We start from the raw sequence: 92,191 nt of genomic DNA, 5'->3' as shown, positions 1-92,191 counted from the left end.
AACTCACTAAAAATGTCTTTTCTTCAATAACCGAGAGAAGACTTTCTCAACTCTTTAAACAACTTAAACAAAAGCCAATGACCTTGTTTTTGTTGCTCTTCGTCGTTGAGAGGGCGCGAACTATACGGAATAGATTTCTGCCACGCAAGCACTTTTTTAAATTTATTTTTACAGCGTACAAATTGGTACAATTAGTACTCAACCTCAATTAAATGGTTCTTCTTTTTGCCCAATTTGATCAAGAAATAACGACCATAACGCGAATTACTTTGGGCAAAGTTCCCCTCACCCGCCATGTTATCTGCCTGGGATTTTTCAGCACCATTAACCCAAACCGCGCTACGACCCAATGCATCTTTCACTTCACGACCAGCTGATACCATTCCGCACTCCACCAACAAACTGGTCAATGGCTTTTCTTTAGCTTCTGAATAACTGATCTTACTCGACGGCAACCCATCAAGCGCAAGCTGAGCAAGATCTTCTTCAGCCAGTGATGAAGCATCACCACTAAACATCGCATCAGTTATTCGCTTAGCTGCCTCATAACCGTTTTCACCGTGAACGATCTCCGTAACATGCTTCGCCAAAATTGCCTGACCTTCTGGTCGACCAGAAGCCTCAGCATCAGACTTTTCTATGTCATTGATTTGCGCGACATCTAAGAACGTGAAGTACTTTAAAAACTTATAAACATCAGCATCAGCTGTATTAAGCCAGAATTGATAGAAACTGTATGGAGAGGTTTTAGACGAATCCAACCAAATTGTGCCGCTTTCGGTTTTACCGAATTTTGTTCCATCAGACTTAGTGACCAGCGGCAGAGTCAACCCGAAAACATGACCTGAGTAGAGCTTACGAGATAGGTCAACACCACCGACAATATTGCCCCACTGATCAGACCCACCCAATTGGAGGGTACAACCGAATCGTTTGTACAGCTCAGCAAAGTCATAGCTCTGCAAAAGCATGTAGGTAAATTCAGTGTAGGAGATGCCAGCACCTTCTCGGTCAAGCCGTTGCTTAACCGACTCTTTATTGATCATGTTATTAACAGAGAAATGCTTACCTATATCTCTTAAGAAACTGACTAAATCGATTTCTTGAGCCCAATCGAGATTGTTAACAACTTCTGCCGACGTCGATGACTGATCAAACTCAATAAATTTTGAAACTTGATCTTTAATCTTTTGCGTCCACTGAGAAACTACATCTGCAGAGTTCAACTTTCTCTCTTGCGCCTTAAAACTTGGATCACCAATAAGGCCCGTTGCACCACCAACAAGCGCGATAGGTTTATGGCCAGCCTGCTGGAATCGTCTCAGAGCAAGTAATGGCACCAAACTTCCGATGTGCAAACTGTCGGCGGTCGGATCAAACCCACAATAGAGTGTTCTCGATTCCTTTAAGTGCTCAACCAGCTGATCATCTCCGGTCATTTGGTTAACCAAGCTGCGTGCTCGCAAGTCATCGAGTAATTGTGGATTTATCTCACTCATGGGAATTCCCGTTAACAATAATATTAAGATTCAATAATTAGAGATTAAAAATACGCAGTGCTGAGAGTTGGCATAAGCCCTGCGTCCATAATTTTGGACGACGAACATTACCTGAAAACCTAGGGAAAGCAAACTGAGTAAAGCTTGGCAAAAAACGCATGAAATTAATGCACAAGGATGATAATTAACCATTTATCTGTTATAAACAATTGTATAGGCTACAAACTTTAACTAATTTTCAAGATTGTTATGCAACCACCTGAATCAAAAGCGGAAAAGTCACACGGATTGAGCTGGCTGCACTTCCCAAAAACCCACTTCTTTGCCACCAGCGCCCTCACAGTAGGCTTAATTACCTTATTATCGGTATGGCCAAGTGAAAACGCCGAAGCAATTCGCCAAGCAGAACTGCCTAACGACCAACAAATTAACAATGAAGCAACGGCTGAAACCAAAACGCTGGATTCCAGCGCAGAGAGTACTCCATCACAAACGCTAACCAGCCTTGCTCGTGAAACATCAGTTGCCTCAATCGACGAGAGCACAACCACAGAATTAGCCCAAACAACAGAAGTTGAAGTGCTCCCCGCAGCAGCTATTACAGAAAACTGGCACGAAGAAGTTGTTAAGAGTGGTGACAACCTATCCAATATTTTCAAACGCGCGAAATTAACAGACCGCGACGTTTACCTTTTTGTCAGCAGCAGCAAAGAAGCAAAAGCCCTTACCAAGCTCCAACCCGGTGAAAAATTGGAGTTCTTGATTGAAGATGAATCATTATCGGCCGTTCGATACAAACCCAACCGTCTAGATACCCTCATATTCAATCGGGAAGAAAACAGCTACAACTACGAAAAGCATTCAGCTCAGCCAGACATTCAGTTGGCTTTCAAAGAGGCCAATATTACTGACTCCTTGTTTTTAGCGGGTACTAAAGCTGGACTCGAAGACAGCATCATCATGGAAACCGCCAATATTTTTGGCTGGGATATCGATTTTGTCTTGGATATTCGTCGAGGTGACTCGTTTAAAGTTTTGTATGAAGAAAAATTCCTTGATGGCGAAAAGTTTGGTAACGGCTCAATCTTAGCTGCGGAATTTACTAACAAAGGCAAAACTTACCGAGCAGTTCGCTACACCAACGCATCTGGAGATAGCCAATACTACACTCCAGATGGCGACTCAATGCGCAAAGAGTTTTTGCGTACACCTGTCGATTTCGCACGTATCAGCAGCCACTTTAACCTTCGTCGCAAACATCCTGTTCTCAACACCATTCGAGCACACAAGGGAACAGATTACGCCGCCCCAAGAGGAACGCCTATCAAGGCAGTTGGTGACGGCAAGATTGTTCACGCGGGAAGAAAAGGCGGTTATGGCAATGTAGTGATTATCCAACACGGACAAACCTATAAAACGCTGTATGCACACATGAGCAAGTTTCGTCGTGGGATTCGCGTTGGCAAAACTGTAAAACAAGGACAAACCATCGGCTATGTAGGCTCTACCGGTTTAGCAACCGGGCCACATCTGCATTATGAGTTCTATGTAAATGGCGCTGTTAGAAACCCTGTGACCGTGAAGCTGCCGAAGGCGAAATCAATCCCAAGTTCAGAAATGCTACGCTTTGCCCAACAAACACAACCTGTGCTTGCAAAATTAGGTGTACACACGAACACCCAACTGGCTCTAAAAGAGAATCAGTAAACGTAGAAATTTCAAATAATGAAAGATTTATATGTTGGTTTGATGTCTGGAACCAGTATCGATGGCATCGATGCTGGTCTCTTAGAAGTGGATAACAACCAATATCGCCTCATCGAAACCCATAATCACGATATTCCAGCAGAACTCAAATCCCAACTTGAGCACTTATCCACAGCGGAATCCTTCAGCGTCGATGATTTCGGTGGTTGTGATCGACAACTTGGACAACTCTTCGCCCAAGCCGTAAATACTCTGTTACACAAAGCCAACATCAGCAAATCAAGAGTCACCGCTGTCGGCAGTCACGGACAAACTGTTCGACACAGACCCACCACAGAGCACAACGGTCCGTTTACCCTGCAAATTGGCGACCCCAACATTATCGCAGTAGAAACTGGTATCGATACCGTCGCTGATTTTCGTAGAAAAGATATGGCAACTGGTGGCCAAGCCGCACCCTTAGCACCCGTATTTCATCAGGCATTTTTTGGTGACCATCGTATTTCTCGCGCTGTTATCAACATTGGCGGTATCAGCAATTTAAGCAAACTCTCTCCAAACGAAGATTTAATCGGCTTCGATTTAGGGCCAGGCAATCGCTTGATGGACGCATGGAGTCAACGTCATCTAGGTGAAGAATTTGATCGCGATGGCAACTGGGCTGCATCTGGCTCAATCAATCGAAAATTACTCACCAAACTTCTAGCTCACCCTTACCTATCTCAGAAATTTCCCAAAAGCACAGGAAGAGAAGACTTTAATCTTCAATGGCTAGACGGATTACTAGAAAACGAAGAAAAGATAGCAACAAAAGACGTTCAAGCGACGCTATTGGAGTTCACTGCCGAGAGCATAGCAACATCAACGTTGGAGATATTCACACCTGATGAAGTGTACATTTGCGGCGGTGGCGCGCTAAACACCGAGCTTATGAAACGCTTACAGGTACTTTTTGGCGAAAAGCCTGTTCAATCCACTCTGTTGCTGGGTATAGATCCTCAATGGGTAGAAGCAGCTGGCTTTGCGTGGTTGGCAAAATGCAGAATTGAAAACTTACCGGGTAATAGCACCACTGTGACGGGTGCTTCTAAAGAACTGACGCTGGGCGGGCTTTATTTAGCCAACTAGTTTGTTGGCTTTGCGGATGAAGCTAGAAGTATAAGTACTGCTCGTCATTCACTAAACGATCAATCTCAGCCAAACCAAACGGGACCGTACTCACAAAAGGCACCAATGAGCTGACCGGTTGCCCCAATACGCCCATTCGGGTCTCACACACTCTAATATCAACCACATTAAACGCGGTTAAACGCGCCGCCAAATCAACAATATGTTTGTGTTTTTGGTAGCGATCGCGCATGAAAAGGCGAACTTCGGGGCCGTGAAGAACAATCACTACTGGTTCGTAATCGCCTTCGGGTTGATCGGCGAGAAAGTACTGCTCAATACGAACCAACGCTCGTTCCAATTCTTCAGGGGAATTGTTACCAATGCGAGCCAAATAATTGCCTTCAAACAGCAAATCGTGTTTTGGCGTAAGGTCTTGGGCATTCACCAAAGAGCTCATCAAACTTAGAACGATCAAAACAGCCGCGAAAGCTTTCATGAGGCCTACCAAGGGTTTTAAATAGTAAAGGAAGCTCCACAACCACAGGTACTTGAAGCATTCGGGTTGGAAACAATAAAGCGAGAACCAGCAAGACCTTGTTCGTAATCTACGGTAGCGCCGGTTAGAAACGGATAGCTTAATGAATCGACAACAACGGAGATTCCATCAACTTCGACGATAGCGTCTTCGTCGTTGGTTACATCGTCAAAAGTGAAACCGTACTGAAAGCCAGAACAGCCGCCGCCAGTCACATAGACACGAAACTTCAGCGCTTCGTTACCTTCGTCTTCGATAAGCTCACGCACCTTAGTTACTGCATTGGCAGTCACATTAAGGATTTGGCTGTCAGAGCTACTTCCAACATCGTGATACAAAACGCCTGAAGACATAGTCACCTCGTACGGCCACCCGCATCAATGCTCGGGAGGCAAAAGCTATTGTTGATAGAACAAGTATACCCATTAATGTTGGTCGATATAAGTCCGACCATAACACTAGGGTTTAAATTCAATTAAGCTTTAATGGGTGTGACGCTGTTAGATTTCAAGTCTGCCGCTTTTTCAGAAGATTTACCGTTAGATTTCGCTTGCTGGGCTTTGGCAAACACCAAATTACCATTCACTTGCGCACCTTTGATCATTTCTATCAATGAGTAGTGAACATTGCCATCAACAACAGCGCGCTCGGCAAGCTCAATATGTTCGCTGGAGTAAACATCACCACGAACACGGCCGTTGATGATAATAGTGGGTACACGAATTTCGCCGGTGACTTCGCCGGAATCCAATAATTGGACGTGCGCAGGGCCGTCGGATGCGATGATATTGCCGTTGACCTTACCTTCAATCATAAGATTGCCGCTAAAAACTAAATCGCCTTGGATCTCAGTGCTTTTAGAAATTAGGGTTGTCGCTCCTTTAGTTGGAGTCGCCTCGGAAGTTTTCTTGCTAAACATGCTTTTTAGGTCTCCTGAACCAGCCAGCCAAACTTTTTCTCAACGGATTGCCCAGTAGAGCTCGATTTTGCAATCAGTTCGATGCGCTCGGGTTCAAACCCTTCTGGCAGCACCAACTCACCTTCGACATTTTGGAAATATTTAAAGCGCAACTTAATGCGTTCGTCATTAATTTGCTCAGATATTTCTTTTAAAGGTATTTGACGCGCCTCGTCTCCCTGTCGGCCCACCACAGTGACACTTAATGAACCAGAAATCAATTTGTGATTAGTAGCCAGTTGCTGGACTACCATTCGGTATTGATAATGCCGTGGCACCCCGGTGGCAATGAAATTCACTTGGCCAATGGTCAGCCCGCGAACATTGTCTTTTGGCGCCATGATGCCGCGATAGAAACTGATATCGGCTTCAAGTGCAGCAATTTTGTCTTTGAGTGAAACCACCTCAACACGCACATCATCATTAGCGCGCTGATCGATTTCAGAGCCAAGGCGTAAATTAGCAACCTGTTGTCGCAATTGCTCAATGGTGGAATTTGCGCTTTCCAGATTCAAGTTCAGCTCACCGTTTTCGGCCGCTAAGCGATTAACTTCCTTTGTGGTGACATAACCACCAAACAGGTAACCGAGCACCGAAAATACGCAGACACACACAAAGGCAATACAAAAGTACACCCAGGCTCGCCACGGCTTATGCTCAACAACAACAAGATTTTGAGGCTTTGGTGATGATTTTGATCTAGTCATTCAAATACCGCTTACAATATATGGATCTTAATCCATATATTGTAGAAGCACTTGTTAGGGAATTAATGCGACCTGTTCCAAGCCTTGAGTCTCTGGTAAACCAAACATGATATTTAAATTTTGAACGGCTTGTCCAGATGCGCCTTTGGTTAGGTTATCAATAACTGACATAACCACAACTGTGTCGCGATCTTGTGGACGAACAACCGACAATCGGCAAACATTGGTGCTTTTAACCGTTCGCGTCTCCGGACAACTGCCCGCAGGAAGCACATCCACAAACGGCTCATTTTCATAACGAGACTCAAACAACGCCTGCAAATCAACACTCGTGTCTTTGAGCGTAGCGTACGCTGTTGCATGAATACCGCGAATCATCGGCAACAAATGCGGCACAAAAGTCAGCTTTACAGCATCGTCGTTGTCCGACTGAGCATCGTTTAGACCTTGTTCAATCTCAGGCAAGTGGCGATGGCCCGCTACACCGTATGCTTTAAAGCTGTCTGCCACCTCAGCAAACAAATTTGCCACTTTTCCCTGGCGACCTGCACCACTAACGCCAGACGCTGCGTTAACAATTAAATTTTGAGTATCCACCAAACCATTTTCGACCAAAGGCAATAACGCCAACTGACTGGCGGTTGGGTAACACCCAGGACAGGCAACCAACTTGGCGTTGGCAATAGCATCACGATTTCGCTCAGGCAAACCGTAAACGGCGTGACCCACCAATTCTGGACTGCCGTGGGGTTGGTTGTACCACTTCTCCCAAAGTTCTACATCACGAATACGGAAATCGGCGGATAAATCGATGACTCGCACGTCTCGATTAATCAATTCAGCCACTTGCGACTGCGCCACGCCGTGCGGAGTTGCGTAGAAAACAACATCGCAGTGAGCAAGTTGATCGAACGACGGGTCGGTAAAGGCAAGATCAAGATGACCACGCAAATTGGGGAAATAATCACTCACCAATTTTCCCGCCTCCGAACGCGAGGTTACAGCAGCTATTTCAACGTTGGGATGGGCAACAAGAAGGCGCAATAATTCCACTCCTGTGTAACCTGTGGCGCCAACAATTCCTACTTTGATCATCTTGATATCTCCTAATTCTGAAACTCTACTGATAGCTCACTTTTTACGTCGATGTATTTCTCGTATTATTTTTAGGGTATCTATGAATAACCAATAACTTTAACTTATTGATTATCAAAGAAAACTCCTCTTTTTCACTCGGAAAATAAGCGAATAAAAAATCGTGTGACCGACGTATTCTTTAACAAACTTGTAATCCATCTGCATCTCATTTAACAGATGGCTCAAAAAAGCCGTATGATAAGCGCCTAGCAAACAAAGCTAAAGTGTATTAAAAACACTCGCCTGAATTTCATCGCGTAAAATCGCCAATTCCAATCCCAGCGGCGCCCTTGCGCCTAGAAGTAATCGTGAATTCAAAAAATCGAAATCCACTGGCACGAAGGCTATCGAACCTAAGACATCAATTAGCCTACATCGATGCACTCCCTCAATTGACTGTATTAGGAACCATCGTCGGCTGTTTGGCTGCTCTCATTATTGTTGCCTTTCGGGGGCTTATCGATTTTTCGACTCAACTGTTTCTCGACAGCCCAGAAAATTTTGAATCCCTGTCACTGCAATGGCGTTTCTTAACACCCGTAATCGGCGCGCTGTTAATCGCTGTTATTTTTCAGGCACTGCCGAAAAGACACATGCAAGTGGGGGTTTCTTTCGTATTAGACCGACTTTATAACCACCAAAGCCACCTCCCAAGCGTCAACATGATCGTGCAGTTTTTTGCCGCGGCCATTTGTATTATCAGTGGTCAATCGGTCGGACGAGAAGGGCCCGCGGTGCATTTAGGAGCTGGTGTTGCCAGCAGCTTTGGCCGCAATTTCAAATTACCCAACAATAGCCTCAGGACATTAACCGCAGCGGGCATTGCTGCAGCAATTGCAGCCTCATTTAACACCCCACTGGCCGGAGTTATTTTCGCCATGGAAGTGGTTTTGATGGAATACACGATTGCCGGTTTCGTTCCCATCATAATGGCTTCTTTCGCCGGTGCTTTAATCACCCGGCTAGTATTCGGAACAGAATTTGTTTTTACCGTACAAGGCACCGATTTAGCCAGTTTTGCAGAACTTCCGTTTCTCGTCGGTTTTGGTTTAGGTATCGGCGTATTAGCAACACTCTTTTCAAAAGTATTGTTACTTTCAAATCCAGCCGCACGCTTGCCGATATTTTTTCAAATTCTCCTAGGCGGAATCATCACCGGAGCAATCGCACTTTATGTGCCCGAGGTATTGGGGCTTGGCTACGATACCGTAGAAAAAGCCATGCTCGGCGAAATCGCTGTTCAATCCCTTTTGATTATTCTCATTGCAAAAATAATCGCGACTGGAGCGACATTAAATCTCGGAATGCCAGGAGGATTAATAGGGCCAACCTTATTTATCGGAGCACTGTTTGGGGCTGTGATGGGAGCCATTGGCGGCGTGCTGTTTGACGGCGACACTTCCAGTACATCCTTTTACGTATTGTTGGGAATGACCGCCTCCTTCGGTGCTGTACTCAACGCCCCGCTCACTGCCCTCATCACTATTTTAGAATTAACCAACAACCCAACATTGATTTTCCCCAGTATGTTGGTGGTCGTTATCTCCTGTTTAACCACTCGATTTATGATTGGCGATGAAGGCATTTTCATTGCTCGCCTCACCAAACAAGGCAAAAGTGTGAAAACCAACGCGTTGAGAAGTGAGCTCAACAAAGTTGGTGTGCGCAGTATTATGGATCAGAACTTCGTCACCAGCGCTTCGGTAATTGATTACAACCAAGCCGTTAAATTATTAGAAAATCGACCCCGGTGGATTGTTATCAATTCATCCGACACCAAAGAAAAACACGTACTTCGCGCGGTGGATTTCGCCAATTTTATTGAATCGCCCCCCGAGTCAGTCTCGTTGGGAAAAGCGGCCATTGAATTACTGGAGGTACCGGGTAAGCGTTTCGCCCTGCCACCATTGCATGAGCGAGCAACATTATTAGAAGCCCACTTATTGATGGAAACAGAAAATACCGACGCCGTGTACATTCAAAATCATTACGCTTCTCCCTTGGAAGACGACACACTTGGAATCATCACTCATGAATCCATTCGCAATTACTACTCGATTTAATTGAATCCACAAACAAGCACCAAATTAAAACAATGCAAAAATACAGCGCACCATTTAATTACACTTAAATCGTGTAAGAGCTAATAACTATAAACACGTTATTTCTCGAAACAGTTAAAAATCAACGATCTATTTCATTTGGCATACACAATGCTAAATAATTTTTAACCGTGCTCTTGGTTAGACGGCAATACAATTCGGAAATAGAGCGCTAGGGTTCCGGCTAAATTAATTTAGCGACTGGTCCGAGAGCACTCGACCTTTTTAATTTTAAGGTTACACGGCGGGATAAAAGCCCGGGAGACTTCATTGGCGTATAGCCGAGAGTACTCCACGTGTCATCATAAAAATTAGAGAGGTACCACCATGAAACACCTTCTCCTAGCAACACTTTTCCTTCTTTTCACATCCACAGCAACCGCGCGTGACAACTTTAAAATTTGTTGGTCGATTTATGTTGGCTGGATGCCTTGGGCATACGGCGCTGAACAAGGCATCGTAAAAAAATGGGCTGATAAATACGACATCGAAATCGACGTGGTGCAAATCAATGATTACGTGGAATCCATTAATCAATATACCGCAGGTGCCTTCGACGGTTGCACCATGACCAACATGGACGCCTTAACCATTCCCGCTGCTGGCGGTGTCGATTCCACTGCATTAATTGTTGGCGATTTCTCTAACGGTAACGACGGCGTTGTTTTAAAAGGCAAAGATTCCTTAGCAGACATCAAAGGCCAAACCGTTAATCTGGTTGAATTAAGTGTTTCTCATTATTTATTAGCTCGCGCATTAGATACCGTCGGCCTTTCTGAACGTGACCTGCAAGTAGTCAATACATCAGATGCCGATTTAGTGTCTGTTTACGGCACCAGCGATGTCACTTCTGTCGTGACATGGAATCCCCTGTTGAGTGAAATTTTAGAAAACTCCGACAGCAAACTCGTGTTTGATTCATCAAAAATCCCAGGCGAAATTATCGATTTGTTAGTAGTAAATACCGATGTGCTTGCAGAAAACCCGAACTTCGGAAAAGCGCTAGTCGGCGCCTGGTATGAAATTATGGCAACAATGGGTGCTCGCAATGATGCGGCAACATCCGCTAAAACTTACATGGCCGATGCGTCCGGTACCGACCTCGCAGGCTACGAAGCGCAACTCGCCAGCACCGAAATGTTTTACCTTCCAAAACAAGCATTAGCATTAACCAACAGTCCGAAATTAAAAACCACCATGCAACAAGTTGCTGAGTTTTCTTTTGATCATGGCATTCTCGGTGAAGGCGCGCCCGATGCAGGCTTTGTTGGTATCGAAACACCTTCTGGCATTTACGGGGATTCCAGCAATATTAAATTACGCTTCAATCCAACCTTCATGCAAATGGCAGCGGACGGAAAACTGTAAGCGATAACATCATGAAACGCCTAATCAATTTAACACCGTCAAAACCGCTGGCTTTGGCCCTGGGAATTATTCCGTTTTTTCTAATCGCCGTAATTTATTTGGTAAATTCAAACGCACGACTGGCTGAAAACCCAAACGATAAATTACTTCCACCGGTTAGCAAAATGGTTGACGCCATGGAGCGTTTAGCGTTAGAACCCAGCAAACGCACCGGGGAATATACATTTTGGGCCGACACTGCCAGCAGTTTACAGCGATTAGGGTTAGGCGTTTTGATCGCTGCCAGTGTCGGATTGCTGTTTGGAATATTCACAGGTTCCATTCCACTGATTAATGCTGGCTTCTCGCCACTGTTAACTATTTTATCGTTAATTCCTCCACTGGCTTTACTACCGATTCTTTTCATTGTTTTTGGGCTCGGAGAAATATCCAAGGTCGTATTAATCGTTGTAGGGATCACTCCCTTTATTGCCCGTGATATTCAACGGCGAGCACAGGAAATTCCGAGCGAGCAATTAGTCAAAGCTCAAACACTGGGAGCGAACACGTCACAATTATTAATTCGTGTTTTACTACCGCAATTGATGCCCAAATTAATTGATTCTGTGCGCTTATCCCTGGGCGCAGGTTGGCTCTTTTTAATTGCAGCCGAAGCTATTGCTGCAACCGACGGTTTGGGTTATCGGATATTTTTAGTTCGTCGCTACTTATCCATGGACGTTATTTTACCTTACGTTGCTTGGATTACCTTGCTCGCCTTTATCTTCGATCAGTTACTCGCATTCGCTAACCGAAAGCTTTATCCCTGGCACGCACAAGGAGGCAAATAGTGATTGAGGCGAAAAACTTGTGGAAACAATACGGCGACAACGTTGTTCTCGAACAGTTAAATCTCACCGTCAATGAAGGCGACTTTATTACTATGGTTGGCAGCTCCGGCTGTGGCAAAAGTACCTTCCTAAAATTATTGTTGGGTACCGAGTCATTAACACGCGGTGAGCTGTTAATTAACAATAAACCTATCCCTAACGAACCGGGACCTGAAAGAGGCATTGTTTTTCAACAATATTCTGTTTTTCCGCACATGACCGTACTGGAAAATGTTATGGCGGCAAAAGCATTTTCTCGCCAAGGCATTACCGGTTATCTATTTGGTAACGCAAAACGTGATGCAAAAGAAGCGGCTGAAGCCATTCTTACCGAAGTTGGCCTTCAGCACTCACTCAATAAATACCCTCACGAATTATCCGGCGGCATGAAACAACGCTTGGCTATCGCGCAAGCTTTATTGGGCAAGCCAAAGATCCTGTTACTCGACGAGCCCTTTGGTGCACTCGATCCCGGTATTCGCGCCGAAATGCATCAATTGGTTTTAAATTTATGGCGAGAACACGGATTAACCATTTTTATGGTCACCCACGATTTAAAAGAAGGCTTTTCGCTCGGCACACGACTGTGGGTGTTCGATAAAATTCGTCACGATCCGCAAGAACCCAACGCCTACGGCGCAACCATTACCTACGACATTCCAGTCACGAGGAATCACGAAGACAGTCTAAAAATGCTCACCGAACACACATCAAAATCATCAACAACTATTACGCAGTAAATCAGAGATTATTTTTTGGAGAAAAAAGTGATCACCAATCGATACACAACCACCATCGCCCCTGGCGGACATTGGTCCTTGCGATTACAGCGCGGCACGCAAATGACGTTAACCGACCTTGACGGTGGCGCCAACGTCGGCATGTTATTTTATAACCCCGATAATTTATTGGAAAAATACAACGCGCCGGACACTTTAAAATGCCAGCACACATTTAAACTAACCCATGGCAATTGTTTGTACTCCGACATGGGTCGAATTTTCGCGTCTATAACCCAAGACAGTTTAGGCTGGCACGACTCCGTAAATGGCAACTGCACAGCAGATCATGTCGCCCAACGCTGGGGAGCACGAGATTATCAAAATCATCGCAATAACTGGCACCAAAACGGTCACGACGCATTTTTGGTGGAATTGGCGAAATACGGTTTAGGACTGACCGATCTTGCCGCCAATTTGAATTTATTCAGCAAAGTAGAAACCACCTCCGAAGGCAAACTTCAATTTGTAGAAGGCCACAGCAAAGCCGGATCGAGTATCACTTTGCGTTTTGAAATGAATACCTTGGTCGTGCTACACACTTGCCCTCACCCACTCAACCCTTCCGAAGCTTATCCTGCCAAGCCTGTCGGTATCGAAATTACCGAAGCAGAACCCGTGGCCGACGATGACTTCTGCATGAATTTTCGTCCAGAAAATCAGCGTGGTTTTGCCAACAACGCACTCTATTACCTAGGACGCGGTTAAGGAAATTATTAACAATGAAAACCAGTGAACTTAACTCAGAATTCGCCGACTTTAAAAAAGAAGTATTTGCCGGAGATTATTTTATCCATAACATCTCTGCCGGAAGCACCATGCGTATTCTCGATCTCGAAGGCAATCAAGCCGCCGACACGTTATTTTACAACGCCCGCAATCCAAGCGAACGCTACAGCGCTACCGATACTATTCGCGAGCAGGGCAATGTGTATTTAACCGATGGCAGCGTGCTGCGTTCAAACTTAAATAACCCCATGCTTGAAATCGTCGCCGATACCTGCGGTCGTCACGACACCCTCGGCGGCGCCTGTGCAACCGAAAGCAACACTGTGCGTTACGATCTTGAAAAACGTTGCATGCATGCATGTCGCGACAGTTGGATGCTTGCCATTGCCGAGAACCCAGAATTTAATTTAGGCAAAGGGGATATTACCCACAACATTAATTTCTTTATGAATGTTCCCATCACCGAAGAAGGTGGCTTGACGTTTGAGGACGGTATTTCAGCACCGGGAAAATACGTCGAACTCAAGGCGTTAATGGATACCACCGTATTAATTTCAAATTGCCCACAACTGAATAACCCTTGTAACGGGTACAACCCAACTCCCATCGAAGTGTTGGTGTGGAACGCCTAAAACGCCTTCAGTGGACGGCCACTGTCGTAGATTCTGCGGGACGACCCGCTCATTATTCTTATGTTTAATAAAGTTCTGATTGCCAATCGCGGTGCCATTGCTTGCCGCATTATTCGCACGTTAAATAAACTGAATATTCAATCCGTCGCTGTATTTGCCGAGAGCGACGAACAAAGCTTACACGTAGCTCAAGCCACAGAGTCTTATTGTCTGGGTAACGGTCCTGCTCAAGAGACCTATTTAAATCAAACCAAACTGCTAGACATAGTCAAACAAACCGGCGCCGAGGCGATTCATCCGGGTTATGGCTTTCTCAGTGAAAACGCAGAATTTGTGAACGCCTGTGAACAAGCAGGCATTGTCTTTATTGGTCCAACTCAATCTCATATTTTAGATTTCGGTTTAAAACACCGCGCCCGTGAATTAGCAGAAAATGCTCAAGTACCACTGCTACCAGGATCAGATGTCTTAGAAAATATCGATCAGGCCATTAATGAAGCTGCGCAAATCGGTTATCCGGTCATGCTTAAAAGCAGTGCTGGTGGCGGTGGAATCGGCATGCAATTATGTGAAACCGCCGAGCAGTTACAAAATGCCTTTGAAAGCGTTAAACGCTTAGGTGAAAAAAACTTTTCCGATAACCGCGTATTTCTTGAAAAATTTATCGCCCGCGCGCGACATATTGAAGTTCAAGTGTTTGCCGACGGACAAGGGAACGCATTAGCCATCGGCGAGCGCGATTGTTCCAGCCAGCGTCGCAATCAAAAAGTTGTTGAAGAATGCCCAGCGCCAAACTTAAGCGAATCCACTCGCACTGAAATTCATAAAACCGCTGAAAAATTATTAGCAAGCGTTGCCTACCGAAACGCTGGCACCGTAGAATTTATTTTCGATGACGACACTCAACAATTTTATTTCCTAGAGGTAAATACTCGACTGCAAGTAGAACACGGCGTAACCGAAGAAGTTTACAACATTGATCTTGTAGAAATGATGCTGACGTTAGCATCGGGCGACTTATTAAACTTAAACGCTCTTCGAGATAACCTTTCTGCATCCGGTCACGCTATTCAAGTACGAATTTACGCCGAAGACCCTTACAAAAATTTTCAGCCTGCGGCAGGACTACTAACCCAGGTCGAATTTCCTCACTTAGAAAACTTAAGAATTGACCATTGGATTGAATCAGGTGTAACGGTTTCACCCTACTTCGACCCTATGCTCGCAAAAGTCATTAGCTTTGGCGATACCCGAGATTCTTCACTCAGTAATTTACAAACAGGATTATCCGAAACAAAACTCTACGGTATCGCGACAAATCTCGATTACTTAACCGCATTATTATCAGATTCCGTCTTACAATCGGGAAAAGTCACAACGCGATACCTAAACGATTTCAGCTATGCGCCGCAACGCATCGACGTTATTTCTGCGGGCACACAAACGACCGTACAAGACTTTCCGGCACGTCAAGGTTATTGGGACGTTGGTGTTCCGCCATCGGGTCCGTTTGATAACTATTCATTTCGCCTAGCGAATAAAATGTTAGGCAATCCTGATAACGCAGCGGGCCTAGAAATTGTGATTCAAGGTCCTACGTTAGAATTCAGTTTTGACACTACCGTTGTTATTACCGGCGCAGACGTAGATGTGCTTGTAGATAATGAACCGGCTTCCATCAACACACCCATTCAAATTAAATCTAAACAAATTCTTACGATTGGAAAAATAAAAGATAATGGTGCACATTGTTATCTTGCCGTCGCCGGTGGCATTGATTGCCCAGATTACCTAGGTTCAAAGTCTACTTTTACTTTGGGGCAATTTGGTGGCCACGCCGGGAGAGCATTGCGAGTCGGCGATATTTTATCAACGTTAACAACAGAACTTGATCAATGCGTAAAACCTGCGCCGGATATTTTACCTAACATCAGCAACGACGTTGAACTGAGAGTTATTTATGGCCCGCACGGTGCGCCAGACTTTTTTACTGACAACGACATAACAACCTTTTTCGAAACTCAGTGGGAAGTTCACTACAACTCAAGCCGCACTGGAATTCGTCTGATCGGCCCCAAACCACAATGGGCACGTGAAAACGGTGGCGAGGCCGGGTTGCACCCTTCTAACATTCACGATAACGCCTACGCGTTCGGCACCGTCGACTTTACCGGCGACATGCCCGTTATTTTGGGCCCCGATGGTCCATCCCTCGGTGGGTTTGTTTGTCCAGCTACGGTTGTTAGCGCCGATTTATGGAAACTCGGCCAGTTAAAAGCAGGAAATAAAATTCGTTTTATTCCGGTCAGCATCGAAACTGCAAAAAGACTTGAAGCCGCACAAATTCAATCCTTAGAAACGCTATCACCGCAAGAAACTAAGGTAACACCCCAAGACATTACATCTCCGATTTACGCCACGCTCAGTAAAGATGACGTAGGAGAAGATATTGTTTATCGCTTGGCAGGTGATCATTTTTTATTGGTTGAATACGGCGATTTAATTCTCGATATTCCACTGCGTCTTCGCGCACACGCACTGCAGAATTGGTTAATTGAAAACCCCAAAGCAGGTATTAAAGAATTAACACCTGGAATTCGTTCTCTGCAAATTCATTTTGACAGTCAGCAATTGTCCCATGAAGATCTTATTCAGCATTTATCCGCTGGAGAAAAATTTGTCAGCGAGAATTTATCAGATACCACGATAAAATCTCGAATTGTACATTTACCGCTTTCATGGGATGACCAAGCGTGTCGTGAAGCTATCGAGAAATACCAGCAATCGGTTCGCCCAGACGCACCTTGGTGCCCGAGCAATCTCGAATTTATTCAACGCATCAACGGGTTAAAGTCGATTGATGCTGTGAAAAACATCGTATTCGATGCTTCTTATTTAGTAATGGGTTTGGGTGATGTGTATCTCGGTGCTCCGGTTGCAACGCCCGTTGATCCGCGCCATCGTTTGGTGACCACAAAATACAATCCAGCCAGAACCTGGACGGCAGAAAATTCGGTCGGTATTGGCGGTTCGTATTTGTGCGTTTACGGTATGGAAGGCCCTGGCGGTTATCAATTTGTCGGTAGAACCTTGCAGATGTGGAACCGCTACCAACAAACTCAGGAATTCGAGAAACCCTGGTTACTGAGATTCTTTGATCAAATTAAATTTTACGAAGTCAGCCACGACGAGTTAATGACCATTCGTCGCGATTTCCCCTTGGGTAAATACCCATTAAACATTGAAGAAACCGAATTTAATCTAGGTGAATACCAAGCGTTTTTAGCCAGTAATCAAAATTCTATCCAAGAATTTACCGCCAAGCGAGACACCGCGTTTGATGAAGAACTACAACGCTGGCACGCCAACGGCCAATTTCATTTTAAAGAGACCGAAACCGTCAGCGATACCGAAACTCAACAATGGCCAGAAAACAGCATCGTGATTGAAAGTCCGGTATCAGGCAGTGTTTGGAAAGTAGAGCAATCCGTTGGTAATTCTGTAACAACCGATGACGTTTTACTTATTTTGGAATCCATGAAAATGGAAATTCCGCTGCAATCTCACGCCCAAGGCATAGTCACCCACATTTTAAAATCAGCGGGCCAACGCGTCGAAGCCGGTCAACCGTTGATAGTAATAGAGCCAAACAGCTAATTAATGGAGAACACCATGCAGTCTATGACAATTAGCGCCTTACGTGCCGCTTACATCGCTGGTGAATTAACACCAGAAAAACTCATTGCTAACATTCACGAACGCGCAGAGCAATTTCGTGATCGCAACATTTGGATTCATCAGTTAACGATCGAAGAGTTAACCCCGTTTATTGAAGGACTAGCTCATAAAAATATTGAAGATTACCCACTGTGGGGAATTCCGTTTGCGATTAAAGATAATATTGATTTAATCGGCATCACCACCACCGCCGGTTGTGAAGAATTTAAATACACGCCCGAAAAATCAGCAACCGTGGTGGCAAATTTAATTAATGCTGGTGCAATTCCCATTGGTAAAACCAATCTCGATCAATTCGCCACCGGTTTAAACGGCACACGCTCACCGTTTGGCGCGTGTAAAAATTCGTTTGATAAAAACTACATCAGTGGCGGCTCCAGCTCAGGTTCAGCGGTTTCTGTTGCACTGGGTTTAGCTACCTTTAGCTTAGGCAGCGACACCGCAGGCTCTGGCCGCGTGCCGGCGTGCTTTAATAATTTGGTCGGATTAAAACCTTCACGAGGATTACTCTCAGCAGCTGGGATGGTACCCGCGTGTAAAAGTTTGGACTGCATGAGTATTTTTGCGTTATCGACAGAAGACGCAAATGCCGTATTAAGTTCTGCCGAAAGCTTCGATGAAGCCGACGAATACAGCCGTAAAAATCCATCGGCCAATAACACGCGATATTTTGGCAGACAAAAATTACCGCTAACACTCGGCATTATTGATCCATCACAACTGAAATTTTTTGGCGACGGAAATTATCAAAAAGCCTACGCCAACGTTATCGAAAAGCTCGAAACCACTAAAGGTATTACTCTGGTTCCCCTGGATTACTCACCTTTCGATGAAGTCGCCAAACTGCTTTACGAAGGCCCTTGGGTAGCTGAGCGCTATCTTGCAGCTGAAGAATTAATTAATACTAATCCCGAAGCAATATTTCCCGTGGTTCGCGATATTATTGCTCCCGGCGGAGAACCCAAAGCTCATCAATTATTTTCGGCACAATACAAACTCCAAGGTTTTGCTCGAACCTGCAAAGACCAAGTCAATAAGTTTGATGCGCTGTTAATGCCAACCGCAGGGCGATTATTTACTATCGAAGAAATGCTGGCCGAGCCTATTAAACACAACAGTGAATTGGGCTTTTACACCAACTTCGTAAACTTGTTGGATTTATCCGCCGTTGCAGTTCCCACCTCTTTTACTGAGAAAAACCTGCCCTTTGGCATTACATTAATTGGCGATACCTTTGCCGACCGCGCGCTCTTATCCATTGCCAATTATCTAGAAACGATTTTCCCAACACCGGAAGGCACTGGTAAAGCCGATAAACCCAGAATGGAATTACCCACTGTCGCCACCAACAAAACCGTCGATGTTGTGGTTTGCGGTGCTCACCTAGAAGGCTTGCCTTTAAATTGGCAACTCGCCGAACGCGGCGGCGAATTGATTGATTCCACTACCACCTCAAAAAGCTACCGCATGTACGCGCTCGCCGGTGGCCCGCCATTTCGCCCAGGTTTAATTCGCGACACTGAAAACGGAGAGGAAATAATCGTGGAGGTGTGGCGCTTGCCGATCACAGAATTCGGCAGTTTCGTTGCAGGCATTCCCGCTCCCTTAGGCATTGGAAAATTAGAACTGGCGGATGGTCGATGGTTACCCGGTTTTATTTGTGAATTTTCGGGAATTGAAGGTGCGGAGGAAATTACAGAATTGGGTGGTTGGCGAGCTTATATGAACACTAAATCTCAATAAAATCACCGACATAAAAAAACCGCAGACTCTCATCTGCGGTTTTTCAAAAGCCATTAAGCGTTTGAACTTATTTTCCGTATACCGGGAAACGAGCACAAATATCTAAAACTTTTGCTTTTACTTCTGCGATCACGGTTTCAGACGTGCCGTTTTCCAAGCTCTCAAGAACATCACACATCCAGTTGGTCAACTCGATACACTCTGCTTCTTTGAAACCACGGGTCGTAATCGCAGGTGTGCCTACGCGCAAACCAGAAGTCACAAACGGAGAACGTGGGTCGTTAGGAACCGCGTTTTTGTTAACGGTGATGTTAGCTTCACCCAGTGCCGCATCGGCGTCTTTACCGGTGTATTCTTTACCGATCAAATCCACCAACATTAGGTGATTGTCGGTTCCACCAGAGACAATTTTAATTCCACGCTCAATAAAAGTTGCCGCCATTGCACGCGCATTGGCAACTACTTGTGTTTGGTAGGCTTTAAATTCTGGCGATAGCGCTTCTTTGAAGCTCACTGCTTTTGCCGCGATCACGTGCATCAAAGGACCACCCTGACCACCAGGGAAAACCGCAGAATTTAGCTTTTTCTCAATTTCTTCATTGGCGCGCGCCAAGATGATGCCGCCACGTGGACCGCGAAGGGTTTTGTGCGTGGTAGAAGTAGTAACGTCAGCGATTTGTACTGGGTTTGGATATACGCCCGCAGCCACAAGACCGGCAACGTGAGCCATATCGACCATCAAGTAAGCACCAACGCTGTCTGCGATATCGCGGAATTTTTGCCAATCCATCACTTTAGAATAGGCAGAGAAGCCAGCAACAATCATTTTTGGCTTGTGTTCTTCGGCCAAACGAGCAACTTCGTCGTAATCGACTTCACCAGTTTCAGGATTCAAACCGTATTGAACGGCATTGTAAATCTTACCAGAGAAGTTAACTTTAGCACCGTGCGTTAAGTGGCCGCCGTGCGCTAAAGAGAAACCAAGTACCGTGTCGCCAGGTGCGCACAAAGCTTGGTAAACAGCAGAGTTTGCCTGTGAACCTGAATGCGGTTGAACATTGGCGTAATCAGCGCCGAACAATTCTTTAGCGCGATCAATAGCAACAGCTTCAGCAACATCAACGTACTCACAACCGCCGTAGTAGCGCTTGCCAGGGTAGCCTTCGGCGTATTTGTTGGTCAGTTTTGTACCCTGAGCCGTCATCACCAATGGACTGGTGTAGTTTTCAGACGCGATCAGTTCGATATGCTCTTCCTGACGGCGGTTTTCTTGCTCAATGGCTTCCCAGATTTCGGGATCGAATTGCTCCAGAGTTTGGTTAGATTCAAACATTGGCTACCCCTTTAAAATTGCGGTGTCTAAAACGAGGCGCGGATTGTACACCATTCCCACGAGATTGAGAGTCAAAAATTCAGTTAATCGGTTAATTTCTCAACAAATTTCAGCAAATGTTACAACTGCTGCCACACCAAATCGAGATACACCAACCGATGATCTGAGGACGCCTGTCGGTCTTTTACCAAACGAAACAACCGATGTTGCGGTTGCGGCCAAAACACACCCCCACCGACAACAACCAACCCCTGCTTAGAAGGCAAAACATAGTCGGCTCGACTCTTCCAAAATGCCGTGTGCTCTTTTGCCAGAGGGTCTGATGGATCATTGCGAGCACCACCGCTGCTGGTAGGGATAAATTGAGCGTCGATGAGCGAATGCTCAAACAACAATTCCATTGTTCCGGGTACTGTTTCTTTACTGTGTACACTGGCATTCAGATCACCGGCGATGACGAATCGCTTGCCACTGAATGGCTCGTTGGATTGTTGATCGTCGTAGATATAAGATTCGCCCGAAAGATAATCGGCAAGTAACCGGATTTCGTCGTGGTTTCGAAAACCGTTTCTATTTTCAGGACCATCAAAAACCGGCGGCGTTGGGTGTTGAGCTAATAGATGCAGAGGTTCACCCTTCCAAATAATGGGGACATCCCACATGGACTTGGATGACAACCTGAACGCTTGCCACTGTGCTTCGCTATACCAATGCTCGCCTGATTCTGGAATTTTCGGTTGCAACGCGCCCGGCATATCCTTCCATTTAAAGTGCTTAAACGTTCTCACCTTTTTTTCATCAATTGGAAATTGGCTCAATACAACCATGCCGTACTGACCCGGATAATTTCCATAACCCCAAGCGTCTCCACCTTTGCCATTTGCGACACCATCACGATTAAAATCAAATGGACTCGGCTCACCCGTATTGACGGGAGCCAAAAAAACATAAGGATAATCAATGGATTTCGTATCGGGCTTTTGCGATTTATTTAAATAATTTTTGATAAACGCAGATATGCCAATATCTGTATTTTCAATATAGTCAAATTCGTTCAGCAAAATGATGTCAGGACGAACCCGCTGAATGATTTCAGCAATATTCTTAATTTGGCTGTTGTTACCAGAACTAAGTTGCTCCTGTAAGGCTTTTTCGTTAAGTTTTTCGTCGCCATCACTACGATAGTTCGTAGCTTCCATACTGACATTAAAGGTCGCCACTCTTATTTGACGAGAGTCATTCTCTTCGCTCATTGCATATCCTGAAAAAAACACAAAAAAGCAGGTAAAAAAATAATAAAAAACTGGGAATTTCTGATTTACATTCATAAAAAACTTATCCATTTCCGCCATTTGCTTTTTATATTTGACGTGTATAGAACAAAATAAAAAACAATGATTAACAACGATAAAAACATTGCTTTTCTATTACTCAAACTGTAACTAATTTGTAATAATTACTCCCGACAATTGCGCAACTAAAACTAGTCAGTACTCAGCACTTTTGTATTTTTAGAGAAATTCTCTTACTTCATCATTAGGGATCGAAACATATGAAACCATTCACTAAGCAGCGTTTGGCTGCAGCTGTATTATTGGCTGCAGGCGCTACCGGCGCAATCGCTCAGGAAACTACTTCGGCAATCACCGGCCAAATTACTGGCCCAAATGGTAACCCAACGTCAGCGGTTGTTCGCATTGTTCACGTTCCTTCGAACACAGCCTCTGAAGTTAGCACTAATGCAAATGGTCGCTTCTCTGCACGCGGTCTTCGCGTTGGTGGCCCATACCGTATCGTTGTTGATTCCTCAACATTTCAAGATGAAACGCAAGAAGGCATTTTCCTACAGTTAGGGGAAACCTTTAACTTCAACGCTGTTCTTGGTGATGGCAATATTGAAGAAGTAACCGTAATTGCAGATGCAAGCGGGCTAAACAATACCGCAACGGGTCCCTCTTCTACATTCAATCTAGATGACATTAAATCAATCCCAGCGATCAACCGCGATATTAAAGATATTATTCGCGCCGATCCTCGTATTCATCTAGACCCTGCTAATGGCAACGCCATTCAGTGTGGTGGTGCTAACCCACGCTTCAACAGTTTGACTGTTGACGGTGTTCGTTTAAATGATGAATTCGGTCTACGCCAAGGCGGTTTCCCAACTAACCGTGTTCCTTTCTCTATCGACTCTATTGACCAGGTAGCCGTAGAATTTGCACCATTTGATGTGCAATACAGTGGCTTTACCGCGTGTAACATCAACGCCGTAACCAAATCAGGCTCCAACGAATGGCACGGCGGTGTTTTCTACGATTACACCGACGACAGCCTAACCGGCGACAAGCTGGAAGGTGACGAACTTAACGTTGCTGATTTCGACGAATCTCGCTTCGGTTTCCACGTAGGTGGCCCAATTATTAAGGACAAATTGTTCTTCTTCGCTTCTTACGAAAAATTAGAAGGCGCCGATACATTCGATCGTGGTCCATCGGATTCAAACACTGCCGAACCCGTACCTGGATTTACCCAAGCCGACTTCGATCGTATTCGTCAAATTTCTCAAGACGTATACGGCTACGATCCAGGCGGCATTCCAACGTCTTTCGACAACGAAGACGAAAAAATTCTGGCAAAAATTGACTGGAATATTTCTGACACTCAGCGTTTAGCGTTAACCTACAACTACATCGACGGTTTTCAAACTGTAGAATCTGATGGTGACTTTGACGAATTCGAATTCTCTAACCACTTGTACGAAGACGGCGCGGAGCTAACGTCTTATTCAGCGCAATTGTTCTCTACCTGGACTGAAAACTTTACCACCGAAATTAAAATCGGTTACACCGACGTTGATAACCGCCAAGATTCTCTGGACGGCGGCCAATTTGGTGAAGTTCAAATTACTCATATCGGCGAACCATTACCCGGCGAAACTGACCCAGGCCCTCGCTCAACAATTTACTTAGGCAATGATGACTCACGTCAAGCGAACGATCTTAACTACGAAAACCTAAACTTTAAAATTGCTGGTACTTATTACGCAGGCAACCACACTTTCTCAGGTGGTTTTGAGTACCAAGATTTAGAAGTCTTTAACCTTTTCGTACAAGAAGCGATTGGTGAATACCGTTTTAATAGCATCGATGATTTCGAAAATGGTCTAGCATCACGCGTTACTTATGAGAGTGCGGTAGGTACCAACGATCCAAACGACGCCGCAGCCGAATTCTCTTATCAAATCGGTTCTGTTTACGGTCAATACGAATACACCTTTAATAATGTCGACTTAACGTTATTGTTTGGCCTTCGTTACGACTTCTACGAAAGTGACGACACACCAACGTTCAACCCTAACTTGTCTAACGAATTAGGTTTCTCGAATGCTGACAACCTAGACGGCGCAGACCTACTTCAACCACGTTTTGGCTTCCAATATAATGTTGATGGCAACTTAGAGTTACACGGCGGTGTTGGTCTTTATTCTGGTGGTAACCCAAACGTTTGGTTGTCCAACAACTACTCAAACACTGGTATAACCCAAGTTGAATTCCGCCAGAATAATGTAGACCTACTATCAGATATTAGTTTCACTGGTGATGGCACTCCAATTCGAAACCTTCCACAAGAAGGCATTGATTTCGTAGCAAATGCTCCAGCGAATGGTACGGTAAGCGGTACAAATGTTATCGACCCTGATTTCGATGTGCCTTCTGAATGGAAATTTAATATAGGTGCAAGTCTAGATGTGGGTAACGGATATATCTTGCAAACTGACTTTATCCATACTGAAAAACAAGATGCGGCTATCATTGTAGATGCAGCACTAGAGCAAACAGGCACCACCTTTGATGGAAGAGGTATCTATGACCCTACCTTCCGGGAATTTGATGAAAATGGGCAAGTTATCCTAGATGAAAATGGGGACATTGACTTCGTTGGGGAAGTTTATGCTCTTACCAATGTTGATGGCGACTCCGGCTCATCAAGCGTTTTCTCTTTATCTCTAAGCAAAGAATATAACAATGGTTTGAGCTTCTCCGTTGGATACGCAGGTACACGCTCTGAAGAAGTCACGTCAATGGCGAGCTCGGTTGCGTTTTCTAACTTTACCAACACAGCTATTACAGATCTTAATGATCCAGGCGTTGCCACTTCAAATTTTGAAACGCAACATGCCTTCACCTTCCGTCTTGCGTACGAAACAACCTTTATCAGTGACTACCAAACCAGATTCTCTTTGTTCGGTATCTCTAGCCAAAACCGCTCGTACTCATACACCTTCGGTTCACGCGGCTTCCTGAACGATCCTTTGTTTAGAGGTAACCGTAATCTACTTTATGTACCGACCGGTGTTGACGATCCCAACGTAAACTTTGCGGACGACTTCAACACTGATGAGTTCTTCGCATTTGTTGATCGTGCTGGCCTAGATCGCGGTGAAATTGCTGGCCGTAACAGCATTGAAGGTAGCTGGTGGAACCGCTTTGACTTCCGTATCGATCAAGAGCTTCCAGGGTTTACTCCGGATACTCGTTCGAACGTGTTCTTAATCGTGGAAAATATCGGTAACTTAATTAATGACGACTGGGGCGTGCTGTATCAAGCACCATTCCCACAATTCCAACAAGTCGTTGACGCCGAGTATGATCGTGAAACCGACACTTACACCTTTAACGAATTCATCAACGCTCCTGGCGAAGTTCGTGAACGTGAAGGTTCTGTTTGGGAAGTACGCATTGGTTTCGACTACAGCTTCTAAGTTTTCGCTGTAAATCTTCCAATCGAAAAAACCGGCGCTCAGGCGTCGGTTTTTTTATGTCTAAACTTGTATACTTGCAACTCAATACATTTGAATCTCGCACCGACTTCCGGTACCTTCCGCGACTTTTATTCAAGGGTTTGTTGGGTGGAAACTTTCTCCGGCAGAATCGATTAGACGATTATCAACAGACCCTACATCCACCTTACTGAAGAGGATGCCTGAGTTATGGCTCAGTATGTTTACAGTATGAATCGTGTTGGGAAAATTGTTCCTCCCAAGCGTGAAATTCTTAAAGATATCTCCCTATCATTTTTCCCCGGCGCCAAAATCGGTGTACTTGGCTTAAACGGCGCAGGTAAATCGACCCTACTTAAAATCATGGCCGGGGTTGATACCGATTACAACGGCGAAGCCCGTCCAATGCCGGGAATTAAAGTGGGCTATCTGCCACAGGAGCCGGCCCTTGACCCTGAAAAAGACGTTCGCGGAAATGTCGAAGAAGGCGTTCAGGAAGCCGTAGACGCCCTAGCAGAACTCGATCAGGTTTACGCCGCCTATGCCGAAGCTGACGCCGATTTCGACGCTCTGGCGAAACGCCAAGGTGAATTAGAAGACATCATTCAAGCCTGGGATGCACACAACCTCGATCACAAGCTCGAAAACGCCGCCGATGCATTGCGCCTACCCGCTTGGGACGCCGATGTCACCAAACTCTCTGGTGGTGAGCGTCGCCGCGTTGCACTTTGTCGCCTATTGCTTTCTCGCCCTGACATGCTGTTGCTCGACGAACCCACCAACCACTTGGATGCCGAATCGGTATTCTGGCTTGAGCGTTTCTTGGTCGACTTCCCAGGAACCGTAGTGGCCATTACCCATGATCGCTACTTCCTCGATAACGCCGCCGGTTGGATTTTAGAACTCGACCGCGGTCGCGGTATTCCCTATGAAGGCAACTACTCAACTTGGTTAGAAACCAAAGAAGCACGACTTGAGCAAGAAGAGCGTGCCGAAGCCTCTCATCAAAAAGCCATCAAGGCAGAGCTTGAGTGGGTGCGTCAAAACCCGAAAGGTCGACACGCGAAAAACAAAGCACGTCTGTCTCGCTTTGAAGAATTGCAATCCCAAGAATTCCAAACTCGCAACGAAACCAACGAAATCTACATTCCACCAGGCGAGCGCCTGGGTGACAAAGTCATCGAATTTAAAAACGTCAGCAAGAGTTTTGGCGATCGCCTACTGATTAACGACTTAAGCTTCACCATTCCTAAAGGGGCAATCGTCGGAATTGTCGGTGGTAACGGCGCCGGTAAATCCACCTTGTTCCGCATGATTTCTGGCACAGAGCAACCGGATTCCGGCAGCATCGAAACCGGCGATACCGTGCAAATGGCGTTTGTTGAACAAAGCCGTGAAGGTTTGGACGACAGCAAGAGCGTTTGGGAAGCCATTTCCGGTGGCGCTGATGTGTTAAAAATTGGCAATTACGAAGTCCCTTCACGCTCTTACGTGGGCCGCTTTAACTTTAAAGGCAGCGACCAGCAAAAACGCGTCGGTGAACTCTCCGGTGGTGAACGCGGCCGCTTGCATTTGGCCAACACACTAAAACAAGGCGCCAACGTTTTACTGCTCGATGAACCTTCCAACGATTTGGACGTAGAAACTCTGCGTGCACTCGAAGAAGCACTGCTTAACTTCCCCGGCTGTGCGTTGGTTATTTCCCATGACCGCTGGTTCTTAGATCGTGTTGCGACTCACATTCTGTCCTATGAAGGTGAAAGTGAAGTTGTGTTCTTTGAAGGCAACTACACCGAATACCACGAAGATTTTGTGAAACGTAAAGGTGCAGACGCACAACCGAAGCGCGTAAAATACAAACCTATTAAGGTTTAATTGCTCTCGGTAACCTTGTTGGTAACTTTTTTGGTAACCATCAGATCTCATCGGTGGCTGTAACCACAGTCACCGCCATCAAAGCCAGCCGTTTTGCCCGATACATCTTTACAAGTACCCATTTCTTATCAGTTTGTACCTTCTAGTTAAGAAATACCTCCGCATGAGATAAGTACTTTCGTGTGAGATAGTTACTTTTGCATGAGATAGTTACTGAATTTGGAGCACAAGCAAGATTGATCAACGGCATAACGTCTAGCTGAATATTCAAACAGCTAGACCTAACCCGTTAATCGTGTTTGAAGATTTGAAATTAATCCGAGAAACGTCAATAAATAGTTTGCGAAATGGGTTAATATTTAGCAGTCGGCACCAAATTTGATAGCTACCTATTCGTAATATCATCTTGAGCACGCTCACAAGATTCTGATTTGATCGCACAAACATCAACAGAAAACTCAAACGCTTTTGGTACTAACACCATCACTGGGTATTTAGGACCCGGATTAAGCCAATAATCACGCCAGCCCATCAGGCTGTCAATTTGGTATTAATTCAGAGGCTCCTTCAGTCTTTTATGAATTTTATGAGCACCATGGACAGAAAAACTCGGACCAAAGAAAGGCGATATTTTCCTCGCGTCAACTATCGTGCAACCGCAGAGCTGGTATCAAGAACTGGCCGCTGGCCGGTGCAGATTGTTGATTTGTCTTTCAATGGCGCACTGGTGGCGAGTCCCTACAATCACCAGTTTGGCAGTGACGAAGACCTAACACTGTATGTGTTTATTAATTCTGGCGACCAGATAAAAATGCGCGGTCGACTCGCACACACAAAAGGTAAATACTTAGGTATTGAGTGTAAGCCATCCAATGTCGATAACAGCACATTGTTGCGTCGACTCCTCAATGAACAAACGCAAAAATTCAGAAAAAGCTAGAGGTTGTAAGCAAAACAGAGAGAGCAACCAATGAATCAACACGAAAAGCTCAATTACATTGAGTATCCTGCCAAAGATTTATCCGCCACTAAGGCGTTCTTTGAAACCGTGTTTGGTTGGACCTTTGAAGATTACGGACCAGAATACACCGCGTTCAGCAATCAAGGGCTCGACGGCGGGTTTTTTCAGTCGAATTTATCGTCAAGCACCCCCACCGGGGCAGCGCTTGCGGTGTTCTACAGCGAAGACTTAGAAGCCACGCTTGCCAAAATTGTCTCGGCCGGCGGCAACATTGTCAAACCGGTGTTTGAATTTCCGGGCGGCCGTCGCTTTCACTTTAAAGAGCCCTCCGGCAATGAATTCGCCGTTTGGTCAGACAAAGAGCGAATTCGTTAGCCTCTAACCTAAGCCCTTAACCTAAAAATTAGGCCCTAGATTATTCGCTATCCCCACAGCGCTTCGATTGCGTCGCTTAAGCGCTTCACAGGTACCAGCTCAATACCATCGATGCCGGTTTTCGGGCAATTTGCCGCCGGTACGATGGCACGTTTAAAACCGTGTTTAAACGCTTCACGAACACGCTCTTGACCGTTGGGCACCGGTCGAATTTCTCCCGACAGGCCCACCTCACCAAAAGCAATTAAGTCTTGAGATAACGTCTGGTCTCGAAAGCTCGAAACCACTGCCAATAACAGCGCCAGGTCAGAGCTGGTTTCAGACACTTTAACGCCACCAACAACGTTAACAAACACATCTTGATCCCCCAAATGAAGTCCACCGTGGCGATGCAATACCGCCAGCAGCATTGCCAACCGGTTCTGCTCCAATCCCACCGCCACCCGTCTGGGATTGCCCAAATGACTGTCGTCAACCAAGGCTTGAATTTCCACCAACAAAGGTCGTGTTCCTTCCCACACCACCATCACCACCGATCCAGCAGCACGTTCTTCGTTGCGACTCAAAAAAATCGCTGACGGGTTAGAGACTTCACGCAGGCCCTGCTCGGTCATGGCAAACACGCCCAATTCATTAACAGCGCCAAACCGATTTTTGTGACTGCGAAGAATGCGGAAACGATTGTCTTGATCGCCATCGAGCAAGGTAGAGCAGTCAATCATATGCTCCAACACTTTTGGCCCGGCCAAGCTACCGTCTTTGGTCACGTGCCCCACAAGAATTAACACAGTGCCGGTGGTTTTCGCAAAGCGGGTTAAAAAGGCCGCGCACTCACGCACTTGCGAAACACTGCCCGGCGCCGACTGAATATCGCTCAAATGTACAACCTGAATCGAATCCACCACCAGCACTTTAGGCTGATGTTTTTCTGCGGCAGCCACAATTGCCTCAACATTGGTTTCTGAAAGCAAATACAAGCTGTCTGTCGGCAATCCTAAGCGCTTTGCCCGCATTGCAACCTGCTGCAAGGACTCTTCACCGGTAACGTATAGGGCTTTCATTTGTGCGGCCAAAAAACACAGCGTTTGCAGCAGTAATGTCGACTTACCAGCGCCGGGATTACCGCCAATCAGCACGACAGATCCGGGCACAAAGCCACCGCCAAGAACCCGATCAAACTCGTTGGTGCCAGCGCTGAATCTGGGCAAATCTTCTAAACTGATTTCGTTCAGCAATTGCGCTTTGGTTGGCTCTAAACCGGCGTAGCCTCCGCGACTGTCGCGATTGGATGATGAACTCGATCCTAAACGAACCTCGCTCAGGCTGTTCCAAGCGCCACACTCTGTGCACTGGCCTTGCCATTTTCGATAATCAGCACCACATTCATTACAGACGTAAGCGGTTTTTTGTTTTGCCACAGATGAGCGTCTCTCGTTTAATTCATGAAGCCGGTATTGTATGAAGTTCATCGAACGGTGTTAACCACAACAATCGTTGCTTTCACACATCCAATGCAATGAGATTCACATACAAACGACTGAACTGCTTGCCCTTGTTGAAGAACACCTTACAATTTAAGCCAAGCTCATATCTCTAGAGCCCGTTAGCGCGTATTAACGCTAATTCCACAGCTTTTTATTTGGTTACCACACTCTATGAGCGATTACCCTCTCAACACCAATGATCGTCCGGTCGTTATCTCTCGGGATCAGGCCTGTCAGCACGGTTTGGAAATCGCGACATTAATCTCGGTATTGAAAGAGTTTTCATTTTACCAAGACGCTCGGGTGAGAAATGGGTTTCGCTGGTATCGCCTGCAAAAGCATCACGCGCAGGCCTTGCTACCATTTTGGAACGATGCCGATATTGAACGTATCAGCCAACAGATGCGCAGCCAAGGACTTTTGTTGTTGGCCTCCGCGCCATTCACAGCATGCGGCGAATTAAAATTTGCCTTTAATGAACGCCAACAGCAACAAGAGTCACAAAGTCGAGAGACGGCCGCACCACAGCCGGAATTCACTGGCGGACAAAAACTGCCCATCGCCCCCAACTGGCAACCGAATCCAGAAACACTAACGCGCATTGGCGAGCACGCAATTCCCGAATCGTTTACCCGTGCTCAGGTTCCAGAATTTGTCTCTTACTGGCGTGAGCGCGGCGATGGTCAACGCGCCTGGGGGGCAAAATTTCAGACGCACGTGCTACGACGCTGGCGCCAACATCAAACCGATCAAGCCAGACTGCAAAAAAACCAGTCGCAGCAAACCACATTGCCGCCGAACTGGCAGCCGGACAATCAAGTCGTCGCACAACTGCGCAACGAAGATATTCCGCTGGCACACATCGAAGATTGTGCCAATCGCTTCCGCCTGTACTACCGCGAAACCGGCACTACCACCGCGTCTTGGAGTATGACGTTTTATTCGTGGGTTAAAAAAGATTGGCAAGAAAAAGAAACCCCGTTTTTACCCAATCGCAAACCGGTTCCTATGACCAGCCAATGGCGACCGGCCGAGCACACAATCACGTATCTTGCTCAGCTCGATATCGACCGCCAATTTATCTCCGAATGCATCCCCGAGTTTGTTCACAAGTGGATCGAAAACGGCGGCTTTCGCAGCAACTGGGGCGATCTGTTCAGCCAGCACGTGAGCAAACAATGGGCGTATTTCCGCGAAGGTGTTGAGATCAATCCAACCGCTACTTTGATTAATCAACAATGGCAACCAAGCATTGAATGCCGAGAATTATTGCAGCAACAATGTGAAATGAGCGAAGCGTTTATCAATGCACAAATACCGGAATTTGTGCTTTACTGGCGCAATCGCGGCGAACCCAAACACAGTTGGGACAGCATATTTATCCGTCACTCCAAATACATTTGGGCCAAACAACATCAATTGAGTACCAACCAGCAGACCCATGGCAATGAAAGACAGCAACCAGGTGATCCAAAACGCAGCACAAGAGATGTCTCGCTTGAAGAAAACCTCACAGACCGCAGCTGGGCCTACTGAAACGCCATCACGCCACGATTACGCCAGCACACATCGCGACGAAATGATCGATGCCATTAATCAGGTTTTTGGTATTTTTAAAATTAATTATCAAAATCTCTATTACGCCGCCTTCAGAGATCAGGAACTGGAAATTCAGGCGAAGCGATTGTGGTTGGAAAGCCTGAAACATTTTGATCCAAACACCATATTGGCAGCCACCAAAGCCATTGTTTTAGAATCGGAATATCTGCCAACGTTGAGTCGAATGCTAGAACAGTGCGAACGCAGCGGCGGCGAAATTCTGCCAGAGCCGCGCGCCGCCTACGTTGAAGCCTGCCAAGCACCAAGCCCAAAAGCGACTCACCCATGGAGCCATCCAGCGGTGTATTACGCCGGTCTTGCCAGCGATTGGTTCTTTCTTTCGTCGACACCAGAAACCAGCGCTTTACCCGTTTTTAAAAAGCATTACCGAGATGTTTGCGAACGCGTTAGAAATGGCGAACAACTCGAAATGCCAAAATTGAAAGAATTGCCAAAGCCCGATCAAGTGCAGTTATCCAAAGAAGAAAACCAAGCGCGCTTAGCCAAGCTGCGTAAAGATTTGAATTTATAATCCAAAATTAAAAGCCAAGATCAAAGTCGTGATTTTGAACAAGGTAGCCTCACACCACTTAACGCACTCCATAATTAAACGATCTATGTAACTTGATTTTTATAAGCTTGGCCCAATATAAGATCTCTGAAATTTCGAGTGTTGATCTAAGGCTAAGCCATTCATGAGTACCCAGCCGTCCAATAAATCTGTTCTTATCAGCGGTGTTTTTCTTTCTTATTCGCTGTTTGTATTAATTCTTAGCGTTACGCTAATGGAACACGAAATTCCCATTGAACAACCAATACAAGCCGAAGAAAAAGCCGAGCCGGTTAAAACAGTTTCTGAGCCACCGAAGTTTTCTGAAATAAAAGACGTCAATCAAAAAAAGCAGGACTTTTTTCAGTATTTATTGCCCGGAATTAACGCCAAGAATGCATCTCTGAACCAAGAGCGAAATTTCTTATTAACACTTAAAAATTCTGGCTACCCAGACGTTGTTCAAGCCGAAGAAATCACTCGTGAATTCACTCGCATTGCCAATAAATACAAATCGGATTCACTCGATGAATTACTCGTGCGTGTGGATCAAATTCCGTCGTCATTGGCACTCGCGCAAGCAGCCATTGAAAGCGGTTGGGGAAGTTCGCGTTTCGCGCGTGAAGGCAACAACTTTTTTGGCCAATGGTGTTATCAACAAGGTTGCGGACTTGTGCCACGCCATCGCATCGAAGGCGCAACCCACGAAGTGAAAGTATTTGATTCCGTTAACGATTCTATTAATGCCTATTTCGATAATATCAATACCAATCGAGCTTACCGAGAATTAAGACAAATTCGTGCCGACCTTAGACAACAAAACCAGCCGTTATCCGGCACTGCGTTAGCAGAGGGCTTGGAAAAATATTCCGAGAAAGGTTACGAATACGTTGAAGTAATACAAACAATGATCGCTTCAAATAAACTGGACGCTTACGATCAAACATTGGCAATAAAAAACTAAAGGTGCCTGCGATCAAACGAGGCTAGCGCATGGTTTGCAACAGCTCTTGGAGATCGAGTCCGTAGTCTTTAGGATCAACAACACGTTCAATTTTTACCGCGCAGTTGGATGCCGACAAATCCAAAGGAAAATGCGGAACGCGAATTTTTTTCGCCAAATTATAGACAATACTCACCACCGGTTTGTGCATAAGTTTGGCGTGCACACTTTGCACGACCCCTAATTTTTGGTTACTCAACAAGACAAAGCTGCCTTGGGGATAAATACTCAAACAGCGGATAAATTGATACAGTAATTCTTTATCTAAACTGTCTTGTTCGGACCATTCCAACATATTACGCAGTGCCAACGCCGGCGAAATTCCGTGATGATAAACTCGGTCTGCGGTTACTGCGTCATAAATATCGGCAATAGAAGACATCCGGCTGTGAATCGGAATTTCCTCTGCTCGTAAACCTCTGGGATAACCACTGCCATCCAAACGTTCGTGATGGTGAGCGCAGATATCTAAAATTTCTGGGGCAAGCCCCGGAATTTTATTTAAATATTTTTCACCGTAGGTGACGTGTTTACGCATCTCTTGCCATTCTTCGGCGGTGAGCTTGCCCGGCTTATGAAGTATGGCATCATCAATATCAACTTTACCAACGTCGTGCAATAAAGCTCCGGTTACCAACCGGTCCAATTCGTCACCGTGGAAATTCATAGACGCCGCAAGAATTCCCATAAAAACACTGACATTAAACGAGTGCTCTAATAAATACTGATCTTTCTGACGCAACTGCGTTAAGCACAAAAGTGCGTTTTGATTATTGTTAAGAGATTCGACAATATCGCAGGCAACTTCTTGGGCGCTGTCAATATCGATGGGTTTACCCAACTGAATGTTACCTAAAGTTTTATTGATAAAATCCAGTCCTGCCGTTTGTACTTTTCGCGCGGCTAATAATTCTTCAGAAAAACCTTTTTTCGGTTGGGGGCGATCACAGGGTGCCGACAATAAATTCGCTAGTGATTGCTCACCGGTTTTTGAGGGCTTTTTATGAATAACAATATCGGTCCCCTTATCGGTATCAATGCAGATTTCTTCTATTCCCATCATTTGAATATAACGAACAATCTTAGGGTCACGCACCACCCCTTCACGAGAAAGATTGTTGCTCGGAATCCAATTGTTCTTCGCCGAGGTAATGTACATACCGACTTGCAATTGGGAAACGGGGATAGACTTAATTCCAGACATTACGATATGGCAACCCAGTCTTAGATTACGCGTTACTTATAAAGATTCTAATTAACGGAAAGATTAATTCACGACACGTCAATAAAGCATAGCACCGATTCTAAGGTGCATTAATCGGGTGTATTAAATCCGTTGACGCCAATCATTAGGGCCTGTTCACGCAATAAACTTTAAACCAATACCATCGGTATCCGATCGGACGATTTTAGTTAAGCGGGTTTTAGGCCGGGGAAGACTTGTGATGACTTGCAGTTGAAGCGTCGAACCAATTAAGTCTTTGTCACAATTGGAAATTAATACATAAAGTCCGGTATCGGAAATATCGCGACAAGTGACGACTTGACCATTAAGTTGAGGGTGATCAAGTTTAATTTTACAGGAGTAATTTACTCGTTGGCTCCGACGTCTTTCTACCATCTGTGAAGCTCCATTTTGACCAACTGGTTAAAGGGATGAAATTTCAGTATAGATTCAAACAGATACTTTCGTAGAAAATTTGCTGCTCTAACGTCAAAGCAAAAAACAGACTGTGTGAACTGCAAATGGGAAAGTGAACATCTACATTTCCCTCACATTACCGAAATACTTCGTCAGCTTTTAGAGCGGGTGAGACAGTTTCAATTTATTATTGAGCACTTATGATTTCAAAATACCCCAGGGTAATTTCTTTTTATTTGATCAACATCGCATTTTTATCATCTCTGTAATTTTTGCGCTCAAGAAACCAAAATTCCAGACACGCCTCAAAAATAGAGAATCAATAATCAGACCAAAAAACCTAAAGAGCTATGCCAGCGCCCGCTAGAAAATAAGCCAGTCTAATCAAATTGATAACGACAAATACAAGAAAGAAAAAATGAGTGTTGTATTTCAAGCACTTAAGATTGATGGGGATATGGCACGTCCTTGTGCCAGGAATGATTCAACAACTAACGAGTCAATAACGTTATTGAACTTCGATGCGATCAACCTTTTGGAATCCTCTAGGCAATTTGTTTCCTCGGCGTCCACGCTCACCTAAATAGTGCTCAAGGTCGCTGCCTTTGAGAACAGTTTTTCGCTTACCAGCGTAAACAACCAGTTTTTGCTTGGGTACAAGCACCGCAACGGCAACCACAAATTCCTGGCGCTCTTTCGCTCTGGCTGCGGCAATGTTGATGATCTTGTTGCCTTTGCCGCGGGCTAGCTCTGGTAATTCGTCGATCGGGAAAGCAACCATTCGGCCTTCATTGCTAATAGCAACAATAACGGCTTCCTCAGATTCAGGCACGGAGAGTAACGGTAGGATTTTCGAGTTTTCAGGAAGATTAAGCAGTGCTTTACCTTTACTGTTTTTGGTAAATAAATCTTCCAACTTAACGATAAAGCCGTATCCCGCATCGCTGGCAACGATCAATTTTTGATTGTTCTCACCAGTAATCATCGCTTCAAAGGTTGCGCCACTGGGCGGATTCAATCGGCCGGTAACAGGCTCGCCCTGACCTCGCGCCGAAGGCAAGGTGTGTGCTGGCAAGGCGTAGCTTCTGCCGGTGGAATCCACCAGCAATACGTTTTGATTGCTCTTACCGCGAGCAGCAAACTTAAAGCCATCGCCGGATTTGTAACTCAGAGCCGAAGGATCGATGTCGTGGCCTTTGGCCGCGCGAATCCAGCCTTTTTCAGACAAGACAACCGTCACTGGATCACTGGACAACAGATCGGACTCATTAAACGCTTGCGCCTCACCGCGCTCAACGATTGGAGAGCGACGATCATCACCGAACTCTTTGGCGACTTTTTGCAGTTCTTTTTTCACCAAAGTTTTTAAACGGCGGTCAGAGCCAAGAATCTTGAGAAGGTCGTCTTTTTCTTTCTCAAGGGCTTCCTGCTCTTCTTTGATCTTCATCTCTTCGAGACGCGCCAACTGGCGTAACCGCGTATCTAAGATGTAATCGGCTTGCATTTCGATAAGATCAAAACGCTCCATCAGCACGGGCTTAGGTTTGTCTTCGGTGCGAATGATTTCGATGACTTCGTCGACGTTCAAATACACCAACATTAACGCCGCGAGTTTGAGCAAACGCTCTTCTACTTTGTCGAGACGGTGCTCTAAGCGTTTTCGAACGGTATCTTGACGGAAGCTCAACCATTCAGACAAAAGTACGTTCAACGGCTTAACTTGCGGTCTGCCGTCGTTGCCAATCACGTTCATGTTGACTCGGTAGCTGCGCTCCAAGTCCGTTGTCGCGAACAAATGATTCATAAGTTGTTCGGCGTCGATTCGATTCGAGCGTGGCACGATCACCAAACGCGTTGGATTTTCGTGATCAGACTCGTCGCGAAGGTCGGCAACCATAGGCAGCTTTTTGGCCTGCATCTGATTGGCCACCTGCTCCATAATCTTCTCGCCGCTGGATTGGAACGGCAGCGCGGTAACCACGATGTCACCTTCTTCTTTCGTCCATATCGCCCGCATTTTCAGCGCACCGCGGCCAGTTTCATAGATCTTGAGAAGATCGGCGCGCGGAGTCACGATTTCTGCATCCGTGGGCATATCTGGCCCCGGCAAGAAATTGTTCAGTTCCGATACGGTGGCCTTTGGGTTTTCAAGCAAGTGGACGGTCGCCTCAACCACTTCTTTCAAGTTGTGTGGCGGAATGTCAGTTGCCATGCCCACGGCGATCCCTGTGGTGCCGTTGAGAAGTACGTTGGGCACCTGTGCGGGCAACACCTTCGGCTCAGACAAGGTGCCATCAAAATTCGGCAACCACTCCACCGTGCCCTGACCGGCTTCGGCCAATAAGGTCTCAGCGTATTTCGCGAGGCGAGCTTCGGTGTAACGCATTGCCGCAAAGGATTTCGGGTTATCGGGGGAACCCCAGTTACCCTGGCCATCCACCAACGGGTAGCGGTAGGAGAACGGCTGCGCCATCAATACCATCGCCTCATAGGCAGCGCTGTCACCGTGGGGATGGAATTTACCGATCACATCACCGACAGTTCTCGCCGATTTCTTAAACTTGGCGTTATTTTGCAGCCCTAGCTCGCTCATGGCGTAAATGATGCGCCGTTGGACGGGCTTTAGGCCATCGCCGACATGAGGCAATGCGCGATCTAAAATCACGTACATGCTGTAGTCTAGGTAGGCTTTTTCAGTAAAGGCTCTCAGAGCGACGGATTCTTCCCCATCTGCCCCGTAGGTCAGCTCGGTCATAAACTACGTCCTAAATACAGTGTGTTTTGCTTATCCAGCGTAGGCTTATACCAAAGCCCGCCGAGTTGAGCAATTTAGATTCAATTCTTCCACGATCGTAGAGAAAACCATCACCTGAATATACACCGGCGGCAATTCGGCTTTTGCCTAAATGTCCACGATTAATCCAATACTTAAAAACGAACGACTGTACAAAACTCAGAAAACGCACTTTCAAAAGATTGTGGCAAAACAATCAAAACAGCTGATTCAGATAATCATTCTCATCTTACCGCGTAGAATTTTTCTACCACTAAGTTAATCTTAAAAAATTAGCTGATGACGACTGACCAATAAAATAGTTTTGTCTTTTATAAAAAGGGAAAAGAGAATAGAAAAACTGCGCATTCCTACTTTAGTGGAATTATTCGAACACGCGAAAAACTCGTCAGCAAAAAGTACATCCTATATTTCGAAAAATTCGATTAGCTATAACGACTTAATAACGAGCGTGATTTGATTTAAACAATTATCATTGGCGCAGATTAAAACGTAAAATACTTGCAAAACTTACGTTCAATAAATTAATGGATAACTTGCGACGCTTTACTCTCGCCTAAGGCTTGTTTATACCCAATAAACCCATTATTGCGGCCTAAAAGATTATTTAATGAGTATTAACAGGTCTGAGCAAGCCGAAGAACCGTAACTTTGGTAAACTAGACTACCAATGAAAAGTGATACTGGTTCAGCTTAGGTTTGGTTCTTGTCAATAAGCTAGAATTGCGACAACAGAATTAATATTAACCAACTGTGATTTAGGAAAGACTATGAAAAAAGTTTGTGTTGCTTTAATTGCTGGATTATTCAGTTATGGGGCAGTTGCTGCAGGAGACCCAGAAGCTGGGAAAGCAAAAGCGGGTGTTTGCGCCGCATGTCATGGACCTGCTGGTAAGGCGAGCATTCCTGGTTACCCACACATTGCCGGTCAAAACAAAGAATACCTTGCCAACGCATTGAAAGCATTCCGTTCTGGTGAGCGTAAAGGTGGTTTCGCGGCATTAATGTCACCAATGGCGGCACCGCTAAGTGACCAAGATATCGAAGACTTAGCCGCTTACTTCTCAACCCTTTAAGCGGTTGTAAGTGCACTGAGCCCAAAAAGCCGAGTCCGCTTAACTCGGCTTTTTTATTTAACACTCGTATAAAACAGCCGTTTAATTTCCCACCAACGTTTTCTTTTCTACTGACCGACTTGCACTTATACCCTTTATCCTTGCGTCTATACTCTTACGTCTACATCAATTTTATAACCTAGCTTGCCACCTGCTCTCGGCAAATCAATTCAATATCGCTGTCGCTCAACGATTGTTGGGTTAAATTACAGAAAAAATCGCCTTCGGCTTTCCTAAGATTGTGGCGACAATATTTGCATTGGCCAAAAGACTTTAATTCGTTTTGAGTTTGCAGATTAACCAACAAGTTTTTCAACTGCTGATTCATTGCATCAATTTCACCTGAATTAGCACTGGATTTCAGGGAATCAAAAATTGGCGACGGTTTTAGTACATCCACCAAATGGTTTCCATTTTCAGTTAGATGCAGATGAACAACACGTTTATCGTCTTGATCGGGTACTTTCACAATTAACTGATATTTTTCCAAAACCTTAAGTGTTTGCGACACCGTGCCTTTGGTTTGGCGTAAGTATTCAGTCACTGCCATTGGTGTATCTGAGAAGCGATTGCATTGCGACAAATAATCCAACACTTCAAACTGCACAGGCTGTAAGCCAAAATCCGTTAATGCAGCGCGACGTTCACTGCGCAGTAAATTTGCCAGGCGTTCTAACAATTGTTGTGTTTCGAGTAGGCTCATAATTTAGTATCGGCTAAAAACTTTATTGACATGGTATAAGCTCTGTGGAAAGCTTTATTGTATTGAGTCGAAACCACTATAACATAAGAGCAACCATTATGAACCCATCTTCTCAACCCCGACGCGCGCAACCGTTAGAAGTAACAGAATGGCTGAATACCGATCACCCCATCGAACTGGATTCCCTGGTAGGAAAAGTCGTCGTCATCTACGCGTTTCAAATGTTGTGCCCAGGCTGTGTTATGCACGGACTACCTCAAGCTGCGAAAGTAAGCAGACTTTATCCCAAAGACGAAGTGCAAGTGATTGGTTTACACAGCGTGTTCGAACACCACGACGTTATGACGGTTCCAGCCCTGAAAACCTTTGTCAGCGAATACGGTTATAACTTTCCCATCGCTGTGGATAAGCCTGCCGACGTTGGCCCCACCCCCATCACCATGAGCAACTACGCCATGCGTGGCACTCCCACCGTCATTCTGATTGATAAAGCAGGCAGCCTGCGTTTCCAACGCTTTGGACAACTCACCGATATGCAAATTGGCAGCTACATTGGCCGACTGCTGACCGAATCCGGCCCTGATCATCAAGACTTATCCACTACCGGCTCTGAATCTGACACTGATGGCTGCACCAGCGAAGGCTGCAAAGCATAAACACATGCCCAACATACTTGCCTGTGGATAAGTCGCGAAAAATAAGAACGCGTATTACACGTTTACGGGCAAGAATGACTCCTCTACACTCCCCCTACAAAAATTTTAATACAGACGTATAAACCGACACATTTATCGGTTACTACTTAGGTTTATCAAGACCCATTTACCGCGGACCAAGGGCAACTCTATGAACCCAGAAACACAGTTTGATGCCGTTATTTTTGATTGCGACGGTGTACTTGTCGATACCGAGCATATGATCAATAAACTCTGGCAAACCATGCTTTCTGAAATTGGGTTAGTGCTCACCGACGAAGAAATGATGTCTTATTTCTCTGGTAAATCTCTGCCAGATAACATTACTAAAGCCGTGGAATTACTCGGCCACCCTCTACCCGACCACTTTCGCAATGATATGGCCGTGCGCGGACAGCAATTGATGGCAACCGAACTCGAAAGAGTGCCATTTATCGAAGAAACCTTATTGCGTATTAATCTGCCAAAAGCGGTTGGCACAAACTCTTTCAGCGAAAGCTTGGATTTTAAATTGCACAAAGCGGATTTAACCAAGCACTTCCAAGCTTACATTTGCATTGATCACGTCGAAGCCCCCAAACCGGCGCCCGATATTTATTTACTCGCCGCAGAAACGCTTGGGGTCAATCCAGAAAAATGTGCCGTAATTGAAGATTCACCAATTGGTATTCGCGCAGGTGTTGCCGCAGGTATGACCGTGTTTGCCTACGCAGCGACAATGAATGAAGAAGAACAAAAACAGGCCGGTGCAAGTGTTTGCTTTACCGACATGAGAGAACTGCCAGGGTTGTTGAGTGTATAAATCAATCAGAATTTTTTAGAAATAACTGAGAGAACAATAAGACAATTCAACGATTGAAACGATACAAGGAATTTCTACGATCGTAAAAATTCCTTGTTTTATTTTCTTCGCAACAACTCAAGAACATTAATGCAATAGATTTCTTGAGAATCTCGAACATTATTTTCCACGCCAATTACAAGTTTTTTATCAATTCACCGAATATCAAACACAATTTTCTCGCCGTTATTTCCCAATTAAGACAAACTGAATAATGATTGTTACAATGACGAACATTAACCGTGATTAAAAACATCAAATTCTATGAAAATTACAAAGCTTTCTCTCATTTTATTAATTATTGGTTTGTCAGCCTGTGTCGCTGAGCCCTATCAACCGCAATCTGCCAACGATGGATTGGGTTATACAGATAATGTCAAAGGAGATGAATTTTATTATATTCGTTACATAGGCAGAGGTTCGAAAAGCCAAGTTAAAAAATATTGGAAAAAAAGAGCATTTGAATTGTGCAAAGAACAAAAGTATTCAATTGTTCATTATCAAGAGTTTCGAAAGCTTCTCGACAGTGAAACTACAGTGACCGTAGCCAACGGTATTCCATTAGCTCACGGAGAAAACAGATACGCGCAAGTATCTGCTGGAAGTGTATTATGCGAAACCTCTAAACTCACATTAGAAGAGGCTAAATCTCAAATTAAACTACGAGATCCATGCCTTAAATGCGCATATAAACGTTCTCTCGATGACAAAGTAGATGGCTCATTTAACCCATCAATTCAATTACCCTCAGAATTGGATGCCAACAAATCTGAATAAAACCAAATCTGAATAAAACCAAATCTGCCTAGGTTCTGTTTGCTAATCGCAAGACGCTTCCAGAATGGATCGTGAATTTGCAAAACCAGGAACCTAGGCAATTCCTATATATTCATATAGAAAATTAAGAACGCTCACTATTAATTAGCTCACTATTAATTAATAGTCACTTACGTAACTAACTACTTCCTAAACTCTTCCCGAACAAATCCACTGAATGTTTCATACTGCCACTGGCGCAACGCCACCACCAAGGTAGTACCATTTTTTTCACCCAAAGGTAATTTTCCGTCGGCTTTGTTTAATTCACTTATCTTATTCACGAACTCTTGCATTTTGTCTTGTATTTCTTGGTTTGTTGCCGAGGAACACAAGCCATTGAGCACCAGCAATTTATCCGTAGTTTGGTCGAAATTGGAATTAAAAAAATCTCGCTGCACTTTTTGCAAAAAAAACTGTTGAATGGGGCCGTTGGATTGCCAACGAAAATTCGGCGCAATTTTGAGTTTAATTCGATTGCCCGGCAGTAAATCAATCAACTTAAGTCGATCTAACGCTGCTAATTTTTGAATTAATTGATGCTCCGAAAGATTGTAATAAGTTTTTAACTCATCGTAGCTGAATCCGTGAATCACGCTAACAGCGATAACCAGTAATTCCAAGTCTGCGGCAATCTGCGCTTCTTGCTCTAAATTGAGCTGCTCAATTTGATGACTCTCTCGCTGAACTAAATCCAATAGGTCGGTAAACTCCAAACCAATTAATTGCAGGATTGACTCCATTCTCGCTAAGGTAAAATGACCTTGGGCAAACATTCGCTTGATGCTGGCTTCACTCAGCTCCAAAGCGCTGCCGATATCAGCGTAGGTCATTCCAGAGGCTTTCAGCTGCTTTTTTAACGCAGCAATCAAGACATTGAGCTGTGCCATAACTAGGTACCTGTAGAAAGCCATCGAAGACTCCAGAACCGTTACTGTTGTTTTGGAGATCATTCGGGCTTAAAAAGTCTAATATTTTGATACTTTGAGTAGATGATAGCACAACAATGATGATCTAAGTGGCACAATGCACTACGAAGATCTACAGTTATGCCCATAACCCGTTCAGCTTAAAGGAACCAAGCCATGATCAAACTGCGCAATTTTCAGGGAGCAATCCCGTTTTTTATTGCGGTGTTTCTCAACGCATTTGTCGATTTGGGCCACAAAATCGTTATTCAGAATACGGTTTACAAACTCTACGATGGCCCGGAGCAAGTGATTCTCACAGCCATCGTTAACGCTCTTATCTTACTGCCCTTTATTTTATTGATGAGCCCAGCAGGGTTTTTATCCGACCGATTCAGAAAAACATCGGTCATGCGAATGTCAGCCTGGGCCGCCTTTGGACTCACAATATTAATCACGGTGTTTTATTATCTGGGTTGGTTTTGGCTCGCCTTTGCCATGACCTTTTTATTGGCCGCGCAATCGGCGATTTATTCCCCCGCTAAAATGGGCTACATCAAAGAATTATTTGGTAAAGAACGTTTGGGTGAAGCCAACGGGGTGGTCGCCGCGTTATCCATCATTGCGATATTAGCCGGTATTTTTACCTACTCGATTTTCTTTGAATGGGGCTATTCAGCGTCAAACCAAGTCAACAACGAAGCCGAAATTGTCACAGCCATTGCCCCGATTGGTTTCCTATTAATGGCGAGTGCCTTAGTAGAACTGATTTTGACCTACCGATTACCTCCGCCGAACATCGCCGACACTTCCGCTCAATTTTCAACTACCGAGTATTTCAAAGGCAAACTATTTAAAGAAGATTTAAAACCACTGACGGAAAACAGAATCATTGGTTTATCGGTTTTAGGTTTGGCAATTTTCTGGGCCGTTGGGCAAGTGATGCTTGCTGCATTTCCGGCGTTCTTTAAGGATTTTTCTCAAAACGACAATACGATATTAGTACAAGGTATTTTGGCTTGTTCAGGCTTAGGAATAGCGCTTGGTTCAGGTGTCGCGGGTAAAATATCCAGAAATTACATCGAAACTGGATTACTGCCTTTTGGGGCTCTAGGTATTTCCATCGGACTTGCGTTTCTTACTTTTTTAGAAAGCCCGTTGGCTTTTGCCTTATGCTTTTTATTTATCGGCTTTTCCGGTGGTATTTTTATTGTACCACTCAACGCATTAATACAATTCTACGCCAAAGAAAATGCACTTGGTAAAACCTTGGCCGCCAATAACTGGGTACAAAATATCGCCATGTTCAGTTTCTTGGTGTTGTCGGCCCTGTTTGCATATTTTGGCTGGCAGAGTTCTGCGCTGTTACAATTGATCGCAGTTGTTGCTGTTATTGGTTGTATTTACGTGATTTACGAATTACCACAAAGTTTGACCCGTTTTTTACTCACTCTTATTGTTTCCCGCCGCTACAAAGTTAATGTCCAAGGCATGAAAAATATCCCAGCCAAAGGCGGTGTATTGATGCTGGGCAATCACATCAGCTGGATTGATTGGGCCATCGTCCAAATCGCCAGTCCGCGCCCCGTTCGTTTCGTGATGATTCGAAACATTTACGAGAAAAAATTACTCAGATGGTTTTTTGATCTCTTTGGTTGTATCCCAATTGAACAAGGACCACGCAGCCGAAAAGCGCTGGAGAAAGTATCGGAGTATTTAAACAACGGTGAAGTCGTGTGTTTATTCCCAGAGGGCACCATCAGCCGCAACGGTCACCTCGCGGAATTCAGAAAAGGCTTTGAAAAAGCCTGCGAAAACGCCAACGATGACGTTGTTGTTATACCGTTTTACATGCGCGGATTGTGGGGCAGCCAATTTTCTCGATCATCGTCTCGCTTAAAATCGTCAACCAGCTCGATGTTAACACGCGACGTTATTATCGCTTTTGGAGAACCTTGCCGCAAAGACATCACCGCTGATGTAGTAAAACGAAAAGTATTCGACATCAGTATTCAATCGTGGCAAACCTACGTTGAAGATTTACCCACCATTAATAAACTCTGGATTCAAAGCGCTAAGCAAACCGGTTTTAAACCAGCTATTATTGACAACACATTAAACGTGACCTTATCGGGATATCGCGCTTTAACCTCGTCTATTATTTTAGCCCGTCGCGTGCGCGCACTGTGTAAAAAGCAAAACGTAGGTATACTCTTGCCAACCAGTGCCGGCGGTGCCCTGTTGAATATGGCAACACTGCTTGCGGGCAAAACCATTGTAAATTTAAATTACACAGCCAGCCCGGAAGCCATAGCAGCGGCGCTGCAACAAGCAGACATAGACACCGTATTTACCTCACAACGCTTTTTATCAAAGCTAGAAGGGCGTGGTATTGTTTTGGATTTCTCAACGGTAAATCTAATTAATTTGGATGAAACCAGTAAAGAAATTACGACTTTCGAAAAACTTTCTACCTTGGCAATTAGTATTTTATGTCCAACGTCAATCATTAAACGCCTAGTTTGTCGTAAGCAACAAAAACCCAATAATACCGCCGCCATTTTATTTTCCAGCGGCAGTGAAGGCACACCCAAAGGTGTTCAAATTAGCCACAAAAATATATTAGCGAACGTTAAGCAAATTGCAGACGTACTTAATATGGAAGACGACGACGCAATTATGGCAAATCTGCCGTTGTTCCATGCGTTCGGTTTAACGGTAACCCAATTTTTGCCACTGTTAGAAGGCTGCCCAATGATCTGCCACGCCGATCCAACCGATGCGCTGGGTTGTTCAAAGGCAATCGCCCGCTACCGAGCGACAATTATGTGTGGTACCTCTACCTTCTTACGCCTGTATTGCCGAAACAGTAAAGTTGAACCGTTAATGCTGGACAGCTTGCGCATTGTCGTGTCTGGTGCGGAAAAACTGCATTCAGACGTACGCGATGCCTTCGCCCAAAAATTCAATAAACCGATTTTTGAAGGCTACGGCGCAACCGAAACCACACCGGTAGCAGCCGTTAATCTTCCCGACAAACTTGATGCTTCTAGCTTTACCGTACAACGTGGACAAAAGGTGGGTTCTGTTGGCATGCCACTGCCAGGAACCAGCTGCAAAATTGTCGATCCAGAAACTCTTGAGGATATTCCCACCGGAGAAGCCGGTATGATTTTAATCGGCGGTCCACAAGTGATGCACGGTTACCTGAATATGCCGGAAAAAACTGAATCTGTATTAACCGAAATCGGCGATGCACGCTGGTACATTACCGGGGACAAAGGTTATTTGGACGAAGACGGCTATCTTTATATTGTTGATCGTTATTCTCGTTTTGCGAAACTGGGCGGCGAAATGGTGAGTCTTGGTGCAGTAGAAAATGCCATTGCGAAAGTCATTGATGACGCCGATTCAGAAGCGATTCTAACCAGCTTGCCGGATGAGAAAAAAGGCGAAAAATTGATTGTGCTACACAACCAAGAGTTGGATACCAATGATATTAAGAACCAACTCAAGGAAAACGGCTTAAACAGTCTATCGATTCCGCAATCGTGGTTTAAGGTAGATCAACTGCCTAAACTGGGATCGGGTAAAACCGACTTTGTTAAAGCCAAAGCCCTAGCGGCTCAATTACAGGTGGGATAATTTTATATCGCTAAAAAATAACAATATTAGAGAGCCGTGATTGGCTCTCTTTTTATTTAATTTTCTCTTTTTTTAAGTCATCCTGATTAACGCTAAAAGCTAACAGGTTGCTTGAAACGCTTCGTGAAAGGTCACACAACCTTGCGGATACTGCCCGTCGAAAGACAAGGCAAAAAATGCTGCCTCTGGAACACCTTCAAAAATAAAACCGGATACATTTTTAAATCCGACTTTTTTGTAATACTCAGGATGGCCAACCAAACAACATCCCTTAGCATTCAACGCTTTTAATCGATCCAATCCTGCTTGTATCAACGCCTTACCAATACCTTGTTGTTGATACTCCGGTAATACCGAAACCGGCCCCAATCCATACCAGTTTTCGCTACCGTCGGAAATACTGACGGGTGAAAATGCAATATGCCCAACCACCCGACCGTCCAACTCTGCGACCAGCGATAACGCCAATACTTGACGTGTTCGCAGAGCATTAACAATAAAATGTTCTGTTTGACGGCTGATTTCCAGTGTGGCAAACGCTGCAATCGTCACCTCAGTGATGGCACTAATATCCTCACTGGTTTCATCTCTGATAATCAATTTTTCTACGGTCATTAGGGTCTCATTACTCAGTGTTATTTAATGACTAAAGCTAAAATTATTCTCTAGATTTTATCAACAATTTTTTATTATTTTTAGCAATTTCCCAAATACTATATTTTTATATTTCTCAACTCAATTTCGTACTGAGTAAATGCGTGATTCATAATTTCGCATTCCGATACGCTAGTAGCAATTTCATTGAGAAATTTGTATTTCGGTCGCGAACTCATCAAGTTAAAAATGAGCGTCTCGTGACCTAACTCAATGCCCCAAGCTACCATGTCTTTAAAAACTGTTATCCCAACACCCCAATAGTGTTCACCGAGCACAAGCGCTATTTCGTATTGGTCGCCCAACGGTTGAATTGCGCACCAACCTGCAAATTCGTGATCAACCTTGATGGCGCGCACAATACATTTGGCCTTGCTGTCTTCTCGGCACTTGTCAGCCACCCAAGCGCTGATGCTGGTTTCGTCAAAAAGGTCGTGACTGACTAAGTGCCTTCTAACCCGTTGGCTGTTGAGCAGTGATATTAATTCCTGATTGGGTATTTGATCTAGATTAACGTACGTTAAAGAATTCATATCACTCCGAAATTTTTATTACTATTAAAACTCATGGTTAATCGTTTTTAATTTCTAACACACGTGAGATGATCATTATTGCAGAACACTGACCAATTAGAGCATAAATTCAAAGAGCAAATTTAAAACTTGGTTTTTATAACACATTAAATAAGGATAAATGTATGGAAGGTATCAGCATTACCGTCTTAGTACTTGTCATCGGTGCCATCATCTTAGTTCTACAAGGAATAAAAGTGGTTCCCCAGGGTTACGGTTGGACTGTAGAACGCTTTGGCCGCTACACCAAAACCCTAGCACCGGGTTTAAACCTAATCGTACCTTTTGTCGATCAGATCGGTCGCAAACAAAATATGATGGAACAGGTGCTTGATGTTCCACCCCAGGCGGTTATCTCCAGCGATAATGCCCAGGTAACCACCGACGCTGTGTGTTTTTATCAGGTATTAGATCCCGTCAAAGCATCTTATGAAGTCAACGACCTGCCGCGTGCAATGCAGAATTTAGTCATGACCAACATTCGTGCGGTTCTCGGCTCTATGGAGTTGGATGAGATGTTGTCGAATCGTGATTCGATCAATAATTCCTTGCTTCGAAAAATCGACGAAGCAACGGATCCTTGGGGTGTGAAAGTAACCCGCGTTGAAATCCGAGACATTTCTCCGCCGATGGATTTGGTCGATGCTATGGCCAGACAAATGAAAGCCGAACGTGAAAAACGAGCCAGTATTTTGGAAGCAGAAGGCGAACGAGAAGCCGCGATCAAAGTGGCTGAAGGCGAAAAGCAATCGGAAATTCTTAAAGCCGAAGGTCAGTTAGAAGCCGCGAAGCGAGAAGCCGAAGCCCGCGAGCGTTTGGCCGAGGCCGAAGCAAAAGCCACTCACATGGTGTCTAAGGCGATACAAACCGGCGATCCGCAAGCAATCAACTACTTTGTTGCTCAAAAATACGTGGATGCGCTCGGTAAGCTCGCGGAATCGGACAACAACAAAATAATGATGATTCCATTAGAGGCCAGCAGCGTTATTGGCTCCATTGCTGGTATCAGCGAAATCGCGAGTAAAACGTTTAACAAAAACGATTAATGGTAGATCTATGGAAAACTACACGCTCACACTGCAACCTTGGGTTTGGCTGGTTATTGGTATCCTGGTTTTTACGATTGAAGCCCTAGGTGTTGGCGGTTTCTTACTGGGAATTGGCGTTGCGGCATTTTGCCAAGCAATTTTGTTGTGGATATTTGGAAACATGACGTGGCAAATTCAATTGCTTATTTTTGCCGTCAACTCTGTGGGGTTTTCTGTGTTGTATTGGAAATACTTTCGCTCATTTAATGAGAAATCCGATAACTCACTCATCAATGATCGCGCCTCACAACTAATTGGTACCAGCGTTGAAATCAGAGAACCGCTGATTGACGGACGTGGACGAGTGCAAATTGGCGATACATTATGGAAAGTAGAATCCGCCGACCAACTCACGGAAGGCTCTCACGCGGCTGTGGTGGCTAGCAAAGGCATGACCTTAGTTCTCGAAAAGCGGTAATCACTCACGGCGATTGTCAGAAGCAATCGCCGCCCTTCATAAACCTACGAGTCACTCGGCAATTTTAAGTTTCTGACTTGATCGGCCAAGTCAGAAAGTTTCTCGTGGGTTCGCAAATCAATGTCTAATTTTTTGTCCATATTTTTCATTAACGGCATTAAGCTGTTTTCAATGGTCGACGCCAAAGTCTCAAACACGGCTTTTAAACCCGGTACCGGTTCATTAACAATATTCACTTCCGGTGTCAGGTTTTGTGGTTGACTTTGGCTGGCGAGCTTTTTCAATACCAGAGCAAGTTGTTGATTAACAGAATCGTCATTACTCTTCTCGGGCTTGGTTTCAATTAAACCTTTGATCGATTCAATGATGTTCACCAGATCATACAATTGGGCAACCACCTTATTACCGGTATCGCCGTCGGCATCGCCCAAAGATTTATTGCGCAAGAAGTCTGCTTTAATTTGTTGCCAACGTTGTTGATCATCATCGGCAAGTGTTCCCCGCAACTCATTCAGTTTCAGTAGATTGGCTTCGGCACCGGTTGTTAACAACTGCGCTTCACCAATGTAGTGATCGCGAATCATTTGGTCGAGTTCATCGCTGTTCATAACCGATGAAATTTTCTCGGTCATTTTGTTCATGTTGCGATAGCTGCCCTGTAATTTAAACGGCGGCTCGGTTCGATACTTGTCGTCTTGCGCTGCGGAAATAATGTATTGTTGATTCACTCGCAGCACAATACTTTGCACCAACAGCATTTTTTTCAGTACTTCAACAATTTCATTTATTTCAGCGCCGCTGTATTGATGTTCCAATTCGCTTGCTGCGATGTTAACGCCTTTCGCCATATCAATCAGCTTGTAAATATCAGACATGGATCGCAGCGCTAACGGCGCTAATACAGGATTTGAAGTCAACGAGTTTTCGATGTAACTCAAAGCGAACTGCTCATCCATACCACCGAGAATATCGCCCAGGTTATAAATATCGGCTCGGTTGGCAAGCATGTCGGGAATTTTAAAAACCTCACCCGATTCGGTATACGGGTTACCCGCCATCACTACGCAGAATTTTTTGCCGCGCATGTCGTAGGTTTTGGTGTTGCCTTTCCACACACCCTCAATTCGACGCGTGCCATCACACAGTGAAATAAATTTTTGCAGGAATTCTGGATGCGTGTGTTGTATATCATCCAAATACAACATCACGTTATTGCCCATCTCAAGGGCTAAATTCAGTTTTTCTAACTCTTGGCCTGCGGTTGCGTTACCCGCTTGCGAGGGATCGAGGGAAATAACGGAGTGTCCAAGCGATGGGCAATTAATTTTCATGAAAATCAATCCCAAGCGGCTGGCAACGTATTCCATCAATGTGGTTTTACCGTAACCAGGAGGTGAAATCATCATGAGCAGCCCCATAAGGTCAGTTCGTTTTTCAGAACCTACAGTGCCCATTTGTTTCGCCAGATTATCACCAATAACCGGAAGGTAAGCATCGTTGATTAACTTATTACGTACAAAAGAACTCAATGGCCGCGGTTTAAATTCATGCAAACGCAAACTTTTGCGTTCACGGTCAATAACCGATTGTCGGACTTTTAAGTATTGCGTGTAATTGGGAATAACCTCATCAACATGGTGTTGATTTCGACTGAGGAAATCGTCGAGGGAGAAACTCAATGCCTGATCAACAATAGTCGCGTGCTCACCCAACAGTTGATCGACCGTTAATTCGGTATCTACGTTGGAGTCTATAATAGTTATCTGATTGGCAGAGATTAAATAAGCGATGGTTTCCGGAATATAGCGTTCGTATTGATCCAACTGGTGTTTTCTAACCAACGCAACCAACCAATTTTTGGCAAACTGCCACTGCGAAACCAGAGACGTTTGCAGTGAACTCAGAGTCTCGTTAATTTGTTGCCAAGTGTTGGAATCGAGCTTGCGTTTCAATTCGTCCACTAAATATTTGGCGTGTTTGCTCAACACAAACGCTTGCTCATCACTGGCTAATACGTCGACTAAATAATTAGCCGCTCGGATTAACGCAGCCTCGCTGTTCAATTCTTCTAACTCAGAATAAAAATCCCGTAATTGCTCGACGATATCGTGAGTTAAGGAGTCAATTGCTCTCTCGTCGTTAAAGAGCTGAACAATGATTTTGGCCGAGGCCGCACGTGCTTGCCAAGTGCCTATACTCTGCGTTTTATCATTGATATTTGTATTCGAATCTGTGCTGAAATTTGCCCAGAATATTTGCGCGATAGCACGCGCTAACGGATCGTATTTTAAATGCCCGGCCGAGGTTAACATCGGCAATATTGAAATTAATAACCTAACCGCATCGGCATCGTGAATCCCTTTTTCGTAACCTTCTCGGTATCGAGCACTGCCATACTCTTTTACGACTTGCAGTAATGCTGTCTCTTCCTTCGCGAGATCAATTAATGCCTCTAAGGATAATTCCGGCGATTGCTGATAATGACGAATGACGGAATACGCTAGATACTCGGCTCGATACAATTGCGGAGTTTCGGACTCAAGCGACATGCTCCAAAACGTTTGCAAGCTGATTAACTCTTCGTCATCGATACGCTGGTAATAATTTGTTCCTGTTAAATGGAAGTACAATTGGTCTTCGCGCGGCAAAATGGTCAAATCCAGTTCTTGCGTATTCACTGAAAATTTATGACGCGGCCCAAGCTTGATCACACTGCCGCCATCTTCGTAGATGTCGGATTTATCTCGCAGCCCTCTTACGGCTTGCTCTTTAATGGATTTGTATTTTGAGTCGATATCGTCCGATTTTACCGACTCATCCATTTCTCGCAATTGTTCGCTAATTTCACGAATTTTAAGATTGAGCGCATCGGAGGCAAAATAGGTATTTAATTCATCGACCTCGGTGAATTTCATCGAGCGTTTTTCGATGTTACTCAGCATTCGTGTTGCTGCGTCTGCCAGCGATTGAGCACGACGTTGCCGCTCTTGCAGCAATTGTTGTTTTTGCGATTCGAAAGATTCGTAGACTTCTTCTCGCTTCGAGAGAATATCCGTTAGAAACTCATCGAATTCGCCAAATTGGCTCTCTATTTCTTCCAGCTGCACCAAAACCCGTGAGAGGTTTTCGTCGCACTTTTCGGGCGAATCTGCCAAACCGAGGGCATTCGAAATACTTTGCGAAAAGAGTTTAAACTGCGCGGAGAACTGAGCCTTTGCCTCTTCTGAACCGAGGTTCTTACTTTTATTGCGAGCGCTGGCCTTGCATTGATTAAGCAGTGCGTAAATTTGAGAAATATTGTCGATGATCTCGGTTCGCACCGTAGCGTCGTCAATTTTCAGCGTCGCCATCAGTTCCGACAACAAATCCAAACCGCTGGCGGTGTTTTCGACTTTTTCTACAATGGGATTGAGCAGATTAACCGTGTTGGCTTTTTCGGTTTCTTTCTTGAATTCCTCAATCAATTCTTTGTAAGGGTCAAAGGCTTTTTGAGTCGATAAAAACTCGACCGTTTTGTGATTAATTGTCTCTTCTATTTGGTCCAGTTCAACAGACAAATTATCGACGGCGTTTAAATCAATGTAACGCAGTTCTTTAACTGAAATTAATTTGCCCCGTTGCTTTCGAATCGATTGCAAACAATCAACGTATTCTTGTGCTTTTCTCCAACTTTCTGGACTTGCGTTCACAACCAGTTGGCGCTGCTGTTCTTGCAAATCCACCATAGCCTTAGTGGATTGTTCACGAATACTTTGTACTTTTTCGAATTCGTCGAGAACCAATTCCGCCGTTTGAGCAATTTGCTTCAACAGTTCTTCGATATCACCATTGGCAAGCTCCGTCATCCAATAGTAGTCATCGAATAATTTTAACGAAGCTTTCTTGATCTCTTCATAGACTTTGGTTGACGCCTGCTGATTCGCAATCAATCGGCCAATGCTGTACAAATCAGATACGCCGCGAACCAATTCGGCATTGCCAATTTTACCCAGCTCGGTTTGGCTGGTATTTTCGGCACTGGCAAATTCGTCACTGACAAATGGTGTATTCCAAATTTGCATGGGATGCACGCGGGTGGGTTCTTTTTCTGCAGAGAAAATTACGACTTGGCCATCATCGGCTAAGGCGTAGCCGTGACCAAAAATCGGGTTTTGAATTTTTTTGTCGATTAAATTGTACGACAGCAAGCCAACAATGCCTTCCTCCGGCTCGTAAAAGACATACAACATGTCTTCACCGTTGGGCGAGCGAATCGAACGTTTAAATTGAAAATCGTCCGTGGGCTGATCAAAGGTTTTATGTTCGCCGGATCGAAGATAATATCCGCCAGGAAATATCAAGCCGTGATCTTCTGGTAATTGCACACAGGATTGACCAATAGCGTCTAACCGCAGCACCTGCTCGGTAAGACGATTAAACACAAAATACCGATGCTGTTGTTCTCGATACGGAAGAATATCCAATAAGATTAAATCGCCTACTTCTGCATAGTGAATTTCGGCATCATTGAGGGATTGGGATTTTTCTTCGACGCTTTCTTCATAAATACCCAAACCCGATTCGGTATTGTTTTCAACCTTGATGGTGAGGGTGCCATTGATGGTTTCTAAAAATAAGGTATTCAATACATTGATATGAGGATGACGACCTTGCACCGTATCGTCTCGGGTAGTAGCAACCCATTCAAAGTCGTAACGCGACGGCAGTTGTAGGTCTCGTTCACCGCGATTATCAATGTATTCTTTTACCGAACCATCCGCAGCCAATAACCAGCGGAAAACACGCACATCTTCAATGCGCTCACCAATTTGGAATCCCGCCAGCAGTTTTCCATTGTGAATGCGCAATTGAATTAACTTGGTATTTTTGTAGTAACGATACAACTCGTGAAAATCGTTAACAAACGCTGGGTCGGTTAAAAAGCTGCCCTCTATTTTATTTTCTACAATGTCGAATTGATCGTTATTTTTATGAACACTGAATAACGCAAAAACATCGTTGATTTCGGTTTCTTTTTTGAGACCGATAAATACGTTGTAACCAAAGAGTAAATGCTGACCGACTTGGACAATATCACGGGCTGTGCAGTTGTTTTCCGTTCGTACTCGCACTCGGCCAATGACCGACATATCTGAGGCACCAAATTCGTCGGTGCGCGCCTGATTTAGCGCCAGGGTTAACTCATTGAGCGTTTTCGCCTGATCACTCAATCTTCGACGAATAATGTCGTAAGCACCGCCTTCTGCTACAGCTTGATCAACGCTGTTGTCGTCGACGGGGCGAGTATCACCGTGGTCGGCCATAATGAAATTCCTTGTTACGGTTGGTGGCAAACAGTCTTTGGGTTATTCAGGAACATCCGTAAAAACGGATTGAAGACATAAGCAACTCCATTAATGCTAACGTGTAATGAAGTTGCTTACTGAGACAGTGAACGATGCTTATGATCGAACGGCAACCTGGAACTTATTTTTCTTCCGAGGTTGGTTTCTTATCAACGTCGATCAACGGTTTACCCTGAACAACACGATCAATCAAGGTAGAAATAACACCGCTCTTATCGGCTAAACCATCAATGGCTTTTCCGATAGAAAGAGACTTGGCGAAGTTATTAAAGAAGTGATCTTCGCCACCAACAATGTCAATTTTGGCTTTTTGTAGTGCAGTAGAAAGTACTTCTGCGTTTTCTTTAGCAATGTCTTTACCAGCATCAATTGAAGCTAAGGCTTCTTTCAGTGCAGTTTCTAAGCCCATGCGATACTCTTCGTGTTTGCGTGCCTCATCACTCATTGTATTCATGGCATCGAATTTCTCGACAAGCCCTTCTGCTTCTGCTTTCACCATTTCACGAGTTACATCTGCATTCGATAGGCCAATTTCTTTATCCGCTTTCGCTTGCGCTTCACCCTTGGCAGTGATGACTTCGGCTTCAGCCATTCCGGTACCTCTGAGTGCATCGGCTTGAGCGTCACCTTTGGCTTTAATAACGTTGGCTTCGGCGATACCGATTTTTTCATCTGCGAGCGCTTGTGCTTGTTTCACTTCTGCCGCTGCTAGGCCGGTCGCAGCTTGCTCTGCTTTAATACCTTCGGCAAGTTTAATTTTGGCATCGGCATCTTTTGCTGAGGCTTCTAGTTTTGCTTCGGCAACAACTTTTATTTCTTCTGCTTTGTGTTTTGCCGATTGCTCCTCAGCTTCAGCGGCTTTGATTCGGCGAATTTTTTCTTCTTCTGCTTTTGCTTCGGCGTCAAGCACTCGGATTTGTTTTTCACGCTCGGCTTGTGATACTTCGCGAACTTCGTTGATTCGTTCTTCTTCCACAGCAACAGTTTTATCAACAACTACACGTTCACGAATAACGTTAGCGATTTCTTTCTTCTCGATTTCAACCGCTTTTTCCGCTTCAATTTTTTGAATATCGACTTCGCGCTCACGGGCAACAATTTCTAGGTCACGCGCACGATTCACTTTTTCGATTTCAATGGCTACGGCGCGCTGGCGGTTTTGTTCAGCCACTTCCACTTCGCGCTGTAAGTTTTCGTTTTGTACTGATAAATCTTGATCCACTTTAATTTTTGCGGTTTCCGCTTTTAAGCGCTCTTCTTCTTGAACCTTTTTCGTCTCTGCTTCTTCGCGCGCTTTAATGGTGGCAACTTCACGCTCTTGCTTAGCCTCGGCATCGGCTTGCTGGCGCTCAAGTTCTAGCATGGCTTCGGTGGTTTCAACGTTTTTCTTCTTAATAGCCAGCTCTTCGTCGCGCTCAAGAATGTTGGTGCGTACGTTTTGTTCCGCCGTTAATTCGGTAATCTTTTTAATACCTTCGGAATCCAAAATATTGTTAGGATCAAGCGAAGCTTTTGGGGTTTGCTCTAAGTAATCAATCGCAACATCTTCTAACACATAACCGTTCAAGTCATTGCCGATAACTTCGATGATTTTCTCGCGGAATCCCTGGCGGTTTTCAAATAATTTAACAAACTCAATTTGCTTACCAACGGTTTTTAACGCTTCTGAAAACTTGGCGTTAAACAACGTATTAACCGCTTCACGGTCAGATGCTCGATTTGCGCCTATAGATTTAGCGACCTTTAACACGTCTTCAGTTGTTTCGTTAACTCGCAGGTAAAAAGCAACGGTGATATCCGCACGCATGTTATCCGCACAAATCAATCCGTCTTTTCCACGACGATCGACTTCTAAAGTAATTAACGAGATTCTCATTAATTCTTTTTTATAGATAATGGGGTATACAAATGCTCCGGTAAAATGGACTTTCGGGCTAGGCGACATGTCATTAACAATCATCGCTGTGCCTTGTTCGACCTTGTAATAAAACGCTTGGAAAAATATTGCGGTTACGACAACTAAGCCGACGACACCAGCAACGGCGATTAAAATTGGCAAAAATTGACTGACGTCAGCCATAGGAATTCTCCCTTCCCAGTATCAAGAAATGAATGAGTTATATCGGTGTTAAGAAATAAATTTAACGATTAAATTCCGATTCTAATATTACGTGGTAGGCGTTTTCTTGCTCTAAATAATCTAAGATAACGACTTTATCACCAAGATTTATTTTTTGCTCGTCGAAGCAACGTACCTTTAAAATTAATCCTGCTCCAGAATCATCTAACAGCGCTTCTCCATAGTGCGAATCGACTCGGGAAGTTCTCACTACCGCAGTTTGCCCGATCACTTTGTTTAAGGTTTTTTGCTCCGCTTGTACAAAAAACTTTTTAAATGGATTCAGTACAATTGACGATATAACCAGTGAGATGACTAATAACAACACCAATACGGGCAAACTGACCAGAGTTTTAACCAAGCCAACGGGGAGTAAGCTCAGTAGATAATAAGAAAGGTAGTAAGAAATAAGCCAGCCAATCAAGGAAGCCAAAGAAACGGTAATGGTAATGGGAACGCCAGCCAGACCTAGCTTGCCCAATAAACCACCAAGTACTTGTCCCATGGAAGATTCAGCCGATGAACCGTCGGTTGGTGCTATATCAATTTCTATGCTGTCTAAACCGATAATACCGATGAGTGTCAGTGTCCACAGTACGATCGAAACCAACAATAAAAACGTGAAAAACACGGTAGGTAACGACAATACAATGTCATAGAACGGTAATAAGTTTTCTGAAAATAACACACTGGACATTATTTCTCCCAAGTTATCTTACATGCACAAAATGCCAATTAACACGAAAGTATTAACTGAAAAACTCTGACTGATTTTGGTTGTTATTGATCAAGAGTATACACGTAATTAATCGCAAGGGTATTCCAATGGGTATGACCGCTATAACACGATAAATCTTTAAATCACCGATAATGGCAGAGCTGGGAAATTGATGCTTGGTTTTCTCTATTATGCTTATGAGCAGGATGGATAAGAATAGAAGAAATTTAAACTGAGTTGACGAACACTTTACTCATAACAAAAAATATTAACACTTTATTAATGGGATGGTTTTTTAACCGCCTCATTTTTTAAAGCATTAATATTTCTATTTAGCAATATTGAGTTACTCGATTGTATCCAATACTTTTTTAATGGCCGAAAAGGATCGCTCTAGATCTTCTGGCTTGGCATTTAAAAACGGCGAGAACTGCAAAATATCGGAGCTGTTTCTGAGTACGACATTTTGTTCCCAGAAACAACGCTTATGGGTTTCTAATCCACGCGCGCCTAATTGGTTGTCTCGCGTTTCCAATTCAATGGCACCCATCAATCCGAAATTTCGCACATCAATTACTTTCGGATGATCATCAAAACTGTGGAGTAATTCAGCAAATAAGGTTTCTAGTTCTCTGGCAGTTTCAAAGGTTCCTTCTTGTTCAAAAATATCCAGGGTTGCTAAACCCGCTGCTGCGGCAATGGGATGGCCGGAATAAGTGTAACCGTGGAAAAACTCTACATTGCGATTATCGCTTCGGCTGTCGTCAACAATTGTCTGGTAGATTTTTTTATTTACGATAGCAGCACCCATGGGCACCATACTGTTAGTGAGGCTTTTTGCGGTGGTGATGATGTCTGGAATAACCTGCATGCGTTGGGCAGCAAAGCTGTCGCCAACACGCCCCAATCCGGTGATGACTTCATCAAAAATAAGAAGAATACCGTGCTTAGTGCAGATTTCTCGCAATCGCTCTAAATAGCCAATCGGTGGCGGCAAAATTCCGGTAGAACCGGCGGCGGGCTCAACAATGACAGCGGCAATATTGTGACTGCCGTTAACTCGACAGATCTTTTCCAACTCTTCAACCAGATGACTGCCCCATTGCGGTTGCCCGTCGGTAAAGGCTTGATGCTCGCGATCGTAGGTGGTCGGTAAGTGGTACACACGCGGCAAGAGGTTACCTTGATACAACTGACGGTTAGGCATAATTCCGCCGACTGAAATTCCGCCAAAGTTGGCTCCGTGGTATCCGCGCTCGCGTCCCACTAATCCCACTCGGGAAAAATCTCCATTTGCCTGATGGTAAGCCAACGCAATTTTTAAGGCGGTATCCACTGCTTCGGATCCAGAATTGGTGAAGAACACATGATCCATTCCCTCAGGCGCTAACCCGGCAAGCCGATCGGCCAAAAGAAACGCTTTGTCATTGCCCAGCTGAAAGCTCATGCAGTAATCGAGTTCAGAGGCCTGCTTGGCAATCGCTTCAACAATTTTGGGGTGACCGTGACCGATACCCGAGGACCAGAGTCCCGAAAATAGATCATAAACCTGGCGACCATCAGCGGATTTATAAAAATGACCTTTGGCACCAACGATAACTCGCGGCTGCTGTTTAAAATCACGATTGGAGGTAAACGGCATCCAAAAAGCATCCAGCTGTCGCTGGCTCAATGCGGTTTCGTTTGGATCATTCTGACATAAGCTTTCTGCTGTGCTTCCCACCGTGATTCCCCCTTCAATATTTTGTGATTACTCAAACGCCTGTGTGATTGGCATTCTAGGACTGTTTATTGATGTTAAACAACCAGTTAGCCACACTTTATAATCTATTGATTTTTAAGGAAAATTAAATAAAATCGTTTAGTAAACTAAACACTTGAGGCACAAATATGGATCAAGATACAGGCAAGCGCTTACGCGAAGTCAGAACCACCATGGGGTTATCCCAGCGCCAGTTGGCGAAAGCCTCCGGTGTTGCTAACGCCACTATTTCTCAAATCGAATCGGGCAACTTAAACCCAACGGTGAGCATGTTAAAAAAAGTGCTCGACGGTATTCCCATGAGCCTGAGTGACTTTTTTTCCGATAATTTTGAATTTACCGAACAAGTATTTTTTAAAGCCAGCGAACTCGTTGAAATTGGTAAAGACGACGTGTCCTACCGACAAGTGGGCAATCATTTGGTCAATAAAACCATTCAGATGTTGAGCGAGTGCTACCAACCGGGGGCAACCACCGGTAAACACCCTATTACCCATGATGGGGAAGAATGCGGAATCATACTGAGCGGTCAACTTGAGGTCACCGTTGGCGATCAGAAAAAAGTATTAACCGTGGGTGACGCCTATTACTTTAAAAGTACGCAGCCTCATCAGTTTAAAAATACGGGGCGCGAACCTTGCACGGTGATCAGCGCCTGCTCGCCGCCTGGATTTTAGAACGAGCCTATTTTTAGGACGAACCCTTTTTAGAACAAGCCTTTTGGCGGAAGATAAAATCTGTGGAAGATAAAGCAAGGTTTACTTCGGCGATGTCTAATCCAAAACGGATTTGTTTGTCATCAAGAACAAAAGTGCGGAACACTTTTCTGATACGTCTTATTAATTAGCAGCTTTTTAATTTGTGATACAAAGTTTTTTCAAGATTAAAAGTCTTATCATAAACGCGTTTTATAATGACTGTTTGCACCGAAACCAGGGTGTTTATTATAGCGTTAGGTAATTTATCGCAATTGTTTAACAAAATGACCTTCGCGGAACCATCAATTTGAACCTTTGTCGAAGTTCCGCATTGAAAATATCAGCAGGACTTTTAAATCATGCGTGCACTCATTACCGTTTTTTGGATATTCCTCGCAACCTCAGCGTTTGCGGCCATGCCGCCACAAACTGGAGAAAAAGCGCCGGACTGGATTTTATCGACTGCCGAGGGGAAACGCATTTCTCTGTACGATGATTCCGAAGGTAAAAAAGTAGTGATGTTGTTTTGGGCTACGTGGTGTCCATTCTGTCACGAGTTAATGCCCGATTTAGAAGCTTTGAGAAAAGAATTTGCAGAGCAAGACGTAAAGTTTTACGCGCTTAATGTTTGGGATGACGGCGATCCACGAGGCTTTATGTCTCGCAAAGATTACGGCATGAAATTGCTGCTGCAAGCCGATACCGTAGCGCAACGTTACGGAGTTGTAGGCACACCGGGCTTGTTCGTTATTGATGAAGAAAAGAATATTACCTACATTCGCCACAAAGGCACGAGTAAAGACGCGGCCATCGCTTCGGTAAAAGAAGCACTAACGTTTTAGTTAAGGGATCTCTAATAAGAGTTACGACTATTTTCTAACGAACGTGTAATGACTGGCGATAAACTCCGATGAATTTAGTAATTTATCGGAGTTTTCTAATATTTAGGGAAGAGAGTATTATTTAGGAAAGAGAGTATTTGTTCGAATAATACAATTCAGCACTGGCTAATTCAGCGACAGGTTTTTGAGTTTACTAACGCTCGCTGAATAATCTCTAACTCAACTCCGAATCAAAATCTTCAAGTAAATCCAAAGGCTCTTCTTCTTCGCCTTCAAGCTCTTGATTCCAATTCACACCGACTAATATTTGGTCGTCGTGCAAGCCCGGCAACCAATCGTCGAGAAACTCTTCGGTACTGACAGCGACTACTTCGTAATCTGACCACTCTTCCATACACAACGTCTGCGCAAATTCTGGTTGCGACCAAAACGGCATCACATCACGACCATCGAAAGCTTCCGACGGGCAAAGCGCCCAACCGTCGCCATTACTCAACCCCCAAACACAGCCTTGAGATAAAGCTTCGAGAATAAATCGATCATAGTTTTCTTCGAGGTTAGTCCCCAGTGGTGAAGTAGTCATGTGAAAGCTCGCCTTATTGTCATTGGATCGATTTTGTCGCGAAAGTATTACCGAAGATCACGCGATAAAAAAGAATTTTGTTTAAAACCAAAGACTAAAACCGTAATTTTTCAGCCATTTTCGGTGTTGAAGATAATCGGGGCACAGCTGTTCCACCTGCTGCCAAAATTGTCGACTGTGATTAAAATGTTTCAAATGACTGACTTCGTGTGCAACCAAGTAGTCAACCACCGCCTCTGGTGCCAGCAAGATCAACCAATTGTATTGCAAAACCCCTTTGCTGGTGCAGTGCCCCCAACGCGTTTTTGTTTTCCGAACGCGAACTTCTTGAAACGCTTTATTGATGTTATCGGCAAACACCTGAGATTTTTGTAAAAGTATCGCTTGAGCTTGCGCTCGATACCAACCTTCAAGTTGTTCTCTGATCAATTCTTTGGGATCGGTATTAATCAGTTTTTGCTGATTTAACTGCACACACAGGGTGTCATCAATCGCTTTGCAACGACCACAGGAACCTATGTCGATGCGCAGTGACAGAGTGCTGTCCATCAACGGCCAAGGTGAGCCTTCATCGAAGGTTCGCACAGGCACATCGGCAAGACGGGTTTGCTGCTCCGCAAGCTTTTGTTGCACCCACGCTGAACGCTCAGACAAGAATTTTTTAATCTCCGCCGTACTCACATACTGCGGTGCTCTCACGCTAACATTGCCACTGGCAACTCTCACTTCTAGAGTTTTGCGCCTGGCTGAGCGCTTAAGCTCAAATTCAAACGGAAGACGAGGGTCTGGGCCTAAACCAAGCTCAAATTGCTTTGCTTTATCCAAACCGAGAATCCGAAACAAACGGGTTCGTTTTGCGCTCGTGACCAAAATTCGACATAGGACCATGCCCAGGCACAAATTGTACGTCATCGCCCAATGGCCAGAGTTTTCCGCGAATGGACTCAACCAATTGCTGGCTGTTGCCCTGAGGGAAATCCGTGCGGCCCACCGAGCCTGCAAACAATACATCTCCGACAAAGGCCAGTTTCGAATCGGCTTCGAAGAACACCAAGTGCCCTGGTGTGTGGCCAGGGCAGTGCAATACCTGAAAACTCAACTTACCCAACGACAAGGTATCGCCTTCGTTTAACCACCGGTTTGGCTCAAACGCTTTATGCGCAGGAAAGCCCATCATGGCACATTGTTGTGGAATTCCAGCGAGCCAAAATTGATCGCCTTTGTGCGGCCCAATGATGTCTAATTGTAACTCTTTCGATAACGCCAAGGCTCCACCGACGTGATCTAAATGCCCGTGGGTGAGCCAGATGTGCTGAATGTTAACTTGGTTAGCTTTTGCAGCAGACAAGATCGAGTCAATGTCGCCACCGGGATCAATCACAGCGGCGGCATTGGTATCGCTGCACCACACCAAACTGCAATTTTGTTGGTAGTGAGTGACAGGAACAATCTGGTATTTCAACATAACTTTCCCAAACCTTATCATTATTACGAGCTAACACGGGGAGAGAGATAGCTAACTGGACGAATTAGAGTCCCGCTCACCGTCTTTACGGTTGTATTTTTAATGCGTGAATTGTACCTGCTGGGCGAATATCATCAAATGGCACTCTCTCAAACGAAGCCAAGATTAAACACGAATAAAAACCGAAAACACAGATTTTAAAACACCTTTTTGAATAGCCAATTTATTCCTTTCCAATCGGCGAATGCTTTGATTTACTCAATATAACGCGCACTCAGGAAAAACTGGAATCATTCATGATAATCACTGATTTTGATTTACCGGGTTACGATATTTTAGAAAAAATTGGTTCCGGCGGTATGGCGTCGGTTTACCGTGCTAATCAACACACTTTTCGACGAAATGTCGCGCTAAAAATTCTTCGCCAAGACTTGGGCGAAGACGAGCAATTCAGTGAGCGTTTTGTCCAGGAATCCTTGATTGTCGCCAAACTCAATCACAGCCACATTGTTCAGGTGTACGACGTAGGCGAATATAAACAATGGTTTTACGTGGCGATGGAGTTTTTATCGAAAGGCAATTTAAGCGAAGCAATGGAAACTTCGTATCTGTCGGTTCAGGAATCCATCACAATTTTTTCGCAAATACTGTCGGCACTCACCTATTCTCACGACAAGAACATCGTCCACCGAGACGTTAAACCTGACAACATAATGTTCCGCGATGACGGCGCTGCGGTACTCACGGACTTTGGTATCGCCAAAGACGCAGATTCGGCGATGGATCTGACCCAAACCGGAACCATCATGGGCACGCCTAAATATATGAGCCCGGAGCAAATTCGTGGCATTGCCGTTAATCCAACATCGGATTTGTACAGTTTAGGAATTGTGTTATTTCAAATGCTGACGGGAAAGGTACCTTACTCTGGTTCCACCATGGTCGAGGTGGCTTACAAACATTTAAACGACCCTATTCCAGAGCTTTCTGCCGACCTTGCTAAATATCAGCCATTAATTAACGGTTTACTGGCCAAAAATTCGGAAGACAGAATTCAAAACGGCGTGGCCGCACAGGATTTATTGCACGAGATTCGCGGGCTAAAAAAGTCGGATATTTCCGAAGACGCAACCGTTATTGTTAACCGGTCACAGGCTAACGCCAGCCGCTCTCAACCAACAACGTCATCCAAATTTTCTGCCGCAAATACCAATGATGATCATCAATCTTTAGTAACAAAATACCCAATAAAGCTGATTATTCCGTCGGTTGCTGTTTTAGCCGTGGCATTAACGTTTTTGGTCACTCAAACAAAAGACCAACCAACACAGCAAACAACAAGCGACGCAACATTAATAGACACCAAAACGGCTGAGACAAAAGCCGATACACCAGAAAATCAGCAAGAAAGCACCAAGGCAATTATCGATAAGTTTATTCGCCAAGCGGAAGACTACGCCAACCAAGGGCAGTTGTTCGAGCCGAATAATCAAAACGCCTGGAGTGAATATTTATCGGTGCTAAAAATAGATCCAAATAACTCCGACATTACTTCTCGCATTCAATATATGCTCGCCGAGCGAATCGACGCCGCTCAGCATTCACCGACGCCAGAAAAAATCAACGATATTGAGCAATTGATTAATGAGGCAAACGCCTACTTAGACAAAAGCGTATCGGCAGAGTTAACCGCGCAAACCACTGCTTTATCGGAAGCTCTAAAGCCCAACTCCGAAACCTTATTTTTACAACTGCAAATTAAGGGATTACTGCAAAGTGCAGAACTCGACATTAAAGAGGGCCGAATTAATAACCCGGCCGGAAATAATGCTCGCGAAAAATATCAGAAAATTTTGCAGTTAGACCCAGCGAACTCAATCGCACTGGATCAACTGAAACGTTATTCAGACTAACTAATCGCCTATTAATTAATTTTATTTGTTAGTGTCATCTACTGATAACACGACACCGTCACGTCACGCAGCGTTTGATTGGTTTCGCTGTTTTCCATGCCTTTTAATTCTTGAATGGCAGAGGCGCGCGCCAACGCTGTGATTTGCGCGGGACAGTTTCGATCACCGGCGAATACATCGGCTTGAGCCAAATATTTTTTCTCTTGATCTTTTAATAGACCAACAAGATTTTCTCCAACATCCAGAGAAATTGATTTTGCCAAGGTATCCAGAATTTCTACGTCCGACGGTAATTGTGCCAATTTGAAGGGTAAAATAAATTCCCCCATCTCCACACCTTCGGTGCTATTGTCTTTATGCTCTTCTTCTTTGGAGATAGAATCTGGGAATACAATTCTGCCACTGTCGGCCTCTACCAAACGATAACTCACCGACACGATTCCGAGCTTACGGTGTTCTGTAATACCGATGGATACATTTTCATGGCGATCAACACTGATTGTCTCCGACGGCTTATCGACCTTTTTGCGCTCTTTCGAATCCAGTTTTAGCCAAGTGACATAAGCGGGATTGGGAATACTTTCACGACCAACAATCACTCTTAAGGTTTTTTTGCCTTGCACCTCAGTAGTGTCGACTTTAGATTCCAAAACACTGCCGGTAATAAAATAGTCCACCGCCGACAAATCCGGCGCTTGGCCACCGAGTTCACGCTCTCTTAAAATAGCTTCGTATTGTTGTCGCTCGACAATACGAACATCGTTGGGAATACTTTCAAATAAATGCTGAGTAATAAACGAGGAAAGCACGCTGCCGTAATCGTGACGTTGCGCGGAATTTGAAAAATCGGTAGTGGTTACTTTCTTAACGGCACGTTGTTGAATTTGATCTTTCAGCGGATTCAACTGGCTTCGATACAAGGCGTGAGTTTTATCAAATTCACCAATCATCAACAAATAGGCTAGCGCGGCTTCCAAGTCACCGTTTTCTTTACGGCCCTCAAAACGGCGATTAAATTCAGAAATAATCGTATTAAACTGCTCTTGGCTCGGCTGCCCTAACCCCATGTGTTGGTAGACATCAAGACCTTGTTGATACCAGCGATAAGCTTTTGCAAGTTGCAGATCAGACGTCATTGCTTCATCGGCTTTGGCAATAAAATAATCCGCCATGGTCTGACTGGTTCCTTCAAGTTCTGCGCGGATTTGCTCAAAATTGTTGGCTTGAGTCATTTTGACAAAAATTTGATAGGCAGCGTCAGGATCACCATTACCCAATTCTGTTAAAAATTGGTGCTCATAAACTTTGGCATCGTAAGCGGTCAATTCATTCATTAATCCCAAATCGTCACCGCGTGTTTGTCGCAACAAAGCCAAATCTGCTTGCAGTGCTTCGGTGTAAACGCCCTGATTTTTCGCAACCCGTATATTAGTAATGAGTTGATCGATAAATTCATTTTTTTGTTGCAGCCAAGTTGAATCTCCCGTCAAGCGGTAAAATTCATCGAGATAATTCAGTCGTTCTTCGTTAGAAAAATCATCGGCAATCGTAAGCGATTGTTCTTCGACGTATTGTCGAGTTCGACGTTTTTCCAACGCAATACGATCTTTAACACGCTGCCATTTGCCCGTCGGTAATTCTGATTCGCCAATTAAACTGTTATCAATGGATTCAATCGTCGCTAAGCCCAATACGCCGTTTACTTCACGCGCGTTAGTAAATTGAGACTCTATATTAGCAATGGCCAGCTCAACCAACTTATCTTCTAAAATTGATTTTCTGGCAAAATCATCGGCGTAGTCAGACACATTTTTATCCGCCAAGCGAATATTGGCCGTTTTTAAAAGCCCCAACAATTCTTCGTAATTGTTGGTATTACGAATATCATCGTCAGAGAGTGTAATGATGGGTTCCGGCGGTTGCGTCGTTCCGCCACAGGCAGTCAGTAATAAAAGTGAAGAGAATACTGCCAAAATAATAATTTTTGCCGACATTGCTTTTCAATTCCCTTACAAAGAATGGTAAGTATAGAAGCCTCTGAATAACCTGAAAAATCAATTCGAATTACTGAAATACCAGTGTATAAAGACAAACAGCCTTTCTACTACCGGAAATAATAGACATTCTAAAATTTCTTTGAATCGAAGATTCGATTTTTAAGTTCGATTGGAGATAACAAGCATTTCAACGATGCTATAGGAGCTTCTAATTAACCATCCTAACTAATTCGATAATTCACGAAAAGAAATACCGCACATTTCTAAAATTCAATTTAGGAATAAAAAACGTTGATTATTAAGACAGGAAAAAACGAGAAAATTAACGACAGGGTTTTGTTGTGAAAATATTAATTAAGTGTGAACTGAAATCCAACCCAACACCTAGACCCAACACTTAAATGTACTTAAAAGTGTTGGGCTGATTTTAAGAAAGGTAATTATTGTGCTTTTTCTTTATTAACAATTTTTCGGGCATCGTTAAGTCCGCCAACGTTAACAACGTTGGTGTATCCCAATTTTTTCATTTTCTTCAACGCAATGCCGGATCGATGGCCGGAACGACAGTAGAGAAAAACCGGCGCTGATTTATCGGGAACCGCCTCTAGAATATTGTCTTCGATGCGTGTGTGAGGAATATTGAGCGCACCGTCAACGTGACCGGATTTGTACTCATCAAACGATCGAACGTCTAACCAAACTGCCTTTTCCGCAGTGGCTTCTTTCGACAATTCAGATGCCGTCGCATTGCTGTCTGCGTAGCTGACCGCGCTAAACAGCAACAATAACGATTTAAACCACAGGACTACCACCTTTACTGCATTAGTCATAATGACTCTCCTTGCCTCTCAATTCTCAAAGACTTTTGGTTATCTGGTCATCAATCACGATTCATATGATTGTTGCTCACTCAAGTAATTCGATTGTATCCGATACAAGGAATATCCGTCTACCTAACGTACGTTAGACACCTTAGCATAATATCTTACGTAACCCTGCCAGGGGCTTGCACAACAAATTGAACAAGCTTGATTCACCGCACTAAACAAAACCTGAAATCCAATCAAGGCTGACGTACAATGGCAGCCAGTTTACTCTGTTGGGATGAATTATGAGCGACGATACTACGCACTTTGGGTTCGAAAAAGTTAAAACCACCGACAAGGCTCGTCGCGTTGCCGATGTGTTTCACTCCGTCGCTGCCAAGTACGACATCATGAACGATTTAATGTCAGGTGGCGTTCACCGCATTTGGAAACGCTTCACCATCGAAATGTCGGCGGCAAGACCCAAGCAGAAAATATTGGATATCGCAGGCGGAACTGGCGATCTCAGTTATCAATTCTCTCGTATTGTTGGCCCAGAGGGATTGGTAGTCTTGGCTGATATCAATGACTCAATGCTGTCTGTTGGCCGCGATCGACTCACCGACCGAGGCGTTGCCGGCAATATCGAGTACTGCCAAGCCGACGCGCAATACCTGCCATTCCCTGACAACACGTTCGATTGCATCACCATTGCTTTCGGACTGCGAAACGTTACCGACAAGGATTTAGCCCTGCGCTCGATGTTTCGCGTGTTAAAACCAGGCGGTCGATTGTTAGTTCTTGAGTTTTCCAAGCCTACCAATCCGGTTATGGAAAAAATGTACGACCAGTATTCCTTCAAGATTTTGCCATTTATGGGCAAGGTTATTACTAACGACGCTGACAGCTACCGCTATTTGGCTGAGAGTATCCGTATGCACCCAGACCAAGAAACCTTGCTGTCTATGCTTGAAGATGCAGGCTTCTCCGATTGTGAATACCACAATATGACCTCTGGTGTGGTCGCCTTGCACAAAGGTTTAAAACCCTGATGAACCCTTCTGGTTTAGGGCCAACCACTCTCGGTACGCTTCTGGCGGCGGCACAGTCACTGATCAATCAGGCGCTGGTGTACGACCCGATCACACGGGCTCGCCTAGAACAATTGGAAGGCCGAGCGCTCAAAGTGGTGATTACCGCACCCAGAGTCGAGTACTGTTTGACTGCGAGAGACCAGCAAGTGCAATTGCTGAGTTATCACGAATCACCCGCTACCGAAATCAAAGGCTCAGCCTTTGCGCTGCTGGGTGTTCTTCTCAGTGGCAGCACCAACCTCTCTGGCACCGATGTAGAAATGCGCGGCAGTGTGGGATTGGTTGAACAATGGCAAGGCCTAATTCGCGGGCTCGACATCGATTGGGAAGACTTCTTTAACCAGTACCTCGGCGATGTGTTTGGTCACCAAGTTGCCGAACACGTGCGCAGCGCTCACCAATGGCACAGCCAACGCCAATTCAATATCCGCCAACAATTGGTGGAGTATTGTGTTGAAGAACTTAAATTAGTGCCAAACCGCGCCGTATTTAAAGACTTTTGCGATCAAAATCAGACGCTGCGTTTGGCTATGGATCGCGCCCAAGCCCGATTGGAAAAGTTGCAACACCGTCTCAACGAGCAAGCCTCGAAAGATTAATCAATGTAATAAGTTAAGGAAGGTTCGTGCTCGCGCTGGTTCGTCTTCTGCAGATTCTCTACGCTGCTTACAAATTCCGTCTGGATACCTTTATCGCCGTGCGCCGCCTGCCCTGGACGATTCGCTGGCTGTTCATCCCCATTACTTGGCTCCCCACTCCCGACGCTCCCCGAGGCGAACGGTTGCGACTTTTCTTTGAACACATGGGACCTGTGTTCGTAAAATTCGGCCAACTGCTGTCGACACGGCCGGATCTTATTCCGCCGGATTTAATGAACCACTTGGATAAGCTCCAAGACAACGTTACCCCTTTCCCAAGTGAAGATTTTGTCGCCTTGGTAGAAGCCTCATTAGAAGCGCCAATCGATTCTCTGTTTAAACAGTTTGATCGCGAACCGTTGGCATCTGCATCGGTTGCGCAGGTGCACACTGCAACGCTGCACAATGGCAAACAAGTGGTCGTTAAGGCGGTTCGACCCGGACTTGAACCGGTCATTGAAAAAGACATCGCACTGTTGCGCCTGGTCGCTTTTCTTGCCGAAAGCCTGAGTGCCGACGGTCGACGTTTGCACATGCGCGATGTTGTCGAAGAATATCGCCACACCATTTTTGACGAATTGGATTTATTGCGCGAAGCGGCTAACGCCAGCCAATTACGCCGCAACTTCCAAGGCTCAGAAATGCTCTATGTTCCGGAAGTTCACTGGGATTATTGCCGTCGCGATGTGATGGTCATGGAGCGCATTTTTGGCATTCCGGTTACGCATGTAGATGCCCTTAACGCTCAAAAAACCAATATGAAATGCCTTGCCGAAAGAGGCGTCGAAATCTTTTTCAAACAGGTTTTTGAACACAACTTTTTCCACGCAGACATGCATCCGGGAAATATTTTCGTCTCTACAGAAAACCCACACAACCCAAAATATATCGCGATTGATATGGCTGTAGTGGGCTCGTTGAGCCGAGAAGATCAATATTATTTGGCAAGAAATATATTAGCGATGTTCCGTCGCGATTATCGCTTAGTCGCAGAATTACACGTGTTCAGCGGTTGGGTTCCTGAAGATACTTCTATCGGCGAATTAGAAGCGGCCATACGCAGTGTGTGCGAACCCATTTTTGAAAAACCGCTCAGTGAAATTTCCTTCGGTCATGTACTGATTAGTCTATTCCAGACCGCTCGACGATTTAATATGGAAGTTCAACCACAGTTAGTTTTGTTGCAAAAAACATTACTTAACATTGAAGGCTTGGGCAGACAGTTGTATCCAGAATTGGATTTATGGAGCACGGCACATCCTTATATGGAACGCTGGATAAAAAATAGATTTCATCCAAAAGCGCTGCTAACAGAGCTGCGTCGCTACGGTCCTGAATGGATGGAAAAATTCCCAGAGATTCCGCATCTAATTTTTAATAATTTGGAACAGCTCCAAGAATTAACAAAATTAACGCCAGAAATTAAACAAGCTACCAAAGCCGTAGCAGCAAAACCTAATACAGTTGTGAGGCGAAAACAAATCGCCGCCGGCGTATTAATATTAGCGGCCGTAACAGCTTGGCCCGGCTTTTGGACATGGATTCAAAATTTACCAAAAACCAGTTTAGCGCTTATTTTAGTTGCCGCTGCGGTTTGGCTTTTACGGTAATAGATCCGAAAAATCTGGTTGATTTTAGTAATAATTAGGGCGTACATTGACGAGAGTAGTGGTAAAGGTTTTCTAGACACAAGAAACTCATTACACTACCGAGCCCATCATTTATGGCGGTAATTATGAACACCGAAGCGCAAAAGGCTGGGCTCGACTGGCTTGAAGAAGTTAAGTGGACCAGTGATGGTCTTGTTCCTGCTATCGCACAAGATGCAGAGACAGGCCGAATTTTAATGATGGCGTGGATGAATCGAGAAGCGCTGCAGTTAACGGCAGAAACACAAACGGCAGTTTACTATTCTCGATCGCGAAAAAAGCTTTGGCCCAAAGGTGAATCCTCAGGTCATGTGCAAAAAGTACAAGATATCCAACTCGACTGCGACGCCGATGTGGTTATCTTAAAAATCGAGCAAATTGGTGGCATTGCTTGCCACACCGGGCGGGAATCTTGTTTTTATCGCTCATTGGTCGACGGCCAGTGGCAAACTCAAGAACCGGTATTAAAAGACCCTGCAGAAATTTATAAGTAACACGCGCTAAGCGCCTGATTAGTTATTCAAGTTAAATTAACAAATTCGGTAAATCCATGACTGATGTTTTGCAACAGCTCACAGCGACAATTCAAGATCGCATTGATAATGCCGATCCTAACTCGTCTTACGTAGCCAGTTTGCATGCCAAGGGATTGAACAAAATTTTGGAGAAAGTTGCAGAGGAGTGTACTGAAACTCTGATTGCAGCTAAGGACGCCGCCATAAGCGGCGATAAAAAGGACTTGATCTATGAAACCGCAGATTTGTGGTTTCACAGCTTAGTCATGTTGAGTCATATGGACGTCGACAGCCAATCTGTCCTCGATGAACTGGCTCGTCGCTTCGACCTATCCGGCATTGCGGAAAAGGCGTCGCGAACACAACACGGTAAGCAAAATTAGCAACGACTTTGATGAAGTCATCCAAATTTCATCGAAGATTTTAGGAAAAGAAGGAGTAAGTTATGGGTCTTGGCGGTATTAGTATTTGGCAATTATTAATCATATTAGCCATTGTTGTTATGTTGTTCGGAACCAAGCGTTTGCGCTCTCTAGGCGGCGACGTTGGCAGCGCGATCAAAGGCTTTAAAAATGCCATGGGCGACGACAACAAAGAAACTCCAGAGCAACAACAAGCAAAGGTTGAACACAGTAAAACTGCCTCAGCAGACGCTGACAAAGTTAACACTCAAGACAAAGAAGCAACCAAGTAATCATTATTTGTAAGCTTCAAGGGGGCTTTTGTGTTTGACATCGGCTTTTTTGAGCTGATCATCATAGCGGTTGTCGGGCTACTGGTGATTGGCCCTGAGCGCTTGCCCGAAACTTTGCGAACAATCGTGCTAGGGTTTGGACGTTTCAAGCGCAGTATGCGTGAAACCCGCATGCAGATAGAACAGCAACTGGGGACAGATGACATTCGTCGTCAACTTCACAACGAAGAAGTGATGAAAAAGCTTGAGGACACACGCCGCGAGTTAAACATGTCCATCACCGAAGACACCTTCGCTAACCCGGACGATCAACCTTCTATCCACCAAAATCATACTCAGGATAATTCAGATTCCACGAAACCACGTCCAGTGAGCTCTGAAACGCCGAGTTCCAGTAATACCCAGACTTCTAAGTCAGAATCATGACGAGCTATAACGACTTCAACACGGACCGTGAGCAATCTTTGGTTGCTCACTTAGTTGAGCTACGCAATCGCCTTCTAAAAGCCCTTCTCGCTGTGTTGGTGATTTTTGGCGGTTTGTTCATATTTGCAAACGACATTTACACCTACGTATCGACGCCGCTGCAGCGCTTCTTGCCCGAAGGCGCAAGTATGATCGCCACTGAGGTAGCGTCACCGTTTCTAACACCGTTTAAAATGACCATGTTCGCTGCGGTGTTTCTGTCAATGCCGTACTTACTCTTCCAATTGTGGTCATTCATTGCCCCAGCGCTGTACCAAAAAGAGAAGAGAATCGCCATTCCCATGCTGATCTCCAGCGTTATCTTGTTTTACTCGGGAATGGCGTTCGCTTACTACGTGGTGTTTCCGCTGATCTTCGCGTTCTTTACCGGAACCGCACCTGAAGGTGTGACGGTAATGACCGATATGGGCTCTTACCTAGACTTTGTTATCAAGCTGTTCTTCGCCTTCGGATTTGCCTTTGAAATCCCAGTGGCGACGGTTTTGATGATATGGGCAGGCGTTACCGACGCCAAGCGCCTCGGTCAAAAACGACCTTACGTATTGGTCGGATGTTTTGTTCTCGGCATGTTATTAACGCCACCAGACGTTATTTCTCAAGCATTGTTGGCGGTGCCAATGTGGCTTCTGTTTGAAATCGGAATATTCTTCGGCCGCTTTATCACGGCGAGAAATACGGATGAAAACACGGAAGATGAAACACCTGAGAATGCCGATCTGCACTAAAGCTTTTGCATAAACGCGCGACACCATCATCGCCGCTAACTGAATAGATTTTTAAAAAGTCGCAAAATTTAAAAACAAAAAAGCCTTATCAAATTAATTTGGTAAGGCTTTTTTATGTTTAATGATTGATGTTCGCTAAAGCTTTCTATGAGCGCTTTTTATTGCATAGCGCGCTTGAAGCCTTGAAGCTTCAATATATTTTCTCGACACGCCAACACTTCATTGATAACCGCCTGGAAGCTTCGCACAACGTCGGGATCAAACTGGCTACCAGCGTTCTTTTTCAAATATTCCAACGCTTTAGATACTCGCCAACTGGGCCGATGAGGACGATTGGATGTCAAAGCATTAAACACATCACACACAGCAACAATACGACTGCACAGTGGAATTTGCTGGCCTTTTAGGCCCGACGGATAACCGTTACCGTCCCAGCGCTCGTGATGTGTTTCGGCAATAGTCGCCGCGACTTTCATCATTTCATTGTCACTGCTGGAAAGTAGGTTAGCGCCAATTTCCACATGCTTGCGAACAATGGCCATGTCTTTGTCGCTGAGCTTGCCATTTTTTAACAGGACTTCGTCGGGAATTCCGATATTACCCAAGTCATGCAGAGGGCTGGCTTGTTCCAACAAATCACACTCTTGGTCGCTCAGACCCATGGCCTTGCCAACAATACTGACATAACGTCCAATTAAGCGGTCTGTGGAGCCCACTTGTTTTGGCGTGTTATCAATATTTTGCGATAGATAATCGATGAGTTTCAGCTGTGTTTCATACAGCTGTTTTGTTCGGCCAAGTAATTTGGTTTCAAGCTCATCTTTAATACGGTCAGACTCTTCACGATGAATTCTATTTTTCAACAAATTTGAGATTCGAAGATTTACTTCAACCGGATTTAGCGGACTGACCAAGACTTCATCAAATGTATGATAAGCCGGAATTTCATGTAACGTGCCTTGGGCAAACAGAACCACATTCGCCGATGGGAAATCTGTGTGCTCAGATTCCGAACGAACAAATTCACAAGTTCGCGCGCCCAATACTGGGGAAACTTGCTCATCAACAATCACAAGGTCGAAATGAGACAGTTCGAACAGGCGAGTGATGTCGGTTAGATTTGTGGCGATTTCAACGTTTAAGTAACCAGAGTTAAATAGAAACTCCTCAAGCTCAAACATTGAAGTGGCATCTTCAGACACCATCAAAATAGACGCATTTGTCGCTAAATCGTATTGATGGTGAGAAGTCTGATTGGCAATTAAGTTACTCATCATTAATTCTCACAGACAAACACATCAAGTGAATGGAGTTCAGATAATGATGACGGTCTGCTAACTCCACCATAGCCAGCTCTGTATGATTAATCCTTTTCATCGCATAAAACTCCTTTTTAGGACTCGGTTTCCGTTTCCATCCGAATCGTCTACCTTCTGCCCTATTTATTTCTAAGTTTATGCCTAAGTTGCGAAGAGCATGATCAAACACTGGCGGATTGATCAAAAACCGAAAGGCATATATCAACTATACTTAAAATAAATTTGATCTAAGCAAAACAAAAGTAAAACTTTTAAGAATTCAAGAAGGTGTTACTATTCGTATCAATTATAACGAAGTGTAATTAACGGGTGACAAATATAGAAAATAACAAAAACCAATAAAGACCAAATTAATTTTCTATTGGATACTTGATCAATCTCTGTAACCAGTTCAATTCCTTTGATCTGGGTTTCTTTCAGCCTTCCTTAACTGACACAATTCTGTCTTTCTGAGTCGCTAGAATTTTATTTCTAGAGCAGTAACTCTACAACTCAAATAAGAATAGTTACTATTTTATCTTAAAATTTGTATCGACGTCACTGCCAAAATTACCTCAATTTGAAGAAAAACTGACAGTAACGCGCAAAAAATAATAAACAGAAAATCTAAACCTGATATTAATTACAGGTTGCATAAAAACTAAAAATGGAAATCTAAAAATAATAATACGAGCATTTGTTTTTCAAGAAACTCTGCTTTCACATTACCGTTTTTACGCTGCTGTTTTTAAACGATTGAGTTTAGACCTCTAGCATAAAAGTCACTGGCCCATCGTTCACGAGAGCAACTTTCATGTCTGCGGCAAAAATTCCCGTCTCGATAAACGGGAATTTGCTTCGCAGATTATCAACAAATAAATCGTAAAGCCTTTTCGCCAATTCGGGATGTGCCGCCGTAGAAAATCCGGGACGAGTTCCGCGACTGGTGTCAGCTGCTAAAGTAAATTGAGAAATCACCAGAATTTTACCGCGGCTGTCTTGAATATTTTTATTCATTTTACCGTCGTCGTCCGGGAATATTCTCAGCTTTAACAGTTTGTCGACCAGCTTGTCCACCGCGCTTTCGTCATCGTTTTTTTCTATACCCAACAGCAACAAAATTCCATTATCGATTTCCCCAACAATGTTATTTTCAACGGTTACACTAGCACTACTTACGCGCTGAATTAATCCCTTCACTACTTTTTTCCAACTGTCTTTGATTTTTCTAAAATTATTTAATTGTGAATTAATAAAACCGATTAACGTAAAATTAAGCGGGGTCGCCCAATCCTTTTTCAATGCGATTGGCGAATTCTTTGGTTGCGCGCACCAAGGCATCAACAATGCCCGGCTCACGGCTGGCATGGCCGGCGTCACGAATAATTTTTAATTCCGATTGCGGCCAACGATTGTATAACTCGAACGCGTTGTCTAACGGACACACCATATCGTATCGACCGTGAACAATAACTCCTGGGATATCGGCAATACGCGACATATTATCGAGGATTTGATTTTCCTCGATAAAAGCATGGTTAATAAAATAGTGTGCTTCAATTCTGGCTAACGACAACGCCAAATGAGGATCGCAAAAATGATCAACCGTTTCAGGGCTTGGTCGCAAGGTAGCGCACTGCCCTTCCCATTGAGACCAGGCTTTTGCAGCCGCCATTTTGGCTAATTCGTTGTCACTGGTCAGACGTTTATAGTACGCAGAAATAAAATCATCGCGCTCGCCCTCGGGAATCAATTTACTGTATGACTCCCAATAGTCTGGGAATACATGAGCCGCGCCGCCTTGATAAAACCAATCCAAATCTTTTTTACGGCACAAGAAAATACCCCGTAAAATTAAACCCAGAACTTGCTCGGGATGTTGTTGAGCGTAAAGCAAGCTCAGAGTACTCCCCCAAGAGCCACCGAATAACAACCATTGATCGATACCTAAATGATTGCGAATGGCTTCAATATCACTGATTAACGCTTGCGTGTTGTTGCTGTTGAGATCGGCGTGGGGTTTAGATCGTCCCGCACCGCGTTGATCAAACAATATAATTCGATACTTTTCTGGATCGAAGAAACATCGATCACCACTGGTACACCCACCTCCAGGTCCACCGTGGACAAATAAAACCGGGATGCCGTCTGGGCTACCACTTTCTTCTAAGTACAATTCGTGTGGATGCTCAACACTGAGATGCTCTCGGTTGTAAGGCTTTATTTCGGGGTAAAGTACAAACATTCGCAGTCCTTAAAATCACAGGTATCTCTCCAGATTACCGAAAAGACCCAACGATAGTTACATTGTGATCAAAAACTTGGGTAATTGAACAATGAATTTTGTCACCAAGATCGCCTAAACCGACCCATTGCCCAGGTCAATTTGCGGTGAATACACCGTTAAAGTGTAGAGCGAATCTTAGTTTCGAGGCCAGCTATTTAGAATGAAACAGCGTCGGAAAGTAAATTAAAGTGCATAAGGCGATGATGATTACGCCTGTTTTAACTTTTGGGCATCGCCCGTCGGCGCTACGGTATTTGAACTAATAGCTTTAACAATTTTAGACTCTGACATCTCGCTTGGCGAATTACAAGCGGTTGCCGATTTTTCATGGCGCTCAAGAGCTTGGGTAAGGATTTGTCGGATGTGCTGTTGAAAACTTTCGGGCGCAACAACTTCAACACTGGGCAGGTATTGAAGCACTTTTTTGACTAGGTTTTCCTCGTCGATCAGCGGCAGAGTCAGCACATAGCTGTCGTCTTGCCAAACGCCGCTTTGTTCGAAATGCCAACACTGAGAGGCAACTTCATAAGCCGCGTCCGCATTGAACTTTAATACCAACAACTGAGGTCGCTGCTGGTTTAACCCGTAGCGATTATCGAAATAAATGTCTAAGTTTTTCTGGGCAATCTCTCGGCTGCGCTCCTTCAGCATCTCTGCCTGCTCGATTCGAGCAATAGAAAAACTGCGCAAACTTCTGTGCATATGACACCAGGCTTCTAACATCCAGGAATCGTTTCGATGAACTAAAAGCTGAGGACACAGCGTATGAGCGGAGGTTTCAGTGCGGCTGTCTTGGTAGGTTATCGACAGTTGGCGACGTTCTAATAACGCAGAACACACCGTAGAGAAGTGGTCGTCAAAGGTCTGTTGATGGGATTTGGGAAAGTATTTAACGCGGTTATTGAATTGATGAGAATTAATTTTGCGGGATCGAAGAGCGTCTTGAATGGGGCCGTAAAACTGCTCGAACTCCTCTGATAACAATCCCTCGCATAAGTTATTTAAGCTGTGATTGAGTTTGGTTAGGCAGATGATCTCATCGGGGGTTAACCAAAAATCCGGTAGTCGATAACCGTTGATGGCGCCCTCGGTGTATCGGTAGGCATTTTCGCTGTCAGAATATTCTATGGGTGCTTTCAAATAACGCTGCATTTGGTCGATTAAATCGGTGACCTTTTCTTGCGGCAGTTTCAGGTCATCGCAGAAGTTAGCAATGGTCAGCCAACGCCTGCGCGTCTTGAACATTTGATGAATCCGCTGAATGTTTTGCAACTTATTCATTGCTTATACGCACCCATGCCGTAGAAGGCTTTTATATTGGATTTATATTCACTAACTGCATCGAAACGTTTGCGAATCTGAAAGGAATCGCCACTTGAACTGCAAACCTAATGACATCAAAACTTATTGATTGATATGCCTACCAAAATGGTGCGTGAGCACTTCAATAACGCAGACCGAGGATGAAATCTAAGAGGACAACACAACTCGGTATATTGGAGAATTACCTTGGTAAGAGAAAGACTCAGCAGCAATGCATTGTATAGCGATCAAACAATTGAGTTTAGTACTCAAACTCAATAAATATTCAATTATTTAACTGACAAATATTACAGGTTATTGACTGCATTTGTTTATCGCCGTCGACCGTGAAAATTCGACCTGCATCAAGGGCTACAGCAGCTAACAGCTCTGATCCCATTCGACTCCTACATAAGTGATCAAAGCAGGATACACGCCAATCAACCGCCTCTGTCACATTTTATTATTTTTATATTTCAAAACCTTCGCGTCACTTTATATCAAGCCTACAGTCATATCAAAACCTGTAGGCTTGTTAAAAAATGCTAGGATCTGTTAATTCTAAGCTTAAACCGTCGCCTTTAATTCTTGACGGAACAACTCCTGATTGTCGCAGTTCATAAGTCGGACGGTAAGCGCTTTACTGTCACCATCAATATCGACCAATCCGAAAAATTGATACCCCTCGCTCGGCGGACTGTTTTGCGTCGGTGGCGCTTGTTGAAAAATCACCTCCGGACCAAACGTCCCATCCAGTACACGCGTCCCAAATCCACCGGCGTGCAAAGGCCCAGAAACAAATTCCCAGAACGGCTCAAAATTCTTAAAGGCAGCTCGCTTCGGATCGTAGTGATGGGCTGCGGTGTAATGCACATCTGCGGTAATCCAAACCGTGTTATGAATGTTTTCCTCGGCCATGAATGTCAACAATTCAGCAAATTCTAATTCACGTCCTTTTGGGGAACCAGGCTCACCGTTGGCAACGGCTTCCACAATTTTTTGATTCACACGGCTTTCCCACACAATCAAACTGATTGGCATATCGCAGGCAATAACTTTCCAAGTAGCACGACTGTTTTTCAACGATGTCTTAAGCCACTGCAATTGCTGGGCGCCTAATATTCTCGCCTCGGGTGATACCTCTTCTTGCAAACTTTCGGAATTGGCAGCGCGGTAGCTCCTTAAATCCAAAAAGAAAATTTCCAGGTCAGGACCGTATGCAATGTTGCGATAAATTCGGCCCGGCTCTTCAGGCACATAATCAATCGTGGTCATCTCATAGAAAGCACGGCTAGCCCTAGCCGCCAAAACTGAAATGGATTTTTCGGTATAACGGTCATCGTCGAGTAAGTTTTTCCCAGGCGACCAGTTATTCACCACTTCGTGGTCGTCCCACTGGTAATAACTCGGTACCTGCTGATTAAATTCAAGAAAGTTTTTATCCAGCAAGTTGTACTGCCACTGGCCCCGAAACTCATCCAAGGTTTCAGCAACCTTGAGTTTTTCTTCGGTAATAATATTGTTCCACTGACTGCCGTCAGCCATCGTCACGGACTCTTGAATCGGGTTATCAGCGTAGACGGTGTCGCCGCTGTTGATAAAAAAGTCCAAGTTGTGACTGAGCAGCGCCGAATAGGTTTTTAAACCGCCGCGCGCGGGATCGATCCCCCAACCTTGGCCAACTGTATCGCCAGACCAAGCAAAACGAAGGTTTTTGGGTTGTGTGGGCGCGGTTTTAAACATGCCAACGGCGGAATCAGAAACCGCTTTTAGATTATCCAGATTGGCAAACTCAATTCGGTAGTACACCGTTTGGTTACTCAGCAATTTCGTCAATCGCAGCTTGCCGACAAAATTCGTCACCGACAGCACATCGATAGGTGCAACATTAATGCTCTGGCGAAATTCAGGATTGTAGGCGTACTGAATAAACATCCGCGCGGGCCGATCCGTCTTTGCCCAAATCACCGCAGAATGCGTAGTGACTTCGCCAGCTTGAACGCCGTGAGTAATCACTGGCCGGTCCACAGCAGTAGAAATCTGTGCAAAACTTGAAGGTGACACACTGGCCAGTGCCGCCACCGAACTGCCTGAAAGAAACGTTCTTCGGTTTATCCGTCCTAAATTTGACTCAGTTTTAGCCTTTTGCATTTCCACTTGCTGTTTATTCGCCATAAATAACCTACATGTTTGATAAGCTCGGGAGCAATCAGCTTAACCAACTTGTGCGACAATTAACAAACAGATGTCAGACTTCTTAATGACAGGAAATCTAATTTAGATATAATCGAATTAAGTATTCTCATGTTACGGAGTTTGTTATGTCTGCGACACCCACAGCGAACCAACCACTCACGATAGATTATTATTCCGACGTCCTTTGTGTTTGGGCTTGGATTGCCCAACGCCGAATCGAAGAACTCAAATACCAGCTTAATGATCGCATTGTCATTCGTTACCACTATATGGACGTGTTTGGCGACGTTGCCGGAAAAATGGAAAAGCAATGGCAGTCACGCGGAGGCTTTTGTGGATTCGCAGAACACGTGCGCCACAGCGCAGAGAATTTCGAACACGCCGAAATTAATCCTAAACTCTGGGTCGATGTCCGCCCCCGCTCTTCCGCCCCCTGCCACTTAATGACTAAAGCCGTCGAATCGGCCTGCGGTTGGCAAGCGGCTGAGAACTACGCATTGTGCTTACGCAAAGCTTTTTTCTGCGAAGCCAAAGACATCGCCGACTGGGGAGTTTTAAAACATCTCGTTGAATTACAAGAATTGGATTTGCCACTTATCGAAGCCGAACTCAACAACGGCACAGCAATGGCGGCACTGATGAACGATTACCAAAACGCCAAAGCCGAAGGTTTAAAGGGAAGCCCTTCCTACGTGCTCGATAACGGTCGACAAATTCTGTTCGGCAACGTTGGCTACCGCATACTCGCAGCCAACATAGAAGAACTTCTTAAGAATCCGAGCGACGAAGCCAGCTGGTGCTGACGCGCCCACCATTCGTTATTTTCTCGCCAGTGACAGTGTTTTTGCTTCGGTATTTATCTGAAAATTAAACGCACCCAGAAAATTCATACCCAGCAAACCGTCACTGGGCGAAAGCCCCGGTAAATCCATCACGGCAATGCGTTCGTTTTTCACCACAAACCGCCCCACCGACATCTCAGACACCAAATAAATATCCGCGCTGGCGATTCCACCTGCGGTATTCATTCTTGCGGTACTGACAAATTGCGCATTGCGAGCAATATTAAGCCGTTCAAAGCTGGTTCTGGATAACACCGTTAAAGACGCTCCGGTATCGATGATCAGAGAAGCCTGAGAGCGGCCATTGATTTTCAACGGCACCAAAAAGTGGTTATCAAACGACTGTAGAGCAATTTCCGATGCCCGTCGTCGACGCGGCGCAGCGGCAGGTTCAGACTGTTGCGGTGTTATTGCCGCGAGTAAACGTTCGGCTTCTTGCTGGTATTCGGGATAATGCTGAACGTTGGTCAGATGAATACGCGCCTGCTCAGCTTGACCATTGGCAATATAAGCCTTGGCTAAATTAATTACGTGAGGAATGTGATCGGGCTCCCGCCAAATCAGTTGATCAATGAATTCAATGACCAAATCCCAGCGCTGACTGTCCGATAACAGATTTAAATGCTGGCCGGAAAAGTCTCTTGCCTGAGCAATAAAACGTCGTCGCTCAGAATCATTGATGGCTGCATCGGCCAAATCAAAATAGGTATTAGAGGCTTCATCAAATCGCTTGAGCTGTTCGCACAATTTGGCAAATGCCAATTGCAGCGAGGTATCGTAGGGAAAAACTTGCAGCCAGTGTGATAACGCCGTCTCCACAAAAACATAATCGCCACCCTCAAGGCGCCGATTTAACTCAGCCATTAGCTGGGCAAACACCGAACGCGCTTGGTTGGGGTCCGACTGCTCCAACCAGTCAAACACCTGAATGGCTTGCTCGTGCTGTTGAGCGTTAAACCATTGCAACGCCAAATCGGGCAAAGACGGAGACGCGGGTTCTGGTGACGCAGTCGCCTCAACGGTGTTTATGGGTGTGATCGACGCCTCGGGTATTGAGACTTCATGACTCGATTGCTGGGCGCTTTGCTGCCATTGCCAGACATTGGCTCCCAAAGAAATGAACAAGAGCAGCAACAATACACCGGAAGATTTACCAAAACTCATCATTCACCTAAATTGAGTTCATCAAGACCTGCAATCACTGTTTTACTGGTTCGATAAAACCGAGCAACTCAGATTTAAATTCAACGCAAAAACAGATTCAAAACCATTGAATTCGCTTTAGATTGTATGCGCTTTGGATTGTACGTGGTTTGGGCTGTACGTGCTTTGGATAGAAACGAAGCGAAAAGGTTCTGGAACAGCCAATAAAACAGAGTTTTGTGAACAACAATAATCCCAGGCAGAACCGACTTCGCCTGATTGGCAACGAGATTGAATTTTATGATGGAGAAATATCTGGGAGGAATATTCAGTACCTTCGACCAGCTGAAACCAGCTAAGTCATAACAAAGGTACTGAATGAGCAATCGCTAATTAAATCAATACACCGGTAAAAAGGAGTATTCAATTAGGTTGCAGAAGCTTGATAGATCGAATCAATCGCAGTATCCAGTGCAGAATTGAAATCGTCATCAGATTGCTGAGCCGACAAACCTTCGGTTAACGCACGAGAGAAGCTCGCGATTAATCCAGGGTTCTCAGCAGTTTTAGCGTTGGCAACATCGCGCGAGTAACCGCCAGACAACGCCACAACTTTCACGACATTGGGGTGATCGATGCACTCTTGGTAGAAACCAGCAACGTCAGGCAATGAAAGCTTTAACATGACCAATTGATCTTCCGCTAACTCATCAAGTTTTGCCAAGATAAACTGTTTTAGCATGGCTTCGGCTTCGGCTTTGGTCGCGCTGTTGATGTCTACTTCTGGCTCAATAATTGGCACTAAGCCCGCATTAACGATTTCAAGACCAACTTCGAACTGCTGATCAACAACCGCTTTAATACCGGCTTCGTTGGCTTCAGCAATAAAAGAGCGCATTTTTGTACCAAAGACGTTTTGCGCTTTTGCTTTTTCAAGCAACTGAGCCAAACTTGGCATCGGCTTCATAACTTGAACGCCGTTTTCTAATTCGGCTAGGCCTTTGTCGACTTTTAAGAAAGGAACAATGTTCTTTTCTTGCCATAAAAACTCTGCCGAAGGCTTACCTTCAATTTCGCGATCAAGCGTATTCTCAAACAAAATTGCTCCGAGAACGCGTTCACCGGTGAAAGCAGGGCTGGTAATAATGCGCGTGCGCATTTGGTGAACAAGACCAAACATGGCGTCGTCGCCTTCGTATTGATCCTCCTCAATACCGTACAATCGTAGCGCTTTCGGCGTACTGCCCCCACTTTGATCTAAAGCGGCGATAAATCCCTTTTGCGTTTTGATTTTCTCGAGTTGTTGAGTAAAGCTGGTCATAGTTAAACGCTTCCCATTCGTTGAACTGGCGGGTGGGTCAAAAAAATGTTAATTGGGTGGCTACCCATCGGGGCGAGAAATTACCACAAAATGCGCCCAAGTGGCAGCATTGCTTGCCAATTGAATCGAACGAGCGGTATAAGCAACACAAGTTAGCCACCGGGCTTCGGGAACTGACGAGGCTTTTGAATAATCGTAAAAGACTAGAAAAATATTTCCAAAAAAGGATTTAGTGCATGTCCGATTTAGCGTCAACGCTTCATGACCTCTATCAACGCTTTGGTGAATTACCGGGCGTTCAAATAGAAATACACAAAAACCTACCCGCGGTGACTGTCTCTAACGACTTATCCACAGCAACGGTTTTTTTACAAGGTGCGCAAATTAGCCACTTTGAACGCCACGGCCAAAAACCCGTACTGTTTTTAAGTGAAGCCAACACTTATGAAGAAGGCAAACCGCTGCGTGGTGGAATTCCCTTGTGTTGGCCTTGGTTTGGCAATCTCGACAAAAACCCCGACATTATTCAAACGCAAATTTCACAAACCGACGCACCTGCCCACGGATTCTTGCGCAACCTCACCTGGCAATTAAAAACCATTCAAGCAGAACAAACCGAAACCCAATTGCTTTTGACAACCAATATTGATGCCAACAGCAATTCCCTCTGGCCGTTTGCAACGGAGTTACAACTGCAAATCACGGTTGGCAAAACATTAACTATTGCGCTGAGCGTAAAAAATTGCGACACCCGCGATTTTCATTATTCGTTAGCCATGCACACCTATTTTCAAATCAGTGATATTCATCAAGTCAGTGTGGATGGTTTAGACGAAGAGAAATATTTTGATGCCCTGGATCAGTGGCAATTAAAAACTCAAGCCGGACCACTGCAGGTTTCTGAAGAAGTCGATAGAGTTTATGAAAATGTTTCCTCCCAAGCCACAGGCGAGCTTAAACTGAACGATAAAGGTATTAGCAGAAACCTTTTTATTCTGACAAAGAATTTACCAAGCTTGGTTACATGGAATCCTTGGCTCGATAAGTCAAAAACACTGAGCCAATTTTACGATAACGATTTCAATCAAATGTTATGTCTAGAATCTGCCGCCGTAAAAGATAATTGTGTGACCTTAGCACCAGAGGAAACACAAACTCACACATTGGAAATTATAGAGCTTAACATTTAATTACTCTCACCAACCTTACCCCCACCAACTGTCTGTTTTTACGCAAGCGGTTTAACTCAAAGTCGCCGCTTGCGTATACGCCCATCACCGACGCTTTCAATTCTCATAATTAAATAAAAAGAACGTTGGATTGAAAAAAATTAATTCCAATTTCTGCAGAATTTCAATAAATTAGTATCAGCTTTTACAAATGAAAATGCTGTAAACATAAAACGATAAAAATTTCAGTATCATTTAAGTTCATTTTTGCTGCTTTCTTTAAGCATGCCCGACAAGTCTAGCGCGGAACTTAGTAGTCTCAAGGCACAGATAATTAAGCCAATACAACAATAAAAATGGCGAACACAACTGCACAAATCCACAACACACCGGAAGAGTATGTTATCTATGGGAAGTTGTCTTAAACTAAAACAGTCTTGGAAGCACTCACTAAATCCAAACTTTGGAGCATTTTTTCTGACCATCAGTCTCCATTCGTTATTTTTCTCTCACTCAAGCCACGCTGACTTAAACGGCATGTCGGTTTTCGATACCTTCGGTAAAGACAAATACATCGCAGCACTGTATCTAGATGCACCGACAGACAAGTCAGAATCAGCAATGCAGCAAAGTGACTCGGCGGTCATGGAATTTTTAATCGTTGACCGCAGTATCAGCCGACGCGGGATGGCACGGCTGTGGGCTGAATCGGTATCCATCAACGCCGACGACGAGCAATTGGAAAAACACGCCAGTGAATTGGCGGCAATGACAAATTTAATTAAAGGGCGTTTGGTAACGGGGGATAAACTCCGAATTAAAAATACTATCGAAGGTATCGCTTTAGAACTGAATGATGTAGCGCTCGGAGAAATAGAATCCCAAGGTTTGTTCGATTTATTGCTGCAAACCTGGATTGGTGAAGTGCCACCATCAACCAAATTTCGAGAACAATTATTGGCGGCAGGACAAATTAATTCCGATTTATTAAGCCGATTTAATGCATTGCAACCAACGGACGGACGCGTAGAGCAAATTACATCAAATTGGTTAGCCCCTGTTGAAATAGAAAACAACGAGCAATTAGCAATAACCGAAGAATCAACGCAGACGGTAATTCAGTCAAATCCAGAACCCGCTGTTGCAGCCTCATCGCCAGAGCCGACGAATACAGAAATCGCCCAGATTGCCGAACAAACCGTTGTTGAAGAAACAAATGCTGAAGAAACAAATGTCGAACAAGCCGTTATCGAAGAAACAACACCCGCACCAGAACCAGCAGTTGAGCTAGCCGCTGAACAAAACCAAGAGAATGTGGAATCTCAGAATAATGAATTGGCTCAGGCAATTCCGGAGCAGTTGGCCGCCGTTGAAGACAGCACAGCAAACGAAGAAGTATCGGAGCTCTTTTCCAATAATCTTGAAGAAGAGGCAGAAACTCCGCCTTTGCAGGTTGCCCTAGCGCCACCTCAAATTCCTGAATCAACCCCAAGCGAAGAATCTGTCGATGTCGATAATCAATTGTCGGTAGAAGAATTATTGGAAGGACAAAAATACTACACGCGAGTAAAACGAAAAATTTATCGCAGTGTTGTCTATCCTAATTTAGCCCTACGCGCTGGTCGCGAGGGAAATGTCGCATTAGACATTTCGCTGGATGCCAGTGGTCAAGTGGTCGACACCGTCGTCTCGGAAAAATCTCAGTATCGCACCTTTGATCGCGAGGCAACCCGAGCCGTTAAACGCAGCGCGCCCTTCCCTCCTCCACCGGAAATCCTACTCGAAGACGATTTGTATCAATTTAAAGTCATTTTGCGTTTTCAGGTAGCGAGCGATTAATTCTTATGAATTAAATAACTGCTCAGACAAGTTTTGCCGGTTTTTACCAAAATAAATCTGAACAAATATCGTCACTGGGATTTGCCCACGCTCATTTAACTGCTTTTTTGATTGTATTTATTTGTGCGTGCGGCCCCTAAAAAAATGACGCTTTAAAAGACACATCACTCAAACCGAAATTACCTGCGCATTACCAATAACTGACTGAAAAATTTAAATGATTAAATTCAGGGTACTCTGCACTTACCGTTTAATTGATTGCTGATTAAGTTTTGGCACCAGTTTATTAATCCAAAGATAAGGCTGCGCTCTCTGAAGATTTCCTTCCCCACCAACTATTGACCAACCATTCAACGAAAGTCTTACGGTTAATATTCAAAAAAATTCGTAACTTTTAGTTTCGAAACACTATAAGCAAAACTAAATTTATTACATAATTACCATTCACAAAGACTCACGATAATAATTCCATACTAGATTTATTCCTCCTCTACATAAATCTATCAAGTCAATGTGCGAAGCTTGAAAGGGTTTTAAAAGACCGCACGCCATTTTCAATGCAAGCAAACATGGCATGAGAGAAGATCACGTTAACACCTTATAAAACTGGTAAAACACAGTATCAATGGGAAGTTGTATGGATCATAAGCACTTTTGGAGGGGATTAATAAAGCCTCGCAGTAAAACATTCCTACTGCCACTATTAGGAATACACGTTTTACTTTTCAGCCACTCAACCTACGCTGCACTCAACGGTATGGCAGTACTTAATACGTTTGGCAAAGAAAAATACATCGCAGCGCTTTATGTGGATACCCCCACAAACAATGCCAATTCAGTCTTTCTCCAGAGCAATTCAGCGAGTATGGAGTTTTTGGTGGTTGATCGCAGCATTAGCCGCAGAAGCATGGGTAGGCTGTGGGCCGAATCCGTGGCCATTAATGCCGATTACACCTTATTTGAAAAATACGCCGAAGATCTAGTCAGTCTGACCAATCTCATCAAAGGTCGTCTCGTTACTGGCGATAAATTAAGGCTCACGCGAACAGATGTCGGTGTCGCCTTGGAACTCAATGATTTGTCATTGGGCGAATTAGAGTCAGACGGGTTGTTTGAACTTTTGCTTCAAACCTGGATTGGAGAAGTACCCCCTTCCACGCAATTTAAAGAGCAGCTGCTAGCCAGTGGCGATATCGATCCCCAATTGCAAAGCCGGTTCCAAGCTCTGTCTCCGCCAGAAGGACGCATCCAACAAATCACCAATAATTGGTTGGCACCGCCAGAAACACCAGAATCAACTGCAGAAGCTCTACCAGAAGCCGAAACCGTTGCTGAGACAGCAGTTGCCGCGGCTACAACCAAAGAGCCAGAATCGGAAGCGCCCCCACAGTCGAGCCAGCAGCAACAGGTCAGTGAAGCACCTAGCGTTGCAGCTGAAACGGAAATCGCTTCAACAGAACCTGAGCCAGAGGTGGAAGCTCCTGCGGTAGCTGAAACCACAGCCGAACCAACACCCGCGGCAACTGTTGAAGAGACCGTTGAAGAAGAAATTGCCGAGGCAACTTCTGTCACCGCTACGTTTACACCGGCGCCCGAACAGGACGCGGTCAGTTCACCGTTTGAACCAGGCAACGACAACACATCAGAGAGCCCTACAAGCGACGCATTGCAGGTTGCTTCGCTGTCACCAGCAACCTCAATATCCGATGCTGAAGAGCCCACCGAGGTACTCTCGGCAGAAGACCTACTCGCCGGACAACGGTATTACTCACAAGTCATCAGCGCCATTTATAAGAACGTGCAATATCCCGTGCAAGCATTGCGCGCTGGAAGAGAAGGTAATGTGGGGTTAGAAATCGCCGTAGCTGCCGACGGGGAATTGGTTGATACCGCGGTCTCGCAAAAATCCGGTTATCGATTGCTAGATCGCGAAGCAGCCCGAGCCGTTAAAAAAATATCGCCGTTTCCTAAGCCGCCTCAATCTCTGTTAGAGGACGACCAGTATCAATTCAAGTTGGTGGTGCGCTTTAAACTCAGAGAATAGCACCCTCTGAATTCAGTAGATTCTAGGGCCTGTTCACACTCATTTAATCACACCTGCTGGAGCGTATTTTTTTCGTATTTTAGGCACAGCGAGTGTGATTTGGTTGTTCCAAATGAACGAGCTGCAACACTAGTTACGGGAAAAATACGCCGAGCCCTTAGGGTCGCCACCTCCGTCTTTCACCCATCGCTGAAAAGACTTTTTAAATCTCTGCACAGACGCGCAGGTGATTGAAGTCTCCCTCTAATTCCGCTAGCGTTGCAACCATCACACAGTTTTGATCAACGTTTCTGGTTTGATAATTAAAGGCTCCTAAAGATAATAATGAGTGAACATCCATTTTCCAGCCTTCCAACGCAGTGGCCCGCTTTGAAAGATGCGTTACCACAGTTAATCAATGGTAATTCCGCGCCTGCGGGAGATCAGAAACTTCTCAATCAATATCTGGATTTCTACAATCTTCATTTTGAAGATACTGCAAATAATCGTATAGATCATTTATATACAACAATTCAATCCCAGGGCTTCGATGTTGCTGTGCAGATTTGGTTGCGTCAGGAAAACAAAGGCACCGTATTTATTGTCCACGGCTATTGGGATCACACCGGTTTGTATCATCACCTGATACGTCATTGCTTGAAGCTTGGCTTTAACGTGGTGGCTTACGACGAGCCCGGTCACGGACTCAGCACCGGGGAAAGAGTCGTGATCGATTCGTTCACCCGTTACACACGCGTGTTCGAAGATTTAATCAATGAATGTAAAATTCATTTGCCCAAACCCTATTTCTCGATCGGTCAAAGTACCGGCGGTGCAGTTCTGTTTGATTATTTATTTACCCATCCAGAAAATGATTTTACAAACACCATTTTATTAGCACCGTTAATTCGAATTAAAAATTGGCACTTAGCCGCTAATGCTCACAAATTGGTTTACCCGTGGTTGAAATATTTTCCGCGAGACATGCGCCAGCTCGGCAGTCACGATGACAATTTCTGTGAATTTTTACGCAATGATCCGATGCAATTTAATAAAGCCTCGATGCAGTGGTTATACGCACTGCGCCAATGGGTGATTCGTTTCTCACAGTTCTCTGCCATCGATTGTCCACTGGCATTTGTTCAAGGTGACAAAGACGAAACCGTAGACTGGCATTACAACTTACCCACAGCGGAAGCGCGGTTACCAAATCTTAAAAAACATTTAATTGCCGACGCCCGCCATAATTTAGTCAACGAATCGGACTATTACCGCAATCAAGTCATGACAATAATCAGCAATGAATTAGGTGCGGTGTAAACTTTTTTTCCATATCAAAATCAAAGAACCGATTTAGAGTATATTAGATTCAGAAAATCTGGCATAAACCGTGTTTTGTTCGTTATAAGAACGTTTACTTAATGAACCTCTGATTAACGATACACTCGGGCCAAGTTTTCCAACTAAAATGAAATAGCCATTTAGCGTCATTTACTCACGGGAAATTCATTGTGATATCCACGCGTTTTTTTTCACAAGCACTGTTGCCTTTGGTAGTCTCGGCAGTTCCCATGATTACCGCACACGCCAGTGTTCCTTCTAAACAACCCATAGCCAAAACACCGGACGAATTAATTACCGTTGCCAAACCGCAAACCAACGCACTCGACGCAACTACCGAATCCGATGAAATAATTGCGCCCAGTAACCTCGAAATTATTGCGCAAACTGAACGTGTGAAAAGTCGAGAACTGTGTGAAGCCGATATTTTGCACCAGGTAGACGGCGTTAATTTTGAGTACGACGCGCAAATTCGTTCAGTTTCAGTTCAATCTAATCGACGTATTTCGTCCACCCAAAGTGGCTTGTGGCAAATGCACTCAAAAGCCCAGTGGTTATTTTTAAGCATTGAAGAAACCAGCGTATTTATGATGCCCAGTTGGAAGCTTCATCATTTTGAGCACAAACGCAGCGGCTTAGGCCAAAGCAAAGATCTCGAAATTACCGTCGATCATCAAAATCATTCCTACCTCAGCGAAACCGCCAAAGGCGATCGAACCTTAAATTTTGAAGACGAACTCTACGACTCGCTGAATTATCAATTGCGCTTGCAACTCGACGTTGCCTGCGATCCCAATACCACTCAATTTCATTACCCTATTGCCAAGAAAAAAGGCGTGAGAGATTATTATTTTACCCGCTTAGAAGATGAGCGAGTTAAAACCGAGGTGGGAGAATTCGACGCGGTCAAACTGATCAAAGAAGAAGATAACGGTAAACGCAAAACCACCGTGTGGCTGGCAAAAGACCTCGCCTACAGTGTTGTCAAACTCGACCATACCGAAGGGGATAAAACCGACAGCTTAAGTATCAGTAACAAACCTAAGCTCAATGAACCTTCAAGAGAAATTAGCGAACGCTAATAAAAAGACAGGCAACACATATAATCTGCATGCGCCACATTACGTAGCGCATGCGACTGCATTAGAACAACACGCGCGCTCTTATTGTACCTTCAATTTGACGCAAACGCTCTAGTGCAATTTCACTGTATTCTGCATCAATATCCACCACAACATAGCCGACGTTGCCTTTTGTTTGCAGGAACTGGCCGCAAATGTTGATGTTATTTTCAGAGAACACTCGGTTAATTTCCGACAGAATACCGGGAATGTTGTTGTGAACGTGCAACAAACGGTGGGTCTCGGTGTGTGACGGTAACGCCACCTCTGGGAAGTTAACAGAAGAAATTGTGGTTCCGTTATCAGAGTATTTGACCAGCTTTTCAGCGACTTCAGTACCGATGTTTTCCTGAGCTTCTTGGGTAGAACCACCAATGTGCGGTGTCAAAATAGCGTTGTCGTGACCGCGCAACGGAGACACAAACTCTTCACCGTTACCGCGCGGTTCAACCGGGAACACATCGATAGCTGTACCGGCAAGGTGGCCCGATTCCAGCGCCGCCGCCAGTGCTTCGATATCAACCACGGTACCGCGTGAGGCATTCAACAAAATGCCGCCTTTTTTCATGGCAGCAAGCTCTTTCTCGCCGATCATGTCTTTGGTTGCAGGCAATTCAGGTACGTGCAAGCTGACGATGTCAGACATACCCAATAATTCGTTCATATCGCGAATTTGTGTCGCGTTACCCAATGGCAACTTGGTGATCACGTCGTAGAAACACACTTTCATGCCCAAGCCTTCGGCCAGCACACTGACTTGAGTACCAATTGAACCGTAACCAATAATACCTAAGGT

The 92,191-nt window shown here is 44.7% G+C and carries 74 protein-coding genes and 1 riboswitch (1 of these 75 cut by a window edge); of the genes, 41 read left to right on the top strand and 33 right to left on the bottom strand.

Annotated features, from left to right (window positions below):
- Positions 1-191: 191 nt before the first annotated feature.
- Positions 192-1,499, bottom strand: coding sequence for a tyrosine--tRNA ligase (gene tyrS, locus LU361_RS19900; RefSeq protein ID WP_233090919.1), 1,308 nt, complete (start codon positions 1,497-1,499; stop codon positions 192-194).
- Between the two features lie 249 nt (positions 1,500-1,748).
- Between tyrS and LU361_RS19895 the strand changes: the two genes are divergently transcribed.
- Together LU361_RS19895 and LU361_RS19890 are read left to right on the top strand one after the other, a co-directional pair.
- Complete coding sequence (locus LU361_RS19895; protein WP_233090918.1) at positions 1,749-3,206, top strand: OapA family protein; 1,458 nt, start codon at positions 1,749-1,751, stop codon at positions 3,204-3,206.
- An 18-nt stretch (positions 3,207-3,224) separates the two neighbouring features.
- Positions 3,225-4,334 (top strand): anhydro-N-acetylmuramic acid kinase, encoded by a 1,110-nt coding sequence (locus LU361_RS19890; RefSeq protein ID WP_233090917.1) that lies wholly within the window; start codon positions 3,225-3,227, stop codon positions 4,332-4,334.
- Between the two features lie 22 nt (positions 4,335-4,356).
- Here LU361_RS19890 and LU361_RS19885 read toward each other — a convergent pair whose 3' ends face one another.
- The 5 genes from LU361_RS19885 to argC all read right to left on the bottom strand — a co-directional run bounded on the left by LU361_RS19885 (position 4,357) and on the right by argC (position 7,611).
- Positions 4,357-4,812, bottom strand: a complete 456-nt coding sequence (locus tag LU361_RS19885) for a DsrE family protein (protein WP_233090916.1) — start codon at positions 4,810-4,812, stop codon at positions 4,357-4,359.
- 17 nt (positions 4,813-4,829) lie between these two features.
- Positions 4,830-5,204, bottom strand: coding sequence for an iron-sulfur cluster insertion protein ErpA (erpA, locus tag LU361_RS19880; RefSeq protein ID WP_233090915.1), 375 nt, complete (start codon positions 5,202-5,204; stop codon positions 4,830-4,832).
- A 122-nt stretch (positions 5,205-5,326) separates the two neighbouring features.
- Positions 5,327-5,770: a bactofilin family protein gene (locus LU361_RS19875; protein WP_233090914.1), complete on the bottom strand. Its 444-nt coding sequence runs from the start codon at positions 5,768-5,770 to the stop codon at positions 5,327-5,329.
- A 5-nt stretch (positions 5,771-5,775) separates the two neighbouring features.
- A complete protein-coding gene (locus tag LU361_RS19870) occupies positions 5,776-6,516 on the bottom strand; it encodes a DUF6776 family protein (protein ID WP_233090913.1) in 741 nt (246 codons plus the stop codon).
- A gap of 54 nt (positions 6,517-6,570) precedes the next feature.
- Positions 6,571-7,611 carry an N-acetyl-gamma-glutamyl-phosphate reductase gene (argC, locus tag LU361_RS19865; RefSeq protein ID WP_233090912.1) on the bottom strand — a complete coding sequence of 347 codons (1,041 nt, stop codon included), beginning with the start codon at positions 7,609-7,611 and terminating at the stop codon, positions 6,571-6,573.
- 350 nt (positions 7,612-7,961) lie between these two features.
- Between argC and LU361_RS19860 the strand changes: the two genes are divergently transcribed.
- The 8 genes from LU361_RS19860 to atzF all read left to right on the top strand — a co-directional run bounded on the left by LU361_RS19860 (position 7,962) and on the right by atzF (position 19,613).
- The gene (locus tag LU361_RS19860) at positions 7,962-9,716 is read left to right on the top strand and encodes a chloride channel protein (protein ID WP_233090911.1); all 1,755 of its coding nucleotides are present in this window, start codon (positions 7,962-7,964) and stop codon (positions 9,714-9,716) included.
- A gap of 200 nt (positions 9,717-9,916) precedes the next feature.
- Positions 9,917-10,021, top strand: a riboswitch (guanidine-I (ykkC/yxkD leader).
- 61 nt (positions 10,022-10,082) lie between these two features.
- Positions 10,083-11,123, top strand: coding sequence for a putative urea ABC transporter substrate-binding protein (locus LU361_RS19855; RefSeq protein WP_233090910.1), 1,041 nt, complete (start codon positions 10,083-10,085; stop codon positions 11,121-11,123).
- 11 nt (positions 11,124-11,134) lie between these two features.
- Positions 11,135-11,953, top strand: coding sequence for an ABC transporter permease (locus LU361_RS19850; RefSeq protein ID WP_233090909.1), 819 nt, complete (start codon positions 11,135-11,137; stop codon positions 11,951-11,953).
- Entirely contained in the window at positions 11,953-12,732 is a 780-nt protein-coding gene (locus LU361_RS19845) for an ABC transporter ATP-binding protein (protein WP_233090908.1), read from the top strand. The genes LU361_RS19850 and LU361_RS19845 overlap by 1 nt, the downstream gene beginning before the upstream one ends.
- A 27-nt stretch (positions 12,733-12,759) precedes the next feature.
- Positions 12,760-13,479: an urea amidolyase associated protein UAAP1 gene (locus tag LU361_RS19840; RefSeq protein WP_434064677.1), complete on the top strand. Its 720-nt coding sequence runs from the start codon at positions 12,760-12,762 to the stop codon at positions 13,477-13,479.
- A 14-nt stretch (positions 13,480-13,493) separates the two neighbouring features.
- Positions 13,494-14,132, top strand: a complete 639-nt coding sequence (locus tag LU361_RS19835; protein WP_233090907.1) for an urea amidolyase associated protein UAAP2 — start codon at positions 13,494-13,496, stop codon at positions 14,130-14,132.
- Between the two features lie 60 nt (positions 14,133-14,192).
- A complete protein-coding gene (gene uca, locus LU361_RS19830; protein WP_233090906.1) occupies positions 14,193-17,789 on the top strand; it encodes an urea carboxylase in 3,597 nt (1,198 codons plus the stop codon).
- Positions 17,790-17,804: 15 nt separating this feature from the next.
- Positions 17,805-19,613 carry an allophanate hydrolase gene (gene atzF, locus LU361_RS19825; protein ID WP_233090905.1) on the top strand — a complete coding sequence of 603 codons (1,809 nt, stop codon included), beginning with the start codon at positions 17,805-17,807 and terminating at the stop codon, positions 19,611-19,613.
- A gap of 67 nt (positions 19,614-19,680) precedes the next feature.
- Here the strand turns inward: atzF and glyA are convergent, their stop codons facing one another.
- Both glyA and LU361_RS19815 read right to left on the bottom strand, forming a co-directional pair.
- Positions 19,681-20,946, bottom strand: coding sequence for a serine hydroxymethyltransferase (gene glyA, locus LU361_RS19820; RefSeq protein WP_233090904.1), 1,266 nt, complete (start codon positions 20,944-20,946; stop codon positions 19,681-19,683).
- A gap of 119 nt (positions 20,947-21,065) precedes the next feature.
- Positions 21,066-22,199, bottom strand: coding sequence for an endonuclease/exonuclease/phosphatase family protein (locus LU361_RS19815; protein ID WP_233090903.1), 1,134 nt, complete (start codon positions 22,197-22,199; stop codon positions 21,066-21,068).
- Positions 22,200-22,498: 299 nt separating this feature from the next.
- Between LU361_RS19815 and LU361_RS19810 the strand changes: the two genes are divergently transcribed.
- The 4 genes from LU361_RS19810 (at position 22,499) to LU361_RS19795 (ending at position 28,937) form a co-directional block, all read left to right on the top strand.
- Positions 22,499-25,708, top strand: coding sequence for a TonB-dependent receptor (locus LU361_RS19810; RefSeq protein ID WP_233090902.1), 3,210 nt, complete (start codon positions 22,499-22,501; stop codon positions 25,706-25,708).
- A gap of 228 nt (positions 25,709-25,936) precedes the next feature.
- Positions 25,937-27,601: an energy-dependent translational throttle protein EttA gene (gene ettA / locus LU361_RS19805; protein WP_233090901.1), complete on the top strand. Its 1,665-nt coding sequence runs from the start codon at positions 25,937-25,939 to the stop codon at positions 27,599-27,601.
- Between the two features lie 595 nt (positions 27,602-28,196).
- Complete coding sequence (locus LU361_RS19800) at positions 28,197-28,541, top strand: PilZ domain-containing protein (protein ID WP_233090900.1); 345 nt, start codon at positions 28,197-28,199, stop codon at positions 28,539-28,541.
- Between the two features lie 30 nt (positions 28,542-28,571).
- Positions 28,572-28,937, top strand: coding sequence for a VOC family protein (locus LU361_RS19795; protein WP_233090899.1), 366 nt, complete (start codon positions 28,572-28,574; stop codon positions 28,935-28,937).
- A 47-nt stretch (positions 28,938-28,984) separates the two neighbouring features.
- Here LU361_RS19795 and radA read toward each other — a convergent pair whose 3' ends face one another.
- The gene (radA, locus tag LU361_RS19790) at positions 28,985-30,355 is read right to left on the bottom strand and encodes a DNA repair protein RadA (RefSeq protein ID WP_233090898.1); all 1,371 of its coding nucleotides are present in this window, start codon (positions 30,353-30,355) and stop codon (positions 28,985-28,987) included.
- Between the two features lie 237 nt (positions 30,356-30,592).
- On the opposite strand from radA, the gene LU361_RS19785 reads away from it, so the two are divergent.
- The 3 genes from LU361_RS19785 (at position 30,593) to LU361_RS19775 (ending at position 33,534) form a co-directional block, all read left to right on the top strand.
- Positions 30,593-31,957: a DnaT-like ssDNA-binding domain-containing protein gene (locus LU361_RS19785; protein WP_233090897.1), complete on the top strand. Its 1,365-nt coding sequence runs from the start codon at positions 30,593-30,595 to the stop codon at positions 31,955-31,957.
- Positions 31,911-32,552 carry a replication protein P gene (locus tag LU361_RS19780; RefSeq protein WP_233090896.1) on the top strand — a complete coding sequence of 214 codons (642 nt, stop codon included), beginning with the start codon at positions 31,911-31,913 and terminating at the stop codon, positions 32,550-32,552. The genes LU361_RS19785 and LU361_RS19780 overlap by 47 nt, the downstream gene beginning before the upstream one ends.
- A 163-nt stretch (positions 32,553-32,715) precedes the next feature.
- Entirely contained in the window at positions 32,716-33,534 is an 819-nt protein-coding gene (locus tag LU361_RS19775) for a glucosaminidase domain-containing protein (protein ID WP_233090895.1), read from the top strand.
- A 22-nt stretch (positions 33,535-33,556) separates the two neighbouring features.
- Here the strand turns inward: LU361_RS19775 and LU361_RS19770 are convergent, their stop codons facing one another.
- The 3 genes from LU361_RS19770 to parC form a co-directional block, all read right to left on the bottom strand.
- Positions 33,557-34,777, bottom strand: coding sequence for a cyclic di-GMP phosphodiesterase (locus tag LU361_RS19770; protein ID WP_233090894.1), 1,221 nt, complete (start codon positions 34,775-34,777; stop codon positions 33,557-33,559).
- A 156-nt stretch (positions 34,778-34,933) separates the two neighbouring features.
- Complete coding sequence (locus LU361_RS19765; protein WP_233090893.1) at positions 34,934-35,194, bottom strand: PilZ domain-containing protein; 261 nt, start codon at positions 35,192-35,194, stop codon at positions 34,934-34,936.
- Between the two features lie 529 nt (positions 35,195-35,723).
- Positions 35,724-37,970: a DNA topoisomerase IV subunit A gene (gene parC, locus LU361_RS19760; RefSeq protein WP_233090892.1), complete on the bottom strand. Its 2,247-nt coding sequence runs from the start codon at positions 37,968-37,970 to the stop codon at positions 35,724-35,726.
- Between the two features lie 809 nt (positions 37,971-38,779).
- On the opposite strand from parC, the gene LU361_RS19755 reads away from it, so the two are divergent.
- A complete protein-coding gene (locus LU361_RS19755) occupies positions 38,780-39,085 on the top strand; it encodes a c-type cytochrome (protein ID WP_233090891.1) in 306 nt (101 codons plus the stop codon).
- Between the two features lie 178 nt (positions 39,086-39,263).
- Here the strand turns inward: LU361_RS19755 and LU361_RS19750 are convergent, their stop codons facing one another.
- Entirely contained in the window at positions 39,264-39,827 is a 564-nt protein-coding gene (locus tag LU361_RS19750; RefSeq protein WP_233090890.1) for a MarR family winged helix-turn-helix transcriptional regulator, read from the bottom strand.
- Positions 39,828-39,925: 98 nt separating this feature from the next.
- On the opposite strand from LU361_RS19750, the gene LU361_RS19745 reads away from it, so the two are divergent.
- The 3 genes from LU361_RS19745 to LU361_RS19735 all read left to right on the top strand — a co-directional run bounded on the left by LU361_RS19745 (position 39,926) and on the right by LU361_RS19735 (position 42,140).
- The gene (locus LU361_RS19745) at positions 39,926-40,483 is read left to right on the top strand and encodes a redoxin domain-containing protein (protein WP_233090889.1); all 558 of its coding nucleotides are present in this window, start codon (positions 39,926-39,928) and stop codon (positions 40,481-40,483) included.
- A gap of 190 nt (positions 40,484-40,673) precedes the next feature.
- Positions 40,674-41,324, top strand: coding sequence for an HAD family hydrolase (locus tag LU361_RS19740; RefSeq protein ID WP_233090888.1), 651 nt, complete (start codon positions 40,674-40,676; stop codon positions 41,322-41,324).
- 303 nt (positions 41,325-41,627) lie between these two features.
- A complete protein-coding gene (locus LU361_RS19735) occupies positions 41,628-42,140 on the top strand; it encodes a hypothetical protein (protein WP_233090887.1) in 513 nt (170 codons plus the stop codon).
- A 182-nt stretch (positions 42,141-42,322) separates the two neighbouring features.
- On the opposite strand, the gene LU361_RS19730 is transcribed toward LU361_RS19735, so the two are convergent.
- Positions 42,323-43,093: an XRE family transcriptional regulator gene (locus LU361_RS19730; RefSeq protein WP_233090886.1), complete on the bottom strand. Its 771-nt coding sequence runs from the start codon at positions 43,091-43,093 to the stop codon at positions 42,323-42,325.
- 171 nt (positions 43,094-43,264) lie between these two features.
- Here LU361_RS19730 and LU361_RS19725 point away from each other — a divergent pair, with 171 nt between their 5' ends.
- The gene (locus LU361_RS19725; RefSeq protein WP_233090885.1) at positions 43,265-46,732 is read left to right on the top strand and encodes an acyl-[ACP]--phospholipid O-acyltransferase; all 3,468 of its coding nucleotides are present in this window, start codon (positions 43,265-43,267) and stop codon (positions 46,730-46,732) included.
- A gap of 99 nt (positions 46,733-46,831) precedes the next feature.
- Here LU361_RS19725 and LU361_RS19720 read toward each other — a convergent pair whose 3' ends face one another.
- Positions 46,832-47,347 (bottom strand): GNAT family N-acetyltransferase, encoded by a 516-nt coding sequence (locus LU361_RS19720; RefSeq protein ID WP_233090884.1) that lies wholly within the window; start codon positions 47,345-47,347, stop codon positions 46,832-46,834.
- A 98-nt stretch (positions 47,348-47,445) separates the two neighbouring features.
- Positions 47,446-47,919: a GNAT family N-acetyltransferase gene (locus LU361_RS19715; protein WP_233090883.1), complete on the bottom strand. Its 474-nt coding sequence runs from the start codon at positions 47,917-47,919 to the stop codon at positions 47,446-47,448.
- Positions 47,920-48,083: 164 nt separating this feature from the next.
- On the opposite strand from LU361_RS19715, the gene LU361_RS19710 reads away from it, so the two are divergent.
- Both LU361_RS19710 and LU361_RS19705 read left to right on the top strand, forming a co-directional pair.
- The gene (locus LU361_RS19710) at positions 48,084-49,004 is read left to right on the top strand and encodes an SPFH domain-containing protein (protein ID WP_233090882.1); all 921 of its coding nucleotides are present in this window, start codon (positions 48,084-48,086) and stop codon (positions 49,002-49,004) included.
- Positions 49,005-49,014: 10 nt separating this feature from the next.
- Complete coding sequence (locus LU361_RS19705; protein ID WP_233090881.1) at positions 49,015-49,464, top strand: NfeD family protein; 450 nt, start codon at positions 49,015-49,017, stop codon at positions 49,462-49,464.
- Positions 49,465-49,508: 44 nt separating this feature from the next.
- Here the strand turns inward: LU361_RS19705 and LU361_RS19700 are convergent, their stop codons facing one another.
- From LU361_RS19700 to aptA, 4 genes are all read right to left on the bottom strand, one after another.
- Positions 49,509-54,767, bottom strand: coding sequence for a DNA repair ATPase (locus tag LU361_RS19700; protein ID WP_233090880.1), 5,259 nt, complete (start codon positions 54,765-54,767; stop codon positions 49,509-49,511).
- Positions 54,768-54,930: 163 nt separating this feature from the next.
- Positions 54,931-56,889 (bottom strand): flotillin family protein, encoded by a 1,959-nt coding sequence (locus LU361_RS19695; RefSeq protein WP_233090879.1) that lies wholly within the window; start codon positions 56,887-56,889, stop codon positions 54,931-54,933.
- A gap of 61 nt (positions 56,890-56,950) precedes the next feature.
- Positions 56,951-57,625, bottom strand: coding sequence for a hypothetical protein (locus tag LU361_RS19690; RefSeq protein ID WP_233090878.1), 675 nt, complete (start codon positions 57,623-57,625; stop codon positions 56,951-56,953).
- Positions 57,626-57,992: 367 nt separating this feature from the next.
- Complete coding sequence (gene aptA, locus LU361_RS19685; protein WP_233090877.1) at positions 57,993-59,369, bottom strand: omega-aminotransferase AptA; 1,377 nt, start codon at positions 59,367-59,369, stop codon at positions 57,993-57,995.
- 167 nt (positions 59,370-59,536) lie between these two features.
- Between aptA and LU361_RS19680 the strand changes: the two genes are divergently transcribed.
- Both LU361_RS19680 and LU361_RS19675 read left to right on the top strand, forming a co-directional pair.
- Positions 59,537-60,085, top strand: coding sequence for a cupin domain-containing protein (locus LU361_RS19680; RefSeq protein ID WP_233090876.1), 549 nt, complete (start codon positions 59,537-59,539; stop codon positions 60,083-60,085).
- Positions 60,086-60,465: 380 nt separating this feature from the next.
- Entirely contained in the window at positions 60,466-60,948 is a 483-nt protein-coding gene (locus LU361_RS19675) for a peroxiredoxin family protein (RefSeq protein WP_233090875.1), read from the top strand.
- A gap of 214 nt (positions 60,949-61,162) precedes the next feature.
- On the opposite strand, the gene LU361_RS19670 is transcribed toward LU361_RS19675, so the two are convergent.
- The 3 genes from LU361_RS19670 to LU361_RS19660 form a co-directional block, all read right to left on the bottom strand.
- Positions 61,163-61,531 carry a DUF2750 domain-containing protein gene (locus LU361_RS19670; RefSeq protein WP_233090874.1) on the bottom strand — a complete coding sequence of 123 codons (369 nt, stop codon included), beginning with the start codon at positions 61,529-61,531 and terminating at the stop codon, positions 61,163-61,165.
- A gap of 81 nt (positions 61,532-61,612) precedes the next feature.
- The gene (locus tag LU361_RS19665; RefSeq protein WP_233090873.1) at positions 61,613-62,356 is read right to left on the bottom strand and encodes a M48 family metallopeptidase; all 744 of its coding nucleotides are present in this window, start codon (positions 62,354-62,356) and stop codon (positions 61,613-61,615) included.
- Entirely contained in the window at positions 62,349-62,996 is a 648-nt protein-coding gene (locus LU361_RS19660; RefSeq protein ID WP_286206531.1) for an MBL fold metallo-hydrolase, read from the bottom strand. The genes LU361_RS19665 and LU361_RS19660 overlap by 8 nt, the downstream gene beginning before the upstream one ends.
- A 296-nt stretch (positions 62,997-63,292) precedes the next feature.
- Between LU361_RS19660 and LU361_RS19655 the strand changes: the two genes are divergently transcribed.
- Positions 63,293-64,909 carry a serine/threonine-protein kinase gene (locus LU361_RS19655; RefSeq protein ID WP_233090872.1) on the top strand — a complete coding sequence of 539 codons (1,617 nt, stop codon included), beginning with the start codon at positions 63,293-63,295 and terminating at the stop codon, positions 64,907-64,909.
- Positions 64,910-64,947: 38 nt separating this feature from the next.
- Here LU361_RS19655 and LU361_RS19650 read toward each other — a convergent pair whose 3' ends face one another.
- Together LU361_RS19650 and LU361_RS19645 are read right to left on the bottom strand one after the other, a co-directional pair.
- The gene (locus tag LU361_RS19650; protein WP_233090871.1) at positions 64,948-66,903 is read right to left on the bottom strand and encodes a CsgG/HfaB family protein; all 1,956 of its coding nucleotides are present in this window, start codon (positions 66,901-66,903) and stop codon (positions 64,948-64,950) included.
- A gap of 443 nt (positions 66,904-67,346) precedes the next feature.
- On the bottom strand, positions 67,347-67,736 hold the full coding sequence (locus LU361_RS19645) for a rhodanese-like domain-containing protein (RefSeq protein WP_233090870.1): 390 nt from the start codon (positions 67,734-67,736) through the stop codon (positions 67,347-67,349).
- Between the two features lie 281 nt (positions 67,737-68,017).
- On the opposite strand from LU361_RS19645, the gene ubiE reads away from it, so the two are divergent.
- The 8 genes from ubiE (at position 68,018) to tatC (ending at position 73,513) form a co-directional block, all read left to right on the top strand.
- Positions 68,018-68,764: a bifunctional demethylmenaquinone methyltransferase/2-methoxy-6-polyprenyl-1,4-benzoquinol methylase UbiE gene (gene ubiE, locus LU361_RS19640; RefSeq protein WP_233090869.1), complete on the top strand. Its 747-nt coding sequence runs from the start codon at positions 68,018-68,020 to the stop codon at positions 68,762-68,764.
- Positions 68,764-69,405, top strand: coding sequence for a ubiquinone biosynthesis accessory factor UbiJ (locus LU361_RS19635; protein ID WP_233090868.1), 642 nt, complete (start codon positions 68,764-68,766; stop codon positions 69,403-69,405). The genes ubiE and LU361_RS19635 overlap by 1 nt, the downstream gene beginning before the upstream one ends.
- Before the next feature lie 26 nt (positions 69,406-69,431).
- The gene (ubiB, locus tag LU361_RS19630) at positions 69,432-71,054 is read left to right on the top strand and encodes a ubiquinone biosynthesis regulatory protein kinase UbiB (RefSeq protein ID WP_233090867.1); all 1,623 of its coding nucleotides are present in this window, start codon (positions 69,432-69,434) and stop codon (positions 71,052-71,054) included.
- Between the two features lie 125 nt (positions 71,055-71,179).
- The gene (gene hisI / locus LU361_RS19625) at positions 71,180-71,587 is read left to right on the top strand and encodes a phosphoribosyl-AMP cyclohydrolase (RefSeq protein WP_233090866.1); all 408 of its coding nucleotides are present in this window, start codon (positions 71,180-71,182) and stop codon (positions 71,585-71,587) included.
- A 56-nt stretch (positions 71,588-71,643) separates the two neighbouring features.
- Positions 71,644-71,991, top strand: coding sequence for a phosphoribosyl-ATP diphosphatase (locus LU361_RS19620; protein ID WP_233090865.1), 348 nt, complete (start codon positions 71,644-71,646; stop codon positions 71,989-71,991).
- Positions 71,992-72,053: 62 nt separating this feature from the next.
- On the top strand, positions 72,054-72,302 hold the full coding sequence (tatA, locus tag LU361_RS19615) for a Sec-independent protein translocase subunit TatA (RefSeq protein ID WP_233090864.1): 249 nt from the start codon (positions 72,054-72,056) through the stop codon (positions 72,300-72,302).
- Positions 72,303-72,332: 30 nt separating this feature from the next.
- Complete coding sequence (gene tatB, locus LU361_RS19610) at positions 72,333-72,728, top strand: Sec-independent protein translocase protein TatB (RefSeq protein WP_233090863.1); 396 nt, start codon at positions 72,333-72,335, stop codon at positions 72,726-72,728.
- Positions 72,725-73,513: a twin-arginine translocase subunit TatC gene (gene tatC, locus LU361_RS19605; RefSeq protein ID WP_233090862.1), complete on the top strand. Its 789-nt coding sequence runs from the start codon at positions 72,725-72,727 to the stop codon at positions 73,511-73,513. Before tatB ends, tatC begins: the two co-directional genes overlap by 4 nt.
- Positions 73,514-73,671: 158 nt before the next feature.
- On the opposite strand, the gene LU361_RS19600 is transcribed toward tatC, so the two are convergent.
- The 5 genes from LU361_RS19600 to LU361_RS19580 all read right to left on the bottom strand — a co-directional run bounded on the left by LU361_RS19600 (position 73,672) and on the right by LU361_RS19580 (position 80,575).
- Positions 73,672-74,790, bottom strand: a complete 1,119-nt coding sequence (locus LU361_RS19600) for a response regulator (protein WP_233090861.1) — start codon at positions 74,788-74,790, stop codon at positions 73,672-73,674.
- A gap of 783 nt (positions 74,791-75,573) precedes the next feature.
- The gene (gene dtd, locus LU361_RS19595) at positions 75,574-76,011 is read right to left on the bottom strand and encodes a D-aminoacyl-tRNA deacylase (protein WP_233090860.1); all 438 of its coding nucleotides are present in this window, start codon (positions 76,009-76,011) and stop codon (positions 75,574-75,576) included.
- 73 nt (positions 76,012-76,084) lie between these two features.
- Complete coding sequence (gene pip, locus LU361_RS19590; RefSeq protein WP_233090859.1) at positions 76,085-77,056, bottom strand: prolyl aminopeptidase; 972 nt, start codon at positions 77,054-77,056, stop codon at positions 76,085-76,087.
- 249 nt (positions 77,057-77,305) lie between these two features.
- On the bottom strand, positions 77,306-78,379 hold the full coding sequence (locus LU361_RS19585) for a helix-turn-helix transcriptional regulator (RefSeq protein WP_233090858.1): 1,074 nt from the start codon (positions 78,377-78,379) through the stop codon (positions 77,306-77,308).
- 588 nt (positions 78,380-78,967) lie between these two features.
- Positions 78,968-80,575: an alkaline phosphatase D family protein gene (locus LU361_RS19580; RefSeq protein WP_233090857.1), complete on the bottom strand. Its 1,608-nt coding sequence runs from the start codon at positions 80,573-80,575 to the stop codon at positions 78,968-78,970.
- Between the two features lie 146 nt (positions 80,576-80,721).
- Here LU361_RS19580 and LU361_RS19575 point away from each other — a divergent pair, with 146 nt between their 5' ends.
- Entirely contained in the window at positions 80,722-81,399 is a 678-nt protein-coding gene (locus tag LU361_RS19575; RefSeq protein WP_233090856.1) for a DsbA family oxidoreductase, read from the top strand.
- Between the two features lie 15 nt (positions 81,400-81,414).
- On the opposite strand, the gene LU361_RS19570 is transcribed toward LU361_RS19575, so the two are convergent.
- On the bottom strand, positions 81,415-82,602 hold the full coding sequence (locus LU361_RS19570; protein ID WP_233090855.1) for an aspartyl protease family protein: 1,188 nt from the start codon (positions 82,600-82,602) through the stop codon (positions 81,415-81,417).
- Positions 82,603-83,008: 406 nt separating this feature from the next.
- On the bottom strand, positions 83,009-83,902 hold the full coding sequence (locus LU361_RS19565) for a fructose bisphosphate aldolase (protein ID WP_233090854.1): 894 nt from the start codon (positions 83,900-83,902) through the stop codon (positions 83,009-83,011).
- Between the two features lie 236 nt (positions 83,903-84,138).
- Here LU361_RS19565 and LU361_RS19560 point away from each other — a divergent pair, with 236 nt between their 5' ends.
- From LU361_RS19560 to LU361_RS20430, 5 genes are all read left to right on the top strand, one after another.
- Positions 84,139-85,092: a D-hexose-6-phosphate mutarotase gene (locus LU361_RS19560; protein WP_233090853.1), complete on the top strand. Its 954-nt coding sequence runs from the start codon at positions 84,139-84,141 to the stop codon at positions 85,090-85,092.
- Positions 85,093-85,479: 387 nt separating this feature from the next.
- Complete coding sequence (locus LU361_RS19555; protein ID WP_233090852.1) at positions 85,480-86,910, top strand: TonB family protein; 1,431 nt, start codon at positions 85,480-85,482, stop codon at positions 86,908-86,910.
- A 637-nt stretch (positions 86,911-87,547) separates the two neighbouring features.
- The gene (locus tag LU361_RS19550) at positions 87,548-88,954 is read left to right on the top strand and encodes a TonB family protein (protein ID WP_233090851.1); all 1,407 of its coding nucleotides are present in this window, start codon (positions 87,548-87,550) and stop codon (positions 88,952-88,954) included.
- A gap of 324 nt (positions 88,955-89,278) precedes the next feature.
- Positions 89,279-90,253: an alpha/beta hydrolase gene (locus LU361_RS19545; protein WP_233090850.1), complete on the top strand. Its 975-nt coding sequence runs from the start codon at positions 89,279-89,281 to the stop codon at positions 90,251-90,253.
- 191 nt (positions 90,254-90,444) lie between these two features.
- Complete coding sequence (locus tag LU361_RS20430) at positions 90,445-91,356, top strand: DUF3108 domain-containing protein (protein ID WP_233090849.1); 912 nt, start codon at positions 90,445-90,447, stop codon at positions 91,354-91,356.
- Positions 91,357-91,417: 61 nt separating this feature from the next.
- On the opposite strand, the gene serA is transcribed toward LU361_RS20430, so the two are convergent.
- Positions 91,418-92,191, bottom strand: partial view of a phosphoglycerate dehydrogenase gene (gene serA / locus LU361_RS19535; RefSeq protein WP_233090848.1) — the 3' portion only. Its footprint extends 456 nt past the window's final position; the window shows 774 of its 1,230 coding nt (coding positions 457-1,230); its start codon lies off the right edge, out of view; it ends in the stop codon at positions 91,418-91,420.

It is taken from the genome of Sessilibacter corallicola (genome assembly GCF_021290925.1).
In the GTDB taxonomy this organism is placed as follows: domain Bacteria; phylum Pseudomonadota; class Gammaproteobacteria; order Pseudomonadales; family Cellvibrionaceae; genus Sessilibacter; species Sessilibacter corallicola.
Note: the sequence above shows the minus strand (reverse complement) of the source record. Positions and strands in the feature narration are given on the sequence as shown.

What these genes read in the sequence shown, in the direction of transcription:
- tyrS (WP_233090919.1), bottom strand. Translation starts at nt 1,499, where the DNA reads ATGAGTGAGATAAATCCACAATTACTCGATGACTTGCGAGCACGCAGC.
- LU361_RS19895 (WP_233090918.1), top strand. Translation starts at nt 1,749, where the DNA reads ATGCAACCACCTGAATCAAAAGCGGAAAAGTCACACGGATTGAGCTGG.
- LU361_RS19890 (WP_233090917.1), top strand. Translation starts at nt 3,225, where the DNA reads ATGAAAGATTTATATGTTGGTTTGATGTCTGGAACCAGTATCGATGGC.
- LU361_RS19885 (WP_233090916.1), bottom strand. Translation starts at nt 4,812, where the DNA reads ATGAAAGCTTTCGCGGCTGTTTTGATCGTTCTAAGTTTGATGAGCTCT.
- erpA (WP_233090915.1), bottom strand. Translation starts at nt 5,204, where the DNA reads ATGTCTTCAGGCGTTTTGTATCACGATGTTGGAAGTAGCTCTGACAGC.
- LU361_RS19875 (WP_233090914.1), bottom strand. Translation starts at nt 5,770, where the DNA reads ATGTTTAGCAAGAAAACTTCCGAGGCGACTCCAACTAAAGGAGCGACA.
- LU361_RS19870 (WP_233090913.1), bottom strand. Translation starts at nt 6,516, where the DNA reads ATGACTAGATCAAAATCATCACCAAAGCCTCAAAATCTTGTTGTTGTT.
- argC (WP_233090912.1), bottom strand. Translation starts at nt 7,611, where the DNA reads ATGATCAAAGTAGGAATTGTTGGCGCCACAGGTTACACAGGAGTGGAA.
- LU361_RS19855 (WP_233090910.1), top strand. Translation starts at nt 10,083, where the DNA reads ATGAAACACCTTCTCCTAGCAACACTTTTCCTTCTTTTCACATCCACA.
- LU361_RS19850 (WP_233090909.1), top strand. Translation starts at nt 11,135, where the DNA reads ATGAAACGCCTAATCAATTTAACACCGTCAAAACCGCTGGCTTTGGCC.
- LU361_RS19835 (WP_233090907.1), top strand. Translation starts at nt 13,494, where the DNA reads ATGAAAACCAGTGAACTTAACTCAGAATTCGCCGACTTTAAAAAAGAA.
- uca (WP_233090906.1), top strand. Translation starts at nt 14,193, where the DNA reads ATGTTTAATAAAGTTCTGATTGCCAATCGCGGTGCCATTGCTTGCCGC.
- atzF (WP_233090905.1), top strand. Translation starts at nt 17,805, where the DNA reads ATGCAGTCTATGACAATTAGCGCCTTACGTGCCGCTTACATCGCTGGT.
- glyA (WP_233090904.1), bottom strand. Translation starts at nt 20,946, where the DNA reads ATGTTTGAATCTAACCAAACTCTGGAGCAATTCGATCCCGAAATCTGG.
- LU361_RS19815 (WP_233090903.1), bottom strand. Translation starts at nt 22,199, where the DNA reads ATGAGCGAAGAGAATGACTCTCGTCAAATAAGAGTGGCGACCTTTAAT.
- LU361_RS19810 (WP_233090902.1), top strand. Translation starts at nt 22,499, where the DNA reads ATGAAACCATTCACTAAGCAGCGTTTGGCTGCAGCTGTATTATTGGCT.
- ettA (WP_233090901.1), top strand. Translation starts at nt 25,937, where the DNA reads ATGGCTCAGTATGTTTACAGTATGAATCGTGTTGGGAAAATTGTTCCT.
- LU361_RS19800 (WP_233090900.1), top strand. Translation starts at nt 28,197, where the DNA reads ATGGACAGAAAAACTCGGACCAAAGAAAGGCGATATTTTCCTCGCGTC.
- LU361_RS19795 (WP_233090899.1), top strand. Translation starts at nt 28,572, where the DNA reads ATGAATCAACACGAAAAGCTCAATTACATTGAGTATCCTGCCAAAGAT.
- LU361_RS19785 (WP_233090897.1), top strand. Translation starts at nt 30,593, where the DNA reads ATGAGCGATTACCCTCTCAACACCAATGATCGTCCGGTCGTTATCTCT.
- LU361_RS19780 (WP_233090896.1), top strand. Translation starts at nt 31,911, where the DNA reads ATGTCTCGCTTGAAGAAAACCTCACAGACCGCAGCTGGGCCTACTGAA.
- LU361_RS19775 (WP_233090895.1), top strand. Translation starts at nt 32,716, where the DNA reads ATGAGTACCCAGCCGTCCAATAAATCTGTTCTTATCAGCGGTGTTTTT.
- LU361_RS19770 (WP_233090894.1), bottom strand. Translation starts at nt 34,777, where the DNA reads ATGTCTGGAATTAAGTCTATCCCCGTTTCCCAATTGCAAGTCGGTATG.
- LU361_RS19765 (WP_233090893.1), bottom strand. Translation starts at nt 35,194, where the DNA reads ATGGTAGAAAGACGTCGGAGCCAACGAGTAAATTACTCCTGTAAAATT.
- parC (WP_233090892.1), bottom strand. Translation starts at nt 37,970, where the DNA reads ATGACCGAGCTGACCTACGGGGCAGATGGGGAAGAATCCGTCGCTCTG.
- LU361_RS19755 (WP_233090891.1), top strand. Translation starts at nt 38,780, where the DNA reads ATGAAAAAAGTTTGTGTTGCTTTAATTGCTGGATTATTCAGTTATGGG.
- LU361_RS19750 (WP_233090890.1), bottom strand. Translation starts at nt 39,827, where the DNA reads ATGAGCCTACTCGAAACACAACAATTGTTAGAACGCCTGGCAAATTTA.
- LU361_RS19745 (WP_233090889.1), top strand. Translation starts at nt 39,926, where the DNA reads ATGAACCCATCTTCTCAACCCCGACGCGCGCAACCGTTAGAAGTAACA.
- LU361_RS19740 (WP_233090888.1), top strand. Translation starts at nt 40,674, where the DNA reads ATGAACCCAGAAACACAGTTTGATGCCGTTATTTTTGATTGCGACGGT.
- LU361_RS19735 (WP_233090887.1), top strand. Translation starts at nt 41,628, where the DNA reads ATGAAAATTACAAAGCTTTCTCTCATTTTATTAATTATTGGTTTGTCA.
- LU361_RS19730 (WP_233090886.1), bottom strand. Translation starts at nt 43,093, where the DNA reads ATGGCTTTCTACAGGTACCTAGTTATGGCACAGCTCAATGTCTTGATT.
- LU361_RS19725 (WP_233090885.1), top strand. Translation starts at nt 43,265, where the DNA reads ATGATCAAACTGCGCAATTTTCAGGGAGCAATCCCGTTTTTTATTGCG.
- LU361_RS19720 (WP_233090884.1), bottom strand. Translation starts at nt 47,347, where the DNA reads ATGACCGTAGAAAAATTGATTATCAGAGATGAAACCAGTGAGGATATT.
- LU361_RS19715 (WP_233090883.1), bottom strand. Translation starts at nt 47,919, where the DNA reads ATGAATTCTTTAACGTACGTTAATCTAGATCAAATACCCAATCAGGAA.
- LU361_RS19710 (WP_233090882.1), top strand. Translation starts at nt 48,084, where the DNA reads ATGGAAGGTATCAGCATTACCGTCTTAGTACTTGTCATCGGTGCCATC.
- LU361_RS19705 (WP_233090881.1), top strand. Translation starts at nt 49,015, where the DNA reads ATGGAAAACTACACGCTCACACTGCAACCTTGGGTTTGGCTGGTTATT.
- LU361_RS19700 (WP_233090880.1), bottom strand. Translation starts at nt 54,767, where the DNA reads ATGGCCGACCACGGTGATACTCGCCCCGTCGACGACAACAGCGTTGAT.
- LU361_RS19695 (WP_233090879.1), bottom strand. Translation starts at nt 56,889, where the DNA reads ATGGCTGACGTCAGTCAATTTTTGCCAATTTTAATCGCCGTTGCTGGT.
- LU361_RS19690 (WP_233090878.1), bottom strand. Translation starts at nt 57,625, where the DNA reads ATGTCCAGTGTGTTATTTTCAGAAAACTTATTACCGTTCTATGACATT.
- LU361_RS19680 (WP_233090876.1), top strand. Translation starts at nt 59,537, where the DNA reads ATGGATCAAGATACAGGCAAGCGCTTACGCGAAGTCAGAACCACCATG.
- LU361_RS19675 (WP_233090875.1), top strand. Translation starts at nt 60,466, where the DNA reads ATGCGTGCACTCATTACCGTTTTTTGGATATTCCTCGCAACCTCAGCG.
- LU361_RS19670 (WP_233090874.1), bottom strand. Translation starts at nt 61,531, where the DNA reads ATGACTACTTCACCACTGGGGACTAACCTCGAAGAAAACTATGATCGA.
- LU361_RS19660 (WP_286206531.1), bottom strand. Translation starts at nt 62,996, where the DNA reads ATGTTGAAATACCAGATTGTTCCTGTCACTCACTACCAACAAAATTGC.
- LU361_RS19655 (WP_233090872.1), top strand. Translation starts at nt 63,293, where the DNA reads ATGATAATCACTGATTTTGATTTACCGGGTTACGATATTTTAGAAAAA.
- LU361_RS19650 (WP_233090871.1), bottom strand. Translation starts at nt 66,903, where the DNA reads ATGTCGGCAAAAATTATTATTTTGGCAGTATTCTCTTCACTTTTATTA.
- LU361_RS19645 (WP_233090870.1), bottom strand. Translation starts at nt 67,736, where the DNA reads ATGACTAATGCAGTAAAGGTGGTAGTCCTGTGGTTTAAATCGTTATTG.
- ubiE (WP_233090869.1), top strand. Translation starts at nt 68,018, where the DNA reads ATGAGCGACGATACTACGCACTTTGGGTTCGAAAAAGTTAAAACCACC.
- LU361_RS19635 (WP_233090868.1), top strand. Translation starts at nt 68,764, where the DNA reads ATGAACCCTTCTGGTTTAGGGCCAACCACTCTCGGTACGCTTCTGGCG.
- hisI (WP_233090866.1), top strand. Translation starts at nt 71,180, where the DNA reads ATGAACACCGAAGCGCAAAAGGCTGGGCTCGACTGGCTTGAAGAAGTT.
- LU361_RS19620 (WP_233090865.1), top strand. Translation starts at nt 71,644, where the DNA reads ATGACTGATGTTTTGCAACAGCTCACAGCGACAATTCAAGATCGCATT.
- tatA (WP_233090864.1), top strand. Translation starts at nt 72,054, where the DNA reads ATGGGTCTTGGCGGTATTAGTATTTGGCAATTATTAATCATATTAGCC.
- tatC (WP_233090862.1), top strand. Translation starts at nt 72,725, where the DNA reads ATGACGAGCTATAACGACTTCAACACGGACCGTGAGCAATCTTTGGTT.
- LU361_RS19600 (WP_233090861.1), bottom strand. Translation starts at nt 74,790, where the DNA reads ATGATGAGTAACTTAATTGCCAATCAGACTTCTCACCATCAATACGAT.
- pip (WP_233090859.1), bottom strand. Translation starts at nt 77,056, where the DNA reads ATGTTTGTACTTTACCCCGAAATAAAGCCTTACAACCGAGAGCATCTC.
- LU361_RS19585 (WP_233090858.1), bottom strand. Translation starts at nt 78,379, where the DNA reads ATGAATAAGTTGCAAAACATTCAGCGGATTCATCAAATGTTCAAGACG.
- LU361_RS19580 (WP_233090857.1), bottom strand. Translation starts at nt 80,575, where the DNA reads ATGGCGAATAAACAGCAAGTGGAAATGCAAAAGGCTAAAACTGAGTCA.
- LU361_RS19575 (WP_233090856.1), top strand. Translation starts at nt 80,722, where the DNA reads ATGTCTGCGACACCCACAGCGAACCAACCACTCACGATAGATTATTAT.
- LU361_RS19570 (WP_233090855.1), bottom strand. Translation starts at nt 82,602, where the DNA reads ATGAGTTTTGGTAAATCTTCCGGTGTATTGTTGCTGCTCTTGTTCATT.
- LU361_RS19565 (WP_233090854.1), bottom strand. Translation starts at nt 83,902, where the DNA reads ATGACCAGCTTTACTCAACAACTCGAGAAAATCAAAACGCAAAAGGGA.
- LU361_RS19560 (WP_233090853.1), top strand. Translation starts at nt 84,139, where the DNA reads ATGTCCGATTTAGCGTCAACGCTTCATGACCTCTATCAACGCTTTGGT.
- LU361_RS19555 (WP_233090852.1), top strand. Translation starts at nt 85,480, where the DNA reads ATGGGAAGTTGTCTTAAACTAAAACAGTCTTGGAAGCACTCACTAAAT.
- LU361_RS19550 (WP_233090851.1), top strand. Translation starts at nt 87,548, where the DNA reads ATGGATCATAAGCACTTTTGGAGGGGATTAATAAAGCCTCGCAGTAAA.
- LU361_RS19545 (WP_233090850.1), top strand. Translation starts at nt 89,279, where the DNA reads ATGAGTGAACATCCATTTTCCAGCCTTCCAACGCAGTGGCCCGCTTTG.